Here is an 85,339-nt window from a genome sequence, read left to right as displayed (position 1 = left end):
ATACCGACAATAACTCGTTCCCGCGTCAGGCACAAAAACCGACCCGTTTCCAGTTGTTCAAACAGCAACGGAGCCCGTATGCCCCGCAGGGACCCAACCCGATGCAGCAACAACGGCAATCGACGCAAAAACCGGCTACGCAGGGCGGAGCGCCAAAGAATGAGTAAGAACCACAAATACTGAAAAACAGCCGGTTGGAACTTTCCAACCGGCTGTTTTAGCATCAGGCCAAGAACACTTACGGTAAAACCGCTGGCTCCTTCTCATCCCGGTTCCGCTCCTGCCGACGCTCCCCGATCTGCTGCCGCCACATGGCGTAATACAGGCCTTTCTGGTCGAGCAATTCGTCATGCGAGCCGGTTTCGGCAATTTTACCGCGTTCCAGCACAATGATCCGATCGGCGTGCATGATGGTGGAAAGCCGGTGGGCAATCAGAATCGTGATCTGTTCGCGCCGGGCCGAAATGCTGCGAACGGTATCCGTAATGGCTTCTTCCGTCAGTGAATCCAGGGCCGACGTGGCTTCGTCGAAAATCAACAGACGCGGATGGCGAATCAGGGCGCGGGCGATGGAAATCCGTTGTTTTTCGCCCCCCGACAACTTCATGCCGCCTTCCCCCAAAACCGTATCGATGCCTTTCTCGGACCGCGCAATCAACTGATCGCAGGAGGCTTTGTGCAGGGCTTCCCGGATTTCAGCCTCGGTTGCATCCGGTTTGACAAACAGTAGGTTTTCCCGGATCGTCCCGGCAAACAACTGCGTGTCCTGCGTCACAAAACCGATCTGCCGACGCATGGGGTTGTAGCGAATCTGACTGGCCGGTACGTCGTTAAAGTAAATCTCACCCGAAACCGGTTTGTACAAGCCCAGCAATAACTTCACCAGCGTCGATTTGCCCGAACCGGAGGGACCCACGAAAGCCACGGTTTCGCCCATACCGACCCCGAACGAAATCCCATCCATCGCGTTCTGGTGGGCCGTCTGGTGCCGAAACACCACGTTTTCAAACCGCAGGTGTTCCAGCACGCCAAAGTCGATGGAATCGTCGGGCCGGCGCTCGATGGGCTTGTGCATCAGAGTATCGAATGAATTCAAAGACGCTTCGGCTTCCCGGTAAAACAGAATGATGTTGCCCAAATCCTGCAGGGGCGCGAAAATTGCCGTCGAGATAAATTGCATCGAAATGAGTTCGCCGGTGGTCAGCACCTCCCGGAAAATAAGCCAGAGCAGGGCGAACAGAATCGACTGTTTCAGCACATTTAACGTAGTCCCCTGAAAAAACGAGAGCTGGCGCACCTGCCGCGTTTTCTCCATTTCGAGTTCGTAAATCCGTTGTGTATACTGCTTCAGCCGCCGGATTTCCGGAAACGTCAGCCCCAGACTCCGCACCAGCTCGATGTTCCGCAGCGATTCGGTAATGGCCCCGGCCAGCTTCACGGTTTGCCGGTTGACCGCCCGCTGCACGGTTTTGATCTGCTTGCTAAGCAGCCCCGTCAGCCCGCCCAGCACCAGAATCCCGATGACGAAAATGGGAATCAGCGCCCAGTGTTTGGTGATGGCGTACCAGATCAGAAAGCCCATGCCGACAATGGACGAGAACAGAATATTGATAAAGGCGTTGATGAATTTCTCGGTATCGGTCCGCACTTTTTGCAGCAGCGCGACGGTTTCGCCACTCCGCTGTTCCTCAAATTCCTGAAACGACAAGCGGAGTGTCTGCTTCAAACCATCGTTAAACACCTGCGTTCCAAACCGTTGCACCACCGCCCGCATGAAATACTCCTGAAACGATTTCGCCAGCCGCGCCAAAGTGGAAATGCCCACGGCAATCAGGAGCCAGAACAACACCCCGCGCACCAGTTCCCTTTCGGGCCGCGTAGCCGGTTTGGTGGCGTATTCATCAATAATTTTTCCAAAAATCAGCGGATCGATCATCGTCAGAATCTGGCTGACACCCGCCAGCAGCAACGCTCCCACCACCAGCCAGCGGTGCGGTTTCAGGTATGTCCACAGAATTTGCATGCTGTAAAAGAAAGGTATACTGTTATGACTCCGGCAAACCGGTTTTGTTACAGAAACTTTCTGATACGGAATAAATAGGAGATAAAAGAGGGATTAGCTAATATTTTCACAAAAGAAAAGCGATCTGATTGAAATTTTAATAAGGTTTCGACAGAATACCCTTTCTTTGCCGAACGATCTTTTTTGGAACCCATCATGGCAGAACGGGCGCTTCTCTTAACCAACGGCTTGCTGGCGACACCAAATGCAAAAACCGCCCACGGCCTCATTCGCGACAGCGAACGGTATACGATTGTCGGCGTGATCGACCCGCCCACGGCCGGGCGCGATGCGGGCGAGGTGCTGGATGGCAAAAACCGCCAGATTCCGGTTTTTGCCACGCTGGAAGACGCCCTGGCGCAGGTGGGGCCGGTGCAATACGGCATTGTGGGCGTGGCGACAACCGGCGGAATTCTGCCGCTCGAAGTGCTGTTTCTGATCGAAACCTGTCTGCAAAACGGGCTTTCGGTCGTCAATGGCCTGCACGATTTACTGAACGACCGGCCAACCCTCGTGCAACTGGCCGCCGAGAACAATGCCCAACTCATTGATATCCGGAAACCCAAACCGCGCGCCGACCTGCATTTCTGGTCGGGCGAGGTGTTCAGGATAACGGCCCCCATCATCGCGGTACTGGGCATGGATTGCGCGATGGGCAAACGCACCACCGCCCGCCTTTTAACCCAGGCCTGTCAAGCCGCCGGCCTGAACGCCCAGATGATTTATACCGGACAAACCGGCTGGTTGCAGGGCGGGCAATACGGTTTTGTGTTCGACTCCACACTGAACGATTTTATTTCCGGCGAGATCGAACACGCGCTGGTCACGTGCTGGCGGGAAACCGGCGCCGAGGTTTTATTCATTGAAGGGCAATCGGCGCTCCGCAATCCCAGCGGCCCGTGCGGCCTGGAATTCATCGTTTCCGGCAACGCCAAACACGTGGTGCTGATGCACGCCCCCAAACGCCGGTATTTTGACTACGAACCGCACTGGGGCGAAATCCCGCCGGTGGAATCGGAGATAGAAATTATTCAGAAATTCGGCGCGGACGTGATCGCGCTGGCTCTCCATACGGAAGACTGCACCCCCGAAGAAGCCCGCCAGTTTCAGCGGGACTACGCCGACCGGCTGGGCATTCCGGTGCTCCTGCCACTGGAAGAAGGCCTTGAACCCGTAGTGCCGAAAATCCGTCAGTTAGTCGAGAAAACCGTCCGTTATGCAGATTAAATCGATCCGGGCTTACCGCCGGGACCTGGCACTCACCAAACCGTACACGATTGCCTACCAGACCATTTCTACCGTCGAGAACATCTTCCTGACGATTGAATTAGCCAATGGCATCCTTGGCGTGGGCGCGGCCAACCCGTCGCCGGAAGTGGTCGGCGAATCCCCGGATCAGGCGTTTGCCAACCTGCAACGTGACGCCATCCAGCAGTTCGTCGGCCGCGATGTTCGGCATACATTTCAACTAATCGACGAAGCCCGGCAGCTTTTCCCGGATGCGCCCGGCACACTGGCAGCATTTGATATTGCGCTGCACGATGCGTTCGGGCAGTTTCTGGGCATTCCGGTTGTGGAATTATACGGGCAAAAAATAAAGGCCCTGCCGACGTCGGTGACGATTGGCATCATGAACATCGCCGAAACGCTGGAAGCCGCTCAGGCGTATCTTCAACAGGGTTTTCGGGTGCTGAAAGTAAAAACCGGCCTCGACGTCACCGAAGATATCGGCCGCATTCGGACGCTACGCGAGCAGGTCGGGCCCGACCTGCTGCTGCGCGTCGATGCGAATCAGGGCTATACGGCCGATCAATTAACCCAGTTTATCGGCCAGACCGCCGACGCCAACGTTGAACTGATCGAACAACCGCTGCCCGTTGGTACGGAAGAGGAAGTACGCACCTTGCCGCTGCTCCTCCGCCAGCACCTGGCCGCGGATGAGTCCCTGAAAAACGGCGAAACCGCCCTGCAACTCGCCCGGGAACCGCAACCGTTCGGTATTTTCAACATCAAACTCATGAAATGTGGCGGCATCCGGGGCTCGTTCGACATCGCGACGGTAGCCCGGCTGAGTGGCATTGAGCTGTTCTGGGGCTGCAACGACGAGAGCATTGTCAGCATTACAGCGGCCCTCCACGCGGCTTTTGCCTGCCCCAACACCCGCTACATCGATCTGGATGGCAGTTTTGATCTCGCCGAAGATGTAGTCAAAGGCGGTTTTATCGTCGAAGACGGCTTGATGCGTCCCACGGGTTTACCCGGTTTGGGCTTAACGGACTTATCCCTATAACTGATGAAACCAGTCGCCAAACTCGCGCGTGTTTTGAGTCTTCCTTCTGCTATTGTGCTCGTGGGCAGCGTGATGGTGGGATCGGGGGTGTTTAAGAAAGTGGCTCCTATGGCCGACGCCTTGCAGTCGCCCAGCCTGATTCTGCTGTGCTGGCTGCTGGCCGGTCTGGTGAGTCTGTCCGGGGCGCTGACCAACGCCGAAATGGCCGGGATGTTTCCGAATTCGGGCGGAGAATATGTCTATTACCAGAAAGTATACAACCGGTTTTTTGCCTTTATCTACGGCTGGAGCAACTTTACGGTGGTGAAAACGGCGGCCATTTCGGCACTGGCGCACATTTTTGCCCAGTCGCTGGTCGGACTGCTTTTTCTGGAGGACGAAGCCGGTTTCTGGGCCAACACAATTGCTTCGTTGCTGATCATCCTGCTGAGTCTGGCCAGTTACCGGGGCGTCCAGTTTGCCGGTGGCATCAGTTGGGTGCTGTCGTGCGTGATTTTGGTAACCATTATCGGGTTATCCATCGCCGGTTTCAGTTCTCCACGGGGTAGTTTCGCCAACCTGAGCCACAACAGCGCGGCTTTCGACGCCGGAGCCATCGAAGGGATGGTGTTGGTGAAAGCCATGTTCATCGCATCGCTGGGTGCTTTCTGGGGGTACGACGGCTGGAATAACATCGCTTTCGTGGGTGAAGAAATCCGGAACCCGCAGCGCAACCTACCCCTTGCGCTCGGCCTCGGAACCCTGATTGTCATGGGGTTATACCTGCTCCTGAATACCATGTACGTTTATGTACTGCCCATTGAGAACCTGATGGCACTCAGCCAAACCCCCGGCCGGATTGCCGCCGTCGAGGTGATTCGGCATGTCAGCGGCAGCACCGGGGCTACACTCGTATCGGTGCTGATCCTGTGTACGACCTTCAACGCCACGAACAGTTCCATTCTGACCTCCGCCCGAATCTATTACGCGATGGCCCGCGATGGCCTGTTTTTCCGGTCGGTTTCCCGGATTCATCCCCGGTTTCAGTCGCCTTCGGTGGCCATTGTGTGGCAGGCCGTTTGGGCGGTGGCGCTGGTGTGGTCGGGCACGTTCGACCAGCTGACCGACATGCTGGTATTTGCCTCGTTCATTTTCTACGGGGCAACGGCCCTGGGAGTGATGCTGTTTCGGCGGTCGCAGCCGGATGTACCACGGCCTTACCGCGTTATTGGCTACCCGGTTTTGCCCATTGTCTTCTGTCTGTTCTGCCTGACGCTGGTCGTCATCACGCTCATCGAGCAACCGCGTGAAGCGTTGATGGGATTGGGATTAATGGCGACGGGGATTCCGTTTTACGGGTTCTGGTACCGGCAAAACCGCCGGTGATCGTGCCCAATACCGCGACCTGGTTTCGTCACTATACCCAGGCCAGCAACCCTCACTCCCCCATTACCGAATCATTGTTGATGTATTCGAACTTGTTGTTCCAGACCAGCGCAATCTGCGTGGCCCGCTGGCGAACCAGTTCGGCGTTCGTGCCCTCAAAATGTTCGGAAAGCGTGGCTGAAAACAGTTGCAGCCACCGCTCGAAATGGTCGAGTGTAAGCGTATGTTGCTGGTTGATGAGCAGATGGGGTCGGAACGGGTGCCCCTGGTAGGCGTTGTTGCCCAGGATAATGTTTTCCCAGAACGCGTACATTTTGGGCAAGTGCTTTCCCCAATCGACCTGGGCGATGTCGGTAAAAATGGGGCCAATGAAGTCATCAGCCCGGACTTTGTCGTAAAACGAATCCACCAGAAAACGAATGGCTTCCGGCGAATCCAGCGTGCGTTTGCTCATACCGGTATTCGGATCAAGTGTTCCTCAGTGGGAGAACACATTTTCGTAGGCATCCGGTTTAAAACCCAGCGCGATAATTTTTCCGTCGGCTTCGATCAACGGGCGCCGGATCACCGACGGTTTATGAATCATCAGCTCAATGGCTGCTTCGCTCTGGGTCGGTTTTTCGGCCTCGGGCAGCTGACGCCAGGTCGCTCCCGCCCGGTTCACCAGCTCTTCCCACGGTTTTTGGGTCAGCCAGTGCTCAATCGTTTTCCGGTCGATGCCCTGTTTTTTGTAATCGTGGAACTGGTACTCAACGCCGTGTTCGGCCAGCCAGGTGCGGGCTTTTTTCACGGTATCGCAATTCGGAATGGCGTAAAGAATATACATGGAACTAACGTTTCGGGCTGCTAAAGTAACGAATTTAGGGCAGGTGCCCGATTCGTCAACGAGATTACCGATTCAGCCCGAAATTTCGGATCTTTCGGCATGAAACCGGTCAGCCTGTCGCTCCTGCTGCGCAATCTGTTTTTCACGCTGTTACAACCCGGCGTGGTGGCCGGACTGGTGCCGTTCTGGATCGTTCGGAAGAACCTGCCGGTTTTGCTAGCGGCCCCGCTGACGGGCTATCAGTATCTCGGACTCGCCACCGGGCTACTCGGTTTCGTCATCATGCTGCTCTGCATCCTGCGGTTTGCAACCGACGGGCAGGGCACCTTATCCCCCGCCGACCCGACAAAACGGCTCGTGGTATCCGGTTTGTACCGGTACTCGCGCAACCCGATGTACGTCGGCGTGTCGCTGATCCTGGCCGGGGAAAGCATTTTTTGCCGATCCCTCAATTTGTGGGTATACAGCCTTGCCATTTTTGTAGCTTTCAACCTCTTTATCATCCTGCGGGAAGAACCCCGTTTGCAGAAAGATTTTGGCAATCAGTATGACGACTACCGCCGAAAAGTCCGGCGCTGGCTATGAACAGTAACGATGATGACTCCCAGAATAGAAGAACTTCCCGCCAAAAAGCTGGTCGGTAAAAACCGGAAGATGGCGCTGGCCAACAACCAGACGCGGGATTTGTGGCAAAGCTTTATGCCCCACCGGAAAGCGATCCGGAATGCCGTAACGACCGATTTATTCAGTTTACAGGTTTACGACCCGACGCTCGACTTCCGGGATTTCGGCCCCACCACTGAATTTGTGAAATGGGCCGCCGTTGAAGTCACTGATTTTGACGCCATTCCGGACGGCATGGAATCGTTTCTGCTGCCCGGCGGACTGTATGCGGTTTTTCTCTACCGGGGCCGCCCTGCCGATTTTGCCAACATGTTTCACTACATCTTTGGCGTCTGGCTGCCCCAATCGGCGTATCAGCTCGATCAGCGGCCCCATTTCGAGCTTCTGGGTGCGAACTACAAAAACGACGACCCGGCTTCGGAAGAGGAAGTCTGGATTCCGATCAGGCCGAGAATGTAAGCCTATTCAAACTCCCACTTGCTTATCCACAAGTCCTTGGTCTGCTGTTGAAACCGCTTGAGTTTGGCCTGCATGCGTTGCAGTTCGGCCCGGTATTTCGGATCGTTCGCCAGGTTGCGCACTTCATCGGGGTCGGTTTGCAGATCATATAATTCAAAACGCGGGCGGTGCAGAAAGGCCTCGACGCTGCGTTTGCCGTATTGTTTGCGCCCGGCCTGGCGAACATCCTGCCAGGTCAGCGAATGGTACAGATCGAGCGCCATCGGGAACGGCAGCGCGTGCGCCAGGTTGAAAATCAGCTTATACCGCCGTTCGCGCAAGACCCGCATCGGGTAATACATCGTCACCTCGTGCAGGCTGTGCGACCCGTACACCTCATCCCAGCCGGTTACGTTTTCCTGTTCAAGGATGGCTTTGAAACTCCGTCCCTGCCGATAAACCGTGTCCGGCAAGGCCCCGGCAAAATCGAGTAGGGTCGGCATTAGATCAACCCACGAAACCATCGCATCCTGCACAAATCCCGGTTTTTGCGGTTTGGGCAGCTTGACAATGAGGGGCAGGCGCATCCCCGGTTCATACAGGGTAGTTTTTGAACCCGGAAACGGCGCCCCGTTGTCCGACAAATACACAATAACCGTATGGTCGTACTGACCGGTTTCTTTCAGCAGGGCAACCAGCCGTTCCACCCCCTGATCGAGCCGGCTGACCGCTTCGTAATACTGCGCCAGTTCCTGCCGGGTTGCCCGGGTATCGGGCAAATACGGCGGTACGCTCACCTGAAACGGTTGGTAAAAAACGTCGTGCACCTGCGGATAACCGCCCGGGCGGTTGCCAAACCGGTTCGCCTGATCGCTCTTGAAAACGGGTGAACCGTTGGCCGCAACGGCATTGCTGCGGTGCGGGTCGTCGGTGGCAAAATAGAGGAAAAACGGTTTTTCAGAAACCTCCGAAAACAGCGAATAACACAAATCCGCCATCTCAACCGGACTGCGACCAATCGAAGCCGGGTCGTTGGTACCGCCCCTTTTTAGCACCTGCTGAAACTGGTAAGCGCGTTCGGGGGCGACGTGGAATTTGCCAATCCGGGCGGTCCGGTAACCGGCCTGCCCGAGCAAAACCGGCAGTGAACGAACCGTGTCGAACGAACTGAAATGATGTTCGCGGTGCTCCAGACCGTACATGCCGTTAGCGTGGTTGTGCAAACCGGTCAGCAGAACCGAGCGGCTGGGGCTGCAACTGGCCGTGGTGCAAAACGCGTTTGTAAAGCGGGTGCCTTCGGCCGCCAGCTGGTCGATATGGGGCGTTTTAATAGCCGGGTTGCCGTAACAACCCACGGCTTCGCGTCCGTGATCATCGGCCACGATGAGCACGATATTAGGCCGGGTATCTTTCCGGGCCTGACCGACGGCCCAAAATGCCGTCATCAACAGCGCCATCAGGGCAACTAAAGGGCGTACCATCACTGGGTATTGATCAGCTAACCAATCGTTTCTCGTAGCAATAAAACCGCAAACCGGGCCGGAAACCCAGTCCGATTTCACCCGCAAAACAGTAGCCCAGTTTCGGAAAAAGCCGTTGCGTGGCTTCGTTTTGGGTGTTGGTATCAATGCGCAGCACCGTGATGCCCCGTTGCCGGGCCACCTCCTCCGCCTGTTTCATCAACCGGGCCGCAATGCCCCGTCCCCGAACCTCCGGATCGACTGCCAGTCGGTGGACTACCACGGCGGTTTCGGTCAGATCCCAGCCCACCTGGGCGTATTCCGGTTCCTGATCAGTGGTGATCGCGGCCACGCCCACCAGTTGCTGATCCAGTTCGGCCACCCAGAGCTGATCCCGCTCAATGTCCTTTTCAAAAACCGCAGCGCTGGGATAGTGCTCATCCCACTGAAAATTACCGGCCGCCTGCATGAGCGGCACCACGCGCCGAATCAGCCGGAGCAGGGCCGGAATATCCTGTAAAGTAGCCAGGCGAATGGTCATCCAATTTAGTGATGAGTTAAGAATGATGAGTTGGCGCTGCCGCGTCTAAAGATACACGAAAAGCCAACTCATCACACCCAACTTCGCACGCTTAACTTTTAACTCATCATTCTTAACTCTTCAACTCCATTCCCTGGATCACTTTTTCCTTCCGTCGGGCGGTTTTCAGCGTAACGGCTTCGGTTTCGGCAGATTTGGGCCGGAGTTTCATGCCCACGAAGAAAAACAAGGAGGTAAAAAAGGAATAAAACACGATACCTTTTTGCTGCGACCAGACATTTTCCGTAAAGAAGGTCACGGTAAACACCATCAGCAGCAGCATATACAGGTGGTCGTGTCGACGGATGGCGTTGGCATACTGAATCCCCAGGGTCAGCAACAGCAAGCCAATACCAACCACCCCAAACGCCAGCCATTGATTAAGATACTCATTATGTGTATCATACGCTACCAGCGGCACGTTCAGCCTGCGGGCATACACCTCATACTGCGCCGTCAAAAACCGGTCCAATTCACCGGGACCGACCCCACCCAGCCAGTGTTCTTTCAGCACATCCAGATCGACCGACCAGATGACCTGGCGCATCTGGATTGAATTGTCCATCGGGTTATCGTTGGGCTTCGCTTCCAAAGCCGTCGAAAACTCCCCAATCCGCTGGCTGCTGAACGGAATGGAAATACAGGCGACGGAGACTGAAACCAGCAAAACCGCCATGATCGGCACAAACCGGTATTTGTGCTCCCGATTGATCCAGCCGTAATAGCCCAGGATCACGAAGAGGGCAATAACCGGGGCTTTGGGCATCAGCGCCATCAGAAACATAAACAACGGAAACAGCACCGCCCCCAGTTTCCAGCCTTTCAACTGCTGCCGGTGTTGGGGCGAAATCAGCAGAATGGCCGTTGAAAAGCAGAGGTATATTCCCATATAGGTCGGATGCAGACCCGTAATTTTCTCAAAATAAAGCCGGTACTGAATATGGGCTTCCGGGCCGGTTATGTGCCAGCCGTATTCGTGCAGGTACAGGAGATTTCCTACCAGACAGGAAAGAAAACAGCCGTACACAAAGAAGAGCAATTCGCCCGAAATAATTTTCCGCGTCTGTGGCTGCATCAGCAACACGATGAAAGGAGCGGCAAACAAGGTGGCTTTTTGTTCGAGATCGAAAAGAACGCCGGAGCGAAAGGCTGGGTCGGTAAAGGGGACGTAAATCGCATACAGCAGGTAGACACTTCCCAGCACGAGAGCTCCGCCATAGGGCCGGAAAAACTGGTTTTTGTAGACAAAATTATCCCTGATCAACCAGAACAGGAAAATTCCCATGAGCAAAAAAATCTGCACACGATTGGGCAGAAAAAACGAAATCATGACAAGCCGGGCGAGATACTTGTCGTACTTAATCAGGCTATTCATCGGTGTTGCGGTTAGCGCGGGATAGCCGCGTGCAGGCGACCCGGAGCGGTTGCAAACCGCCTTATTAGCTTGTGTTTCAATACCATTGAGTCCGAAAACGGGTATTCAAGAAACTGGCCACCGGCCCTGCATGCGATCCCACAGTTTGATAACAAGACCCTGTGAGCCACCCGGTAGTTGCAATTATTCCCGTAATCTTATCGTATAGCCCCAATCTCGCCAGCCTGAAACGGGTTTAACGACTTGTTCGTCAGGGATTCCCATTTGGTAAATTGTTTAAACTTTTTTGCAAGGCGACAAAATCCGCCGGCACCGCCCCGGTTTCGGCATACGTTTTTCCCCGCTGCGCCACCACGCCCCGAAACGTCAGTTTTTGGGGTCCGGCCACCGTGGCATCGGCCCCATGTTTCAACAAGGCCCGGCATACACCCCAGAGATCCTGCCGGGCGGCCGCCAGCAAAACCGGATGCCCCGCCAGCCAGCCGGGGGCCGTCGGGGGATAGATGCTGTTCGGATCGGCGCCGTGTTCGAGCAGCAGCTCTACCTTTTTCACCCGATCTTTGGGATCGTCCAGCACGGCGAACAAAACCGGGATGTCCTGCTTCCGGCAGTGCCGTGCGTTTGGGTCCGCCCCTTTCTTCAGAAACCATTCCAGCAAAACCGCCGGACTTTGCCGGGCCACCAGCGCGTGCGTCGGCGTGTGCAGCGTATCGTCGGTTTCAATCAGGGCACCATTTTCCAGCAGCAATTCCAGCAGAGGCAGGTGGGCAGCCGGATTCTCCGAACCAACGGCTCGCAGCGTCGCAAAATCAAGCAGCGTAATGTGTTCTTCCCCGCTTTCGTTGAGCAGAAAGGCTTCGGCCAGCAGCGTCCGCAACTGCACGACATCGTTGGCGGCAATGGCTTCGGCAATCCGTAACTGATCCGGTTCCCTGAAATAGAAGGAGCCGTCCCAGCGCCCCCGCTCAGTCTGCTGTAACTGTTGCGCGTCGTAAAACCGGCTAGCCGCTTCCCGCAGGCCGACGCCAAACGGCACCAGCGCGGCAACCAGCACCGCCATTCGGGTGAACCGGAAAGGCAGCAGGTTTAATCCGAATAGCGCCACCAGCAACCCCACGCCCCCGGGCAGATACCCCACCGCCAGCCCGCGCCCGGCCGGATCGGAGCCGGACTCTGGCAGAGTCAGCGCCAGGTAGATCACCAGGATAGCGTAAGCGCCAAGGAGCGACCAGTTGGTTAGAGCGATGATTTTCATGCGCCGAAAGTGCACACCAAAAACCGGGTAACCTATTCATAATCAACAATAGGAAGAATTCAGCCAATAGCTGGCGCGTTCCGGTTTACCGGCTTCTTCGGCGCTATTCCGGGAGGTTCTGCCCGGTGCCGGCTGAACGAATGACGCTGACAACAAAACAGCCCGGCACAAGCTGTACCGGGCTGTATCAGTATCCCTAAACCCTTAATCTCAAGGTACTCAAGATTATTTTTCAAGCAGAACTCCGTCCTGCGCGTTGCCCGTGAAGGTGTTCACCGTGGCAGCATCCGTATTCAGTTTGGAGCTGTAGCTTACAAAGACCCCATAACCGCCACTCTTCGAAATCGTGGAATTTTTCAGTGTCAGGTTGCCCCCGTACAGCGCCACGTTGGCTTTTTTACCCGAGACAATCGTGATGCTGCCCCCGTTGCTGATTTCGGCATTTTCAATCAGGTTGCGGGAGTTCACCGAGTAGAAGATCAGGCCCTTCCAGTACGCCCCTGTGCGTTCGGCTCCCGTGATCGTTACTTTGTCAGTGGCCGTCCCTTTGGCAATCAGATAGCCTTTGGAGTTGATCATCATGACCACATCGCGGGCCGCTTCAATCGTTACCCCCGGGCTCAGCGTCAGGCCCACTTCGACCGCAAAGTCACCCAGCAGACGATAGGGCGTTTTGTCTTTAAAACCGCCCCAGGTAATATCGTTGCCGTCGCGCAGGTAGTAGCCTCTGATTTCGACCACGTTCCGGCCGTTTTCGCCCGTGAAAACCGAAGCATTATCCAGTTTTTCGACATTGGACGGGTCTACAATAATCCCGGCTTCCGAATTTTTAGTAAACGTGTTGGCGGCAAATTCGCGGAGCAGACCGCCATCCTGCACCAGCAGACCGTAACCGTCGTTTTGCGAGAACAGGCTGTTTTTCAAAGCAATCTGAGCTTTTCCACCCCCGAACAGCGCCATCCCGGCTTTGGTACCACTGATGATGGCCCGGCTTCCGGCATGCATTACTTCGATGTTTTCAAAGACGTTGGCGTTGCTGCCCGAGTACACCATGATGCCAACCCAGTACCCTTTCGTTTTTTCGGCCCCGATGAAGCGGATTTTCTTCTCCGGCGTTCCTTTAGCGACGATCAAACCGCCATTGTCGTTGATATCCAGACGCGCATCCCGTTCAAAGGCAATGACAACACCGGGTTCGATGGTCAGCTCGTGCGTGACCGCAATGCTTTTCGTGATGATATAATCCGGGTAATCCGGGCTGGCGATGCGGTCGGTCAGGACGGTTTTGACGGTAATGTTCTTGTCGATAGCAACTGGTTGGGCCACTGTAGCGACCAGTTTTACTTTATCCTTGCTGGTTCCGTTGGCGTTTGAAACCGTCAGTTCCAGTTCATAATCCCCCACTTCATCGGGTACAAAGGTCGGTTTCGCGGTCGTCGCCGATGCGATGGCGGCCGTGCTTTTGGCGGGTTTGCTGGCGACAGTCCATTGGTAGGTCAACGGTGTGCCTTTGCTGTCGGTCGATGCACTACCGTCGAGTTTGACGGTTTGGCCCACCTGAACTTCCTGATCAGGTCCGGCATTAGCCGTGACGGTGTTGGAGGGCGCAGGTTCGACTTCGGGGTCTTTTTTACACCCCGTTACCAGGAACGTGGCGGAGAGCAGAATGGCCAACGCCTGCTTGGTGAAAACGGCACTCATCCATGCCGATTGCGTTGCGAACGAAGTCGCAAACGGGCTCAATAGCTTTTTCATGTTGTGATGTTGCTTACTGTTTTTGTTAAGTAGCGTTCAACTACGGCTACAAAGTTGGCCGTTTTAGTTGGGTGAAGCTGTCGCATTTTGCGCCGAAAAAGCGGCTTTATACGTCAACACAGGACCATTGGCTCAATCGACCCGAAAAACCGCCTACCCATTCCTTTTTTTTATAGACAATTCTGATTTATCATACCTTTCGTTATAACAAAAGGCGGTTTTAGCCCCTACCTTTGCAGCATGTTTTGTGGGAGCCGCGGTTTAGTCCCGACGAGCGCAGCCCCGTTGCCTACTGGGCAGGACCCTTTTGAAGGCAAAAACCGATCGGCCCGGCTTATAACTCACACCATCTACTACAACCTGAGAACGATGATTACGACTGACATTTGCATCATTGGCGCGGGCCCCGTCGGCCTGTTTGCCGTTTTTGAAGCCGGACTATTGAAAATGCGCTGCCACCTGATCGACGCCCTACCGCAGGTGGGCGGGCAGTTGTCCGAGATTTATCCGCAAAAACCGATTTACGATATTCCCGGTTTTCCGGACGTGAAAGCCCAGCAGCTGGTGGATAACCTGATGGAACAGATCGACCCGTTCCACCCGACGTTCACGCTCGGCGAACGGGTCGAACGTCTGGAACGCCAGCCCGACGGCTCGTTTTACATCACGACCAACGACCAGACCCTGGTGCATTGCCAGGTCGTGGTCATTGCGGGTGGCCTGGGCTGCTTCGAACCCCGAAAACCGGAAATTGAGGGGCTGGAAGCGTTTGAAGGAAAAGGCGTTGCCTACATGGTCAAAAATCCGGAACTGCTGCGCGACCGGCGCGTGGTGCTGGCGGGCGGGGGCGATTCGGCCCTCGACTGGACGGTTTTTCTGGCCAACATCGCCAGCGAAGTGACCCTCATCCACCGCAGCGACAGTTTCCGGGGGGCGCCCGATTCGGCCGAAAAAGTGTTCGAACTGGCACAGGAAGGCCGGATCAATCTCATTCTGCAATCCAACATTACCCGCGTTTCCGGCAACGGCCATTTGCAGGAAATCACCGTCACGGCCAAAGACAAAACCGTCCGGACGCTGGCAACCGACCACCTGATTCCGCTCTTCGGCCTGACGCCCAAACTCGGCCCGATTGCTGATTGGGGCCTGCAAATCGATAAGTCGGCGATTCAGGTCGATACCACCGACTATTCCACCAATGTGGAACGGATTTACGCCATCGGCGACATCAACACCTATCCGGGCAAGCTGAAACTGATTCTCTGCGGTTTTCACGAAGCCGCCCTGATGTGCCAGAGCGCGTTCAAGTACGTCTATCCCGACCAGAAACTGAGCTTTAAATACACCACCGTCAACGGAATTCCTACTTTTTAAAAGACAAAAGAAGCTAGACAAGAGACTTAAAGTCCGTCTTTCCTCTCTTGTCTAACTTCTTTATGCTATACCTATGATTCACTTCACGATTGAAGACCGCAACGGCGACCGGCAGCCGCTCGAAATTCCGGAAGGCATCAGCCTCAGTCTGATGGAAGTCCTGAAAGGGTCGGATTACCCGATTCTGGCCACCTGCGGAGGCATGGCCCTCTGCGCCACCTGCCACGTCCACGTCCTGGAAGGGGCCGACCACCTTCCGCCCATCCATGATGCCGAGGGGGCAATGCTCGATACCTTACCGGATGCCGATTCCGACAGCCGGCTGGCGTGCCAGTTGCGGATCGACGAAAGCCTGCACGGAGCGGTTTTTCAGTTAGCGGCCGAATAAGGTTTTGTGCCGCGACGGGCCGCCGGCGTAGGCTTGACCGGTTAATAAAAGATTGGATTTTGCAACCATAACCCTTTAATAATAAACTGCTTTCAGCGGAGGACTTTTAACGATAGTCGCTCAAATGATCAGTTTTTCCCCTTATTTTTGCGTCATTTGAGACCTGTCACTGATCGGTAACCTATTCCTTCGCGGTTTATCAATGATTTTCGAACGACGCCCGGCGTTGCTGCTACTTTTATGGTGGTTGAGTGTACAGGCACTTGCGCAGGCGCCCACGCTTTCGTTTCAGCGGTTATCGTTACGGCAGGGGCTGGCAACCAATTATACCTCGTCCATTACGCAGGATGATCTGGGATTCATCTGGATCGGCACGGTCAGCGGCCTGACGCGGTTCGACGGTCTGCGTTGCATCAATTATACGCCCCAGTTCGGAAATCCTCACTCCCTGCCGCACCGCACGGTCCGGTGTGTATTCAAGGCGCAAAATGGCATTCTCTGGGTGGGAACCCAAACCGGGCTCGCGCGGGTCGATCCCCAGACCCAGGCCTTTCGGCGGTACTCCTTCAAAGCGCTCGGCGAGGGCTGCAACCTGATTCGGACGGCGGCTGAGACGCCCGATGGTTTGCTCTGGTTCGGCACCAGCGGGGGCGTTGTTCAGTTTAACCCGCAAACCGGTCAATCCCGGCTCCTGACCATGCCGGTCGATACGTCGGAGCGCCCGACGGCTAATTTTATCCGGAAACTCCTGGTGGACGGCTCGACCCTCTGGATCGGCACGCAGGCGGGTCTTTACGCCTATCAGGTGGCTACCCATCAATTTCGGTCGTATCGCCGGAACGCTACCGTGCCTACATCGCTGCCGGATGATCATGTAACCGCACTGCTCCGGCATCCGCAGTCGGGTGTCCTGTATGTCGGAACCCGCAAAGGCCAGGTGGCCATTTTTGATCCGGTTACGGGCCGGTTTCAGCCAATGCCCCTCAATGCGGGGCAAAGCATCGCTTCGTTGCTGCTGGCTCAGAATGGGATCCTGTGGGTGGCGGTGGCGGGTGAAGGGTTATACCGGTATGATGCCGCCAAAAACCGCTTTCTGGGCTACCGGAATGATGAAAATAACCCCCGAAGCCTGGTTTCCAACTCCCTGCGAACCTTGTTCGAAGACCGATCCGGCATCATCTGGATTGGCTCCGACGATGCCGGTGTGAGCTGGTTCAATCCGAAAATCGATAAGTTTCGCTCCCTTTACGACGATGTGGGGTACCGCCCCACTTCAACCTTAGGACTGGATGCCTCCTCGCTTTCGTTCGATCGGCAGGACCGACTCTGGGTCGCCAGCCGCGACGGGCTGGTGATGATCGATCCGCAGAAGCAATCGTACCGGGTATACCGGCATGACCCCAAAAATCCAGCCAGCGTTGGGAATAATCTGACGTACAACGCCCTGGCCGACCGAACCGGAAAAATCTGGGTAGGGCACTTTACGGGTTTGAGCCGGCTGGACACCACCACGCACCGGTTCGAGCAGATTCCGTGTCTCCCCGCCCTCGACAATGCCGCCAATTACCCGCCTTTCGATCCGAAACGACGCGATTTTGTAGCGGGTGGTCAGGTTTTTTACTGCACGCAGGCCAGGGATGGCCGGATTTTTATCGGCACCAACGAAAAATTAACGATCTACGACCCGAAAACCGGCGAATACCTCAACCGATTCAACGACGAACGCATTCGCAAGCTCCCCGGCAAAAATTACAACACCCTTTTTATTGACAAGGGCAACAATCTCTGGGTGGGCGGTTTCGGGCCGGTTTACAAAATCAGCCCGGACCTGAAACTCCTGAAAGAATACGTCCACGACGAAAACGACCCGCACAGCCTGCCCGACGACGGTGTGACCGACTTTTCCCAGGATAGCAACGGCCGCATGTGGTTCAGCACCGACAACGGCCTGGCCCGACTCGACGAAAGCACGAAGCGCTTTGAGATTTACACCACCAAACACGGACTGCCCAACAACGATATTGCGGCCCTGCGCCATACCGGCGATACGCTCTGGATCAGCACCAGCAACGGAGCCGCCGTCACCGATGTTCGCAAAATCCGCTTCATTGCGTTCGACGAAGCCGATGGCCTGCCCACGACGGAATTTGAGTCGGGCTCGAGCGAACGCGATAACAAAGGACGGCTTTATTTCGGGGCCCTGCGGGGACTGGTTTACATCCAGCCCGGCGGGGTTCGCATCAACCGGTTTGCGCCCCCGGTTTTCCTGACGTCCTTCAAGGTCAACGGCCGCGAATTTCTGCAAGGTCCCACGGCCCATCCGCCTTTGATTGAACTCGAGCACAATCAGAATCAGTTCAATTTTGAAATGGCCGCGCTCAACTTCGACAACCCCGCGGCCAACCGGTACGCCTACCGGCTGGAAGGCTTCGAAGACCACTGGAATCAGGCCGGAAACCGGCCGTTTGCGAGTTATACCAGCCTTCCGTCGGGACAGTACGTTTTGCATATTATTGCGGCCAACAACGACGGCATCTGGAACCGGACCGGCTACCGGCTGCGCGTTACCATCCAGACCCCTTTCTGGGAAACCTGGTGGTTCCGGATTGGCGCGGGAGCGGCCCTGATCGCACTCGGGGTGGCGATTGCGCAGTGGCAGGCCCGTAAAGCGGCCCGGGAACAGCAGGAAAAAAGCGATTTACGGGAACGGATTGCGATGTCGGAAATGAAGGCGCTGCGGTCACAGATGAACCCGCACTTTCTGTACAATTCCCTGAACGCTGTGCGATTGTTCGTGCTCCAGAATGACAGCGATAACGCCGACAAATACCTGGTCAAATTTGCGCGGCTGATGCGACTCATTCTCGGCAACTCCCGACAGGAATGGGTCACGCTGGCCAGCGAGTGCGAGCAGCTTCAATTGTATCTGGAACTCGAACAGCTCCGGTTTGGGCATAAATTCGACTTTTCGATCGAAACCGATCCCTCGCTGGATCTGGAACGGGTGTCAATTCCGCCCATGATTATTCAGCCGTACATTGAAAACGCCATTCTGCACGGCATGGCGCACAAAAAAAACCGGGGCCGGATTCAGATCTGCATCAAACCCGTCAACGAACACCTGGAATGCCTGGTCGACGACGACGGCGTGGGGCGGCAGAAAGCGGGCGAAATCAAGAAGAAATCAGCGACATCGCACCAGAGCGTCGGTCTGAAAGTAACCGAAGAACGGCTCCAGCTGATTCACCAGCGTAGCGGCAAAGAAGCTGGCGTGACGATTATTGACAAAGTCAACGACGACAACGAACCCGCCGGAACGCGCGTGGTCATCCGGGTTCCGCTCACGTTTCAGGAACCGTCCGAAACCGTTTGATAGCAATCCTGAAAGTCTTCCCTCCATTTTTGGCTACCTTTGATTTTTGCCAACCACCGTCTTGTTCTCCATGAAACGTTTTGTTGCCTTTCTGTTCTGCCTTGCGCTTTCGTTTCCCCTTTTTGCCCAGTCCGACAACGCTTATAACCTCCTCCCGTTTCCGGCCCAGTTTTCGGGTAAAGACGGTCAGTTTACCGTCACGGCTGCCACACGGGTTTTAGTTGCCGCTAAAGACGCGGGTCAGCGGACTGCCGCCCAATTGCTGGTCAGCCAACTCAAAACCGCCAGCGGTTTCCCCATTGTGGTTGCTCCCACGACACCTGCCCTTGTCAAAGGCAAACACATTGTGTTTCAGGCCCACAAAGCCGGACGCTGTGGCCCGGAAGGTTATACGCTGAATGTTTCGCCGGAACGCGTTCTGGTGGAAGCCGAAACCCCGAAGGGCTATTTTTACGCCGTCCAGACCCTGCTGCAACTGCTGCCCACGGCGGTTTTCAGCCCGACGAAAGTGGACAACGTCGCCTGGACGGTTCCGGCCTGCCAGATTCTGGACCGGCCCCGCTACAGCTACCGGGGACTGATGCTCGATGTCAGCCGCCATTTCATGCCGGTTTCGTTCGTCAAGCGGTTTATCGACCTGATGGCCCTGCATAAACTCAACACCTTTCACTGGCATCTGACCGACGACCAGGGCTGGCGAATCGAAATCAAGAAATACCCCAAACTGACGCAAATCGGCTCGAAACGAAAAGAAACCGTAGTGGGCCATAACGCCGAAAACTACCCGTTCCAGTACGATGGCAAGGAATACAGTGGTTTTTATACCCAGGAACAGATCAAAGAGGTTGTCCGGTACGCGGCTGCGCGGCACATCACCATCATTCCGGAAATTGAAATGCCCGGCCACGCGCTGGCGGCACTGGCTTCTTACCCCGAATTTTCGTGCGATCCGGCCAAAAAGTACGAGGTCGCAACACGCTGGGGCATTTTCAAGGAGGTTTATTGCCCGAGCGAACCCACCTTTGCGTTTTTGCAGAATGTGCTGACGGAAGTCATGGCGTTGTTTCCCGGAAAATACATCCACATCGGCGGGGACGAATGCCCGAAAGATGCCTGGAAAGCCAGCCCGTTTTGCCAGGACCTGATCAAAAAACTGAAACTGAAAGATGAAGACGCCTTGCAGAGCTACTTTATTCAGCGCATCGAAAAATTCGTCAACTCCAAAGGCCGGGCCATCATCGGCTGGGACGAAATTCTGGAAGGAGGCTTAGCCAAAAATGCAACGGTGATGAGCTGGCGCGGCACGGAAGGCGGTATCGAAGCCGCCAAACAGAAGCATAACGTGGTGATGACGCCCGGCGAATTCTGCTACCTGGACCAGTATCAGGCGAATCCGGCCCAGGAACCGCTGGCCGGGGGCGGTTATCTGCCCATCGAGAAAGTTTACAGCTATGAACCTACCCCGGCCGAACTGACGCCCGAGCAGCAAAAGTTTATCCTGGGCGTGCAGGGCAACGTCTGGACCGAATACATCCCGACGACCCAACACGTCGAGTACATGGTGTATCCGCGGGCGTCGGCGCTGGCCGAAATCGGCTGGATGCCGAAAGGGCCGCGCAATTTCGAGGATTTTGCCATGCGGCTGAAAGAACATCTCAAACGGCTTTCATACCTGAACGTCAATTATTCGAAACGGCTGCTCGACGTGCGGGCCGTCACGCAGTTTACCGACGCCGACCAGCTGCAGGTGCGGCTGGAAAAACTCGATTCCGACAGCAAGATTTACTACACCACCAACGGCAAACAACCGAATACGGCTTCGACCGAATACATGACCCCCATTGCGTTGAAAAAAACAACGACGATCAAAGCCGTCACCACCGCCGGGGCGCAGTTTGAGGAGACGTTTTACATTCACCGGGCCAAGGGAAAACCGTATACCTACGCCAACGCAGCCGCCGAAAAATCCGACCCCACGAAGAAAAAACTCACCGACGGCCAGGTGGCCCAAAGCCCGCGCAACAAGTCGGAATGGGTCACGGTATTGGGTGATGATCTGGAAGTGACGATTGATCTGGGCGAAGTCCGGCCCGTTACGAAGGTTTCGGCGAATTTTCTGAAGCGGATTTCATACAACGACTTTCCGCCCTCGGCGGTCGAAATTGGCTTGTCGCAGGATGGCAAGACCTACAAAGACGCCATCAGCCAGCCCGTCAGGTATCCGTTCGAAGGAAAATGGGGCATGCTGCCAGTCGTGGCCGATTTCAAAACCGTCCGGGCGCGGTACGTGCGCATCCGGGCCAAAAATGCGGGTCCGGCCCCGGCGGGTTTTCCGCGCGAAGGCCTGCCTACCTCGGTGAGTGTGGATGAAGTGGTGGTTGAATGACAAAATCGGTATCTTTACTCCAAGACCCGTTTCACCATGACCACATCATCCCAAAAACTCCAAACCCTCGACGCCGTTTTAGACGGTTTGATGAGCCGGTACCGCGAACGCGTTCCCGATGTGCTGGGCATTATCGACGCACTGATCGACGAAAATGTCATTCAAAAACCGGACGATATTGAAAACGATCATATTGCGTTCCGGACGATGGGCGTTCCGAGCCTCGGGATTCAATCGTTCGAGAAGATTTTCCTGCACTACGGTTACGAAAAACGCGAACCCTACGATTTCAAGGAGAAGAAGCTGAATGCTTATTGGTACAGCCCGCCCAAACCACATTACCCGCGCATCTTCGTCAGCGAACTGCGGGTGCGGGATTTGTCGGACCAGGCGCAGCACATCATTTATCAGTACACCGACTCGGTGGTTTTTGATCCGGTCGATAGCCTAGACCTGGACGATGCCCAAGCCGTTGACCGGTTTTTGCACCAGCCGCTCTGGCCAATGCCCACGCTGGATGATTACCTGACCTTGCTGAAGGAAAGTGAATATGCCGCCTGGGTAATTTACAACCGGTATTATCTGAACCATTTCACGATCAGTGTACACAACCTGAAACCGGGTTATAACACCATTCAGGAGTTTACCGATTTTCTGGAAAAACGCGGTTTTAAGCTGAACGATTCGGGCGGCAAAATCAAGATCAGCCCCGACGGTGGGTTGTTACAGGCGTCGACGGTGGCCCAGATGCTTGACGCGGAATTTGCCAACGGCCAGACGCACCGCATTGCCGGTTCGTACGTCGAGTTTGCCGAACGGCGCATCCTGCCCGAATTTCAGCACCTGCCGCCCGACCAGATCCGGCGCGAACACCGGCGCGACGGTTTTGAAGCGGGCAATGCCGACAAGATTTTCGAGAGCACGTTTACCTCGCAGACGGGAAAGTAACGGATTTCTTACTTTTCCGTTAACAAATCCTGAAGTCCGTGCCAAAACCGCGCGGACTTTTTACTTTTGTATCAACTCTCTTCCCAAGCCTGATGAAAAACGTTGTTTACTTCGCCCTTCTTGCCTGTACCACGCTGACCGCCTGCCGTACGCCCAAAACCGCAGCCACCGCGTCGGACACCCAAAAACCGGTCACCACCATTGCCTTCGGCTCGTGCAGCGACCAGAAACGTCCGATGCTTCTCTGGGATGATATTGTGGCTCAAAAACCGGATGTCTGGGTCTGGCTCGGCGATAACATCTACGGTGATTCGGAAAACATGGATACGCTGAAGGCCAAGTACAACAAACAGAAATCGCATCCGGGTTACGCCCGGTTGCGTCAATCCACCAAAATCATTGGCGTCTGGGATGATCACGATTATGGTGTCAACGACGGCGGCAAGGAATACCCGCGCCGGAAAGAGAGCCAGCAACTGATACTCGATTTTCTGGATGTGCCCGCCAGCGACCCGCTCCGGAAGCAGGAAGGCGCGTATTCGGTTCATACCTACGGGCCGAAAGGCCAGCGCGTGAAAGTGATTCTGCTGGATGGCCGGTATTTCCGCGACCCGTTGAAGAAAGAAAATAAAGTCAACGTTCCCGATCCGTCCGGCGACATTCTGGGCGAGGCCCAGTGGAAATGGCTGGAGCAGCAGTTGACCCATTCCGATGCCGATGTACACATCATTGGCTGCGGGATTCAGTTTCTGGCCAACGACCACAAATCCGAAAAATGGGGTAATTTCCCCACCGCCCGGCAGCGGTTTTTCGACCTGCTGGGTAAAACCAAACCCAAAGGAGCCATTCTGATCAGTGGCGACCGGCACATCGCCGAAGTCTCTAAAGTCAGCGTTCCGGGGCTGGGCTACGACCTCTACGACATCACCAGCAGCGGCCTCACCCACGTCGGCAAACCCCGCGAAGAAATCAATGCCCTACGCGTCGGCCAGGTGGTTTTCGAACTGAACTACGGCCTGTTTACCATCAACTGGAACCAGAAACCGCTGACCGTTACGACCCAGATCAAAGGCGACAACCAAAGCACGTACCTGACCCAGGAACTGCGGTTTTGAAAAAGAAAACCGGTTTTTATTGCAGATAAACCCCCATCCGCTCCTCGTCACTCAGCACGACCTGCACGTGTTCGGTGAGCGTGGTGGAGAGTTTGTAGCCAATGTAATCGGCCGCCACGGGGTAGCGTTTGTGATCGCGGTCGACAATCACCGCTACTTTCAGGCTGATCAGCGGAACGTTCAGGAAGGGTTGCAGCGCAAAGGCCAGCGTCCGGCCCGAGTTCAGCACGTCATCGACCACCACCACGGATTTGTTGGTAAAAACCGTATCCCCGGCGTCCAGATGAATCGGCGGTTGTTGCTGGGTGGTTTTGTCCAGGTTGATTTTCATGACTTTGGTATCCAGCGGGGCAATTTGCTGCAATACCTCCGCCAGCCGCTGGGCCAGCACGTAGCCTTCGCCCGACACCCCGGCCAGAATGACCTCCGATTGTTCAAAGTTGTTCTCGTAAATTTCAAACGCAATCCGGCGGATTTTCTGTTCCACCTGCACGCGCGTCAGAATCTGGGTAATTTCGGCAGTCATACTCGCTTCATTGAAAAATGAAAATTAACCGAAAAGGCCGAAGGCACAAAATAAACGAAGCCTTTTCGTACTTTTGCAAGCTGGTATTCAGACAAGAGAAGTGAGACAGGAGACAAACCACGTTTCTTACCTCTCTTGTCTCACCTCGTTTGTCTAAAGTTTTATTTCAATGATTATTAAAACCAAAAAATACGCCCTCGACCAGAAAACCTACATCAGTCTGGCGATGCGTAGCTGGGTAAAACAAAACTGGTACTGGGGCTTCGTACCGCTGGCCCTTATTCTCATCAATGTGATCCTGAATTTGACGGGTGTTTACTCCAACTGGTGGATTTACCTCGTTATCGTGCTGCTCACCATTCTCTACGTGCTGTTCTGGGCGGTGCAGTTTACGGGGATTACCCAAATGGAGCAAACCAAGACGTTGTTTCAGAAATACGTCTATGAAATCGACAGTCGCCAGATTCTGCTGAAACTGAACGCCCGCGAAGGCGGCATTCTGAAGTGGGATCAAATCCGGAGTGTCACCAAAGACAAAGACGCGTATATCATGGTGGTTTCCAACGACCAGGCCATGACGGGCATGAAAGTAAACTGGCTGGCCAAAATCGTGGCCAAAGGCATGAAAAACGCCCAGTTTATTTATCTTCCGTATTCGATTTTCACCACCGAAAACGAACTGAAATTCATGGACACCCTCCTGAAACGGAAAGGTTTCCTGGCCGAAAGCGAGAAATAAAAACAAAAAAGGAGGAAAGGAAAAAGGCAAGCCTTTTTCCTTTCCTCCTTTTTTGTTTTCCAGGCTATTTCGCCTGATTCGTGAAATCGACGACGGTCAAATCGGCCAGCCACGGACCGACGATCTTGCCAAACTCCTTGTGAGCCGGGTGCGGCAGGTAGGTGTCCCGGTCTTTTTCGTTATCGAACGTCAGGATAAAGGCGTGGGTCAATCCCTTATCGTGCCCCTCCGGGCTGTTGTTGGTTCCCCACTTAAATCCTTTGATTTCCTTGATCTTCGACGGCAGTGCTTCAAAAGCCGCAACAATCTCCTTTACTTTTGCGGGCGTCGTTTCCGGTTTAAACTTGAACAGCACCACGTGTTGCAGGTCGGATTTTTTCATTTTGTTTTGAGCAGTCGCGCCGGTCAGGGCCAGACCAATACAGAAGAGAGTGGCAAAAATGGTTTTCATGGAATCGAATTGTCGGTAAATTCTGCAACCGCAGGACGTTAGAAAAAGGGGCACTGTACCGGAAACTACTGTCTACTGGCGTTCGGCGTAGGGGATGATCAGCTTCTCACCCCGGGCCGCGTGATTCTTGGTTTTGCCGTTGGCTTTCATCAGTGCCTCAACCGTCACGCCGTACTTTTCGGCCACAACCCGCAGAATATCACCCGCCCCAACGGTATGATACGCCCGCGCTTTTACGCGCAGTTTCGTCACGTCGGCTTTCACATCGTTGTCTTTCAACTCTGGGTTCAACGCTTTTAAGGCATTGACACTCAGATTATACCGGGTAGCCACGCTGTAAATCGTCTCCCCCGGTTTTACGGTATGGGTCAGTGAAACACCCCCCGCCGGAACGCTGACTTTGGGCGTTTCTTTTTTCTCTTCCCGGGGTTTTTCTTCCGCCGGTTTTGCGACCGGCGCTGGTTTTTCCGTCCGCGTTTCGGCAACCGGTTTTTCCGCCGGTGGTGTTCCTTTTGCCGGTCGTTCTTCCGAATCGAGCGCTGGTTTTTTCTGTTCCTCCTTCTTCTCTTCCTCGGCGGGTGGTGGTGTAGCCTGCGACAAATCGACCGGCGCGTTCCGGCTCGACGTATCGATTTCGATCGGCGCTACCAGTTCCGGCTCGATAGGCAGTTCCACCGGTTTTTGCACCGTCGTGTCGAGCGCAACACTGGTCAGTTCCTCCGACCCTTTTACATCATCGGCCACGTACTCATAACCGATGTACAGCAGCGCCAGAATCGTCAGCACCAGCACGGCCAGCGTGATTGCTGGCAAACTTGACCCTTCCGTGGGCCGGGGATTGCGCTTCACATTCTCGGTTTCCATACTTAGGGTTTAACGTTTAAAGTTCACCGTCTAACGCTGCTAAGATTACCTCAGACGTTAAACGTCAAACCTTAAACCGGTTATTTTTTTACCTCCTGACTCATTTTTTCGACTTTGTCTTTCATCTCTTCCTTGTAATCCTGCAACCGCCCGGCGACGGTTTCGTCGAACGTGCCCACGATTTGGGCCGCCAGAATCCCGGCGTTGCGGGCCCCGTTGAGCGCCACCGTGGCTACGGGTACACCCGACGGCATTTGCAGAATCGACAGCACCGAATCCCAGCCATCGATCGAATTGCTGGATTTGACCGGCACCCCAATGACCGGGAGCGTGGTCAGGGAAGCCACCATGCCCGGCAAATGGGCGGCCCCGCCCGCGCCGGCAATGATCACTTTCAGCCCCCGTGACCGGGCGGTTTTGCCGTAGTCGACCATCTTCTCGGGCGTCCGGTGGGCCGACACCACATCTATTTCGTAGGCTACGCCCAGTTCCTGTAAAATACCGGCGGCTTCCTGCATGACCTTCAGGTCCGAGCTGCTGCCCATGATAATTCCAACCATCTTTATTGAGTTAAGAGTTAAGAGTTAAGAGTTAAGAGTTACTTCGCCAACCAGTACTAACCTGCGGAGCTAACTCATCACTTTTAACTCTTAACTCATCATTCATCACTCTTCACTTTTATGTTTTCCTTCACGGTTTCGGCTTTGGCGCGAAGCTGCTCTAAATCCGAACTAATAACGGTAATATGCCCCATTTTGCGAAACGGACGGGTAATTTTTTTACCGTACAGAAACGGAAACACGCCCGACATCGCCAGCAGGGTTTCCATGCCTTCGTAACGAGCCGTTCCACTGTGACCGGGCTCCCCCAGCAGGTTAATCATGGCGGCTGGCGTCAGTGCGGTAGTATCGCCCAGGGGCAGATTCAGAATGGCCCGCCAGTGCTGTTCAAACTGCGACGTCACATTCGCCCGGATCGTCTGGTGGCCGCTGTTGTGCGGGCGGGGGGCCACTTCGTTGACGATCACCTGCCCGTCTTTTGTCAGGAATAATTCGACCGCTAGCAAGCCCACAATACCGAAGGCTTCGGCGGTTTTCCGGGCCACCTCCTGCGCCTGCTGGTCGATGGCGGCCGAAACCGCTGCGGGAGCAAACAGGTATTCGACCAGATTCTGTTCGGGATGAAAAACCATCTCGACGGTCGGGAACATGGCGGTTTGGCCCTGCTCGTTGCGGGCAACAATCACGGCCAGTTCTTTCTCAAAATCAACGGCTTTTTCCAGCACGCCCGGCGCGTCGAACGCTTTTTCGAAGTCCCCGCTGGTGGCAATTCGCTGCACCCCCCGACCATCGTAGCCATCGCGGCCCAGTTTGTGAAACGCGGGCAGAAAATCCGGTTTACGGGTTACCGCCTGCGCCACGTCGGCCCGGTTTTCGGTCAGAATAAAATCCGCCGTCGGCAGGTTGTGTTTCCGGTAAAACTGCTTCTGTTCCCGTTTGTCCTGAATAATCCGGATTACCGACGGTTGCGGAAAAACCCGTTTGCCTTCGCGCTCCAGGGCTTCCAGCGCATCGACGTTAACCCGCTCAATTTCAATGGTCAACACATCGACCTGCTGGCCGAACTGATAAACCGTATCATAATCCGTCAGGGAGCCTTGTGTAAAAACCGTTGCCAGGTGGCGGCAGGGCGCTTCGGCATCGGGATCGAGAATATGCACCGTCAGGTTCCAGTCGATACCGGCCTGTAACAGCATCAGACCCAGCTGGCCACCACCAAGGATGCCAATGCGGGTTTGGGGGTTGAATGTAGACATAAGCAAAAAATCCGTCCGCAAAAGTAGCCCCATTTACGGCTTAATTGTAGTTTTCAGGCCAGTTGTTTTTAAGCGTTTCGCCCTTTCTGATTCACCGTTCAGTAAACGCCAGTGTCTGATAACCGGTAAGTTGCTGCAAATTCCAACTCTTCCTGTTAATTTGCGGGTCTTATTGGCTGCGGAAAGGCCCCCATTATGACCGACAAACTCTTCAATCAAAAAGATTTAATTGCGTATTTCATTGTAGCTGCCATTGGGGCCTCTTTGCAAATTGTAGTCAGTTCCCTGCTTCAGGAGTGGTTTCAGGTTTCGTACGAAAATGGCGTCCTGATCGGTTACGTCACCTCGTTCTTTATCGGTTTTTTCCTGACCAAACTGCTGGCCTTCAACGCCAAGAATTCGGCCAAAACCCGCCGGGAAATGGCCAAATTTGCGATGGTTTCGGTGATTTCCTGCCTGATTACGGTATATGGCGCTTCGGGACTGTATAACCTCTCTATCAGCCAGATCGGGAGTTACGAGTTCACGCTGCCGGGCTCGGTTAAAACCGTGAATACGAACAAGTTATTCTCGCACACCTTCGGAATGGGCCTGAGTTTTATCTCCAATTACATCCTGCACAAAACCTTCACCTTCCGCAATACCGGTTTTTACGAAAAGCTGAAAGCACTACTCAACCTCTGAGTAACCGGTTATTCCAGCAGCGCCATAATGTCTTCTTTCGTCAGCGACTTCATGAAGTTTTCTTCGGTGGCAATCAGGTCACTGGCCAGTTTTTGCTTGGAGCGCTGCAACGCCAGAATCTTTTCCTCCACCGTGTTGCGGGAAATGAATTTGTAGGTAAAAACCGTTCGCTTCTGGCCAATGCGGTGGGCGCGGTCGATGGCCTGGGCTTCGATGGCCGGGTTCCACCACGGATCGAGGATGAACACGTAGTCGGCCGCCGTCAGGTTGTGCCCCAAACCGCCCGCTTTCAGCGAAATCAAAAAGAGTTTGATCGAATCGTCGTTCTGGAACAGATTGACCTGCCCCCGGCGGTCCTGCGTCGATCCGTCGAGGTAGGCATACTGAATCCCGCGTTCCTGCAAATATTGCTGAACAACGTCCAGGTGTTTAATAAACTGACTGAAAACCAGAACCTTGTGATTATCCGCCATGGCACCTTCCAGCCGCATCACCATGTCGTCGAGCTTTCCGGAATTGCCTTCGTAGGTTTCGTCGATCATCCGGGGGTGGTTGGCAATCTGGCGGAGTTTGGTCAGGCCCTGCAAAACCACCATCTGCGACTTCGCCACGCCTTCTTCTTCAATCCGCTCCAGAATCAGGTTCCGGTAATACGACTTGGCTTCCTCGTACTGCTTTTCCTGTTCCGGCGACATGTCGCTGTAATGAATGCTTTCCACTTTTTCGGGCAGATCCCGCGCCACCTGCGACTTGTGCCGACGCAGCATGAACGGCTTGATGATGCCGTAGAGCCGCTGCGTTTTCTGCTCGTCGTTCTTTTTCTCGATCGGTACCAGAAACTCGTTGCGGAAAAACGTCTGGCTGCCCAGTAACCCGGGGTTGATGAACGTCATCTGCGTCCACAAGTCCATCGTGCTGTTTTCCAGGGGAGTACCGGTCAGGATGAGCCGGTGGGCCGAATTCAGTTGCATCACCGCCCGCGTGATGTGCGACGACGGATTTTTGATGGCCTGCGATTCGTCGAGAATGACGTAATGAAACCGGTAATTTTTCAGCAGGTCAATGTCGATCCGGACAATTCCGTAGGAAGTCAGAATCAGGTCGTAATCATCAAACTGGGCGGTATTTTTGTCGCGGTACGTTCCCGTATACGACATCACGCGCAGGTCGGGCGTAAACCGCCGGGCTTCCAGCTCCCAGTTGTACAGCAACGACGTGGGCATCACCAGCAGGGTCGGCTCCTTAAAACCGGCTTCCTTCTGCGACTGCAACAGCGTCAGCGTCATGACGGTTTTACCCAGTCCCATGTCGTCGGCCAGGCACCCCCCGAAGCGGTACTGGTTCAGGAATTGCAGCCAGTCGTACCCCGCTTTCTGGTAGGGACGCAGATCGCCCTTAAAACCGCTGGGCAGCGGATGGGCGTTGATTTCCTCAAAACTCCGTAGTTTCTCCAGTTTGCGGCTAATCACCGCCGACGCCAGGCTTTCTTCCTGTAACTCCTGCACGAGCGCAATATGGTGTTTATGCAGCACCATCCGGTCGCTGTCGACCTCGTGTTCCATAAACGCGAACAGTTCCGAATATTTCGTAAACCAGGTTTCGGGAATCACGGCAATTTCGCCGTTGGGCAGCGCAAATTCTTTTTTCTTGTTCAGAATCAGCGACCGGAGCTTGATAAACGGAATCTCGAACTCGCCGAACTGCACCTTGGCGTAAATGTCGAACCAGTCGCGGGTTTCGTTGATCGAAACCACGATGGATGAATACCCCAGAAAATACCGCTTGGCGTCGCTGGCGTGCTGCGAAACCTGAAAACCGGCTTCCAGCAGCAGGTTGTGGTTTTGCTGTAACCACTCGAAAGCGGCCGCTTTGTCCAGTCGTGAATGCCCGTTATCTTTCAGTTCGAGGCCATTTTCCTTGAGCCAGAAAAGCGTCGATTTTTCCTTTCGAACATCCCGTCGAATCTTGTGAAAAACGTAGTCATCACCTTTCTTTTCGATGCTGACGTTGGACGAATCCGTGAAACCGTCGTAGCGGAAGGTGAATTGTCCGTACTGAAACAGGAGATCAAAAACCACCTGCGAATCGTCCACGGAAGCCGCGTGGGGCATTTCCGTAAGCACATTATTCATGCGTTCCGAAACGCCATGCCGGTGCGTGTCGCCGTTCACCCCGGCATGGTCGAACAGAGTCGGTACGGCCCGGCTGGGCGGGATCTGTTCGGAAACCGTCAAAACCGGCGCGGGCGTCAGCACTTCGCTCCGGATTTCAAACCCTCTGGCGTATACGTTATACGACGCGATCAGCGGGGCCACAAACCGGTGATAATACTGATCTTCAAGCGTTTTAGGGATAACGATGTTTCGCTTCTGGAGAAACGGCCGCAGCTTTTTCCCGTCCACATTCTTGTCGAAATGAAACAGTCGGCTGCCGACCATCATCCAGGCGGGTTCGTCGCAGATCAGCAAGGCGTCCTTGAACTGAAATTCGACCCGTTCGTCCTGGTATTTAATGATGGGGAAATATTCCGTAGCGGTTTCGTTCCGGACAAAATTGAAATACACCCGGGCTTTTTCCGGCATTCGCTCCACCGGCATCCAGGCCGGGTTGCCGTCGCTGCCCATAATGTACAATTTCTTATCCGCCAGTTGTTCCAGAATCAGCGCCCGGCGCACTTCCAGGTAGTCACAAATCCGATCGCGCAGTTCCTTGTCCCCTTTCTGCGTGTCGTACACTTTCAGGAAAAAATCGACCGTGGATAGCTTTTTGGCGTTGAAGCGTTTCAGAATGGCATCCTGTTGAATTTCATCGATGATCCGAATCAGCTCAAAATCAGCCTCGTCCAGCTCACTGGCAAACTCCCCGGCATTTTTGGCCGACAGCGTTTGGTTCTGCAGCGTCAGTTCGCCCCGTGCGTTTAGCTGCACAACGAATGCTTCAAACAAATAGCCCAGAAACTCGTGTTCCAGGAGCGAGTATACCAGTTGAAACGGTTCTGCAGGCGATACTTTCATAACAATAAAGCGATCCGTATTTAGTACGACTTCACCAAACCCCGAACGGTCGACACACCGGCTATGCTCCGAAACCGTATGGGTCCAAAAGCAAGCAACTGGGCAATTATTCCGCCGGGCTAGAATAAGCAACAAACTCAAATATACGAATAGGTGCAAAAAAGGCAAGTCCAAATGCCCGGAAGCCGTCGGTAACTGAGTGTACGGCCTGTTTAGTTGACCGCCGGCCAGCCGACATGTTTTGCCCTATCGGTTTTGTAATTTTTTGTTAAACACCCCCAAAACCGGCCTTCAGCCTCATTTAGAATCTTTATGAGAAAAAATTGCAATAGATTCAGAACCAAAGCGAGGGTTTTGCCCACTATTCTTGTCTTTAGAATAGACCCTTAGCTGTATGAATGGATTGACACCGCCACAGAACTCTCCGAACGACCGGCGACCGGATGTTGGTTTACGCCCGCTATCGCCAATGGAAAACGAAAGCCCGTCGGATCCGGACTGGCTGATCCGGCGGACGCTGCAACAGGACCCGATCAAAGGCTTCGAACTGCTTTATCAACGCTATTACCGCCCCTTGTGCAGCCACGTAGCCCGGTTGGTGTATTCACGCGAAATCGGCGAAGACCTGGTCGGCGACCTGTTTTACCACCTCTGGCAAAACAACCAGTACAGCCAGATCAGCGGCTCGTTCCGGGCGTATCTGTTTTCGGCGGCCCGCAACCGCGCCATCAATTACCTCCGCTGGGAGTTTAACCGCACCCAGCCCACCGAAGAATCCGACCTGACCGACCGGATCGACAGTGCGGAGTCGGACCGGGACCTGGCCTTTGAAGAACTCACCGTCCGGATCAACCGGGCCCTGGAGGCCCTGCCCCCCCAATGCCGCAACGTCTTTATCATGAGCCGGTTTGAAGGCCAGAAAAATACCGAGATCAGCAGCCAGCTCGCCATTTCGGTCAAAACCGTAGAAGGCCACCTGACCAAAGCCCTGGCCCGGCTGCGGCAATCGCTCCATGATTACTGGCTCATCCTGCTCCTGTTCCTGGTCTGGTAAACTCCATCTGACGACACTATGCAATCGGAAATATCCAAGGCGTTGCTGTTTGCCTATTTTGACGGGACCACCACGCCCCTCCAAACGCAGCGAATTCACCAATGGCGACAGTCACCGGAAAACCGCGAGTGGTTTTTCGCCTGCCTGGAAGAGTGGGAAAACCAGCGGCTCCAATATCTGGCTGATTCCCCGACGGCTTTCCAGCACTTTCGGCAACGCATCGAACAGCCAGGGTCCGTCGTGGAAACCCCGCTGATTCCGTTAGCCGCTTCCGGCGGCCGTTCCATCCGCCGGATCTGGTTCGTAGCGGCTTCGCTCGCCTTGCTTTGCCTGTTGGCCCTCTGGCAACGCGATACCTGGCTTTACCGCACGTATTCGACCCAATACGGTGAACTGAAAACCGTCGGGCTCCCCGATGGCAGCCGGGTGACGCTCAATGCCAATTCCAGCCTGCGCCTGTCGCGCTGGACGTTCGGACAACGCAGCCGCGAAGTCTCTCTGACGGGCGAAGCCGAGTTCTCCGTCCGCCATCTACCAACCCACCAACGGTTTATTGTCCGGACGCCGGACGATGTCGAGGTTGTGGTGCTGGGCACCGAATTCGTGGTGTCGGCCCGTCCGCAGGGATCACGGATTGTCCTCAACAGCGGTAAAGTGGCGTTCCGCTCCCTGAAAGCCTCGTCGCCCAAGCCAGTCGTGATGAAACCGGGTGACGTCGCCACCGTCGAACCAGGCGGCCAGGTCCATCTTCGCTCCAATCAGGCCGTCGAACGCTTCACGAGTTGGAAAGAACACCGGTTTTTGTTCGACCGGACGCCTTTGTCGCAGGTACTTACTACGCTGGCCGATCACTTTGGCGAAAACGTTCAACTGGGCGATTCGAACCTGAAAAACCGGCAACTTACCGGCACATTCCGGGCCGAAAGTGCCCCTGTTCTGCTCGATTTGGTAACGACGTTAACCCACACGCAAATTGTCGAGACCGACTCGGGCAAAGTCCTTATTCCTCTTTCTTCCCTAAATCCTTGATGCGTATGCGATTCTTTATCAAAGTCATGCTGCCTGCGGCTGGCTGGTTGCTGTCGGCGGCCGTTCAGGCGCAAACCCTGGCATCGGCTCAACCCGGACGCTCTCTCACCCAAACCGGGCCCAGTTCGACGGTTCAATTACGGGATGCATTACTGCAACTCCGTAACCACTACAAAGTCGATCTGGCGTTCGAAGAGCAGCAACTTCAGGGCATCAGCGTTCCCGTTGGCTGGTTTCATCCCAAATGGTCGATCGAAAAAAATCTGGAAACGCTGCTGCGGACAACAGATTTTCAGGTCAAACGGTTGTCCAATGGGGCTTATCTGATTTTGTCCAATTCAATCCGGTTGTATCCTGCTCGACCGACCTCTTCCGGCCGCACCGATCCCTCCCTTTCACCGGGCCCGGCCGAAAAAAACGGCGCGATTGAGAATGTGTCTTCGCAAAACCAACCAACGGCAACAAGTTCCCCAGCCGCCGACATTGCGGTGCAGGGGCGCGTATCGGCTGCCGGATCGAACGAAGGGCTACCGGGCGTCAACGTGCAGGTGAAAGGGACCACGACGGGCACCACCACCGATGCCAACGGTGGTTTTAGCCTGCGGGTGCGCGACGAACAGGCGGTTTTGGTATTCTCGTCCATTGGCTACGAAGCCCAGGAAATTACCGTCGGTAAACAGCAAAACCTGACGGTTGTGTTGAAACCGAGCGAGCGTTCGCTGGAGGAAGTAGTGGTGGTGGGCTACGGTACAGTCAAAAAAAGCGACCTCACGGGTTCGGTTTCTTCGGTATCCGGCACGGAATTTCACAAACTACCCATGGCCACCCTCGATCAGGGGCTTCAGGGTCGGGCGGCCGGGGTGCAGGTAACGCAGACCGATGCCGCGCCGGGCGGAACGGTTTCCATCCGGATTCGGGGGGGCAATTCGATCACGAACAACAACGAGCCGCTGTATGTGGTGGACGGTTTTCCGGTCACGGCCCTCAAAAGCCTGAATCCGTCGGATATTGAGTCCATCGAAATTCTGAAAGATGCGTCGGCCACGGCCATCTACGGCTCACGGGGTTCCAACGGGGTGGTGCTGATTACAACCAAACAGGCCAAAGCGGGCCAGTCGCGCCTGGACGCCGAATATTATACCGGTGTTCAGAAGTTGATCTACAAAATTCCCTTGCTGAACGGCACCCAGTTTGCCGAACTGGCCAACGAAGCGGCTGCCTTCCGGGGCCGGGCCCTGCCCTTTGCCGATCCGAAAGCCCTGGGTGAAGGCACCGACTGGCAGGACGGCATTTACCGAACCGCGCCCATCCGCAACTACCAGCTTACGTTCGCGCAGGGTTTGGAGAAAACCCGGTTTATGGTCAGCGGAAATTACTTCGACCAGCACGGAATTATCCAAAACTCCAACTTTAAACGACTGTCGTTTCGCTTCAATATGGAAACGAAGGTCAACGAAAAGCTAAAGTTTGGGAGTAATATGCAACTGAGCTACATCAACAACCACGCGGTATTGGTCAACAGTGGCGGTACCGGCAGCAACGGTGTGGTGCATACCGCCCTGACCAGCGGCCCCAACCTGCCGATCTACGACCAGAACGGCAATTATTTTGTTGACTGGCAACAAATCGGGCCTTCCGTTCGGCGCGACAATGCGGTTTCGCTGGCGAAGGAAACGACCAACCTCACCCGAACGGGTCGGATACTGGGCAACCTGTATGCGCAGTACGAACTCGTCAAAGGCCTGTCGGCCCGCGTCAGCATGGGCGCCGATGTGACCTATTCCAAAAACAATCTGTATGTTCCCCGCACCACCTACCGGGCCTATTTTCAGAATGGCATTGCCAACATCAGCGATCAGCAAACCTACAACTGGCTGAACGAAAACACACTGACATACGACAAAACCGTCGGTGTCCACCATTTCAATGCGCTGGCCGGCTTTACGGTTCAGCGCGAGATCAGCGAAGACGTGGAAGCCAAAGGGCAGAATTTTGTCAACGATATTCTGACGTATAACAATCTGGAAGCCGCCGGACTCGTGCAACCAGCCGCTTCGGGTGCCAATCAGTGGTCACTTATGTCGTACCTGGGCCGGATCAACTACGGTTTTCGGGAGCGGTATCTGCTCACAGTCTCGCTGCGGGCCGACGGTTCCTCGCGGTTTGGGGCCAGCAACAAATGGGGTTATTTTCCTTCGGGGGCCCTGGCCTGGCGGGTTTCGGAAGAACCGTTCATGCAGAACCAGCGCCTGGTTTCCGACCTGAAATTCCGGACCAGCTACGGCGTTACCGGTTTTCAGGAAATACCACTATACCGTTCTCAAAGCTCCCTCAGCAATACCTCGTCCATTATTGGCAACGCACTCGCCATCGGTATTGCGCCGTCGCGGGTGGCCAACCCGGATCTGAAATGGGAACGCACGGCGCAATTTGACGTAGGCGTCGATTTTGGCGTACTCAACAACCGGCTGCGCTTCACGGCGGATTATTACTACAAACGGACCAAAGACCTGCTGCTGGAAGTCAGCGTTCCCTGGACGTCGGGTTACAGCACCTCCCTCCAGAACGTGGGCAGCACCGAAAACAAAGGGTTTGAACTGTCCGTCAGTGCCACACCAATCAATGGCCGACTGAAGTGGAATGTGGACGCCAATTACTCCCAAAACCGCAACAAAGTGCTGAGCCTGGGCGGGGTCGAGGAGTTTTTCGGTCCTGAGTCGGGTTCGAGTTTCTATTCACCCGGCCCCGCGATCCTGATCCGCAAGGGCCAGCCGGTTAACTCGTTCTTTGGGTATGTGGGCGACGGTTTGTTCCGCACCCAGGAAGACATCGCGAAAGGACCGGTTCACCGCTACATGGAACTGGGTGATCTGCGGTTCAAAGACGTCAACGGCGACGGTACGCTTTCGCCCGCCGACCGAACCCTGATCGGGAATGCGCAACCCAAATTCATCTACGGTCTCAATAACACGTTCACGTACGGCCATTTCGATTTAACGATCCTGCTGCAGGGCGTTTACGGCAACAATATCCTGAACCTGCTGCGGGTGTACGAACTCGAATCGATGCGTGGGACCCACAACAACCACATCCGCGCCCTCGACCGCTGGACACCCGAAAATCCGAATGCCTACATGCCCAAGGCCGACTACCGGGGCCAGGAGCAATTCATCAGCACGCGGGCGCTGGAAGACGGCTCCTACCTGCGGCTGCGCAACATTGTGCTGGCCTATAACCTGCCGGGCAAGCTCGTCAAATGGAGTCGTTCGGCCAAGATTTATGTGAGCGGTCAGAACATTCTGACCTGGACGAACTACACCGGTTACGACCCGGAAGTCAACTCGCACGGGCAGAACCCCATCAACCAGGGAATTGATTACGGAGCGTATCCGCGCGCAAAAACATTTATGATTGGTGTTAATCTGGGCCTTTAATGCATACTTGTATGAAACGAAGATGGAATAAACTAAGCCTAACCGTCCTGCTGGTCTGGCTCGTCAGTAGTTGTCAGTTTCTGGACGAGAATCCCCAGGATTTTCTGGCTCCGGCCAACTTTTACAAAACCGAAGCCGATGCCGTTGCTGCGGTCAATGCGGTATATAGTCACCTGTCGACCGGCTCCTACTACGGCGGGCATTTCTGGCGGATGGGCGACCTGGCCTCCGACCTGCTCGACGACGGGGCGGTTTCCCGCACGGAAACGCTGGAACTGAACACCTATACCGTTGCCTCTACTAACGACATTCTTTCCGAATTCTGGCAGCGCCTATACGTCGCCATCAACCAGGCGAATGCCGCTATCGGACGCGTCCCGGGAACGACGATGGATGCAAACCGCAAAGCCCGGCTGGTGGCCGAAGTACGGTTTTTACGCGCCCTGTTCTACTTCGATCTGGTCAAGGCGTTCGGCGATATTCCGCTGATTACGGAAGAAACCACGAGCCTAAATGACCTGGCGGTAGCCCGTCGGCCAGCCACCGAGATTTACAAGCAGATTATTCAGGATTTGCAGGAAGCCGAAAAAGCCCTGCCGGTTAGTTACGCTGCGGCTGATATGGGCCGGGTAACGAAAGGGGCCGCCCAGGCCTTGCTGGCTAAAGTGTACCTCTTTACTAAAGATTACGCAGCGGCCGCCCAGAAAGCGCAGGAGGTGGTGCAGTCGGGTACTTACAGCCTGGTTCCCAATTACGCCGACCTGTGGCCCGCCGAGAAAGAAAACGGCCCGGAACACATTTTTTCGGTGCAGTATCGGGCCGGGGTTGTGGGCAGCAATTTCAACGAAACATTCGGTGTCCGGGGTGGCAAGGCTCCGATTACGGGCGGGAGCGGTGCGTTTGTTAAAAAAACGTTCATCGCTAGCTACGAAACGGGCGATGTTCGGAAAGAAAGCAGCATCAAGGATTCGTACACGTTTTCGGACGGCAGTAAAGCCACATTTCAGCCCCACGTCTGGAAATATTTCAACCCCAATGGCACAACACCCAGCAATACCGATACCAACTGGCCCGTCATCCGGTATGCCGATGTGCTGCTGATGCTGGCCGAAGCCCGCAATGAAGTAGGTGGGCCAACTGCCGACGCCTACGCGCCGATCAACCAGGTTCGGAGCCGGGCCAAGCTGGGTGCACTTCCCGCCGGATTAACGAAAGACCAATTCCGGGATGCGGTTTTGCGGGAACGCGGCTGGGAGTTAAGTTTTGAAGGCCACCGTCGCTACGACCTCATCCGAATGAATAAGTTACAGGAAAATCTGCGAAAAGCGGGCATCAATGTCACCGTACCCAAACACAACCTGTATCCCATTCCCCAACGCGAATTAGACACCAACCGGGAGCTTCAGCAAAACACCGGTTATTAACCCCTGACCACCATGCAACGCCGAGATTTTTTAACTACTGCCCTGGCCGGATCGGTCATCACCCAATCGGCCCACGGCTTTTCACTCGTTCAGCCCAATGCGGCCACGCTGGCCGAAGCCGCCCGCGACATTCCCGTAGTCGGCGACTATGACGTCATTGTTTGCGGAGCCGGACCCGCCGGGGTTGCGGCCGCCATCGAAGCCGGGCGTAGCGGAGCTAAAACCCTGCTCCTGGAAGTTCACGGTTGCCTGGGTGGCGTCTGGACCTCCGGCAACCTGACCTGGATTCTCGACAACAGCAACAAGGCCGGTCTGGTGCAGGAGATCAAGGATGAACTCCAGCGACGCGGAGAAAGCGCGACGGTGCCGGTTGGCAGCACGTTTTCGTTCGATGCGGAAGGTATGAAGCTCCTGCTGGAAGAATGGTGCCTGAAGGCCAACGTGACGGTGCGGTTGTTCACCCGCGTGGTAGCCACCGCCAAGAAAGCCGGACGCCTGACGCACATTATTACCGAATCGAAATCGGGCCGGGAAGCCTGGTCCGGAAAAGTGTTCATCGATTGCTCAGGCGACGGCGATCTGGCGGCCCAGGCGGGCTGCGGTTTTGATTACGGCGACAGCCTGGGGCAAGGCCAGCCCATGAGTCTGCTTTGTCTGATAACGGGCGTAAAATACCAGGATATCAAGGAATTTGTGCGCGATACCGACGACAGCAAAGCCGGCTCACCGTCCAAGCGAAAACTAAAAGAAGCCATTATCCGCGGGGGCCATGAACCCTCCTACACCCACCCCAGCATCCACCCGATTCGGGATGATTTTCACATGCTCATGGCCAATCACGAATACGGTTTTAAAGGCACCGACGCCAACCAGGTTACGGAAGCAACCCTGAAAGCCCGGGCGGAGGTTCACAAAATTATCGGGAGCCTGCGATCACTCAACGGCATCTGGAGCGGCTTGCGGCTGGTAGCCACGGGCGAGCAGATTGGGGTTCGGGAGAGTCGCCGGATTCACGGCCTGTATACGGTTTCGCGCCAGGATCTGATGACCGGTATCCGGCACACAGATGCGGTTTGTCGGGTGACGTTCGGCGTCGATGTGCACTCGGTTAAAAAAGCCGACGAATCCACCACCAATTACAAGCGCGGAACCCCCAGCAAACCGTACGATATTCCGATTCGGGCGTTGATTGCCAAAGACGTGCAGGGATTGATGATGGCCGGGCGGTGTATCAGCGGTGATTTTATTGCCCATTCCAGCTACCGCGTGACGGGTAATGCCGCCATTATGGGTCAGGCCGCCGGGCGGGTTGCGGCTCTGGCCGCTCAGTCCAACCGGTTACCGCAGGATGTCAAATGGGCCGATGTAAAATGGAGTGTTGAGTAATATAAAACCGTGATTGCGTGGAGAAAAGGATCTGCGCAATCACGGTTTATCATGTTTAGAGGCTTACGCGTACGTATTCAGCATCACCGGCATCACCAGCATCAGAATATCTTCGTTTTCTTCCTTATCGGCCGGAATAATCAGACCGGCGCGGTTGGGAGCCGACATTTCAAAAGAGAGCATTTTGGCGCTCAGGTTGTTCAGCATTTCGGTCAGAAAACGGGCGTTGAAACCGATTTCCAGCGGATCACCGTCGTAATCGCAGAGCAGTTTTTCGTTGGCTTCGTTGCTGTAATCCAGGTCCTCCGCCGAAATCGTCAGCGAGTTGGTTTTCAGCGACAGCCGGATCTGGTGCGTCGTGCGGTTGGCGTAAATCATGATCCGCTTCAGCGAATTCAGCAGATCCGTCCGGCCAATCGTCATGATGTTGGGGTTATTCACCGGAATGGCGTTCTCAAAATCCGGGAACCGTTCGTCGATCAACCGGCAGATCATCTGCGTATTCCCGAACGTAAACGACGCATTCGACTGGCTGAACTCGGCCCGTACTACCGCATCTTCGGGCAGCGAAGCCTTCAGCAGCGTCAGGGCTTTCCGCGGAATAATCATGGAGGTGCTGCTGGGCGACGTGATGTCGGTCCGCCGGTAGCGTATGAGCCGGTGACCATCGGTGGCAACAAAGGTCGCGTTGTCCTCCGACAGTTGCAGGTATACCCCCGTCATGGCGGGGCGCAGGTCGTCGGTACTGGTGGCAAAAACCGTGTTGTTGATGGCGCTTAAGAGGGCATCCGACGACAGTTCGACCGCCAGATTGCGGTTGACCGCCGGGATTTTCGGAAAATCAATCGGGTTTTCGCCGGACAGTTTATACCGGCCGTTGTCGGTCAGGATTTCCGTTCCGAAGGTTTCCGTGTTGACGTTGAAGGTAATCGGTTGTTCGGGCAAACCGCGCAGCGTATCGAGCAGCAGTTTGGCCGGAATGGCAATGGCTCCCTTCTCCGACGACTCAACGGCAATGTTGGTGATCATGGTCGTTTGCAGATCAGAAGCCGTCACCGTCAGCATATCATCGTCCAGTTTGAACAGAAAATTCTCCAGAATAGGCACAATCGGATTCGTTGCCACCACACCGTTGATGGCCGAAAGTTGCTTGAGTAATACGGAGGAGGAAACGATAAATTTCATAGGCAATTGTATTTGAAGCCGTTTGTCCAATAAGAACAAAAGTAGGAAAAATAGTCGAGATATACGGAGGGTTATTCCACAGAGTTTATCAGAGGAAATCAGCGGTTATCAGGGCCATTCTCTGGTTAACTCTGATCTTCTCTGATAAACTCTGTGTAACAATTTAAAAACTTCACGCGTACTTTCTCCGGCGCGCGAATTGCCACGCAACGCCGACAAAACCAATGAGAACCACCGGCCCGACCAGATTCAGAAGCTGCCACGAAAGCCGGTCTTCGCGAAGCCGGATTTTATCCAACGGCCGAAGCGTCACCTGGCGGGTACGGGCCGTGATGATTCCGTTATCATCCAGCAGGTAATTGACCGCGTTGACCACAAAATCCTTGTTGGCAAACGTATTTTTCGAAAACCGTTCGTAGCCGAGCGGGTAGGGCGTGTTGGTGCGGTAATTGATGTCGTTGATCAGCAAATCACCATCGGAGCAGATGACAATTTTGGCGTCCTGATTCTGGGCTTTGAACGTTGCAGCGCGCGGATCACCGGGCAGAATGCGGTTGGTATACAACGACTGAAACCGTCCTTCCAGCAAACACGCAATGAGCTGCACCCCGCTGTCGTACGTGCGCGGATCGGGCTGCTGGCGGGCTTCGTTGTAGCTCACCAAAGCGGGGGCTTTCAGGATTTTGGTGTACTGCGAGCTCATCAGCAGGGGCGTTTTCACAATGCCCGGTGCCTGCACGGTATCAAGCGTACTGGTAAACCGGCTGTAGATGGCGTCCAGATTCCGGACAATCGGGCTATTCCCAAAATTGTTGATCAGCGGAAAAAACCGCCAGGGCAGCAACTGCACGTTGGGTTTGTCGCCCATATTACCTACGTTCAACGGAATAAAAGCGCAGCTTAAATCCTTGATAATATCGTTGTTGACCCGAAAACCCCAGCGAAAAAACAAGTCGTTCAGGTTCAGGTCGAGCGGCTGGGCGTAGGTGCCTTCCCGCCCGACGCTGTCGATTTTCAGGCCATCGACAAAAAACAGCGCCCTGCCACCGTTGACCACAAATTGATCCAGTTTGTATTTATCGGCTTCCGAAAACGGCCGGTCGGGTTTGGGCACAATCAGACCGTCGAGCCCCACCAGATCGCGGGACGCCTGTAGGTCGATGAGTTCAATCTTGTAAAATTCCTGCAACGTAGCCAGCAAATCCGAGAGCCGGAGCGGTTCTACATCCGTGTAGGTCACCGCTACTCCCAGCACTTTTTTCTCCCGAACGGTCAGCCGCCGAATTGCCGACGCCAGCTCGTATTCCACATTTTCGATGGATTGATTCAACTGTTCTTCCGACGAGCTGGAGCGGTTTCCGCGCAGCAGCAAAACCGGCAGTTCGCGGCCTTTGTAGGATACAATGGCCCAGGGATAAATCAGTCGTTCGGTCCGCTGACTGCCTTCACTGGAAAAATTCAGGTTCGTGGGCGTCAGCCCTTTCTGGAGTAGTTGGGTCTGAAATTCCGTGCGCTGTTTTTCGTTGGGATTAGCGGTCGGATCAATAAACCGATAGGTCAGGGTTTGGCTGGTCCGCGCCTGAAACTCCGCCAGGGTTTCCCGAATGCTGGTTTCAAGCCGTTTAAAACCGGGGGGCAAGTTTCCGGTCAGGTACACGTTAACATGCACATCATCATCGAGATTAGCCAGCAGATTTTCGGTGCCTTCCGAAAGCGTATACCGACCCTCCTGCGTCAGATCGACCCGAAAAAATAAAAATGACGACAACAGATTGACCACAACCAGTACGGCCAGCACCAGGCCGAAACGAAACAAAAATGACTTCATACTGCGTAAAACGCTGAAAGCAGTTCAGTTGTACAAAAGTAGAAGAAAAAAACGACGGGCCGGGCGATTCGTTCTTTGGTATTTTTAAAACCGCGTAGGGGGTAGGTCGGCCCTGAGGGTCTTAGGTTCACAACAACATACTACGTGAACAACTTACTATGAATTACCGCCCCATTTTCATTCTGCTCGTGCTGCTGGGCCTCTTCGGTTCCGGCAGCCCTGCGGTTGCCGCCGAAAAAGAATTTCCGGTGCCGCCTTCGTCGCCCAACCGCCTGTTTTACATCCAGCGGAGCAACAACACCAATACCGTCATTTACGAAGCCAATATGGTAGCGGGCCACCGGCTGAACCCCGAAGAACCGATGAGTGTTTACTGGATTCGCTACGCCGAACGTGGGCAGCGGGAACGACTGTCGCTGTTTCAGTGGAAGATGGCGTATGGCTACAAACACGAGTCCGCAAACCGCCCGGAAGCCGGTTTCGAGATTCACCTGAATGCCTTCAAAAAACGCGCTATCTGGGTTGATCTGCAACAGGGAAAACCGGTCGCGCTAACCACCATCAACGGCCGGAAAGCCTGCCTGCAGAAAGTTTTTGTCCAACTGGATTCCGATTCCGGCCTGGTTCCGAAAGTCCGCTACATCGAACTGTTTGGCACCGATCCCGTGGCCGGTGTACCCGTTTATGAACGGATTATGGTGTAAAAAAAGGTAGGCCGTACCATATGGATTCCCGGGACCAGTAATCCATCGATAGGTAAGTCATAAAAAACCGCCCGGCTTCGTTGCCTCCTGCTTATCTTTGGGGACACACGAATCCTTGAAATAATGCCGGAAAATAGCTCCCCTGACCTCGCTCCCATCACCCGCCACCTGCGGGCCATGTTTGGGTCCCGCTTGCTGATTGCCGCGGTTAACCATCTGGCGGTTTTTGAAGAACTCCGCAACGGTCCGCTTTCGGTTTCCGAATTAAGGCACCGATTAGTACTGAATGAACGCCCAGCCAGCGTGTTGTTTCCGGCACTTTGTGCGATGGAACTGCTCGAATACAACGAAACCGGATCGCTGCAACTCACCGATCTGGGCCGGCATCTGGTCCAGGGCCATACGCCCAACCTCATTGGCTACGTCGGGCTGGAAAAGGACGACCCGGGCGCGGTCGAAATGGCCGTTCGCCTGCGGAACGATGGGCCGCTGGATACTTCCCAGGGGGTTTCCTTCGTGAAAGATGACGACGCACCGTCGCCGATGGACGATGCCGAACTGTCCCGGATGTTTACGCTGGGCCTGGCCGGACGGGCGCGCAAATTGTCGCCGATTGTCGCGGCCAACCTGCCGAAAAGCAACGGTCATTTGCTCGATGTGGCCGGTGGAACCGGTTTTTATACCTTTGAGTGGCTCCTGCTGAACCAGCAGGCTACGGCCACGATTCTGGATCGGCCGGCGGTTCTGGCGGTGGCCTCGGAATTATTGGATGAATTTTCCCAAAGCGGACGCCCGGGGGCCGAAACCGTCAGGGAACGCGTGACGTTCCGGGCCGGGGATATGTTAACCGATGAATTACCCAACACAGATATTCTACTGGCTGCCAGCCTTTTCCACGACTGGCCCACCGAAACCTGTCAGATGCTGGCCACCCGGTTTGCCACTGCCATCCGACCGGGTGGCGAACTCTGGGTACACGACGCCTTTCTGAACGATGCGCTCGACGGCCCGCTGGCGGTTACGGACTATTCGGCCCAGCTGTTCTGGAATACCAAAGGCCGTTGCTACAGCCGCCAGGAATACCGGCAGTGGTTTATAAAAGCCGGTTTACAGCCCACCAACGAGAACATTCCAACCCAAATGGATTATGGTTTGATCCGGGCCCGAAAACTCTAGGCCGGCCGCTTCCCAACAGGATAAACAGCCTCTAGTCCGCCATTCTGCTCAAAAAGAATGGCGGACTATTTATTTGGTAAGAACCTAGTTTACGAGTAGCGAATTTATCCAAATAATAGTTATTTATGTGCAAAAAATCCCGCATCTATCCATGAAAGTTGTTAATCGCCTTATGAAAAATCGTTCATTCCTTCTCCCCTCTGCCATTGACCAACCCAGCGTTCTCGTTGTAGAGGACAAGGTCGATGAACAATTGATTCTCCATTACATTCTGCGGCAACAACTCCAGGGTGTATTGCCCGTGGGAGCCACTTCCGGGCAGCAGGCCTTGACGTATCTACGTAATTGCTATACCCACCAACACACCTTACCCGGGTTGATCTTGCTGGATTTATACCTGCCGCGACGCGACGATGGCTGGAAACTGCTGCGCAAGCTCCGCGCGCATCCTACTTACCATTCGATTCCGGTGGTAATCATCAGTGCGTCAACGGATACAAACGATCAGGAGCAGTCGTACCACTGGGGCGCAGCCCTGTTCATTACAAAACCGATCCGGCCGCAGGCCTGGCAGGAGATTCTCCGGATTCTCCCGCACCAGATGCCGATCTCCTGAAGCCCTTTATTTAGCCTGACCGGCTTTTCGCATGATTTCAACCACCCGCTCGACGGGCAGTTGCTCAATTCGGCTTCCCTGGTGTCCGGTCATGGTTCGGGCGGCAAATAGGGAGTTGATGATGGCTTCTTCCGTAGCTTCGATCGCGGCCAGGAAACAGGGCGAAACATCGTCGTTGCGGAGCAGTTTCATTACATCGAGCGACGTTTTCGAGACATTCGGAATCCGGTTAGCAGTCGAAACCGCAATCACGTAATCCCCGCTACCGTTGGACGCCATGCCACCCGTACGGGCTAGCCCCATAAAAGCCCGTTTGGCCAGCCGTTTCAGGTTGCGGGCATCTAGGGGGGCGTCGGTCAATACCACCATCATGCACGACCCATCCAGTTTTTCCTTAAACGAAAACTTTCCCAGTTCCACCCCTACCGGCACGCCCGCGATTTGCAGGACCCCACCGAAATTGGTCTGCACCAGCACCCCCACGGTATAGCCGCCGAGCGAAGCCGGAAGTTTCCGCGACGCCGTGCCAATACCGCCCTTGAAGCCGAAACAAACCGTACCCGTTCCGGCCCCGACATTGCCTTCTTCCACCGCGCCGGTTTTGGCCTGTCTGATCGCATCCAGGACATGCCGTTTCGTGACCGGGCGGCTGCGGATGTCGTTCAGGCCGCCGTCGTTGGTTTCGCCAACCACCGGATTCAGCGAGCGAACCGACTCGTTGCCGGGTTGCGCCAGCGTATAATCGATGACCGCATCGGCCGCCGTCGGAACGCCCAGCGTGTTCGTCAGCACAATCGGGGTTTCGAGCGTCCCCAGTTCCTCGACCTGGCTGTAGCCCGTCAGCTTGCCAAAACCGTTACCGATGTAAATGGCGGCCGGACATTTGTCCTGAAACAGATTGCCTTCGTGCGGCAGAATGGCCGTCACGCCCGTCCGGACGCTCTGGCCTTCCTGCAGGGTCACCTGCCCGACCCGCACGCCCGGCACGTCGGTAATGGCATTCAGAGAACCGGTGGGCAGCACGCCGAAGCGGATACCGTACTCGCGCGGACGTTTCATGGGTTGGGCAAAGAGCGTATAACCGGCCAGCAGGAGCAGGACCGTCAGCAGGTGGCGACGTGTTGGTTTCATATTCCCCAAGATAGGAAACGGACTGCAAACCGCTAGGTAATCTTTTTCTTCCGGCGTCGCAACCGCAGCATTTTGTTGATGTCTTCTTCGGTGGTTTGGTCGCCGAGGAGAATTCCCCATTGTTCCAGCCCTTCAACCCGGTCAAAAATAACTTTCAGTATGGCAATGATCGGAATCGACAGAAACATTCCCGAAACGCCCGCCAGCGCCCCGCCGAGCAGCACCCCCACAATGGACACCAGCGCGTTGATGCGCACTTTGGAGCCGATAATGACCGGCACCAGAAAGTTGTTGTCGATAAACTGCACCACGAGAAAAACCACTACCACGCCCGCCAGGGTGCCCAGTTCGGGATGATTGACAAAGGTCACAGCCACCGCCAGGCCCGTTGCAACCAGGCCCCCGATGTACGGAATCAGGTTCATGATGGCGGCAATGATGCCCAGCAAAACCGCGTACTGAACGCCCAGAATCAGCAAACCAACCGAGTTCAGGACCGCAACGCAGGCGGTTTCGGTCACCAGCCCGACCACGTAGCTCTGAATAACCGACCGGACTTCTCCCAGCACTTCCCGCACGCGCTCGGTATGCTGATCGGCGAACGACCGGATGATGAACTGGATCAGCATGGCGCGGTAATACAACAGTAGAAAAATATAAATCGGCAGAATCAGCAAGGTTCCCAGCGGTCCCGTAATAACGCCCAGGGTGCCAGACCCCTGCAGGGTATCCATCGTCTGGGCCTGGGCTTTTTTGAGGTATTGTTCCTGCTGGCTGTAGCTGACGTTATACTCCCGCCGAATCCAGCGCCGGGCGTCTTTATAAAAATCGTTGAGGTTTTTTTTCAGCTTCGGCCAGTCATCCGTAAAATTGGCCAGTTGCATCGAAATCAGCATGGTCAGCCCCACCAGCACCACAATCGCCAGCAACAGCGCCAGACTAATGGCGACGGTTTTGGGAATACCCCGCCGGATCAGCCAGGCTTCGACCGGGCGCAGCAAAACCGCCAGCAAACCGGCCATGGCGAAGGGAACAATGATATCCTGACCCAGGTAAAACCCGGCCATGATCAGCGCCAGGGCCAGGAGGGTGTGCGAAAGACGGTGGTAGAATGGCGGGGTAGTGGTTGATGGCATCGGGATGTCGGGCTTTCGGGCCAATGATTCAAGCAACCGAAGTTGTCCATAATTCTTGAATTCTTCTCCGAACGGCCCCTAATTTTCAAAAACTTATGGCAGAATACCCGAATTTCGACCGTCTTGCCGTTTTTTTCCCGATCGATAGCGCCTGAATACCCGCTACCACGGGTTGGTTAACCCCTTCCGGGTCATCGGCACGCTGGAAATCCTGGGCTGCTGAACCTTTTGCCGGTTCGCACTCCGGTAGCCGCGGTCGGCTTCAGTATCGTTCTGGTTGGCGCGTCGGTCGTGCACTACAAAAGGAGTACAAGGGCTGCCATTTTTGCCCTGGCGGTTCTCGTAGCCTGGTACCGTTTTAACGATCCGGGCGAGTTCTCCCCTTTGTTTACTTTCCTTCAGGTCGGAAATGGCATTTCCGATCTATTTCAGGTACAGTCTGGTAAATAATTTAAAAAATTGAATGTTTTGGCCGATTCAGATTTCTGAGAAAATGTGCCCCACCAGTAACAAACTTATTTTTTTCATAGCATTTTGTGATTAAATGGTAAATAATACAGCGAAAATCATATTACTAATAAAAATATTTTGACCACTTACGGTTGTACTTATTTAACAATTAGGTAACTTTGTAATAACATATAAAGACTAGTTTTCGGGCCGGTCTTCTTCCACCGTACTACTTCATTAAGCGTCATTTTCATTCATGTTACCAAGCGACTTTTAAGTTTACGCGTGTATGTCTTTTCCATTGACCCAGCAACAAGCTGAATCATCCGATTTCCTGAAAACTTTCCCACAGTTCGATTGTCTGTCCGACGCGCTCTACCGGCGGCAATGCATCGACAAACGGACGGGCGAATTGCACAGTATCCTGCGGCTGGACAAACGGCGCTACTGCGTGGTTCCTCCGCACTGGACAAAACCCCTGGAAAAAGCCGGTTACGCCATCGCGGTTCGCTGACCGCAAACTGATTTTAGCGCTCACATTGCTTTTTGGAGTTGGTTAGCCGGGCAATCCGTCCTACCTTGCCAACATGAAAAGACAGATCCGGGAAATCCGGTATTTTCTATCTGGTCAGCATTTTTCGGATGGCCTGCGGATCACGCTGGCCATCCTGATTCCTTCCATTCTTTTTTATCAGTTCGGACACTTCGAAACCGGTCTTCCGCTTTCGCTGGGTGCTCTGTGGGTAAGCATGTCGGACGCGCCGGGTCCCGTCATGCACCGGCGCAACGGGATGCTGGCGACCAATCTGGTGGTCGTGCTGGTGTCGCTGATCACCGGTTTTGTTCGCCTGAACGTCTGGCTGCTGGGCGTTGAGATTGCCGTTTTCAGTTTTTTCTTTTCGATGTTTGCCCTCTACGGCAACCGGGCCACGTCGGTCGGTTCGGCCGGTTTGTTGTCCATGATCCTGATCATGGACCGGGAGCTGGAACCCATGGCGGTCTGGCAATACGGGGCGCTGGTCGGTGCAGGCGGGTTCTGGTACATGGCCATCAGCCTGTCGTTTTCGCAATTGCTTCCCTACCGCACGGCCCAGCAGGCCCTGGGCGAATGCATTCACGAAACCGCCAGGTTTCTGCTGATCAAGGCGGAATTTTACAGCATCCGGACGGATTTGCAGGAAGACTACCGGAAACTGGTCGCGCAGCAGGCCGTCGTCAGCGAGAAACAGGATGCGGTGCGCGAGGTGCTGTTCAAAACCCGGGTGATCATGAAAGAATCAACCTGGACGGGCCGCGTTCTGGTACTCACCTTCGGTGATATTGTCGATCTGTACGAGCAGATCGTTGCGATGTATTACGATTATGCGTCGATCCGCGAGCGCTTTGGTAAAACCGGGGTCCTGGAAGACATCGCCCGGATGATCCGGCAACTTGCCATCGAACTGGACTACCTCGGTCTGGCCATTCAGTCGAACCGCCCCCACAAAAGCCGCATGGACCTGATGCGGCACCTGGAACGGCTCAAAACCCGAATCGACGAACTCGGCGGGCCGGAGAAGGAAGGCAGTACCCTGGTCCTGAAAAAAATCCTGATTACGCTCCGTAACCTCAACCAGCGGCTGGCGGATATTCACTCGTATTCGCCGACCGAATGGAGCGAAAATTCAAAACCGAACGAAGACCCCGAATACGGCCGTTTCGTGTCGCATCAGGAAATCGACCCCAAATTGATCGTCAACAGCCTGACCCTGAACTCCTCCATTTTCCGGCACTCGCTCCGCGTCACCAGCGCCTGCCTGGTGGGGTTTATCGTCGCCAAATTTATTACGTATGGGCAACACAGTTACTGGATTCTGCTGACCACTTCGGTGATTTTGAAACCGGCTTTCAGCCTGACCAAACAGCGCAATTACGAGCGAATTATCGGAACCCTTCTGGGCGGCCTGATTGGCGTGGCCGCGCTGCTGCTGATTCCCAGTCCGGTCGGTTTGTTCTGGTTCATGTTACCGCTCATGCTTGGTGCGTACAGCTTTCAGCGCACCCATTACATCGTGATGGTGATTCTGATGACGCCCTATATTTTAATTTCCCTGCGGTTTCTGGGCCTCGGCGGCATCAGCGTGGTCGAAGAACGCGTGCTCGATACGCTGATCGGCTGCGTCATTGCCTTTGCGGCCAGTTACCTGTTTCCCAGTTGGGAGTCGGAACAATTGAAGGGAATGCTGCACGATGTGTTGCTGGCCAACCGGAATTACCTGCGCAAGCTGGCCGACAGCCTGTCGGGAAAACCGCTGACGCTGACGGACTATAAACTGACCCGCAAGGAGGTGTACGTCAGTTCGGCCAACCTGGCTGCGGCTTTTCAGCGCATGACCTCCGAACCGCAGAGCAAGCAGTGGCACAGGAACGACATTTATGAATTTGTGGTGCTGAACCACATTCTGTCGTCCAACATTGCCACCCTGGCTTCGGTCCGGCTGGCGAATCCGCAACTACCCGCGTATCCGGCAGACCAACTGCGTCCCCTCCGGCGTTCGCTGACAGTGTTGAACGAAAGCCTGAAACGACTCGACCCCGAAGCAGCCAAAACCGCAGCGGAACCGACGGTTCCAGAAATCATTCCAGCCGAAAAAACGGAAGCCCAACCCACCGACGATCGTTCGCTGAAAGAACAACTCGATTTTATTCAGAAGATTAGTCAGGATATCAGCAAGCTCACCGACACAATTCTGGCGTGAGTCGTCCCGGTTTTACGCCTGTCATATAGCCCCGAATCCGTTTGTAAGATATTGCTTTCGCTACTTGGCATTGCATAGTACCTTTGAATCAACAATAAACAACAAACGAACAGAAAAGTAAACAACTAAACTAATAAAGCCATGACAACGAATCAGTTGCACCGTATTCCTTCCGAAGCCATGCTGGGTGGCGTTTGCGCCGGACTGGCAGATTACTTCGGTATTGATAAAGTATGGGTCCGTCTTTTTTTCGCCCTGATGCTGATTTTACCGGTTTCGTTCCCGATCGTTATCGTCTACATTGTGCTGTGGATGGTCATGCCGAAGGGCGAACGGTATTATCAGGCCCAGCCGGATAACCGACCGAGATAACCATTTGTGAATAACACAACAACCGCCCCGGAATCGGGGCGGTTGTTGTGTTTGAAAGCTTTTTGAATTAATTTTCAGTTAGCATTGAAAGCAAAACCATAACGGTAGCCAGCGTATTAATTGGTATGAATCAAACCAATATTCAGCCTTTATTGGCTTCTTTCAAAAAAGAAGCTCAACGACTGTATCAGGATCGTCTGGCTGCGCTGTACTTATTTGGTTCGTACGCCCGTGGAGATGCTGGTGATGACTCGGATGTGGATATTCTGGTGGTTCTGAATGATGAAACGATTTCACCGTTTCAGGAAATTGAAGCAATGGGTGATTTCACATTCGAGTTGGAGCTAGCCCACGAAAAACCCATTCAAGTCATTCCAACCACAAAAAGACAGTTTAACAAGCTTTCCAGCCCTTTGTATTACAATGTCAAGCGGGAGGGGGCAAGTTTTATGAATGGTTCGATTCAAATTTTACTCGAAAAAGCTGATACAGCGCTATAAGACACTCATTACATGCACTTTAATTAGAGATATAAATCTTTGCATGAAAATCAACCAATAACAATAGTAGCCACTACCAGAAAAGCTATACAATTATCGCTAAACTTGCGGCCAATCATGATTTTATCTTTCATAGCCGATCTTCTTCGATATTTGGCCTTTTGCAACAAATGCTAACTCTATCATTGCGATGCTATTAACTCAAAGTCAAGCAGATTACCTCTTGGCCCTTCCTAAAGAAGTGAAAAATGAAGGTAAAATGATAGATTTGTCGGAGAACAAGATTGTTCTTGACCTTGTTTCACCTGAAGACGATGAATGGAAATTTTCCTTTCACATATTTTCAAGCACCAAAATTTCTTTCAGAATTAATCTGCATCACCAAGAAGCTAGATCAAAAACTGGTCTACTAAGAATAGATTTCGGAGGTAGGCACTGCAACCCTGTAGAAGTAAATCATTTTGTACCCAATATTGCAGCACCTTTCGCAGGTAAGTGGATAGAAAAACCGCATATCCATTTTTTTGTAGAAAGTTATTCTCCATTAGCTTGGGCAATTCCTTTGACTGAATATAAGGCATTTCCCGTCTTAGTGGTAAATAATAAAGATGATTTACTTAGAGCGGTTTTAGCATTTTCGGATAAAATAAACATTACTTCTCATTTTTCTATTCAGCATTCTATATTATGATAGACTGGATTAATCCATTGATGAACGACTATCATCAATGGCTAAAAGATAAGACGGTCATATTTTCCGATAATTATACCGGATGGGTCGCTATTAGTACTCCTTTTATTGGCATCTTTAATGACGCAATAGAAATATACGCAAAACTCAATGGTGATAAAATATTATTATCTGATAATGGTGAAACAATAAATAATTTAGACTTAGTAGGAGTATTTGTAAATAGAGGCAATAAAAAAGATTTCCTTGAAAGGATCCTTTTAAATTATGGCGTTAGACTTAAAGATGATGAGTTATGGATAGAAGCTACAGTAAGTAATTTCCCACAAAAAAAACATAGTATTCTATCTGCAATGATAGAACTTAACGATTTATATACGCATTCAAATACAAAGTTTTCTTCTCCCTTTAAAGATGCAGTCAGAGATTACCTCGACTCTAAAAATATTATTTATACTCCTGATTTTATTTCAAAAGGCTCAACAGGTATAGAATTTGTATTTGACTTTCAAATTGCGTTAAAAGATAAAGAAGTAGTCTTAAAATCATTTAATTCATTAAATAAATTAAATATCCCAAGCTTTCTTTTTGCTTGGGATGATATTAAACCTATTCGCGAAAAAACTACTAAAAAAGCAGTAAAAGCAATTGCTGTAATAAACGATGAGAAAGGTGTTAAACCTGAATTTTTAGATGCCTTGTCCCAGAAAGAAGCTGATTTTATTTTGTGGTCACAAAAAGATATTGGTGATTCGTTCCAAAAGTTAGCTGCATAAAAAAGGCCTGCATTAATACAGGCCTTTTTATTTAGATTTCTTTCCTCAACTACCGCAAGCCTCACAGCCTTCCGGATTGTCCAGCGAGCAGATCATCGCGGCATAGGCGGCTTCGGCTTCGCTGACCTGCACCGGATGCGCAGCGGCTCCTTCCTGCGCAAATTTCTCGTAGTTCAGCGGTTTTTCCATCGTTTCGGCCAGCACCGGCTCCAGTTGTGCCGTGGCCTGTTTTTCGACCGTAAACTTCACGGCGTCGGCTGCGGCTTTCGTACGGAGGTAGTACATACCGGTTTTCAGACCGCGCTTCCAGGCGTGGAAGTGCATCGACGTCAGCTTGCCGAAGTTGGCATCCACCATGTGGATGTTCAGCGACTGCGACTGGCAGATGTACGCACCCCGGTCGGCGGCCATGTCGATGACGGTTTTCTGCTTGATCTCCCAGACGGTTTTGTACAGATCCTTGATGTTCTGCGGAATACCGGGGATGTTCTGCACCGATCCGTTGGCGGCAATCAGCATATTTTTCATGCGGTCGTTCCACATGCCCAGCTTCACGAGGTCTTTCAACAGATACTTGTTAACCACCACGAACTCGCCCGACAGCACGCGACGAACGTAAATGTTCGACGTAAACGGCTCGAAACACTCGTTGTTGCCCAGAATCTGGCTGGTCGACGCCGTCGGCATCGGGGCCAGCAGCAGCGAGTTCCGAACGCCGTGCTGCACCACTTCTTTCCGCAGCGACTCCCAATCCCAGCGACCGGATTCGGGCGTTACGCCCCACATGTCGAACTGGAAGATACCCTGCGAAATCGGCGATCCTTTCCAGGTTTCGTATGGACCGTATTGTTTTGCCTGTTCCATCGACGCCGTCATGGCGGCAAAGTAAATCGTCTCGAAAATATCCTTGTTCAACTGCTTCGCTTCCTCCGATTCGAACGGCATCCGCAGCATGATGAAGGCATCGGCCAGGCCCTGAACCCCCAGGCCAATCGGCCGGTGGCGCATGTTCGACCGGCGGGCTTCCTCCACCGGATAGTAGTTAATGTCGATGATTTTATTCAGGTTCTTGGTGGCCACCTTCGTGATTTCGTACAATTTCTGGTGGTCGAACCGCAGCACACCGTCCTGGCCTTTCGTAATATACTTCGGCAGGGCAATCGAGGCCAGGTTACAAACCGCTACTTCGTCAGCCGCGGTATACTCGATAATTTCCGTACACAGGTTCGACGACTTGATCGTACCGAGGTTTTTCTGGTTCGATTTCGAGTTGGCCGCATCCTTGAACAGCATGTACGGCGTACCGGTTTCGGTCTGCGATTCCAGAATTTCGTACCACAGATCCTGCGCCTTCACCTGCCGGCGATACCGGCCTTCGCGTTCGTACTGCTCGTACAGTTCCACGAATTCGTCACCGTAGGTATCGGCCAGACCCGGGCACTCGTGCGGACACATCAGCGACCAGACGTCGTTGTCTTCCACCCGCTTCATAAACAGGTCCGGCACCCAGAGGGCGTAGAACAGGTCACGGGCGCGGAGTTCTTCCTTGCCGTGGTTTTTCTTCAGTTGCAGGAAATCGAAAATATCGGCGTGCCAGGGCTCCAGATAAACCGCAAACGACCCTTTGCGCTTGCCCCCGCCCTGATCGACGTACCGGGCGGTATCGTTGAACACCCGCAACATCGGGATAATCCCGTTCGAGGTTCCGTTGGTCCCTTTAATATAGGTTCCCGTTGCGCGAATGTTGTGGATGCTCAGACCAATCCCGCCCGCCGACTGCGAAATCTTGGCGGTTTGCTTCAGCGTGTCGTAAATGCCCTCGATGCTGTCGTCTTTCATCGTCAGCAGGAAGCAGCTCGACATCTGCGGTTTTGGTGTTCCGGCATTGAACAGCGTCGGCGTTGCGTGCGTAAACCACTTCTCCGACAGCAGATTGTAGGTTTCAACGGCGGCCTCTACGTCGTTCATGTGAATCCCGACGGCTACGCGCATCAGCATATGCTGCGGACGTTCGGCAATTTTGCCGTCCATCTTCAGCAAATACGATTTTTCGAGCGTTTTGTAACCAAAATAATCATACCCGTAATCCCGATCATAAATGATGGTCGAATCGAGCAGGGCGGCATTTTTCCGCACCACATCGTACACTTCCTTCGAAATCAGCGCGGCATTCTCGCCGGTTTTCGGATCGATGTAATTGTACAGCCGTTTGATGGTCCCCGAAAAAGACTTGTTGGTCTCTTTGTGCAGGTTCGAGATGGCCATCCGGGCCGCCAGAATCGCGTAATCCGGGTGGCGGGTGGTCATCGACGCTGCGGTTTCAGCCGCCAGGTTATCCAGTTCGGTCGTTTTCACGCCGTCGTAAATCCCGTTGACCACCTTCATCGACACTTCGATCGGTTGCACATAGGCGGGATCCAAGCCGTAGCACAGTTTCTCAATCCGGGCCGTGATTTTGTCGAGTTTGACCGACTCCCTGCGGCCGTCACGCTTGATTACGTACATAATATGTTATGGGATGTTATTGTAGATATATGGAAGAATAGATGGACTCTCGTTTTATGATTCCTTAAAGGTACTATGGACTACTACAACAAAGCAAAAAGGAATGTTCACGCTTACCAAAGTAACTTAGAAATGTTCTAACCAGTGGTAATATTAAGAAACTGTTAAGAGCTTATGCAGAATAACTTAGGAAAAGCCTATCGAGAAAACAGTCTAAAAAACTTGATAGGCATAATTTAGCGAACGGTTTAACTCCTCTTCTAAAACACTGATTGTTACCGAATTGTTGCCCAAAATGCCGAAAAAGCCATAAAAAATCAATCGAGAGTAACATACTTTTTTCGACCGAAACAAAAGCTAGTAAAGTGGTTGGAAACCAATCAGAAAGTCTGTACCTTTGCACTCCCTAAATCCATGCGGCACCGACAGCGGGACCGATGGCAAGACATTCAACAACTGATTCATTTTTTGTATTTTTTATATTGTCATGAAAAAAGGCATCCATCCAGAGTACAGAGATGTTGTGTTCTGGGATCTGACCAGCGATCACAAATTTCTGAGCCGCTCGACCATTCAGACCAAAGAAACGATCGAGTTTGAAGGCAACACCTACCCGGTGGTGAAAGTCGAAGTAAGTTCGGAGTCGCACCCGTTCTACACGGGTAAAAACGTTCTGCTCGACACCGCGGGTCGCGTTGATAAATTCCTGAAGCGCTACGGCAGCAAGAAATAACCGTATCCGTTTTTACAAAAAACCGTCACCCGCAAAAGCGGGTGACGGTTTTTTATGGCCCCACGGCTCGACCGCGCATACGAATCAATTTGACGTAACGCCTTTTATACCGGTATTTTTGACCACGAACAGGCAGCCCGCCAGCGGTTGTTCCCGCAATTCCCGTTCGGTCAACCCGGTTTTGGCCGACGTAATGTACAAATCCTCCAGAGAATCGCCCCCGAACGTACAGGACGTAATCCGGGCGGCCGGTAAATCTATCTGCTGAAGCCGTTCGCCCGTATCAGGATTGCACCGAACCACCTTCCAGCCATCCCAGAGCGCAATCCAGAGCATGCCCTTTTCGTCGATGGTCATCCCGTCGGGAAAACCGTCTGCTTCCCCAAACTGAATCACCACCCGCCGGTTGGTAATCTCTCCGGTCCCTAACTCGTAATCGTAGGCCACCACCTGCCGGGTCGGCGAATCGATGTAATAAAGCAGCCGATGGTCCAGACTCCAGGCCAGCCCATTGGAACAGGTTACATTCTCGACCTTGAGCGATACCGAACCGTCCTCGTTCAGCATGTACAACGCCCCGGCACCGGGTCGCTCGTCCAGGGCCATCGTGCCGGCCCAAAACCGCCCGGCGGGGTCGCGCTTGCCGTCGTTGAACCGGTTTTCGGTTAAATGAGCCTCCGGATCGGCAATGGGAACGACGGTTTCGTTTTCCAGCGAAATCTCATGAAACCCGTGTTGAAGAGCCGCTATGAAGTTACCGGAGGGTAGCAGCGCAATGGCACCCGCCATCTGACCGGTTTTGAATTCGCGATGTTCACCGCTTTCCGGGTAGAAAGAATGGATTTCTCCCGGCAGAATATCCAGCCACAGAATTCGTTTTTTGGCCGCGTCCCAAACCGGCCCTTCGCCCAGCTGGCAGGAGTAATTCAGGACAACATCCCAGGTTGTATGATTCATAAGTTAGTTGTGGGTTACGATTTATAGTTTACGGTTTTCAATTTACGGCTTACGGTGGCTGACGCGTTCAACCGGATAGGCAACCGCCCACCGAAAACTATAAACTACAAATCGTAAACTGAAAACCGCTTCTAAGCATACCGGATGTAAAAATACAGAACCATCGCGGTAACAATCGCCCACCAGATAAAAGGATTTCGCAAACCGCGTTGCTGCTCGCGTTCGGCCGGTAAGAGCGACAGGCTGTCCCGGTTCCAGATCAGCCCCACGAGTTCGGCTTCAGGTTTCGGTTTGGTAACCAGACTCACCAGCACGCACAGCAGCATACAGGTCCAGAACACAATGCCGGTCCGGTTGAAAAACGGCATGTTCGGAAACACAAACTCCAGCGCAATGGAAAGCGGAATCGTCAGAATACCAGCCGTCAGCGCCCCCGCGTGGGTGGTCCGTTTCCAGAGAATCCCGAGCAGAAACATGACCGCAATACCGGGCGTAAACAACCCGTAGGCATTCATCAGGTACAGAAAAACCGGCTTGTCGGATTGGGTAATAAACAGACCGGTACACAAAATCCCAACAACAATAATGACCACCCCGGCGAGTCGGCCAAACCGCACGGCCTGGTGCTCCGAGGCTTCTTTATTAAAGTAGGTCAGGTAGACATCGACCGTCAGAATGGTCGTACAGGAGTTAATGGCCCCCGACAGGTGCGACATCACGGCGGCAATCAGACCCGCCATCACCAGCCCCACCAACCCTGCCGGCAGTAGATTTTCCACCAGCGTCGGAAAGAGCAAATCCGGTTTTTCCAACGCCGGGAACAATTTGGGAGCCACCAGCGCCGGAACCGTAATAATTACCGGAATCAGAAACTTCAGGTAATCACCAAAGACCACGCCCATCCGCGCGTGCCACTCATTTTTGGCAGCCAGCACCCGCTGCACAATAAACTGGTTGGTCGCGCAGTAGAAAATACTGATGCAGAGCGTGCCCCCGAGGTACATGGTCCACGGAAAATCCGGATCATTGGCGGGTAGAATCAGGTCCCAGTCTTTGGAGGTTTCGGCCACGGCGGAAATACCGCCAGCCGCATTGACCGTCGCGATGGTAAGCGCCAAACCGCCCAGCACCAGAATGATGAGTTGCAGCATTTCGGTCCAGATGACAGCCCGCAAACCGCCCGCAATGGTATAAATCCCCGTAAAAATCGCCAGGACCAACACACTGGTCACCACCGGAACTCCGAGCAGGGAATGTAGCGAAAGGGCCCCGAGGTACAAAACCGCGCTAATTTCCACGAAAACATACGTCAACAGAATCAGCACGGCGTATGTACTCCGGGCCGCAGCGCCGAATCGCTTTTGCAGAAATTCGGGAATCGTGTAAAACCCATTGCGGATATAAAACGGCAGAAAAATCCAGAGCAGCGCGTTAAAACCGATCAGAATTGCGCCCCATTCCATCGCAATCGCGACAAAGCCCCGGCTGTAGGCGACTCCCATCGCCCCAACCAGGTGGTGACTGCTGATGTTGGAGGCAATGATGCTGCCGCCGATCATCCACCACGGGAGCTTGTCGCCCGCCAGAAAATAATCCCGTTTCGTTTGCTTTCCCTTTCGGGATGCGTATAAACCCAGCGCAATAACGCCCAGAATGTAAACACCAAAAATAACGAGGTCAAGCGTGGATAGATTCATGCTGGAAAAGTGAACGGGTAAGACGGAGAGCGGTTTCGGTCAGCAATTCCAGGGAGCCTTTTTCAAAAGGGGATTGCCAGACGGTGTAAATATCGTGATCGTATAAGTTTTCGGGCGGCAGGTACCCGGTCGAGCCATTCACGATATTCATGACGGCAACGGCATTGGGTGCCAGGTGTTGCCGCAGTTTTTGCTGGAATTCGGAATAGGCTTCGTTGGGCTGACCGACCAGCACCGAGTCGCCGAGTCGCCATATCCAGAGCGGCATTTGGGTCGTATTGCCGTCGCCGACAGTTTTCCGAATGCCCCGTTTCCGCCAGAGCCGTTCTTTCAGGACGTTGTCATCACAGTCGGCCCATTGTTTCTCAATCTCGGCCAGCGACGGCAACGGTTTTAGCGGAAGTTCCACCTCAATCAGTTCGACCGAAAGGGCCGTTGAAGGCTCGTACGGCTGTTTTTTCCAGATAGCCAGGGGCGCACCGGATTCGACAACGCCCTCGAACGCAAGCCGGTTTTGGGGCGGCAAAATCGCTTCCAGCGTCGACAATACGGCATATCCCAACTGACGTCCGTAGGCATCCGGAATCCGAACATCGCCAACATATTGCTCCCGCGGGGCCAGCTCCCCGCACGCACCGAGCAGGAATAAGGTTGGCGCTTCAGTGGCCTTTTCAACCACCTCGCGCATCGCCCCAATGTAGTCCGGCGAAATCAGCCGGTTTTGCCAGGCCAGCGTTGTCGGGTGGCAGGCATAATTGACTAGCGTCCCCAGCGTTCGCCCTGACTCATTGACGAGTTGTCCGACAAGCAGGGTATCGTCGGCGCTTTTTTCCGGGTTCCAGCCGCAGACGAAACGATCCTGATCGACATCTGGCAAATCCCGGTTACTGGCCAGATTGCATTTTCCGTAATTCCAGGTCAATGTGGCCGGTTCGGCGGCTGCCAGGGCCGTCTGAATCGCCCGAATCGAGCGTTCCTGCAACAACCGGAGATACGGTTCCACCAGGTGCCCACCGGTTTTGGTGGCATCATCCCGGCTCAGGCTCGGCCCGGCGTGGGTGTGCGACAGGCAGAACATCAGTTGTGACGGTTCCAGCGATAAGGCTTCCAGGATACTGTGCCGCAAAAACCGTTCGTCGTCGGCACTGCGCCACCAACCCAGATCGGCCCCAATCAACACCAGCGGTTTTTCGTTGTCGGCGGTTTGAAACGTCACGCAGGTGAGCACCAGCGGCCGGTGAATACCTTCAGCGGCTTCGTGCGTGGCGGCCCCCCAGTTGCGGGCATAAATGCCAATGGGTGGCGTAATATCTTCCTGTGCTACACCGATTATTCCGGCGAAGGAAGGCTGTTTATAATCGGGATACGGTTGCGGTTTCATATGAGCTTAGGATTTATACAGAAGACCTTCAGACAAAAGAGAAAAGAAACAAGAATACGGCACTGACTTTTAATCGGTTATTCGTTTATCCATTCGCTTTTTTCTCTTGTCCGATAGGCCATACACTACTTGTTTTTTTGGTTAACAGCCGTTCGATTTCTTCCAGGGATTTACCTTTGGTTTCGGGAACGGTGAGGGCAATAAAAATGAAATACAGCAGGAGCAAAACCGCATATAGACCAAACGTCAGCGGCATACCAAATTGCGATTTCAGGACCGGAAACGAACCGATGACGAGAAAATTGGCAACCCACAACGACAAGGTTGCCAGTGCCATCGCACTACCCCGAATCCGGTTCGGGAAAATTTCGGACAGAACCACCCAGGTTACCGGGCCAATCGTGGCGGCATATCCGGCAATAAATACCAGAATAAACAGCAGGGCCCAATAGCCCGAAAGCTGGAAATAAAACGTCAGCGCCAACGCCAGAATGTCGACCGCCAGCAAAGCCGATCCGGACAGCAACAATCGTTTCCGGCCCGCTTTGTCGATGGTCGCAATGGCCACAAACGTGAACACACACAGAATTAGCCCCAGAATCACCGATTGCAGAAAAGCCGAATCTTCGGCAACGCCAACCTGTTTGAAAATTTCGGGTGCGTAAGCCACCAGCGGCCCGCCCAGTTGGGACGAAAAGGCTATCACAATCCCGATCAGGACAATGTGGAACACCTCCTTGCGGAATAAAAACCGCCAACCGTCTTTGATCGCGGTCGAAAAGCTGGCGCGAATGGCTTTGCTTTCGGCCTCGGCGTAGGCCCGTCCCCCGATTCGCGCCAGTACCTGCCGCGCGTCGGTTTCCTGCTGCCGGCTAATCAACCAGCGCGGGCTTTCGGAGACAAAAAACAGCCCAAAAAAGAAGAGCAGCGCTGGCACGGACTGCGACGAAAACATCCACCGCCAATTGTCATCGCCCGTGTCCAGCAGTCCGTAATTCGCCAGATACGCCATCAAAACGCCGAGGGTAACGGCCAGTTGGTAGAAAGAAACCAGTCGCCCGCGGAGGAAAGCCGGGGCCATTTCGGCCACGTAAATGGGGCAAACCAGCGCAGCACAACCAATGGCGACTCCGCTCAGCATCCGGAACGTTACGAACAGCGGAAACGTATTGGCCCAGCCAGTACCGACGCCAGTTACGGCAAACAGAAGTGCGCTGAACAACAACATTTTCTTCCGGCCATACCGATCGCTGAGCCGCCCCGAAACCAGCGCCCCCAGGGCTGCCCCCAAACTAATACACCCAACCGCCCAGCCGGTTTGCAGGTCATTGAGCCGAAAATGCTGGCTAAAAAAATGGATGGTGCCCGAAATAATGGCCGTGTCGAAACCGAACAAAATTCCCCCCAAAGCGGCTACGGTATTGATCCGGTAGATATACGCCTTGTTGTACAGAAACTCGCCGGAAGTCGGAGATTCGGTTGCTGCGATAACCAACGCCATAGCTGTATCCGTTAACTAGATTAACTTTTGGCTTTGGCGTCCTCAACGCTCAGGAAATCCGTATTTCCTTCCAGAATGCCTCCGGCTTCGTCGTGCAGGAACAGGGCTTCGTCCGGTACGGTTTGCAAGGGGGTAATGCTGGACGGCGTATCGGTAATGTACGGCGGATTGGACTGGCGGTTATAGGCCGAAATGAGCGACCAGCGGGGTGAATCAGACAGATTGGCTTCCGAGCGGTGCAGAATGTTGCTGTGGAAAAAGAGCAGATCGCCCGGTTTTAATTCAACGTACACCAGTTCCATCGTTTTCAGGGCAAACTCGACGTACTGCATCGAAGCCCCCACCTGTTCACCGGCAAAACCGTGTTCGACCCGGCCCATTTTGTGCGACTTTTTGATAACCTGCAAACAGCCGTTTTCCTTGGTGGCCTCCGTAATGGCCACCATTACGGAAATCATCTGATCGGGAAATAAATAGCCGTTCTTGTACCAGTAGCCGTAATCCTGGTGCCACTCCCAGGCCCCGCCCACCCGCGGTTCCTTCTGCATCAGCTTGGAATGAAAGTGACAAACCGGCGCGTTGCCATCCAGCAGTTTATGCACCGAATCAACCATACGTTCGCTGCGGGTCAGCAAACCGTACACGTCTTGCCCGGGGGTAAACCAGAGCGCCAGTTTCGTTTTCTTCCCGGCCTGATCGTTCAGATCAAAACTGTTTTTCCGAATCGCTTCGTCGGCCAGCGCAACCCGGTGGAGCTTCGCAACTTCTTCCGGTTCTAAAAACCGGCGAATGATTAAATAACCGTTCTCCCGAAAGGAGCCAACCTGTTCATCAGTGAGTGTAAAGGCCATGTTTGTATCGGTTAAGTGAGTAAGGAAAGTCCTCCATCCATGAGTAGCGTACTACCGGTCATGTGTTCGTTGTCGGGGTGGCAAAGCTGGACCACCTGCCGGGCCACGGCTTCCGCACTGATCAGTTTTTTAATTGGCACCTGTTCCCGTGCCTGATCGGCCAGGGCCGGTTCTTTTTCCCAAAATCGGGCGCTCAAGCCCGCATTGACGTAACCGGGCGCAATTTCATTGACCAGAATCTGGTGCGGAGCCAGCTCCAGCGCCAGACACTGACACAGCATGCGGAGTCCGGCTTTGGCTACGCTATAAGCCGGAATATGCGGGTGAACCGCGTGGGCGGCCCAACTCCCGACAAACACCACCCACCCCGGTAGCTGATGAGCCAGCAAACGGGCCGTGGCACGCTGCGTCAGAAAGAAGGCGCCGTCCAGATTAACCCGGATCTCGGCCGACCATTCATCCGGGCTTATTTCGTGAATTCGTTTGGGTGTAACCGTCGCAGCATTGGCGATGATAATATCGGCCACGCCCAGGTTTTCTTCCACCGTCTGCACCCAGGCCCGGACAGCTTGGGCATCCGTCACATCAACCTGACTGTAATGAGTGGCTACCGAAAACCGGCTCAATTCATCGAGGAAAGCCTCCGCCCGACTGGCCGGACTGATATCACCAAGCGCAATGGCGGCTCCCTGCCGGGCAAATTCCCGCGCCGTCGCCCGCCCAATATCGCCCAGTCCGCCACTGATCAGGACGGTTCTTTTTGCAAATAGTTTGTCCACGGTCCGTCCATTTTCTGTTCCAGCCATCGTATTACCAGTCGCCGACGCTGCCGTCTTTGTAAAAGGTTCGCTGGAGTACTTCCTGCTGGAACGGGTATTTTCTGACTTCTTCTTCGTTGATTTCAATGCCAAGCCCCGGGCGCTGGTTCGGATACACAATGCGGCCTTTTTCCTGAACTGTGAATCCTTCGCTGACCACATCGACGCGCCAGGGAACATCGCTGTGTACGCTCTCGCAAATGGCGTAGGAAGGTGTTGCAAAACCAAATTCGATGGAAGCCGCGGTGCTGACCGGCCCCTGCGGATTGTGCGGGGCCACGGCGACGCGGTAGGCTTCGGCCAACGCGGCAATCCGGCGCACTTCGCTGAGTCCTCCGCAATGTGTAATATCAGGTTGGATAACGCTAACGGCCCGTTTTTCCAGCATTTCACGGAAAGCGTGAATCCCAACCAGCCGTTCTCCGCTGGCGATGGGGGTTTTCACCGCCCGTTGAATCAGGGCAATATCGTCCAGAGTTTCGGGCCAGCACGGTTCTTCAAAGAAATACAAACCGTAGGGTTCGAGGGCTTTGGCAAACTGCATGCCCATGCGCGGAGACGGACGGGCGTGGCAATCGACCATGATATCTATGCTGTCGCCAACGGCCTCGCGCATGGCTCTCACGCAGGCTTCGGCGTAATGAATGGGCTGTAAACCTTCCAGCGGCATGGTTTCCGGAACAGCCATCGACTTGAAAGCCGTAAAACCATCGGCTACGGCCTGCTGGGCCAGTTCGCCAAAACGCCTGGCGTCGTCGGGTTTGGTCTGGTAAAAATCTTCCATTTTACCGCCCCCCAGATGGCAGTACAAACGAATGTAGTCACGCACCCGGCCGCCCCACAGTTCGTGGCAGGGCACACCGTGAATTTTACCGAGAATATCCCAAAGCGCAATATCAATGCCGCTGATGGCCGTTCCGCGCACAATGCCGTTGCCGTGCCAGAAATGCTGCCGGTACATCATCTGCCAGAGATGCTCAATCCGCCGGGGGTCTTCACCGATCAGCAGCTGGGAAATATCCTCAATCGCACCGACCACCGCGCGGGTGTGCCATTCGAGCGTGGCTTCGCCCCAACCCCACAAACCGGGCTGGTCGGTAATCACTTTTACAAAAATCCAGTTTCGCATGCGGGCATGGCAAACCTGGGTTTCAATCGCCGTAATCTTCATCAGGTTCCGTACAGTTAATCAGGCAATTTGGTTGGATAGCGTCGGTTTAAACAGGTGTTGTACAACCTCCTCGGTTTTTTCCAGGGTTTCGTCAATGTCCTGCACGCTGTGGGCGAACGAAATGCTGCCCTGTTTGATCGGAAGCGGAAAATTAAAAATGCCCTTTTCGATCAGTTTGACGCGGTACAGTTTATCGAGCGCAAAATCATGGTGTTCGGCAATATCGTGGAAATCGACCGGCGCGTGATCCATGAAATACAGGCAATAGGCCGAACCCTGCCGGGCCAGGTAATACGGCCGTCCGGTTGCGGCAAAAATCGTATTCAGGCCGTCTTCCAGTCGTTGCCCCAGTTGGTTGACGTGTTCGTAAACCCGGTGTTCCGGCGAGGCCAGTTTTTGCAGGGTGGCAATGGCGGCCACCGTCGTGAGCGGAAAGGCGTTGTAAGTCCCCGCAATCAGAACCCGCTTGTCGCGGTCGGGGTGCACAAAATAATCCATGTACTGCTTTTTCCCACCAATGACGCCCAGGGGGTAGCCATTGGCAACGGCTTTACCGAATGTGCTTAAATCAGGTTGTATGCCACTGAGACTCTGGAAACCGCCGATAGCGTGCCGAAAACCGGTTTTTACCTCGTCAAAGATCAACAGAAAACCGTGTTCATCGGCCAGTTGCCGCAAACCCTCCAGATACCCCGGTTTCGGTTTGACGATGCCGATATTCTGCAGAATGGGTTCGAGAATCAGGCAGGCTACCGGATACCGTTTCAGTACGTACTCTACCGATTCCAGATCGTTATAATTAATGATGTGGACCAGTGATTTATGCACATCGGGAATACCGGCCGAAAGCGCATCGAACGGGTATTCGCCGGGGCTGACGCGCGGTCCCACATCGCTCAAACTACTGATGACGTTGCAGGCCACATCGTTATGCCAGCCATTATAACCGCCCTGCATCACAATGACATGATCGCGCCCCGTTACCGCCCGGGCAATCCGCATGGCGTGGTAGGTGGCCTCCGAACCCGTCGACGTGATCTGAAGGCTTTCCACCGAAGGCACGTGCCGACAGAACAACTCGGCAAACTGCCCCTCCAGATCCGTCGGCCCGGCGCCCATCAGAACGGTTTCCCCATTCAAAGACTGCCGAACGGCTTCGTTGATATCCGGATCGTTGTGCCCCAGAAAAGTGGCCGCAAAACCAGCCTGGTAATCAATGTATTCGTTCCCTTCAATGTCCCACACGCGACTACCGGCTCCCTTTGTAAAACAGATATTCGGGTCCGACTTGCGATTGAGCGACACCACCCCTCCGGGTATCCATTGTTCGTTGGTTTTGAGGATTTCCTGCGATTTCGGCCACTTATTCATTGTTAATTCAGGTTGATAAAGATGATCTGTTTTGTTTACAATTTTCGGTATATGGTTTACGGTGGGCTGACGCAAGCGTTCCTGAACGTGGCCGCTCACCGTACACTGTATCCGTATACCGAAAACCGGTTCCCCTTCTAATCGAAACTCGGAATTTTCAAATATTCACCGTCTTTCAGGGCCGATTGATGGGCCACAATACCGGGAGCGGTGTAAGCCAGGGCTTCGTGGATATTCACCAGTGGCTGGCGGTTATTGACAAGCGCATCGATAAATTCGTGCGTGATGAACGTATGCGACCCGCCGTGCCCGCTGTTGTGCCGGAGCGGAGCGGGCAGCATATCGGTTTCCCACCACAAGGGCTGCTTGTAGGTTTCCACGACGTTTTTGGCTACCCGAAAACCGCCGTGATCCAATCCTTCTTTGCTATCCATGCGGACAACCGTCGATTCGCCCGGTTCGGACTGCGGCATAAAAAAGCTCATTTTCTCGCCCCGCCATTCGCCCCGTTCCACATTTCGCAATGCACCCCGCCAGTTCACTTCCACCCGAAACGGTGTATTCTTATTGGTCTGAAAAAAAGCGGTTTCGTTCCAGAACGGATTTTTGTAGGGATTGCCTTTCAAAACCGGGCTGTCGTCGCCCCAGCCGACCCCACTAACGCTCGTCAGGCGTTCGCCCGTCACGGAAATCAGGAAAGCGGTGCAATGCGTTGGGTACAGCATGGGCGGCAAACCGTGTCGCCAGGTGGGTTTGCCATCTTCAAAATAGAGTACTTCCAGACCAGGGTGATTGTACTCGGCGGCTGCACTGAACAATGCCCCAAAAGCACCCTCCTGGTAGAGCTTTCGAACAGAAATCGTCGTCTGCATGAACGTGCTGGTTTCGGCCATCATGTAGGTTAGCCCACTTTTTTTGACGGCCTCTTTTAGTTTGGCGCACTCGTCGAGCGTCATGGCCGCCGGAACCGCACACAGCACGTGTTTACCGGCTTTCAGACTCGCCAGCACGTGGTTGGCATGATCGGGTGCGGGCGTTGCCAGAAAAACCGCTTCTACTTTGGGGTCTTGCAACAGCTTATCCAGCGACTCGTAGCTTTTCGAACACTTGTACGTTTTCATCAACGCATTCCGGCGATCGGCCCGCAGATCACTGACGGCTTCGACGATGCAGTTGGGATGTTCGTGGAAATAAAAACCGAGGCCAAACCGCCCGCCGACGATGCCGATCCGTACTTTTCGATCCGCCGAAAAATTACCCGCAAACGCGAACCGGGAGGACACCGACAGCGCGGCTGCCGATGTTCCGGCGATATTCAAAAACTGACGACGGTTAAGTGAATGCTTCGTTTCTTTGTTATTCATACTGCTGAGACTAAATCAGAAATTCAGGTTTAGAAGTCAAATCAGCCTTACACATTCCAGAGTTTGTACTGGGGAATTTTCAGCGTTTCGCCGTTTTTCACCGCCGAGTGATGCGCCACGATGCCCGAAACCGTCATGTTCAGGGCCACCGCGATGTTGACCAGCGGGTGACGGTCCTGCAGAATGGCCGTAATGAATTCGTCGGTCAGCCGTCCATGGGAACCACCGTGCCCACCCGAATCGACGCCGGGCGGCAGGGCCGGGCGCGTCAGGTCGGGCAGATTTTTCTCCAACCCTTCGTATTTTCCGTAGAACGAGCCTTTCTGTCCACGAATCCGCCCCCGTTCGCCGTGGTCGCCGGGCGTATCCCAACTCACGGCCATCCGCGACGTACCGCCTTCGCTGGTGCGGAACATCGCGATTTCGGAGCCAAAGATGTTGTTATACCGGTTATTACCGGGTTGCATTTGCTTGATGATACTCGGTATGCCGAGACAGGAAACTTCCGTAAAGCTGCCCCCCGTGACGCCCACGTAATACGCATTGGAATGCGTTGGATAAAACTGGGGTGGCAAACCGACGCGCCACTCCTTGTACGAAGGCAGCGGGTCGTCCATGTAGTGGTAATATTCGCCCTCCGAATACACGAGTTTACCCAAACCGCCCGCGTTGTAAATCTGGCGCATGGCGTACAGATCTTCGTGGAAACAGGACGTTTCGAACATCATGTACTTTTTACCGCTGGTTTTCACGGCTTCGTACAATTGATCGGCTTCTTCGAGCGATTCAAAAGCGGCCGGAACCGCCGAGGCCACGTGCTTTCCGTGCTTCAAAGCCAGAATGGCGTGTTTGGCATGACTTGGCGCATCAGTCGCAATAAACACCGCTTCGATGGTATCGTCTTTGACCAGTTCTTCGAGCGACGGGTACGTTTTATTGCAGCCACACGCTTTGGCCAGCTGCGCACAGCGGTCGGGGAATAAATCGCTCACGGCCACCACCTCGACATTGGGATGCTTCTGAAAACCAAACTCGGCCCCGAATTTACAGAGTCCGTAGCCGATGATCCCGACGCGAATCTTGCGATCGGAAACCGGCACCCATTTTTTGGCATTAGCGGCTTCTGCGGTTTTCTCAAATCCCTGAATGGTCGGTTTACTGGCCGTGGACGGTGCGGATTGTTTGCTGGTTGAGCAGCCCGGCAAAACACTCAAAGCCGTTACACCGAGTCCCAGCGAAGACAGAAACGAACGGCGGTTGAAAAAACCGGTTTCTTTGTCGTTCGGGGTCGCCCCGCCCACATCGGCAGACGAAATAGAAAGGTTGTTTTTGGGGTCAATCATGGTGGAATTAGTCAGGAAAGTTTTCGTTTAAAGTCTATGGTTTAGGATTTATGGTTTACAGTTTATGGCATCAATTCCTTGATTTTCAAAATAAGGCTAATACCCTCAAACCCTAACTCATACACCATTTCAATAACCGGGGTTTTGCTTAAGAGTCGGTTTGCCCTCTTTCATACTCAAATCGATCTGAGCCTGCGGAATCGGATAAATCTCGTTTTTCCCCTTCGTGAAAAAGGCCCCCTTCATGTAATCCTGGTTGAAATACTTCGGAACGGCGGCTTCATGCTTCAAATACTTGTTCAAATAGGTCGCCATGTATCCTGTTCCGTTGTCGTAGCGTTGCAGGTCAAAAAACCGGTGGTGTTCGAGCGCCAGTTCGAGTTTTCGTTCAAACCGAACGGCTTCGCGGGCGAAATCCTTCCCTTTCTGTGCGAACTGGCCCGTATACAGCCCAACTTTGTAATTGGCCGCCGGTTCGTTGGTGAAGCCTTTCAGGGGCGCAGCGTTATCGATGTATTTTTTCACGAACCCTGCCGGATTAGCCGCCCGGGCCCGAATCTGGTTGACATAGGTTTCGGCCTGGGCCAGGCTTCCAATCTCTACTTCTACCTCAGCGGCCCAGAGCAGCACATCGGCAAACCGGATCATGTTGTACGGATTGTTGGTACTCGCGTTTTCGCGATCAGTCGCAATCCGGGCCTGCCACGCAATATTTTTAATGACGCTGTAGGGCCCCCCCGTGTTTTGCTGCCGAATCCAGGCCATGCCCGGGTGAATGCCCCAGTCCAGGTACGGAATGCCCCGCCGACCCACGTTCCAGTCCAGCCGGGGGTCCAGGTTACCGGCGTAGGGCGTAAACGGCGCCGACGACTGGAGGCCCTGATCATTGGTCACGAGGTTGTTATTATAGGTATCGATCATCGGTAACCCATTCGCATCGGTCTGGTAGGAATTCACCAAATCGAAGGAAGGTTGCAGCCAGCCGTAGCAACAGGAGGGCGGACCACCGTACGGCCCGTTATACATGTCTGCGGCATTGCCGTTGTTCCCATTAGCACCATCATAGACCGACATCTGAACGGTAAAAACCGCTTCCGGGCCGTGTTTTTTGTCGGTTCTGAAGTTGTCATTATACTGCTCGGCCAGGGCGTATTTCTTGCCGTTGGAGGTTATCCCACTAGCAATGATTTCGGCCAGCAAGGGTTTGGCTTCGGTAAATTTTTGCTGGAACATGTACGTTTTCGCCAGAAATGCCTTAGCAGCCCATTTGTTGGCGCGTCCAACCTCAGCCTTGGTCGGTGTCAGATTATCGGCGGCAAACTTAAAGTCGGCTTCGATTTTCGGCCAGGCCGGTTCGGTGTTCGTGACGTTGTAGTTGCCCGCATCGTACGTAACTGATTCGTCCAGAAACGGAATATTACGCCACATTTTAGCCGCTTCCAGGTGGTAAACACCCCGCAGAAAAATGGCCTCAGCCTTGATCTGCAAGACTTCGTCGGCGGTTAGCTCCTTCACCTGCGGCAACAGCCGCAGCACATCGTTGGCCCGCTGCACAGCGGCAAACAGAAACTGCCAGCGCTCGTTGGTCGACGAACTGGTCGGATCGTGGGTATAGGCTTCATACGACGCCAGCAGACCGTTGGGTTCGGTGCCGACGTGCGCATCACTCGACGCCATACTTGACAATACCGACGGACTGCTCCAGAAGCTCCCGCCCGTGGCACCAACGCCATCGAGCAGCGAATACGCTCCAATCAGCACGCCTTTGATCCCGGTTCGCGTCGCCAGCGTGCTGGCGTTGATGGAGCCAATGGGGGTTTTCTCCAGAAAATCTTCTTTACAGGCCGTCACCGAACCCAGAACGGCCAGGCACGCTGCTAAAATCGGTTTTAAAACAATTCGTTTCATGATCTCAAGGTTGACGGGAATAGCTTTAAAAGGAAAGATTGACACCAAAAAGGAAATTGCGCTGGTTGTTTGGATAATTACCAAAATCAACGCCGAACGCCGAACTGCTGCCGCCTAACTCCGGATCCAGACCGGTGTATTTGGTGATCGTAAAGAGGTTAGCCGCCTGCGCGTAGACCCGCAACTTACCGAAACCAACCCGCTGAAGAAGAGCCGATTTCAGATTATACCCCAGCATCAGCGACCGCATGCGGAGATACGAGCCGTTTTCGATGAAGTAGGAATTCAGCGCGCCGGAGGTGCTCAATGACGCGCCGGTTTCAATAACCGGGACGGTGGTATTCGTATTTTCCGGCGTCCAGGCGTTTAACAGCACATTACTCTTATTGCCCACATAGCCCGCATAAAAGTGGGTATACGAACGGATGGTATTGGCAATTTCGTTGCCCTGAGAGCCGTAGAAAATCGTTGAAAGGTCAAACCCCTTGTAGTTGAACCCAAGGTTGATGCCGTACGTAAAATCAGGGTTCGGACTCCCCAAAAACGTCCGGTCATCCGGGGTAATCACGCCGTCACCGTTGACATCCCGGTATTTAAAACGACCCGGTGCGGCCCCACTCTGGGCCGGAGATTCGGCCACTTCAGCCGCTGAATTGAAAAGTCCGAGTACGTCATAGCCAAAGAAGGAACTGACGGCCTGCCCCTCCTGATTCCGGACCAGATTCCCCATTCCCTGCAAACTTGACGTTTCAAAATAACCGGGATTCGGAATATCAACCACCAGGTTCTTATACGTCGTGAGGTTGGCACCCACCGAAAACTGGAGGTCGGTGCCGATGGTTCCGCGGTAGGTAATCGACGCATCGACCCCTTTGTTCTGGATGTCACCGATGTTGACCACGGGTGCGGTGGCACCGCCCACTGTGGCAGGCAAAGGCTGCGTAAACAGCAGTCCGTTGATGGACTTCTTGTAATATTCGACCGAAATATCCAGTTTGCTATTCAGGACCGATGCATCAAACCCAACGTTGGTGACCACGTTTTCTTCCCATCCCGCATTGGGATTCCCGATCCGGGTCTGGGTGAAACCCTGCTGAACCGTGTTGCTCGTACCGGCAATATCGTAGTAGGCCGTGCCGTAACCACCACCGTATAAATTGAAGGCATTTTCGGGTGCGACGTTATTCTGCGAACCCAGAATACCGTAGCTCCCCCGGATTTTCAGATCGCTGAGCCAGCTGACATCTTTCATGAAGCCCTCGTTGGAAACTCGCCAGCCCACCGAAACCGACGGAAACACCCCGTACCGTTTCTGGCTCCCAAACCGCGACGAACCATCACGGCGAATGGTGGCACCCAGCAGGTATTTGTCGCTGAAGGTATAATCGACCCGACCAAACAAGGAGTATAAACTATTGATATAACCATTGCTGGAGTTGGTAACCCCGGTAGTTCCATTCCCCAGAATCAGGTAGCTATAATCGGTCGCGAAGAATCGTTGCGAGCCTCCGGCCAGGCCCCTACCCGAACTTTTAATGGCTTCGGAACCCACCAGCGCTTCGACCGAATGCTTACCAAACTGGTTCGCGTACCGGAGGGTATTCGTCCACATCAGCGTGCTGTTGTAACTAGCACTTTCCGAATACGAGTTGGGGCTACTGTTACCCTGTTTGTTTTCGTACTGAGTGAAGTTGAAACTCTGGGCGTAGTTGTTATCGATCGTCGCACCGAAGCTGGTCCGGGCCGTGAATTTCTTTAGAAAATCAACTTCTGCGTACGCATTTCCCACGATATTCCAGGAATTACTCCGGTTGTTTATCATCCGTTTCTGCATGGCAACAGGGTTCTGGTTACTGCCCAGGCCCGGACCGGCAAACGTGCCTCCGTAGTTACCCTTGATATCGTAAACCGGGATAATCGGCATCATTTTGTACACGGCCGACAGGGTACCAAACTCGGCCTGATTACCAAAACCGGGCGCATCGCGGTAAAACACGTTGGCATTTTCGCCAATCCGAATGTTCTTGCCCACTTTATACGCCGTATTGATCCGTGCCGAATACCGTTTCATGTACGTCTCGATCAACGTTCCCTGCTGGTTGATATACCCCAGCGACAGCAGGTAATTGGACTTCTCCGTTCCTCCGCTGGCCGTCAGGTTGTGACTGGTCATGGGAGCCGGTTTAAAGAGTTCGTGGAACCAGTCGGTACCGGTTTTGTTGACTTGCTGAATGAGGTAATTGTTAGCCGTATTGATGGGATCATAACTGTATTTGGCGGGGTCAACGGCGGGATCACCGGCCTTGGCGACTCCGGCCACTCCCGGCCCGGCATACAGAAAATCCGGCATTCCGTTCGCAAATAGCACGTTATTAGGGGTGGCAATTTTCACCACTTTCATGAAATCTTCGGAATTCAGCAGGTCAAACGGGTTGCCGGGCAACGGCATCTGCATTCCGAAATAGCCGTCGTAGGTGATGGTCGGTTTACCGGATTTTCCTTTCTTAGTGGTTACAATCAACACCCCGTTCGAACCCCGAACCCCGTAAATTGCAGCCGCTCCGGCATCTTTCAGCACCTGAATCGACTCAATATCATCCGCACTGATGTTGTTCAGATCGGCCTGAATACCGTCTACCAGCACTAGCGGCTGCGTATTCCCAAACGAAGTGACGCCCCGCACGAAAATGTTGCTGCCAGCCCCCGGAACACCGGAACTGATGACATTAACCCCAGACGCCTGCCCCTGAAGCGCCTGCACGGCCGAACCCGCCGGAAACGATTTGACGCCTTTCATATCGACAATCGCCACCGAACCGGTAATATCTTTTTTGCGCTGGCTGGAATAGCCTGTCACAACCACCTCATTAAGCGACTGGATATCAGCCCCTAGCTCAACATTAATAACCGTTTGTGAATTGACGGGCACTTCCTTGCTAACGTACCCGATAAACGAAAAAATCAACACCTCATTCGGCGCAGCATTGATAGAAAACTCACCGTTTGATCCCGTGGCGGTTCCCCGACTGGTGCCTTTGATCACCACGTTGACGCCCGGAAGTGGCATCTGGCTCAGGTTATCCAAAACGGTTCCCTTGACTTCCCGGGCGATCTGCGCAGCCAGTTGCCCGGCTGGGATGAGGAAAAAAGCCAGGAACAGTATCAGACAGGACCCTATCTGGTAAAACTTTCTTCTTTTCATATATGAATAAGGTTTGAGGTTGATTACGCGTATTGATTACTAATCAGTAATTCGACTTCAGCGGACTGACTCTTCGGTTTCCTTGGGGCAAAACCGACACGTACACAATCTTACTTTGAAAAGAAAATAGTAAACAAATCAGAAAGAAATAGGTACTGATTTGTCTGAAGACTGGCTTCCAAATGGCTCTCTTCGTCCGAGTAATGGATAGAAAGAGGTTTTAAATTGAAATCGGTAAGATGAGCCTGACTGATGGCCCGGATTAACAAGTATAAATTATGACTACAAATATATAACATTTTTGTAAACAAAAAAATGTAACATATTTTTTTCAGGCTCGATGAAAGGAAAGACCGCATCGGAAATTCAAATTCTCAGCAGGAAAGGAAGTGGACCTATAAAAACCGGGAAGAGTCCCAAGAGAATCCGGAGTGATAAAACCTTTTTCAAACAGCTGCTTACGCAAACGGCGAAACGGCCATCCGGAGCGAAAGAGAAGAAGAGAGAAAGATGCGGAAAGGGAAGTGTTAATCCAGGTCGAGCGAGGCAACTTCGCCCCGGATGAGATGCCGGGTAAGCGTTTCTTCGGCGAGTCGAAGGTTTTTCTCCTTAAGGGCTTTCAGGATTTGGCGATGCTCCATATCCGTCTGCTCGTAGTCATCCATGTGGGTCTGCGACTGGCCTAATTTCTGATGGAAAAGAGGAATATTACCCGACTGGTACAGCGCAGCGAGCTTTTCGTTATTGGCACTGGCAATCAGGGTTTCGTGAAATTTAACGTCGGCTTCGCACGCGCCACCGAAATAACCCCGCTGAATCATGGAGGTGAAATCGTCGCAGATGCGCTCCAGTTCTTCAATGTGCTCGTTGTCAATTTTCTGGATGGCAAGCCGCAACGCACCGAGTTCCAGAATTTCCCGCAATTCCCGAATTTGCTGAATATCGGCAGCCACCAGCGACTTGACAAAAAAACCGCCTTTTTCACCCAGTTCCACCAGCTGTTCGCCCAGTAATCGGGTAAGTGCTTCCCGAATAGCCATACGGTTTACATCCAGTCGGGTCGCCCAAACGTCTTCTTTTAGTCGGGTTCCGGACACCACCTGGTTAGACAATATCTTTTTCCGTAGCTCTGTATAGGCTTTATTGGCCAGCGAATCTTCTTTCATCTCAATACTTTTGTAAACAATCAATAGAAGTAAAAGTAAACAAAAAATGATTTCCTAGTAAAAATAGTCAATAAGTTTGAGTGCAGCAAAGAAGTTACCGCACCGGTTTCATTTCACTTTTTGAGTGCTCTCCAGAAAACCGCGCTGGTTCGGCATTATGGCTACAAAAAAAGACCTGTTAGACTTTGAAAGCCTAACAGGTCTTTTAACTCATTACTGCGGAAAAATCAGAACCCGGGATTCTGCACCAGGTTGCGGTTGTTGTTGATCTCGCGCAACGGAATCGGGAACAGCAACTGATTGGCCGTAAAGGTTTTGCCGTAAACCGTCTTGTGGCCGACAAAATCATCCCATTGTTTGGTGATATCGTTGCGCACCTTGCGGGTCCGGAGCATATCGAACCACATCTTGTCCTCGTACGCCAGTTCAAAATACCGCTCAGCCCAAACCGCCTGTTCGAATTGATCGACGTTGGTGGTGGTCACCGGTGCCAGATTCGCCCGCGCCCGGATGTCGTTGAGCGCTTTCATGGCCTGCGCATTCGGTTTTCCTTCGGCCCGGTTGGAAGCTTCGGCGTACATCAGCATGACATCGGCCAGCCGATAAATCGTGAAGTTGATGTTGGCTTTGGCGTCGTTGTCGATGGCCTGCTTGTCGAAATACTTATAGATGTAGTATCCGCCCAGATCCAGCCGGTCCCGGCGCGGGTCGCCCAGCGGATAATCCGTCGGGTGGCCTTTGTAGAACGTGTAGTAGAACTGTTTCTCTTCCACGCGCTTGTCGCCCTTTTCGTAGCTTTCCACAAACTCCTTACGCGGGATCAAACCGCCGTACTCATCCGAATACTGGGCAATCCCGCGCAGCGTCGGCAGCGTAACGGGCGTCATCCCGTTGTTGCGGATGTCTTTCTCGTGCTGAACCTGCAAAATGAATTCCTTCTGGTTGCGGTTAGCCGGATTGATCATGTCCGTATACTCCGGGAAGAGCGTGTACGTGCCGTTATCCAGCAATTCTTTCGAGCGTTTGGCCGACTCCGCATACGCCGGGGTACCGGCTTTGACCGGAAAACCGGCATAGGTCAGGTATACATCCGCCAGAATGGCCTTCACCGCCCCCATCGAAATCTGGCCTCCGGTTTCGCGCCAGGGCAGCGTCGACTTCTCGGCTTCCAGCAGGTCCGGGATAATGATTTCGTCGTAAATCTCCTTCACCGGCGAACGCGGGGTAGTCACCTGACCCAGTTCCGTTACCAGCGATGTCAGTTTGGGTACATCACCGTACATCCGCACCAGTTGGAAATAATACAGGGCTCGCAGGGTTTTCACCTCGGCCAGCATGTTGGCCTTGGTAGCCGCCGGGAGCGTGGTGAACTCATTCAGTTTCTGAATGGCGAGGTTCGCGCGGGCAATCCCGGAATACATACCCGACCACCAGTTGTCGATGTAAAACGCATTGGCCGTATATTCCAGGTTGTAAAACTTGAAGGCTTCCGTCTGCGAATTGCCGTCGGCTTTGCCGGTCATGTATTCGAGCAGCGACGCGTTGTTGCCGCCCCAGCCGCCCCCACCATTGTTCCAGGTGGTAATGGCCGAGTAGGCTCCATCCGCAAACGCACGGGCAATTTCCGGGCTGGATACGGACGAAGAAGTGGTCAGCGAACCGGTCGGGTTTTCCTTCAGGAAGTCCTCGCAGGACGTGAGTGTCAAACCGGCCGCCAGTATGGGTAAAATCAAGTGTTTTTTCATGATTGAAGATTTGATTTTCTTCGTTTAAGGCTTGCCATCTAACGTTCGAGGAAAAACCGGTATACGTTAAACTTTAAACCTCAAACCTTAAACTTAGAACGTTACATTCAGACCCAGGTTAAACGTGCGGGGGCGCGGATACTGGAAGAACTCCATGTTGGCCACCAGTTGACCGCCAAAACCGGTCAGGGCTTCCGGGTCGTAGCCCGAGTATTTGTCGACCAGGAAGAAGTTCTGGGCGCTGGCATACACCCGCAACCGCTGGAAGTTCACCTTGCCAAACTTGGTCGGCAGCGAATAGCCCAGCACCACGTTCTGGCCCCGAATGAACGACCCATCTTCCATCCACCAGTCGTCCATGTGGGTCGAATAACCGGCGTTGTAGTGGCGGATTTCGGCAATCATGCTGTTCTGGTTTTCGGGCGTCCAGGCACCCAGCACCGTCCGGGCGCTGCTGGCGATGGCCTGCCGGTCTTCCACCGAGTGTTTCGTCGCGTTCACCGTATTCACTCCCATTACAAACCGGATGTCGAACGATAGGTCGAACTTGCCAAACTGGAAGGAGTTGCCCACGTTCAGGGTCCATTTCGGGTACGAACGGCCGATGATGGTTTCGTCCTGCGCGTCAATTTTACCGTCGTTGTTCAGATCGGCCCATTTCAGGTCACCCGGCCGTTTGTTGTATTTAGCCGCCAGATCCGCTTCGTCGGTCCCAAACACGCCCAGGCGTTTATAGCCCCAGATTGTACCGATTGGGTAGCCGATCCGCAGAATGTTGGTGTTCCCCAGGAAGTTCGGGCCGGGAAAAATATCGTCGCCGTTGGCCCCCAGCTTCAGAATCTTGTTCTTGTTCGACGAGAACGCGATGTTGGTCGACCAGGTGAAGTTGTTCGTGCTGATGTTGCGGGTATTGATCCCGATTTCAATCCCTTTGTTTTCCACCGAACCGATGTTCTGCGTCACCGTGCTCAAACCGGTCGACCAGGGAATGGGTGCGTTCAGCAACAGATCTTTCGTGACTTTGTGGTAGTAATCCACCGTCAGGTCGATGCGGTTATTGAGCAAACCGATGTCGGCCCCCACGTCCAGCTGGTTGGTGTATTCCCAGCGCAAATCCGGGTTCCCGAACGAACTCCGCCAGATACCGGTCCGGCGGGCACCGTTCAGCAGCACGTCGCCTGTGCCGAGGAATTGCTGCGATGCATACTGACCGATTTCCTGGTTCCCGGTTTTCCCGTAGCTGGCCCGCAGTTTCAGGTTCGACAGCCACGACGCCGACTTCAGAAATTCCTCCTGGCTCACGTTCCAGGCAACGGCCGCCGACGGGAAGAAGGCGTATTTGTTGTTAGCCCCGAACTTGGAAGCCCCATCGTAGCGGCCGGTGAACGTGACCAGGTATTTGTCCTTGAAGTTGTAGTTCAGACGGGCAAAATACGAGTTGAGCGTCCACTGCTGGTCGGATGAAGTCGGTTTCACCAGGGTGGTTCCCACGTTGAGGTTGTGATAGCCCCAGAAGTCATCAATGAAGTTCTGCGCGCCCGCCAGATACTGCTCCCAGTTCCGTTTCTGCCACGACAGCCCCGCCAGCGCCGAAATCGTATGATCGGTACCGATGGTTTTGTTCCAGTTCAGGTAATTCTCGAACTGCCAGTAATATTCGGTATTCGACCAGATATCCGACACCCCTTTCTGGTCGGCCGACAATGCATTCAGGTCACGCCCCGAATAGAAGTTGTTTTTCTCGTATTTCAGTTCATAGCTGAAGTTGGTCCGCAGCGTGAGTTCCGGCGTGAAGGTCAGCAACGAATAAATCTGTCCCAGCAATTGGGTTTTGGGGTTAATCCGCATCCGTTGGTTGGCAATCCGAACCGGGTTTTCACCCCCTTCCATACCGGGCCAGTCCTTGTTCCGGCCCCAGCTTCCGTCGGGGTACTGAATCGGCAGAATCGGCAGGGCTTCCATCACCATCCGGGGCACGTTCAAACCGCCGGACGCATCGTCCACTTCGCGCTGGGTGGTTTTGGTCAGGAACATACTTCCGCCAATCTTCAGCCATTTATTGACTTCATTATCCAGCGTAAACTTGGCCGAATACCGCTTGAACCAGGAGTTCAGCATCAAACCGCCCTGATCGGTATAGCCCAGACCCAGGCTGTACGAGGTTTTTTCGCTGCCTCCCCGCACTGCAAATTCGTGGTTCTGCGCGCCGGTTGGTTTGTAGACTTCCCGCTCCCAGTCCGTGTTATACAGCGGTTTGCCGCTGGCATCGAACAGGTTCGGGAAATTTTTGGGGTCGTTGCGCACAAACTTCCCACTGGCAAAACCGGCCGGATCGTACTTGGCCGCATTGTCGAACGCCTTGTTGTAGACAAACATGAACTCATCCGAATTCAGCGTACCGAGGTAGCGGGCCGGTGTAATGACCGATCCCCAGACGTCGTACGACACCTGCGACTGCCCGGATTTGCCGCGCTTGGTCGTGATGATAATCACCCCGTTGGCACCCCGCGCCCCGTAGATGGCCGTGGCCGACGCATCTTTCAGCACCTCCAGCGACTCGATATCATTGGGGTTCAGCAGGTTGGCATTACTCACGCCGATAATTCCGTCGACCACATACAGCGGTTCCAGGCTCGAGTTGATCGAACCGATCCCCCGAATCCGGACGCGGGGTTGATAGCCCGGGGCCGAGGAGTTCACCATCACATCCACCCCCGGAATCCGGCCCTGTAACGACTGGGCAATGTTGGGAGCCTGCCGATCCAGCAGCTTTTCGCCTTTCAGAGCCGCCACCGAACCGGTCAGGTCGCTTTTCCGCACCGTACCGTACCCGATGACCACCACTTCGTCAAGGTTGCGGTTGTCGGTTTCCATGTTCACGGTCAGGGTGCTGCGGTTATTAACCGGTACTTCCTGCTTCATGTACCCGATCGAACTGAACACCAGCGTGGCGTTGCCGTCCGTTACGTCCAGTTGAAAAGCCCCATTGGCGTCCGTGTTGGTCCCGCGGCTGGTGCCTTTTTCAACGACGTTCACCCCCGGCAATCCCGTGCCATTGGCTTCTTTCACTACCCCTTTCACCGTAAAAACCACGGCCTGGGCTTGAGTCGCCGATGCGGTTTCTTCGGCCGCCGGAGCAACCATGCCCGTTGCCACCCCTTCCTTGCGGGACAAGACAATCTGGTTATCAACCAGTTCGTACGAAATCCCCAGCGGCATCAGCAGTTTATCCAGCACCTCGGCCAGCCGCCCCCCCTGGGTCTGGAACGTCACGCGCTGCTCCTGAACGATCCGGCTACTGTACACAAATTTAATGTTCGTCTTGCGTTCAATTTGCAGTAAAGCTTCCCGCAAGCTCACGTTTTCAACTTTCAGAACGACTTTTCGGCTCAGTTCATCCTGGCCAGGCCGATGACCGGCGAAGGAGGCCGAGGACAGAACAACCACCAATAACAGTTGGACGAGCGTCAACCGGAACGGTGCAAATCGGCCGCCTGGTGGGGCGTAAAAATGTTTGCTCATGGTACGTTTTAGAAAACAGGTTAGAAACTGGAATTAATAGAAAATGAAATGGTGTCATCAGGGGCAACCCAGGCCGTCGAGTGCGATAACCGGCCCGTTCAGTGTATACGAGGCATCCGTTGTTTTACAGAGTAAATCCAGGATCACGGGCAGCCGCATGTTTGTAAAGTCCGCGCGTAGCTTGCAGTTCTGGAGAGTCGGGTTCCGAAACTGGATCCGGACGCCGAAGGTTTCTTCCAGCGCGTCGGCCACCTGCCGGAGCGATGCCCATTCGAACGCAATGGTGGCCGGCTCCCACACGCGCGGCTTGGCTCCGCGGGGCAGACCGGTTTTGGCGAGCGATTCGGCTTTCGGGTTAAAAACCGCCTGCTGGCGCGCCGTCAGTAAAACCGGTTTCTGGTTGGAGACACTGACCGCCACTTTTCCGGTCACGACCGACACCTCGAAGTGTGAACTATGGCGGTAGGCCCGGACGTTAAAGGTGGTTCCCAACACTTCGGTTTTGAGTTTTCCGGCTTCAATGATGAACGGGCGGGTGGTGTCGCGCCGTACTTCAAAAAACGCTTCGCCTTCCAGTTGCACGGTCCGGAGCGTGGCAGCAAACCGGTTCGGGTAGCGCAGCCGGGTAGCCGGACTCAGCCACACCACGCTGCCGTCGGTCAGTTCGTGCCGCAGAATGGTTTTGGTTTTGTTCTCGAACGTTACCCGTTGCGGAATCGCCGGGGTCGCCGGAACCGGCGGTGAAATCTGATCCGTGCGCGGCTGATACTGCCAAAGTCCTACGGTTGCGATGAGCATGGCGGCTGCTACGCCACTCAGCGCCCATAACCAGTTGCGGTTGCGCCAAAACCGGCGTACCGGCCCCGGTTCGGCCGCTTCAATACGCTGTCGAATTTGCCGGAGTACGTGCAGGGCGTAGGCCCGTTCCTGCGTCTCAGGATGCCGCTCCGTCAAATCCGGCCGGGACTCAAACGAATCATACCAGGCTTCGACCAGCCGGGCTTCGTCGGGGGAGCAACGGCCGGCCAGGTACTTTTCCAACAAATCAGGTGAAGGGTAGCGGTTCTCCATTCCGTCCAGGTTAATAGATTATGATGGCAAAATCCAATCCATTTCCCTTAAGACGAACAAGTGGGGCAAAAACCTTAGCCGGACTACTTAATTTTTAAAAAAATTTAAAGTAGCTGCCCATCGATCCCGGGCAGATACCGTTTTCCAGACTGACCTCCTGGTGGCAGAACTACAGGTCGTTTGCCTTCGGGCAATGGGCAATAAACGGTGTTGATTTTCTACCCATAGAAAAATATCACCCCAAAAGCAGGTTCAGCAACGCTACCGAAACCGCCGAAAAATCTTTCAGAACGTGGCGCAGGGTCGTGTGGGCTTTGAGCAGGTGGCTTTCCACGGTTTTGGGCGCAATCTGGAGCTGGTCGGCGATGTCGGCCACCGATTGGCCCTGCTGGTGAAGCGCATATACCTGGCGGCATTTTTCCGGCAACTGGTCCACGGTCGATTCGTAGGCCTGCCGTAAATCCGCGTACAGAATCTGCTGCTCCGTCGCATTAACCACCTGCCGGTCGGGTTGTGCCAGCCATTCGGCGGCAAAACCGTCCTGCCGGGCCTGCGCCCGAAACCAGTCAATGACGGCATTCCGCAGCAGGGTTTGCAGGTAGCTTTCGGGGTTCTTCAATTCCGGTAGCCGGTGCCGTTTCAACCACAGGTTCACAAACAAATCCTGGACGATTTCTTCGGTCATTTCCCGGTCCTGCAACCGCTTGAAGGCTGTATTGGAGAGCTTTAGAAAATAGCGGGCGTAAATTTCTTCGAAAGCCTGCGGGTCATCCTGCTGCATACACAGGAAAAGGCCGGCATCATTTTCAGTCTGGTAATACGGTTTCATTGCGGCTCATTAGGATAGGTTGGCGTGGCAAAAAATCTAACTCCAAAGTATTACTTTTTTCAGTAATACTACTACCATTTTAATAAGAAAAAATGCCCCACGGCAACCATTCACTCAATAAAATTCGTCCCGAAATCACTCATTCCGGGGGATATATCCTTTTCCGGTTCAAAAAGGCCCTATCCCATAGGGAGCCTGCCCCATCCCATCAGGACGCCCCTGGTCTGACGCCCGGACGCAGCGGCTCGGGGGTCTGTGTTGGTAAATCGTTGCATTCTTTCTAACTTCCCCGGTTCCTAATCCCGACCGTTTATTCCAACCCACCGACTTTGTATGCAGAGCCATACCAAAGAATTTGAAGCTCCTCTTTCGTCTTCTGTGCTCTATAGCGAAGACCTTGCCCCTACCCCCGCATCCGAACGAACCTGGACCACCTGGAATTACGCGGCCTTGTGGATCAGCATGAGTCTGTGCATTCCCACGTATATGCTCGCCAGTTCGCTCATTGAGGGCGGCATGAACTGGTGGCAGGCCATCCTGACCATTTTCCTGGGCAATACGATTGTTCTGATTCCGATGGTGCTGAACGGACACGCCGGAGCCAAATACGGTATTCCGTTTCCGGTGCTGGCCCGCGCCAGTTTCGGCACAACGGGCGCCAATATTCCGGCCCTGCTCCGGGCCATTGTGGCCTGCGGCTGGTTCGGCATTCAGACCTGGATTGGCGGTTTTGCGCTGTACCAGATGGCCCGGTTGTGGATTCCGGCCCTCGAAACCCTACCGGCGGTATTCCCGGATTCGTTCGGTTTACAAACCGGTCCGGCTCTCTGTTTCCTGCTGTTCTGGCTCATCAATCTATACGTGATTTACCTGGGCGTCGAAAGCATTAAAAAACTCCTCATTTTCAAGGCCTTTTTCCTCCCGGTGGCCGCGCTGGCGTTGTTATTCTGGGCGATTTCGGCGGGCAACGGGCTGGGACCGATTCTCGAACAACCGGCCCGGTTTTCGACCACCGCCGATTTTCTGACCTTTTTCTTTCCGGCTTTAACCGGTATGGTCGGTTTCTGGGCAACGCTTTCTCTCAACATTCCCGACTTTACGCGCTACGCCAAAAGCCAGCGGGCGCAGATCAACGGGCAGATCATCGGCCTGCCGCCTTCCATGACCCTGTTTTCGTTCATCGGCGTTGTGGTTACTTCGGCCACAACAATTATCTATGGGAGCACGATTTGGGATCCGCTGGTGCTGGCCGGGAAATTCGACAGTAAACTGCTGGTCAGCGGGGCCATGATCGCCGTAGCCATTTCGACCCTGGCCACCAACATTGCCGCCAACATGGTGAGCCCGGCCAACGATTTTGCCAACCTGGCCCCCACCCGCATTGATTTCCGCAAGGGCGGTTACATAACGGGGGTAATCGGCATTCTCATTTTTCCCTGGAAACTGATTGCCGACCCCAGCGGCTATATTTTTACGTGGCTCGTCGGGTATTCCAGCCTGCTCGGCCCCGTCGGCGGCATCATGATTGTCGATTATTTCTTCGTACGAAAACAGCAACTGATTCCCTCGGAGCTATACAATCCGTCCGGTCTTTACCGCTACAGGAGTGGTTTCAACCCGGCCGCGCTCACGGCCCTGTTCGCGGGCATTCTGCCGAACGTACCCGGTTTTCTGACCACCGTTCACCTGCTGCCGACTGAAAGCGTACCGGCCTGGATCGCCCAGCTGTACAGCTACGCCTGGTTTGTCGGTTTTCTGGTCAGCGGCCTTGTGTACCGCCTGCTGATGCGGTCTTACCAGCCTCTACCGGCTAACGAGCGCCCGAAGGTCGCTTTTGATTAAAAACGGAATGCGGGCCGTAGTTTAGTCATCCATTCATCCTTTGAACCCCCATGGCGATTGTCAATAACCGGCTTACGGAGGAACAGTACGAGCAGAATTTCGGTGATATTCATCCGCCGTTCGTAAACCGGGATGCGGCCCAGGTGGAAGCCAGCCGCTGTCTGTATTGCTACGACGCTCCCTGCACCAAAAGCTGTCCGACCACGATCGACATTCCCAAGTTTATCCGCCAGATTACAACCGATAACCTCAAAGGATCGGCCCATACGATCCTGAGCGCGAACATTCTGGGCGGAGGGTGCTCGAAAGTCTGTCCGGTGGAGAAATTATGCGAGGGGTCGTGTGTCTATCATTTGCTGGGCGAACCACCCATCCCGATTGCCAAGTTGCAGCGGTTTTCTACCGAAAAAGCCATCGCGGAAAAATGGCCCTTATTCCGGCGAAAACCGGCAAAAAACAAAAAGGTAGCCGTGGTCGGCGCAGGACCGGCCGGGTTGAGCTGCGCCCACGCGCTGAGCCGGGAAGGGGTCGAGGTGACCATTTATGAGAAAGAAAGCAAAGGCGGGGGGCTGATGACCTACGGCGTTGCGGCTTATAAAGTCAGCCCGCAGTTTTGCGAAGAGGAAGTTGATTTTATCACCTCACTGGGCGGAATTACCATCCGCTACAATACCGAACTGGGGAAAACCGTCTCATTGCATGAGTTGCAGCAGCAGTACGATGCGGTTTATCTGGGCGTTGGCGTCGGGCTGACGCGACAACTGGGGGTTCCCGGCGAGGAACTTACCGGCGTCGAAGAGGCCATCCGGTTTATTTACGACATTCGGACCAAGGGTTATCCGTCGGTGCCGGTGGGCGACAAAGTAGCGGTGATCGGTTTGGGCATGACGGCCATCGACGCAGCCACGCAGGCGAAACGACTGGGTGCCAGTGAAGTAACTATTCTATACCGCCGGACGCAGGAGGAAATGCCCTGCACGGAAGCCGAACTGAACCAGGCCAAACTGGACGGTTGCCGCATCAT

Annotated in this window: 66 protein-coding genes (1 of these 66 running past the window's edge); 30 read left to right on the top strand and 36 right to left on the bottom strand. The window is 54.0% G+C overall.

What is annotated here, in order from left to right; genetic code table 11:
- Positions 1–238 precede the first annotated feature (238 nt).
- The gene (locus tag ACFPMF_RS25965) at positions 239–2,023 is read right to left on the bottom strand and encodes an ABC transporter ATP-binding protein (protein ID WP_379850684.1); all 1,785 of its coding nucleotides are present in this window, start codon (positions 2,021–2,023) and stop codon (positions 239–241) included.
- A gap of 183 nt (positions 2,024–2,206) precedes the next feature.
- Between ACFPMF_RS25965 and ACFPMF_RS25960 the strand changes: the two genes are divergently transcribed.
- From ACFPMF_RS25960 to ACFPMF_RS25950, 3 genes are read left to right on the top strand one after another with little or no spacing between them, the layout of a single operon-like run.
- The gene (locus tag ACFPMF_RS25960) at positions 2,207–3,289 is read left to right on the top strand and encodes a DUF1611 domain-containing protein (RefSeq protein ID WP_379850681.1); all 1,083 of its coding nucleotides are present in this window, start codon (positions 2,207–2,209) and stop codon (positions 3,287–3,289) included.
- Positions 3,279–4,352, top strand: coding sequence for a mandelate racemase/muconate lactonizing enzyme family protein (locus tag ACFPMF_RS25955; RefSeq protein WP_379850679.1), 1,074 nt, complete (start codon positions 3,279–3,281; stop codon positions 4,350–4,352). The genes ACFPMF_RS25960 and ACFPMF_RS25955 overlap by 11 nt, the downstream gene beginning before the upstream one ends.
- Before the next feature lie 3 nt (positions 4,353–4,355).
- Positions 4,356–5,717 carry an APC family permease gene (locus ACFPMF_RS25950; protein ID WP_379850677.1) on the top strand — a complete coding sequence of 454 codons (1,362 nt, stop codon included), beginning with the start codon at positions 4,356–4,358 and terminating at the stop codon, positions 5,715–5,717.
- Positions 5,718–5,769: 52 nt separating this feature from the next.
- On the opposite strand, the gene ACFPMF_RS25945 is transcribed toward ACFPMF_RS25950, so the two are convergent.
- Both ACFPMF_RS25945 and ACFPMF_RS25940 read right to left on the bottom strand, forming a co-directional pair.
- Positions 5,770–6,171, bottom strand: coding sequence for a group III truncated hemoglobin (locus ACFPMF_RS25945; protein WP_379850675.1), 402 nt, complete (start codon positions 6,169–6,171; stop codon positions 5,770–5,772).
- Positions 6,172–6,195: 24 nt separating this feature from the next.
- A complete protein-coding gene (locus tag ACFPMF_RS25940) occupies positions 6,196–6,543 on the bottom strand; it encodes an ArsC family reductase (protein ID WP_379850673.1) in 348 nt (115 codons plus the stop codon).
- A gap of 99 nt (positions 6,544–6,642) precedes the next feature.
- Between ACFPMF_RS25940 and ACFPMF_RS25935 the strand changes: the two genes are divergently transcribed.
- Both ACFPMF_RS25935 and ACFPMF_RS25930 read left to right on the top strand, forming a co-directional pair.
- A complete protein-coding gene (locus ACFPMF_RS25935) occupies positions 6,643–7,128 on the top strand; it encodes a methyltransferase family protein (protein ID WP_379850672.1) in 486 nt (161 codons plus the stop codon).
- A 12-nt stretch (positions 7,129–7,140) separates the two neighbouring features.
- Positions 7,141–7,626, top strand: a complete 486-nt coding sequence (locus ACFPMF_RS25930; RefSeq protein WP_379850670.1) for a GyrI-like domain-containing protein — start codon at positions 7,141–7,143, stop codon at positions 7,624–7,626.
- Between the two features lie 2 nt (positions 7,627–7,628).
- Here the strand turns inward: ACFPMF_RS25930 and ACFPMF_RS25925 are convergent, their stop codons facing one another.
- The 5 genes from ACFPMF_RS25925 to ACFPMF_RS25905 form a co-directional block, all read right to left on the bottom strand.
- Positions 7,629–9,086 carry a sulfatase family protein gene (locus tag ACFPMF_RS25925; protein WP_379850668.1) on the bottom strand — a complete coding sequence of 486 codons (1,458 nt, stop codon included), beginning with the start codon at positions 9,084–9,086 and terminating at the stop codon, positions 7,629–7,631.
- A 13-nt stretch (positions 9,087–9,099) separates the two neighbouring features.
- Complete coding sequence (locus ACFPMF_RS25920) at positions 9,100–9,606, bottom strand: GNAT family N-acetyltransferase (protein WP_379850666.1); 507 nt, start codon at positions 9,604–9,606, stop codon at positions 9,100–9,102.
- Between the two features lie 112 nt (positions 9,607–9,718).
- Positions 9,719–11,020, bottom strand: a complete 1,302-nt coding sequence (locus ACFPMF_RS25915) for an O-antigen ligase family protein (RefSeq protein ID WP_379850664.1) — start codon at positions 11,018–11,020, stop codon at positions 9,719–9,721.
- 250 nt (positions 11,021–11,270) lie between these two features.
- Positions 11,271–12,275 carry a hypothetical protein gene (locus ACFPMF_RS25910; RefSeq protein ID WP_379850662.1) on the bottom strand — a complete coding sequence of 335 codons (1,005 nt, stop codon included), beginning with the start codon at positions 12,273–12,275 and terminating at the stop codon, positions 11,271–11,273.
- A gap of 225 nt (positions 12,276–12,500) precedes the next feature.
- Positions 12,501–14,030 carry a right-handed parallel beta-helix repeat-containing protein gene (locus ACFPMF_RS25905; protein ID WP_379850660.1) on the bottom strand — a complete coding sequence of 510 codons (1,530 nt, stop codon included), beginning with the start codon at positions 14,028–14,030 and terminating at the stop codon, positions 12,501–12,503.
- A gap of 369 nt (positions 14,031–14,399) precedes the next feature.
- On the opposite strand from ACFPMF_RS25905, the gene ACFPMF_RS25900 reads away from it, so the two are divergent.
- From ACFPMF_RS25900 to ACFPMF_RS25875, 6 genes are all read left to right on the top strand, one after another.
- Positions 14,400–15,404 (top strand): NAD(P)/FAD-dependent oxidoreductase, encoded by a 1,005-nt coding sequence (locus tag ACFPMF_RS25900; protein WP_379850658.1) that lies wholly within the window; start codon positions 14,400–14,402, stop codon positions 15,402–15,404.
- Positions 15,405–15,477: 73 nt separating this feature from the next.
- Positions 15,478–15,792, top strand: a complete 315-nt coding sequence (locus ACFPMF_RS25895) for a 2Fe-2S iron-sulfur cluster-binding protein (RefSeq protein WP_379850656.1) — start codon at positions 15,478–15,480, stop codon at positions 15,790–15,792.
- A gap of 202 nt (positions 15,793–15,994) precedes the next feature.
- A complete protein-coding gene (locus ACFPMF_RS25890) occupies positions 15,995–19,165 on the top strand; it encodes a ligand-binding sensor domain-containing protein (protein WP_379850653.1) in 3,171 nt (1,056 codons plus the stop codon).
- Positions 19,166–19,235: 70 nt separating this feature from the next.
- Complete coding sequence (locus ACFPMF_RS25885; protein ID WP_379850651.1) at positions 19,236–21,551, top strand: glycoside hydrolase family 20 protein; 2,316 nt, start codon at positions 19,236–19,238, stop codon at positions 21,549–21,551.
- Positions 21,552–21,587: 36 nt separating this feature from the next.
- On the top strand, positions 21,588–22,499 hold the full coding sequence (locus ACFPMF_RS25880; protein WP_379850649.1) for a DUF1338 domain-containing protein: 912 nt from the start codon (positions 21,588–21,590) through the stop codon (positions 22,497–22,499).
- A gap of 92 nt (positions 22,500–22,591) precedes the next feature.
- Positions 22,592–23,614, top strand: coding sequence for an alkaline phosphatase D family protein (locus ACFPMF_RS25875; protein WP_379850647.1), 1,023 nt, complete (start codon positions 22,592–22,594; stop codon positions 23,612–23,614).
- Between the two features lie 16 nt (positions 23,615–23,630).
- On the opposite strand, the gene ACFPMF_RS25870 is transcribed toward ACFPMF_RS25875, so the two are convergent.
- A complete protein-coding gene (locus ACFPMF_RS25870) occupies positions 23,631–24,140 on the bottom strand; it encodes a phosphoribosyltransferase family protein (RefSeq protein WP_379850644.1) in 510 nt (169 codons plus the stop codon).
- 169 nt (positions 24,141–24,309) lie between these two features.
- Between ACFPMF_RS25870 and ACFPMF_RS25865 the strand changes: the two genes are divergently transcribed.
- Positions 24,310–24,879 carry a YcxB family protein gene (locus ACFPMF_RS25865; RefSeq protein WP_379850642.1) on the top strand — a complete coding sequence of 190 codons (570 nt, stop codon included), beginning with the start codon at positions 24,310–24,312 and terminating at the stop codon, positions 24,877–24,879.
- 64 nt (positions 24,880–24,943) lie between these two features.
- Here the strand turns inward: ACFPMF_RS25865 and ACFPMF_RS25860 are convergent, their stop codons facing one another.
- The 4 genes from ACFPMF_RS25860 to ACFPMF_RS25845 form a co-directional block, all read right to left on the bottom strand.
- The gene (locus ACFPMF_RS25860; protein ID WP_379850686.1) at positions 24,944–25,261 is read right to left on the bottom strand and encodes a Dabb family protein; all 318 of its coding nucleotides are present in this window, start codon (positions 25,259–25,261) and stop codon (positions 24,944–24,946) included.
- A 141-nt stretch (positions 25,262–25,402) separates the two neighbouring features.
- Positions 25,403–26,194 (bottom strand): LysM peptidoglycan-binding domain-containing protein, encoded by a 792-nt coding sequence (locus ACFPMF_RS25855; RefSeq protein WP_379850640.1) that lies wholly within the window; start codon positions 26,192–26,194, stop codon positions 25,403–25,405.
- 80 nt (positions 26,195–26,274) lie between these two features.
- Complete coding sequence (purE, locus tag ACFPMF_RS25850) at positions 26,275–26,754, bottom strand: 5-(carboxyamino)imidazole ribonucleotide mutase (protein WP_379850638.1); 480 nt, start codon at positions 26,752–26,754, stop codon at positions 26,275–26,277.
- A gap of 98 nt (positions 26,755–26,852) precedes the next feature.
- Positions 26,853–28,010, bottom strand: coding sequence for a 5-(carboxyamino)imidazole ribonucleotide synthase (locus tag ACFPMF_RS25845; RefSeq protein WP_379850636.1), 1,158 nt, complete (start codon positions 28,008–28,010; stop codon positions 26,853–26,855).
- A gap of 195 nt (positions 28,011–28,205) precedes the next feature.
- On the opposite strand from ACFPMF_RS25845, the gene ACFPMF_RS25840 reads away from it, so the two are divergent.
- On the top strand, positions 28,206–28,694 hold the full coding sequence (locus tag ACFPMF_RS25840) for a GtrA family protein (RefSeq protein WP_379850634.1): 489 nt from the start codon (positions 28,206–28,208) through the stop codon (positions 28,692–28,694).
- Positions 28,695–28,702: 8 nt separating this feature from the next.
- On the opposite strand, the gene ACFPMF_RS25835 is transcribed toward ACFPMF_RS25840, so the two are convergent.
- Positions 28,703–31,708, bottom strand: coding sequence for a DEAD/DEAH box helicase (locus ACFPMF_RS25835; protein ID WP_379850632.1), 3,006 nt, complete (start codon positions 31,706–31,708; stop codon positions 28,703–28,705).
- A gap of 394 nt (positions 31,709–32,102) precedes the next feature.
- On the opposite strand from ACFPMF_RS25835, the gene ACFPMF_RS25830 reads away from it, so the two are divergent.
- From ACFPMF_RS25830 to ACFPMF_RS25810, 5 genes are read left to right on the top strand one after another with little or no spacing between them, the layout of a single operon-like run.
- Positions 32,103–32,762: an RNA polymerase sigma-70 factor gene (locus tag ACFPMF_RS25830; RefSeq protein ID WP_379850630.1), complete on the top strand. Its 660-nt coding sequence runs from the start codon at positions 32,103–32,105 to the stop codon at positions 32,760–32,762.
- Positions 32,763–32,780: 18 nt separating this feature from the next.
- Complete coding sequence (locus ACFPMF_RS25825) at positions 32,781–33,791, top strand: FecR family protein (RefSeq protein ID WP_379850628.1); 1,011 nt, start codon at positions 32,781–32,783, stop codon at positions 33,789–33,791.
- A 5-nt stretch (positions 33,792–33,796) separates the two neighbouring features.
- Entirely contained in the window at positions 33,797–37,225 is a 3,429-nt protein-coding gene (locus tag ACFPMF_RS25820; RefSeq protein ID WP_379850626.1) for a SusC/RagA family TonB-linked outer membrane protein, read from the top strand.
- Between the two features lie 11 nt (positions 37,226–37,236).
- On the top strand, positions 37,237–38,649 hold the full coding sequence (locus ACFPMF_RS25815) for a RagB/SusD family nutrient uptake outer membrane protein (protein ID WP_379850624.1): 1,413 nt from the start codon (positions 37,237–37,239) through the stop codon (positions 38,647–38,649).
- A 12-nt stretch (positions 38,650–38,661) separates the two neighbouring features.
- Positions 38,662–40,035, top strand: a complete 1,374-nt coding sequence (locus ACFPMF_RS25810) for an FAD-dependent oxidoreductase (protein WP_379850622.1) — start codon at positions 38,662–38,664, stop codon at positions 40,033–40,035.
- 63 nt (positions 40,036–40,098) lie between these two features.
- Here the strand turns inward: ACFPMF_RS25810 and dnaN are convergent, their stop codons facing one another.
- Both dnaN and gldG read right to left on the bottom strand, forming a co-directional pair.
- Positions 40,099–41,220 (bottom strand): DNA polymerase III subunit beta, encoded by a 1,122-nt coding sequence (dnaN, locus tag ACFPMF_RS25805; protein WP_379850620.1) that lies wholly within the window; start codon positions 41,218–41,220, stop codon positions 40,099–40,101.
- A gap of 172 nt (positions 41,221–41,392) precedes the next feature.
- Entirely contained in the window at positions 41,393–43,048 is a 1,656-nt protein-coding gene (gene gldG, locus ACFPMF_RS25800) for a gliding motility-associated ABC transporter substrate-binding protein GldG (protein ID WP_379850618.1), read from the bottom strand.
- 158 nt (positions 43,049–43,206) lie between these two features.
- On the opposite strand from gldG, the gene ACFPMF_RS25795 reads away from it, so the two are divergent.
- The 3 genes from ACFPMF_RS25795 to ACFPMF_RS25785 all read left to right on the top strand — a co-directional run bounded on the left by ACFPMF_RS25795 (position 43,207) and on the right by ACFPMF_RS25785 (position 45,544).
- Positions 43,207–43,752, top strand: a complete 546-nt coding sequence (locus ACFPMF_RS25795; protein ID WP_379850616.1) for a DUF4833 domain-containing protein — start codon at positions 43,207–43,209, stop codon at positions 43,750–43,752.
- 123 nt (positions 43,753–43,875) lie between these two features.
- Positions 43,876–44,928, top strand: coding sequence for a methyltransferase (locus ACFPMF_RS25790; protein ID WP_379850613.1), 1,053 nt, complete (start codon positions 43,876–43,878; stop codon positions 44,926–44,928).
- A 172-nt stretch (positions 44,929–45,100) separates the two neighbouring features.
- Positions 45,101–45,544 carry a response regulator gene (locus tag ACFPMF_RS25785; protein WP_379850611.1) on the top strand — a complete coding sequence of 148 codons (444 nt, stop codon included), beginning with the start codon at positions 45,101–45,103 and terminating at the stop codon, positions 45,542–45,544.
- A gap of 6 nt (positions 45,545–45,550) precedes the next feature.
- On the opposite strand, the gene ACFPMF_RS25780 is transcribed toward ACFPMF_RS25785, so the two are convergent.
- Entirely contained in the window at positions 45,551–46,675 is a 1,125-nt protein-coding gene (locus ACFPMF_RS25780; RefSeq protein WP_379850609.1) for a DmpA family aminopeptidase, read from the bottom strand.
- 32 nt (positions 46,676–46,707) lie between these two features.
- Complete coding sequence (locus tag ACFPMF_RS25775) at positions 46,708–47,811, bottom strand: AI-2E family transporter (protein ID WP_379850607.1); 1,104 nt, start codon at positions 47,809–47,811, stop codon at positions 46,708–46,710.
- A gap of 739 nt (positions 47,812–48,550) precedes the next feature.
- Between ACFPMF_RS25775 and ACFPMF_RS25770 the strand changes: the two genes are divergently transcribed.
- The 6 genes from ACFPMF_RS25770 (at position 48,551) to ACFPMF_RS25745 (ending at position 53,338) form a co-directional block, all read left to right on the top strand.
- Complete coding sequence (locus ACFPMF_RS25770; RefSeq protein WP_379850605.1) at positions 48,551–48,775, top strand: hypothetical protein; 225 nt, start codon at positions 48,551–48,553, stop codon at positions 48,773–48,775.
- Positions 48,776–48,848: 73 nt separating this feature from the next.
- Positions 48,849–50,999 carry an FUSC family protein gene (locus tag ACFPMF_RS25765; protein ID WP_379850603.1) on the top strand — a complete coding sequence of 717 codons (2,151 nt, stop codon included), beginning with the start codon at positions 48,849–48,851 and terminating at the stop codon, positions 50,997–50,999.
- A gap of 141 nt (positions 51,000–51,140) precedes the next feature.
- Positions 51,141–51,371 carry a PspC domain-containing protein gene (locus ACFPMF_RS25760; RefSeq protein WP_379850601.1) on the top strand — a complete coding sequence of 77 codons (231 nt, stop codon included), beginning with the start codon at positions 51,141–51,143 and terminating at the stop codon, positions 51,369–51,371.
- Between the two features lie 125 nt (positions 51,372–51,496).
- Positions 51,497–51,871, top strand: a complete 375-nt coding sequence (locus ACFPMF_RS25755) for a nucleotidyltransferase domain-containing protein (protein ID WP_379850599.1) — start codon at positions 51,497–51,499, stop codon at positions 51,869–51,871.
- 190 nt (positions 51,872–52,061) lie between these two features.
- Positions 52,062–52,562 (top strand): DUF6978 family protein, encoded by a 501-nt coding sequence (locus ACFPMF_RS25750; protein ID WP_379850596.1) that lies wholly within the window; start codon positions 52,062–52,064, stop codon positions 52,560–52,562.
- Positions 52,559–53,338, top strand: a complete 780-nt coding sequence (locus tag ACFPMF_RS25745; RefSeq protein WP_379850594.1) for a DUF1828 domain-containing protein — start codon at positions 52,559–52,561, stop codon at positions 53,336–53,338. Before ACFPMF_RS25750 ends, ACFPMF_RS25745 begins: the two co-directional genes overlap by 4 nt.
- 45 nt (positions 53,339–53,383) lie before the next feature.
- Here ACFPMF_RS25745 and ACFPMF_RS25740 read toward each other — a convergent pair whose 3' ends face one another.
- Positions 53,384–55,843, bottom strand: coding sequence for a ribonucleoside-diphosphate reductase subunit alpha (locus tag ACFPMF_RS25740; protein WP_379850592.1), 2,460 nt, complete (start codon positions 55,841–55,843; stop codon positions 53,384–53,386).
- 487 nt (positions 55,844–56,330) lie between these two features.
- Here ACFPMF_RS25740 and ACFPMF_RS25735 point away from each other — a divergent pair, with 487 nt between their 5' ends.
- Entirely contained in the window at positions 56,331–56,576 is a 246-nt protein-coding gene (locus tag ACFPMF_RS25735) for a type B 50S ribosomal protein L31 (protein ID WP_379850590.1), read from the top strand.
- A gap of 84 nt (positions 56,577–56,660) precedes the next feature.
- Here the strand turns inward: ACFPMF_RS25735 and ACFPMF_RS25730 are convergent, their stop codons facing one another.
- The 17 genes from ACFPMF_RS25730 to ACFPMF_RS25650 form a co-directional block, all read right to left on the bottom strand.
- Positions 56,661–57,533, bottom strand: coding sequence for an SMP-30/gluconolactonase/LRE family protein (locus ACFPMF_RS25730; RefSeq protein ID WP_379850588.1), 873 nt, complete (start codon positions 57,531–57,533; stop codon positions 56,661–56,663).
- A gap of 131 nt (positions 57,534–57,664) precedes the next feature.
- The gene (locus ACFPMF_RS25725) at positions 57,665–59,230 is read right to left on the bottom strand and encodes an SLC5 family protein (RefSeq protein ID WP_379850586.1); all 1,566 of its coding nucleotides are present in this window, start codon (positions 59,228–59,230) and stop codon (positions 57,665–57,667) included.
- Positions 59,211–60,611: a neutral/alkaline non-lysosomal ceramidase N-terminal domain-containing protein gene (locus tag ACFPMF_RS25720; RefSeq protein WP_379850584.1), complete on the bottom strand. Its 1,401-nt coding sequence runs from the start codon at positions 60,609–60,611 to the stop codon at positions 59,211–59,213. The genes ACFPMF_RS25725 and ACFPMF_RS25720 overlap by 20 nt, the downstream gene beginning before the upstream one ends.
- Positions 60,612–60,696: 85 nt before the next feature.
- A complete protein-coding gene (locus tag ACFPMF_RS25715; RefSeq protein WP_379850582.1) occupies positions 60,697–62,112 on the bottom strand; it encodes a sugar porter family MFS transporter in 1,416 nt (471 codons plus the stop codon).
- 20 nt (positions 62,113–62,132) lie between these two features.
- A complete protein-coding gene (locus ACFPMF_RS25710) occupies positions 62,133–62,963 on the bottom strand; it encodes a phytanoyl-CoA dioxygenase family protein (protein ID WP_379850579.1) in 831 nt (276 codons plus the stop codon).
- Between the two features lie 11 nt (positions 62,964–62,974).
- Positions 62,975–63,769, bottom strand: coding sequence for an SDR family NAD(P)-dependent oxidoreductase (locus ACFPMF_RS25705; RefSeq protein WP_379850577.1), 795 nt, complete (start codon positions 63,767–63,769; stop codon positions 62,975–62,977).
- Positions 63,770–63,773: 4 nt separating this feature from the next.
- Positions 63,774–64,952: a galactonate dehydratase gene (gene dgoD, locus ACFPMF_RS25700; RefSeq protein ID WP_379850575.1), complete on the bottom strand. Its 1,179-nt coding sequence runs from the start codon at positions 64,950–64,952 to the stop codon at positions 63,774–63,776.
- Positions 64,953–64,970: 18 nt separating this feature from the next.
- Positions 64,971–66,323, bottom strand: coding sequence for an aspartate aminotransferase family protein (locus ACFPMF_RS25695; protein WP_379850573.1), 1,353 nt, complete (start codon positions 66,321–66,323; stop codon positions 64,971–64,973).
- Between the two features lie 137 nt (positions 66,324–66,460).
- Complete coding sequence (locus tag ACFPMF_RS25690; RefSeq protein ID WP_379850571.1) at positions 66,461–67,687, bottom strand: Gfo/Idh/MocA family protein; 1,227 nt, start codon at positions 67,685–67,687, stop codon at positions 66,461–66,463.
- Positions 67,688–67,734: 47 nt separating this feature from the next.
- Entirely contained in the window at positions 67,735–69,030 is a 1,296-nt protein-coding gene (locus ACFPMF_RS25685) for a Gfo/Idh/MocA family protein (protein WP_379850569.1), read from the bottom strand.
- A gap of 129 nt (positions 69,031–69,159) precedes the next feature.
- A complete protein-coding gene (locus ACFPMF_RS25680; RefSeq protein ID WP_379850567.1) occupies positions 69,160–70,938 on the bottom strand; it encodes a RagB/SusD family nutrient uptake outer membrane protein in 1,779 nt (592 codons plus the stop codon).
- 25 nt (positions 70,939–70,963) lie between these two features.
- On the bottom strand, positions 70,964–74,140 hold the full coding sequence (locus ACFPMF_RS25675) for a SusC/RagA family TonB-linked outer membrane protein (RefSeq protein WP_379850565.1): 3,177 nt from the start codon (positions 74,138–74,140) through the stop codon (positions 70,964–70,966).
- A gap of 527 nt (positions 74,141–74,667) precedes the next feature.
- On the bottom strand, positions 74,668–75,306 hold the full coding sequence (locus tag ACFPMF_RS25670) for a GntR family transcriptional regulator (RefSeq protein WP_379850563.1): 639 nt from the start codon (positions 75,304–75,306) through the stop codon (positions 74,668–74,670).
- 227 nt (positions 75,307–75,533) lie between these two features.
- Positions 75,534–77,051: a RagB/SusD family nutrient uptake outer membrane protein gene (locus tag ACFPMF_RS25665; protein WP_379850561.1), complete on the bottom strand. Its 1,518-nt coding sequence runs from the start codon at positions 77,049–77,051 to the stop codon at positions 75,534–75,536.
- A 93-nt stretch (positions 77,052–77,144) separates the two neighbouring features.
- Positions 77,145–80,573, bottom strand: coding sequence for a SusC/RagA family TonB-linked outer membrane protein (locus ACFPMF_RS25660; RefSeq protein ID WP_379850558.1), 3,429 nt, complete (start codon positions 80,571–80,573; stop codon positions 77,145–77,147).
- A gap of 57 nt (positions 80,574–80,630) precedes the next feature.
- Entirely contained in the window at positions 80,631–81,644 is a 1,014-nt protein-coding gene (locus ACFPMF_RS25655) for a FecR family protein (RefSeq protein ID WP_379850556.1), read from the bottom strand.
- Positions 81,645–81,879: 235 nt separating this feature from the next.
- Positions 81,880–82,473: an RNA polymerase sigma-70 factor gene (locus ACFPMF_RS25650; RefSeq protein WP_379850554.1), complete on the bottom strand. Its 594-nt coding sequence runs from the start codon at positions 82,471–82,473 to the stop codon at positions 81,880–81,882.
- Between the two features lie 333 nt (positions 82,474–82,806).
- On the opposite strand from ACFPMF_RS25650, the gene ACFPMF_RS25645 reads away from it, so the two are divergent.
- Together ACFPMF_RS25645 and ACFPMF_RS25640 are read left to right on the top strand one after the other, a co-directional pair.
- Positions 82,807–84,315 (top strand): NCS1 family nucleobase:cation symporter-1, encoded by a 1,509-nt coding sequence (locus tag ACFPMF_RS25645; protein ID WP_379850552.1) that lies wholly within the window; start codon positions 82,807–82,809, stop codon positions 84,313–84,315.
- 50 nt (positions 84,316–84,365) lie between these two features.
- Positions 84,366–85,339, top strand: the 5' portion of a protein-coding gene (locus ACFPMF_RS25640; RefSeq protein WP_379850550.1) for an NAD(P)-dependent oxidoreductase. The gene runs 370 nt beyond the window's last position; the window shows 974 of its 1,344 coding nt (coding positions 1–974); its start codon is at positions 84,366–84,368; its stop codon lies off the right edge, out of view.

Origin of the sequence: Larkinella bovis, from assembly GCF_042655385.1 — a bacterium.
Classification (GTDB): Bacteria; Bacteroidota; Bacteroidia; order Cytophagales; family Spirosomataceae; genus Larkinella; species Larkinella bovis.
Note: the sequence above shows the minus strand (reverse complement) of the source record. Positions and strands in the feature narration are given on the sequence as shown.

Excerpts from the sequence above, each read along its gene's own strand:
- ACFPMF_RS25795 (WP_379850616.1), top strand. The coding sequence starts at position 43,207 with ATGAATTACCGCCCCATTTTCATTCTGCTCGTGCTGCTGGGCCTCTTC.
- ACFPMF_RS25655 (WP_379850556.1), bottom strand. The coding sequence starts at position 81,644 with ATGGAGAACCGCTACCCTTCACCTGATTTGTTGGAAAAGTACCTGGCC.
- ACFPMF_RS25845 (WP_379850636.1), bottom strand. The coding sequence starts at position 28,010 with ATGTCTACATTCAACCCCCAAACCCGCATTGGCATCCTTGGTGGTGGC.
- ACFPMF_RS25895 (WP_379850656.1), top strand. The coding sequence starts at position 15,478 with ATGATTCACTTCACGATTGAAGACCGCAACGGCGACCGGCAGCCGCTC.
- ACFPMF_RS25870 (WP_379850644.1), bottom strand. The coding sequence starts at position 24,140 with ATGACTGCCGAAATTACCCAGATTCTGACGCGCGTGCAGGTGGAACAG.
- ACFPMF_RS25810 (WP_379850622.1), top strand. The coding sequence starts at position 38,662 with ATGCAACGCCGAGATTTTTTAACTACTGCCCTGGCCGGATCGGTCATC.
- gldG (WP_379850618.1), bottom strand. The coding sequence starts at position 43,048 with ATGAAGTCATTTTTGTTTCGTTTCGGCCTGGTGCTGGCCGTACTGGTT.
- ACFPMF_RS25725 (WP_379850586.1), bottom strand. The coding sequence starts at position 59,230 with ATGAATCTATCCACGCTTGACCTCGTTATTTTTGGTGTTTACATTCTG.
- ACFPMF_RS25955 (WP_379850679.1), top strand. The coding sequence starts at position 3,279 with ATGCAGATTAAATCGATCCGGGCTTACCGCCGGGACCTGGCACTCACC.
- ACFPMF_RS25900 (WP_379850658.1), top strand. The coding sequence starts at position 14,400 with ATGATTACGACTGACATTTGCATCATTGGCGCGGGCCCCGTCGGCCTG.
- ACFPMF_RS25890 (WP_379850653.1), top strand. The coding sequence starts at position 15,995 with ATGATTTTCGAACGACGCCCGGCGTTGCTGCTACTTTTATGGTGGTTG.
- ACFPMF_RS25785 (WP_379850611.1), top strand. The coding sequence starts at position 45,101 with ATGAAAAATCGTTCATTCCTTCTCCCCTCTGCCATTGACCAACCCAGC.
- ACFPMF_RS25770 (WP_379850605.1), top strand. The coding sequence starts at position 48,551 with ATGTCTTTTCCATTGACCCAGCAACAAGCTGAATCATCCGATTTCCTG.
- ACFPMF_RS25820 (WP_379850626.1), top strand. The coding sequence starts at position 33,797 with ATGCGATTCTTTATCAAAGTCATGCTGCCTGCGGCTGGCTGGTTGCTG.
- ACFPMF_RS25650 (WP_379850554.1), bottom strand. The coding sequence starts at position 82,473 with ATGAAACCGTATTACCAGACTGAAAATGATGCCGGCCTTTTCCTGTGT.
- ACFPMF_RS25855 (WP_379850640.1), bottom strand. The coding sequence starts at position 26,194 with ATGGAAACCGAGAATGTGAAGCGCAATCCCCGGCCCACGGAAGGGTCA.
- ACFPMF_RS25705 (WP_379850577.1), bottom strand. The coding sequence starts at position 63,769 with ATGGCTGGAACAGAAAATGGACGGACCGTGGACAAACTATTTGCAAAA.
- ACFPMF_RS25790 (WP_379850613.1), top strand. The coding sequence starts at position 43,876 with ATGCCGGAAAATAGCTCCCCTGACCTCGCTCCCATCACCCGCCACCTG.
- ACFPMF_RS25830 (WP_379850630.1), top strand. The coding sequence starts at position 32,103 with ATGAATGGATTGACACCGCCACAGAACTCTCCGAACGACCGGCGACCG.
- ACFPMF_RS25940 (WP_379850673.1), bottom strand. The coding sequence starts at position 6,543 with ATGTATATTCTTTACGCCATTCCGAATTGCGATACCGTGAAAAAAGCC.
- ACFPMF_RS25760 (WP_379850601.1), top strand. The coding sequence starts at position 51,141 with ATGACAACGAATCAGTTGCACCGTATTCCTTCCGAAGCCATGCTGGGT.
- ACFPMF_RS25775 (WP_379850607.1), bottom strand. The coding sequence starts at position 47,811 with ATGCCATCAACCACTACCCCGCCATTCTACCACCGTCTTTCGCACACC.
- ACFPMF_RS25875 (WP_379850647.1), top strand. The coding sequence starts at position 22,592 with ATGAAAAACGTTGTTTACTTCGCCCTTCTTGCCTGTACCACGCTGACC.
- dnaN (WP_379850620.1), bottom strand. The coding sequence starts at position 41,220 with ATGAAATTTATCGTTTCCTCCTCCGTATTACTCAAGCAACTTTCGGCC.
- purE (WP_379850638.1), bottom strand. The coding sequence starts at position 26,754 with ATGGTTGGAATTATCATGGGCAGCAGCTCGGACCTGAAGGTCATGCAG.
- ACFPMF_RS25715 (WP_379850582.1), bottom strand. The coding sequence starts at position 62,112 with ATGGCGTTGGTTATCGCAGCAACCGAATCTCCGACTTCCGGCGAGTTT.
- ACFPMF_RS25665 (WP_379850561.1), bottom strand. The coding sequence starts at position 77,051 with ATGAAAAAACACTTGATTTTACCCATACTGGCGGCCGGTTTGACACTC.
- ACFPMF_RS25815 (WP_379850624.1), top strand. The coding sequence starts at position 37,237 with ATGAAACGAAGATGGAATAAACTAAGCCTAACCGTCCTGCTGGTCTGG.
- ACFPMF_RS25935 (WP_379850672.1), top strand. The coding sequence starts at position 6,643 with ATGAAACCGGTCAGCCTGTCGCTCCTGCTGCGCAATCTGTTTTTCACG.
- ACFPMF_RS25860 (WP_379850686.1), bottom strand. The coding sequence starts at position 25,261 with ATGAAAAAATCCGACCTGCAACACGTGGTGCTGTTCAAGTTTAAACCG.
- ACFPMF_RS25780 (WP_379850609.1), bottom strand. The coding sequence starts at position 46,675 with ATGAAACCAACACGTCGCCACCTGCTGACGGTCCTGCTCCTGCTGGCC.
- ACFPMF_RS25925 (WP_379850668.1), bottom strand. The coding sequence starts at position 9,086 with ATGGTACGCCCTTTAGTTGCCCTGATGGCGCTGTTGATGACGGCATTT.
- ACFPMF_RS25865 (WP_379850642.1), top strand. The coding sequence starts at position 24,310 with ATGATTATTAAAACCAAAAAATACGCCCTCGACCAGAAAACCTACATC.
- ACFPMF_RS25685 (WP_379850569.1), bottom strand. The coding sequence starts at position 69,030 with ATGATTGACCCCAAAAACAACCTTTCTATTTCGTCTGCCGATGTGGGC.
- ACFPMF_RS25920 (WP_379850666.1), bottom strand. The coding sequence starts at position 9,606 with ATGACCATTCGCCTGGCTACTTTACAGGATATTCCGGCCCTGCTCCGG.
- ACFPMF_RS25645 (WP_379850552.1), top strand. The coding sequence starts at position 82,807 with ATGCAGAGCCATACCAAAGAATTTGAAGCTCCTCTTTCGTCTTCTGTG.
- ACFPMF_RS25680 (WP_379850567.1), bottom strand. The coding sequence starts at position 70,938 with ATGAAACGAATTGTTTTAAAACCGATTTTAGCAGCGTGCCTGGCCGTT.
- ACFPMF_RS25885 (WP_379850651.1), top strand. The coding sequence starts at position 19,236 with ATGAAACGTTTTGTTGCCTTTCTGTTCTGCCTTGCGCTTTCGTTTCCC.
- ACFPMF_RS25720 (WP_379850584.1), bottom strand. The coding sequence starts at position 60,611 with ATGAAACCGCAACCGTATCCCGATTATAAACAGCCTTCCTTCGCCGGA.
- ACFPMF_RS25835 (WP_379850632.1), bottom strand. The coding sequence starts at position 31,708 with ATGAAAGTATCGCCTGCAGAACCGTTTCAACTGGTATACTCGCTCCTG.
- ACFPMF_RS25660 (WP_379850558.1), bottom strand. The coding sequence starts at position 80,573 with ATGAGCAAACATTTTTACGCCCCACCAGGCGGCCGATTTGCACCGTTC.
- ACFPMF_RS25840 (WP_379850634.1), top strand. The coding sequence starts at position 28,206 with ATGACCGACAAACTCTTCAATCAAAAAGATTTAATTGCGTATTTCATT.
- ACFPMF_RS25750 (WP_379850596.1), top strand. The coding sequence starts at position 52,062 with ATGCTATTAACTCAAAGTCAAGCAGATTACCTCTTGGCCCTTCCTAAA.
- ACFPMF_RS25950 (WP_379850677.1), top strand. The coding sequence starts at position 4,356 with ATGAAACCAGTCGCCAAACTCGCGCGTGTTTTGAGTCTTCCTTCTGCT.
- ACFPMF_RS25915 (WP_379850664.1), bottom strand. The coding sequence starts at position 11,020 with ATGAATAGCCTGATTAAGTACGACAAGTATCTCGCCCGGCTTGTCATG.
- ACFPMF_RS25740 (WP_379850592.1), bottom strand. The coding sequence starts at position 55,843 with ATGTACGTAATCAAGCGTGACGGCCGCAGGGAGTCGGTCAAACTCGAC.
- ACFPMF_RS25930 (WP_379850670.1), top strand. The coding sequence starts at position 7,141 with ATGACTCCCAGAATAGAAGAACTTCCCGCCAAAAAGCTGGTCGGTAAA.
- ACFPMF_RS25710 (WP_379850579.1), bottom strand. The coding sequence starts at position 62,963 with ATGGCCTTTACACTCACTGATGAACAGGTTGGCTCCTTTCGGGAGAAC.
- ACFPMF_RS25765 (WP_379850603.1), top strand. The coding sequence starts at position 48,849 with ATGAAAAGACAGATCCGGGAAATCCGGTATTTTCTATCTGGTCAGCAT.
- ACFPMF_RS25910 (WP_379850662.1), bottom strand. The coding sequence starts at position 12,275 with ATGAAAATCATCGCTCTAACCAACTGGTCGCTCCTTGGCGCTTACGCT.
- ACFPMF_RS25905 (WP_379850660.1), bottom strand. The coding sequence starts at position 14,030 with ATGAAAAAGCTATTGAGCCCGTTTGCGACTTCGTTCGCAACGCAATCG.
- dgoD (WP_379850575.1), bottom strand. The coding sequence starts at position 64,952 with ATGAAGATTACGGCGATTGAAACCCAGGTTTGCCATGCCCGCATGCGA.
- ACFPMF_RS25675 (WP_379850565.1), bottom strand. The coding sequence starts at position 74,140 with ATGAAAAGAAGAAAGTTTTACCAGATAGGGTCCTGTCTGATACTGTTC.
- ACFPMF_RS25745 (WP_379850594.1), top strand. The coding sequence starts at position 52,559 with ATGATAGACTGGATTAATCCATTGATGAACGACTATCATCAATGGCTA.
- ACFPMF_RS25695 (WP_379850573.1), bottom strand. The coding sequence starts at position 66,323 with ATGAATAAGTGGCCGAAATCGCAGGAAATCCTCAAAACCAACGAACAA.
- ACFPMF_RS25755 (WP_379850599.1), top strand. The coding sequence starts at position 51,497 with ATGAATCAAACCAATATTCAGCCTTTATTGGCTTCTTTCAAAAAAGAA.
- ACFPMF_RS25945 (WP_379850675.1), bottom strand. The coding sequence starts at position 6,171 with ATGAGCAAACGCACGCTGGATTCGCCGGAAGCCATTCGTTTTCTGGTG.
- ACFPMF_RS25730 (WP_379850588.1), bottom strand. The coding sequence starts at position 57,533 with ATGAATCATACAACCTGGGATGTTGTCCTGAATTACTCCTGCCAGCTG.
- ACFPMF_RS25690 (WP_379850571.1), bottom strand. The coding sequence starts at position 67,687 with ATGAATAACAAAGAAACGAAGCATTCACTTAACCGTCGTCAGTTTTTG.
- ACFPMF_RS25670 (WP_379850563.1), bottom strand. The coding sequence starts at position 75,306 with ATGAAAGAAGATTCGCTGGCCAATAAAGCCTATACAGAGCTACGGAAA.
- ACFPMF_RS25825 (WP_379850628.1), top strand. The coding sequence starts at position 32,781 with ATGCAATCGGAAATATCCAAGGCGTTGCTGTTTGCCTATTTTGACGGG.
- ACFPMF_RS25880 (WP_379850649.1), top strand. The coding sequence starts at position 21,588 with ATGACCACATCATCCCAAAAACTCCAAACCCTCGACGCCGTTTTAGAC.
- ACFPMF_RS25735 (WP_379850590.1), top strand. The coding sequence starts at position 56,331 with ATGAAAAAAGGCATCCATCCAGAGTACAGAGATGTTGTGTTCTGGGAT.
- ACFPMF_RS25965 (WP_379850684.1), bottom strand. The coding sequence starts at position 2,023 with ATGCAAATTCTGTGGACATACCTGAAACCGCACCGCTGGCTGGTGGTG.